Raw genomic sequence first — 115,343 nt, 5'->3', positions numbered from 1 at the left:
AAATGCCCAGAAGCAGGCGAAACAGCTGGAGGCACTTGGATTTGGCAACTGTCCGATCTGTGTAGCTAAGACTCAGTACAGCTTAACAGACGACCAGACAAAGCTTGGTGCTCCGACAGATTTCGAGGTAACAGTAAGAAATCTTAAGATTTCTGCAGGTGCAGGATTTATTGTTGCACTGACAGGTGAGATCATGACCATGCCAGGTCTTCCGAAAGTACCGGCAGCAACCAAGATCGACGTAGACGAGAGCGGTAAGATCACAGGACTGTTCTAATATAAAGATTTTTTGAGGGGAATTCAGATAGAAAGCGGTAGAGCTTGCAAAAATAGAGGCTCTGCCGCTTTTTATATTGTTGTCTATTGCTCATGGCGGCGGTCCAGCCATTTACAGATGTAGTGGCCAACAATGTTCCCGGCCAGAAGGGTAAAGAACAAAGCAACATATTTCTGCATGGTGTTCACCTCTTTCATTCAGGATTGTATCTGCATTATATCATATTTCGAATGAAAATAATTGACTTTTTGCGGTGAATGGACTATGCTGTGTGTAGCTAAAGAAAGTAATTATGCTTATCATGGGCAAAGCAAAACCCCCGGAAGTGGTCGAGACTTCCGGGGGTTTTTGTTCCGTTTATGTAAGGTGGTTTAATCCTTTAGGCTGTTACTGCCTGTCGTTTCTGCCCAGCCATTTGCAAATGAAGTAGCTAGCCACATTTGCCATAACAGAAACAAAGAAAGTAATTATAGAACTTGTCATGGGACTTCACCTCCTTTCTGCTGGAGGTTCGGCAGCAACAGCATTATAGCATGTTCAAAACAAAAATGGTATAATATTATAAATTGTCAAGAATATCAGAAATCTCCTGCTGCTTGTTGGGATAAAACTCACAATGTCGAGGAAATCGCAGAGGGGACGCGCATGTGACATTTGCGTTAATTAAGAGGAATCCTATAGAAAAAATTGTAGAGATAAATGAATGTGGGGGGAAATATGGTATACACATGCAAATATAAATCGCTAATCGGAGATATTTTACTTGCCGCAGATGAAATCGGACTTACCGGTCTGTGGTTTGAAGGACAGAAATATTTTGCAAATACACTTCCGGAAGATTATGTTCCACAGGAAACGAAAATTCTCACAGAAGCAAAAAAATGGCTGGATGTATATTTCTCCGGTGAAGAACCGAAATTTACTCCGCCACTTCATCCCACCAGTTCAGTATTCAGACAGGAAGTGTGGAAGATTTTATTACAGATTCCCTACGGACAGACGATCACATATGGAGAAATTGCGCGCAGAATTGCAGTGATGAAAAACACTTCCCATATGTCCGCCCAGGCAGTAGGCGGTGCGGTTGGACATAATGAAATTTCCATTATCATTCCCTGCCATCGAGTCGTAGGAACAAATGGAAGCTTGACGGGCTATGCCGGAGGAATTGACAAAAAAATTTCACTTCTCAAGCTGGAATATACAGATATGAGCCGTTTGTTTATTCCAAAGAAAGGAACTGCACTGTAAAACTCAGGCTGAGAGGACGGTCTGGTGCAGGCGTCCACGAAAAGACAGATATTTTATTTATGAAAACATGCTATGAAAATTGCCAGCAGGATTTCGGAGGAATAATTATGGGAAAAATACTGGATGAAGATTTAATCTACGAGATACTGTCCGTGGTGGAAGAGATACCTGAGGGAAAAGTGGCCTCCTACGGGCAGATCGCACGGCTGATCGGGCGGGATAAAAATTCACGTCTTGTAGGAAAAGTCTTAGGTATGGCAGAATTTTACGGGAAGTATCCCTGCCACAGAGTTGTGAACCATGCAGGGCGTACTGCACCAGGCTGGAGAGAGCAGAAGATGCTTCTGGAAGACGAGGGTGTGGAGTTTAAGGCAAATGGATGTGTAGATATGAAGCAGTATCAGTGGGAGGAGTAGTGTTTTATGAATTATAGAAAGTAGAAATATGATGCAGATCCCGGAGCTTACAGAAGTTCTGAAGCTGAAAGCAGGGGAAAACGGTCTGGAGTAGTCTGTACGATGGGGCTATTTTGCAGACTGCCTGCAGTGCATCAAAAGTGAATACAGGATTGAATAACTATATCCATGGAGGAGAATTCGTAGTTCTGATAAATCCCAGTGTCACCAACGACAGCCGGAAACTCGTGCTGGAGGAAAAGGACAGAAACGCCGCAGAGCAGCTGTCTTCCTCTATTCTGGATGCAGAACATTTAAGCCGAGAGCGTGTGATGGCACAGGCCAGATATCTGAACCTTGCACCGCTTACCATGACCGATGAGCAGATGGAGAAAGGACTTGAGATCTTTGAAGCTTCTCTGAAAGAGGCATTAGAAGCATAGATTAATAGAAAGCTACTCTGTAATAGAAAGCTACTCTGTAACAGAAAAATAAAACATGCTTGACAAATCATAAATTTCTCATATAATTATCAGTGGTAATTAACCAAGATAATTATATGAGGAGTTTTTTTATGACAAATGAAAAAATCAAGCGGATGTTTGATGCATTTTATCAGGCAAAGCGGATCCGGGATATGCTTCCGCCACTGCCCCAGGGGGTGATGCCATCCTACATACAGTATCTGGATGTGATCCATTCTCTGCAGCGGGAAAAAAGGATATCCGGCTCTCTGATATCAGTGATGCCATGAACCTTCCGCGTCCGGGTGTTACCAGAACAGTGAAAGAAATGGAGGCAAAGGGATATCTTCAGAAGCTTACGTCTCCAGATGACGGGCGCGTTACTTACATTTCCATAACAGAAAAAGGAGAGAGGCTTTCCAGGAAGTATGATCAGGATTATTTCAGCAGTCTGGCGCCCTATCTTTCAGAGATTTCCGAAGAAGAAGCAGACAATATGATCCGAACCATCGGGAAATTTTATCAGATCATGTGTGACAGGAGGGAACATTATGACAAATGATAAGGCAGATTTTACCCAGGGAAATATCCTGAAGAAGCTGGTTGCATTTATGATGCCGGTACTCGGTGCGCTGATCCTGCAGGCTGCCTATGGTGCGGTCGATCTTCTTGTAGTTGGAAGATTCGGTTCCACATCCGGACTGTCAGCGGTTTCCACCGGAAGTCAGGTACTGAATCTGGTTACCTTTGTAGTGATCCAGTTTGCTATGGGTATCACAGTTCTGATCGCACGTTATCTTGGAGAAAAAAGACCGGAGCAGATCGGCTCCGTTATCGGTGGGGCTGCAATCGTCTTTACCATGATCTCTATCGTGCTGTTTATTGTTATGGTAGGCTTTGCACATCCGATTTCCATGCTGATGCAGGCACCGGAAGAAGCGGTAGCGCTGACTGCATCTTATGTACGGATTTGTGGCAGCGGAATTTTCTTTATTGTTGCGTATAACCTACTGTCTGCTATTTTCCGTGGCCTTGGTGACAGTAAATCTCCGTTGCTGTTTGTGCTGGTAGCATGTATTGTAAATGTGATCGGAGATCTGGTACTGGTAGCCGGGTTACATATGGATGCAGCAGGAGCAGCTATTGCTACGGTTTCTGCTCAGGCCTTAAGTGTTGTATTTGCAGTAGTTCTGCTGATAAAGAAGAAGCTTCCGTTTACCATTACAAAAAAGATTTCCGGCTGAATCCCCAGTGCAGACGTTTTCTAAAGATCGGACTGCCGCTGGCACTTCAGGAATTCCTGACCCAGATTTCATTCCTGGCCTTGTGCGCATTTGTCAATCGCCTGGGTCTGGAAGCATCCTCCGGTTACGGAGTTGCATGTAAGATCGTAAACTTTGCCATGCTGGTTCCAAGCTCCCTAATGCAGTCCATGGCCTCCTTTGTTTCACAGAACGTAGGAGCAGGAAAGCCGAAACGTGCGAGAAAATCCATGCTTACGGGAATTGGAGTTGGCCTGTCTGTGGGATGCCTGGTATTTATCCTGATCCTGCTGAAGGGTGATGTGCTGGCAGGATTCTTTTCAACAGATGCCGGCGTTATCCAAAAGGGCTTTGATTATCTGAAGGGGTTTGCTCCGGAGACACTGGTAACGGCTGTTCTGTTCAGTATGATAGGCTATTTCAACGGAAACAACCAGACCATATGGGTTATGGTCCAGGGCCTGATCCAGACGCTTCTGGTACGACTTCCAATGGCGTACTTTATGAGTATCCAGCCGGATGCCAGCCTGACCAAGATCGGTCTTGCAGCACCGGTATCTACCACAGTGGGAATTATTCTGAACATCGGATTCTTTCTGTACTTCACCCGTGTGAAAAAGAAATTGTTTCGGAAGAATGACCGGATAAAGGGATGTAAATGAGAGGGGTGATATGATATAATCAGAATCACCCCGGCAGAGGTGATGGTACTGACCCCTGAAATAGCTGCCGGAATCTTGACAGCTGTAAAGGAGGAGTACAGGATGATTTGCGGGATGACGTATTTTCAGATATGTCTGTATTTTTTGTTTTATTCTTTTGGAGGATGGGTCGTTGAGGTTATCTTCCATGCAGTAACCTTAGGAAAGGTTATAAACCGGGGATTTCTCAACGGTCCGGTATGCCCGGTGTACGGATTTGGTGTACTTTCCGTGTTTGCGTTGCTTAATACGCTTCAGAGCGGCGGACATCAGATGAGTGAGGGAATGATCTTTCTGTTTGGAATCGTTCTTGCAACTGCGGTAGAGCTGGTTGCCGGATGGCTTTTGGATGTATGCTTTCATGCGAGATGGTGGGATTATTCCAATAAGCCGCTGAATTTTCACGGCTATATTTGCCTTGAGTTTTCCCTGATATGGGGACTTGCCATTGTGATGGTTGTAAAGGTTTTTCAGAAGTATGTGGAGCGTCAGGCTTCTCATACACCTTCCACACTGGAATGGGTTGTTATGGCAATTTTGTATGCGGTGTATCTGGCTGATCTTATTGTAACAGTGGCGGTGATCCGAGGACTGAACAAGAAGCTTACCCGACTGGATAAGGTACGTGCGGATCTGCGGATCGTGAGCGATAAGCTCAGTGATACTCTGGCAACAACTACCATTGATACAGCACAGAAGGTGGGAGAGGGAAAAGTTCAGGTTGCTCTTGCTAAGGCAGAGCTCAGAGATGCGACTGTGGCTCAGAGAGAAAAATCTGCTGAAATGCTTCGGATGAAGAAAGTGGAGCTTCAGGCACAGTTTGATGAGCTGTCAAGCTCTATCACAAACCATACGGTATTCGGACAGGGAAGAATCCTTAAGGCTTTCCCGGAGATGAAGCACAGAGATTATTTTGAACTGATCCAGGAGCTGAAGAAAAAACTCAGATAAGAAAAATGAAATGCGATAAAGAGGCAGCAGGAAATGTTGGAAATTTCCTGCTGCCTCTTTTGGAATATCAGAGTTTCAGCTTATCGGATTCGTTTCTTTATCATTGGTCCGATGATCATGGCGATGATCATTTTTATGAGATCTGCCGGGATAAACGGAATTACACAGATTCCAAGAGCTGCTTTGAAAGTGGAATCTGCAACGATGCAGAACCATACAGTTCCGAAAAGATAGCATACAATTGTTCCTGCGATCATACCAACGAGCTGGATCAGAGGCTTATGGCAGTTGTCAATTACCAGTCCGGCAATAACAGCCATAACGATAAAGCCGATGATGTATCCGCCTGTAGGACCGGCCAGCTTTGCAGGGCCGCCGGTAAATCCGGAAAATACCGGAAGACCTACAAGTCCAAGCAGAAGATAGATCAGATAGCTGATGGTTCCTTTTTTCCATCCGAGAAGATACAGGGACAGATAGATGGCAAGATTGGTAAATGAGATCGGAACCGGACCGATCGGAATGGACAGCGGCGCAAGAATACAGGTGACAGCTGCCATAAGAGCGGTCATGGTGATCTCGTAGGTTTTTGTACGTGGTGCAGAGACAGTATTTGTCTGGTTCATATTGAAAGAGCCTCCTTTGAAAAAGGTAATATATTTACTGGTTCGGGTAAGCAATGAAATGCTGTAAGTGTGTATGACAGGTCATATGTACAGAAGGATGCTTACGCAGATTCAATCTCATAGGTGAATCCTGCATCCGTAATGGTTTTGAGAGTATCTTCGATTCCCTGGCCACCTTCTGTAAGATAACCGGAAGCAAAAATAGAGTCTACAACACTGAGCAGTTTTTTTTCTTCGCCTTTAAAATAAACTTCTCTTCCGGCAGCACATCGGATATCTGCTTTAGGTACAAGAAGTCTTGCCAGGCAGAGGACTTTCATGCAGTATTCTGTTGTCAGCTGGGAAATATCTGCATTTCCGAGAGGAGTTCCCTTGATCGGAAGAAGAAAGTTGATCGGCAGTGCTTCCGGATGGATCTCACGTAATTCCAGAAGCATGTCAACAACGTCTTCCTTACTTTCACCCATGCCAATGATACCGCCGCTGCAGATCTCGAAACCAAGTCCCTGAAGCATATGGATATTCCGGACACGCTGGTCAAAGGTATGTGTACTGCAGATATTATGATAAAAGGAACGGCTGCTGTTCAGGTTATGGTTGATCCGGTCAAGACCAGCCTCTTTGAGCATTTTTGCCTGGTGCTCTGTGAGAAAGCCTATGGAGCAGCAGAGATGAGTTCCGTGTTCTTTCATTTTGCGGATCCTGCGGGCCAGCTCCTCGATCTCTTTATCTGTAAATTTCATACCACTCAGTCCGATACAATGTCTGGATAAATGATAATCATTTACGAAATCATTGTCCTGATATAATTTGTCTTCATCTACCCATTTGTATTTATCAATATCGGCAGTGGAACGACATGACTGGGCACAGTAGGCACAATCCTGGGAACAGTTACCACTGCGGGCATTGGTAAGGATGTGGATGCTTACCCGGTTTCCCTTATATTTGTAACGTAAACTGCTGGCACGGTCAATCAGTGCCTCAAGTTCTTCGTCCGGAGTATCTAAAATTGCAATGGCTTCATCTCTGGAAAGCGATGGAGCTTCTTTTTCGCATGATGCAGTGTTCATGTCAATACCTTCCTTTTGAGTTTTTTTGTACGGGTATCACTTTATCACAGAGAAATATCTATTGTCAACCATAAACATAAAATAAGTTTACAATTAAAAACTGCAGTATTAAGGTATTGCTTAGACTTATCGAAGCAGGGAATTTTCTTGATTCGGTTAAAATAATTCTCACTTCAATATCACATCTTTATAAAATCTTAATACGGAAGCAGAGACTTTTATACTATCTTTGAAAGTAGTTATATATAATAAAATGCATTACGAGGATAGCACTGTTAAAAGTATTGATAAGGAGTTCTGATCATTTATGCCGGAAAAATCATATAAGAAAAAACATATGACATCTTTTCAGCTGATTATCATGGGGTTTGCAGGAGTGATCCTTTTGGGAACCGTTCTGCTGATGCTTCCATTTTCTTCTGCGGAGAAAGTGATCACACCATTTCATGAGGCACTTTTTACAGCCACTTCGGCGGTATGTGTTACAGGTCTTGTGGTAAAGGACACTGGAAGCTACTGGTCCCTGGCAGGCCAGACGATCATTCTTGCACTCATACAAACAGGTGGGCTTGGAGTAGTGACTGTGGCTGCGTCTGTTTCCCTTCTTTCCGGAAAGAAAATATCCCTCATGCAAAGAAGCACCATGCAGAATGCAATTTCAGCTCCAAAAGTCGGAGGAATCGTCAGACTAACAAGGTTTATTTTGAGGGGAACATTTTTGATCGAAGCTGCAGGGACGGTGTTGCTGCTACCGGTTTTTATGGGAGATTATGGAAAAAAGGGAATCTGGATGTCAGTTTTTCATTCAATCTCTGCTTTTTGTAATGCCGGCTTTGATATTCTGGGGACAGATTCCAGTATGTTTCCATCGCTGACCGGGTATTCCGGAAATATACTTATAAATCTGGTAATTATGCTGTTGATCATTACAGGAGGAATCGGTTTTCTCACATGGGATGATATTTATACAAATAAACTGAACTTTAAACGCTACCGCATGCAAAGCAAGATCATTCTCATGACTACCGCATGTCTGATCTTATTTCCGGCAGTCTTTTTCTATATCTGTGATCTGACAAAATTACCCATGGGAAAACGCCTGTTAGCAGCAGCGTTTCAATCGGTAACGACAAGAACTGCCGGATTTAATACTATAAACATTTCAGAGATGAGTGAGGCATCAAAAGCAGTTATGATATTGTTAATGCTGATTGGTGGTTCACCGGGATCTACAGCAGGTGGAATGAAAACAACAACTTTTTCAGTACTTATTTTAAATGCAATTGCGACATTTCGAAGTCAGGAAAATGCAGGAGCTTTTGGGCGAAGACTTGAATATCATGTGATAAAAAATGCAGCGACAATAGCCATGTTATATTTTGCCTTGTTCTTTGGCGGCGGAATAGCGATCAGTGTGTACGAAGGCCTTCCGCTTTTAAATTGTCTGTACGAAGCTGCTTCAGCTGTTGGTACGGTAGGTCTGACTCTGGGAATCACACCGGAACTTCATGTTTTTTCACAAGTCGTGTTGATCATACTGATGTATCTGGGACGTGTGGGTGGTCTGACCCTGATCTATGCGGTATTTTCCGGAAGAAATAAGGGAAATGCAAAGCTCCCTCTGGAAAAAATCACAGTTGGATAAGAAGGAGAAAAATAATATTATGAAAAATGTATTGCTTATTGGACTTGGAAGGTTTGGAAGACATATTGCCATGCAGCTCAATCAGCTGGGACATGAAGTTATGGCAGTTGACTGGAAGGAAGAAAGAGTGGACAAAGTACTGTCATTTGTGACGAATGCTCAGATTGGTGACAGCACCAATGCTGAATTTTTACAGTCCCTTGGAATTGGAAACTATGACATTTGTTTTGTGACCATTGGAGAGAGCTTTCAAAATTCTCTTGAAACAACATCCCTTCTAAAAGAACTGGGTGCAAAATTGGTGATATCCAGAGCTGAACGTGATGTTCAGGAAAAATTTCTTTTACGCAATGGTGCCGATAAGGTAGTTTATCCGGAAAAGCAGGTGGCAAAATGGGCCTCCTTCCGTTATACAGATGATCATATACTGGATTATATGGAGGTGGACGCTTCCCATGCAATTTTTGAAGTGGAAGTGCCGGAAGAATGGGTTGGAAAAACAGTGGGTGGACTTGACATCAGAAAACGCTACAATATTAATATTCTGGCAGTAAAAAATGAAGAGGAATTCAGTATTGCAATTTCACCGGAAACATATTTTGCAGAAAATGATAAATTACTGGTATTAGGAGAATACAGAGCTCTTCAGAAGTGCTTCCGCATATAGCTCATTGCCATGAAGAAAAAATTTTGACCACAGAACAGCTGCGTGATATAATTCCAGAAAACAGCAGTAGAAGGAGAATGACAGAATGAGCTTGAAAATGGAGGATACAGTAAAAAACAGAACCTATCCGAAACGGCCATTTGCATGGTATGTGGAAAAACCGTCTGCAAAAGATTACTTGCTGACGGTTTTTATATTTGCAGTATGCACTTTGATCGGCCTGCTGTTTCAGAAACTGGATCTTACAGATACAAATATTGTAACGATATACATTTTGGGCGTATTGATCACTTCGATCGTGACAGATGGTTATCTTTGCAGTGTAGCCGGCTCCTTTTTAAGTGTATTCTTATTTTGCTTTTTCCTGATGGAGCCAAGGATGTCTTTTGAGACATATGCGGTGGGATATCCGGTGACATTTTTCATAATGCTTATTTCGTCTGTACTTACAGGAACCCTTGCGGCAAAGCTGAAAATGCATGCAAAGCTGTCTTCACAGATTGCCTTTCGCACACAGGTTCTGTTTGATACGGATCGTCTGCTGCAAAAGGCAAAAAGTGAGACAGAAATCCTCGGAGTTACCTGTACACAGCTGATACGCCTGTTAAACCGCAGCATCACGGCATATGTTGTGGAAAATGGAACTTTATCAGAAGGAAAGCTTTTTTCCGGGGAAAAAGAGAGCACAGAGGATTTTCTGACACAGGAAGAACAACAGGCGGCCAGATGGACTTATGAAAACAGACAGCGTGCCGGCGCATCCACACAGTATTTCTCACAGGCAAAATGCTTATATCTGGCAATTCGAAGCGGGAATAATGTTTATGGCGTAATCGGGATCCCTCTGCAGAAAGAAACACTGGACTCTTATGAATACAGCATCCTGCTGTCTGTAATAAATGAATGTGCACTTGCAATGGAGAATGTACAAAATGCCATAGAAAAAGAAAAAATGCGGTTTTAGCAAAAAATGAGCAGCTGCGTGGCGATCTTCTTCGGGCGATCTCCCATGACCTGCGTACTCCGCTTTGTTCTATTTCCGGAAATGCAGATATGCTTCTCAGTAACAGTGACCGTCTGGATGAAGCTACAAGGTATCAGATCTACACGGACATTCATGAGGATTCAGAGTGGCTGATCGGAGTTGTGGAAAATCTGCTTTCCATTACCAGGCTCAATGATGGAAGATTGAAGTTTAAATTTACGGATCAGCTTTTGGATGAGGTAATAGCAGAGTCACTCCGACATATCGGCCGGAAGCATGATGCGTATAAGATCGTGGCGGACTGTGAAGAACTTGTTCTTACACGTATGGACGTGCATCTTATTATACAGGTTCTGGTAAATTTGATCGATAATGCGATAAAATATACGCCGTCAGGCTCTGTCATCAGCATTCGGGGGTTCAAAAAAGCCGGGAAAGCACAGGTAAGCGTGGAAGATAACGGCCCCGGGATCCCGGATGAAATGAAGCCACATATTTTTGAGATGTTTTATACAGGGAAAACAACCGTTGCAGACAGCCAACGGAGTCTGGGGCTTGGCCTGGCACTTTGCCGCTCGATCATAGAAGCTCACGATGGAACACTGGTTCTTTCGGATCATGCTCCGCATGGATGTACTTTTACTTTTACTTTACCATTAAGCGAGGTGACATTAAATGAATAAGACATTAATTCTGGTGGTTGAGGATGACAGACCCATACGGAACCTGATCGTTACCACTTTAAAAACACATGACTATAAATATCTGGCTGCAGAAAATGGGGCTTCGGCCATTTTGGAGGCTTCATCACACAATCCGGATATCGTTCTTCTGGATCTGGGCCTTCCTGATATGGAAGGAGTAGAGGTAATAAAGAAAATCCGTACCTGGTCGAATATGCCGATCATCGTGATCAGTGCCAGAAGTGAAGATATGGACAAAATAGAGGCACTGGATGCGGGTGCAGATGATTATATCACAAAACCATTTTCAGTAGAAGAATTACTTGCGCGTATCCGTGTCAGCCAAAGGCGGCTTGCCATAACGCAGTCAGGAAAACAGCCGGAAACATCTGTTTTTGAAAATGGTGGATTAAAGATAGATTACACGGCTGGCTGCACATTCCTGAAGGACAGAGAACTGCATCTGACGCCCATTGAGTATAAGCTGCTCTGCCTTTTATCCCGTAATGTTGGAAAAGTATTGACACATACATATATTACTCAGCAGATCTGGGGACGCTGCTCGGAAAACGATGTTGCTTCTCTCAGGGTTTTTATGGCAACACTGCGGAAAAAACTGGAGCTTGAAAAAACGGTGTACAATATATCCAGACGCACATAGGAATTGGATATCGCATGCTCAGGATCGAGAAACCTGAGCAGGAAACCAAAAAGATAGCATTAATCCTCAAACGATAATATAATCATCTCATATGATGACAGTTTCTATAGTAAAAAGCATAGAAAAGGACGGAAACAGACGATGAAGATCATGGGGATTGATATCGGCACAACAACAGTCAGTGTCGTAATGACAGACACAGAAACGGGAAAGCTGCTTGCAAAGGAAACAGTGGAGCATAATTCTTTTCTGCGGAGCAGTAAGCCGGAACAGAAGCTGCAGGATCCGGAACGGATCTATGAGATCGTCCGGGAGCTTCTTATAAAGCAGCAGAAGGAGAATGGTTTGCCAGATGGAATAGGGTTTACAGGGCAGATGCATGGAATGCTGTATGTGGATGCTTCCGGCAAGGCAGTGAGTCCTCTCTATACCTGGCAGGATGGAAGCGGAGAGATTCCGCTGGAAAACGGAAAAACCTGTGCAGAGCTTTTGCAGGGAGTAGGTGCGGCGGCGTCCGGATATGGTTTAGTGACACATTTTTATCTTCAGAAGAAAGATCAGATCCCGAAGGATGCTGTAAGGATGACGACGATCAGTGATTATATTGCCATGCGGCTGTGTGAAAATACTGTCCCTGTTATCGGACTTGACATGGCGGCAAGCTGGGGCTGCTTTGACCTGCGAAAACAGGAGTTTCTGTATGAAGCCCTGGAGCAGGCCGGCGTAGATACTTCTTATCTGCCGGAAGTAAGAAAGGGATATTTTTTAGTCGGAGAAACAAGAGCCGGTGTGCCGGTAATGGGATCGATCGGTGACAATCAGGCGAGTCTGTTTGGTTCCGTCCGGAATCTTAAAGATACCGTGCTCCTGAATGTAGGAACCGGCAGCCAGGTTTCCTTAGTGACAGAGAAGTTTATAGAATGCAGCGGCAGTGTGGAGCTTCGCCCCTGTACCGAAAACAGCTATATCCTCGTGGGAGCTTCCCTGTGTGGTGGTCGTGCGTATGCGATGCTGGAACAGTTTTACAGAGAAACTGCAGAAACTGAAGAAAGACTGTATTCCCGGATGCAGGAGCAGGCAGAAAAATTTATTGAAACATACGGAAAAGAAGCTGCATGGAAAGTAGATACAGCTTTTTCAGGGACAAGAAGTGATCCGTCTCACAGGGGCATGATCGCAGGAATCGGTGTAGAGAATTTTCATCCTGGTGCACTGACGGTCGGTGTGATCTGTGGGATCCTTAACGAACTGCATGAGCAGTATGAGCAGATGTGTCAGCTCACCGGAAAAAAGGCCACACGCCTGACTGGCTCCGGAAACGGAATTCGCCGAAACCCGCTGATGAGAAGACTGGCAGAAGAAATGTTCAAAATGCCGATGGAGATTCCTGAATATGAAGAAGAGGCTGCATATGGAGCTGCACTTACTGCGGGAAAGTTGGTTGCGGCAATGTAAGAAAAATTTTGTTTGACTTTTTGAAAAAGAGGCAATATAATTACAAGAAACGAGTAGCAAGTAAGCGTAAATCCAGTTTACCGGCTACTCGTTTTCATTTTGCAAAAATGAATATCGCCATGAAAAAGTGTGTAGCGTGTCAGCGTAAGTCCAGCTTATATGACAAGGTGCGCACTTTTTTTGTGCTAAAAAGAAAGGAGTTAAAACAAAATGGCGGAAAGCAACAAGATGAAGGAGATGCCGGTAAATAAGCTGATGGTCCAAATGGGAATCCCGATGATCCTATCTATGGCATTGCAGGCAGTCTATAACATTGTAGACAGTGCATTTGTGGGAAATATGAAAGCAGGCAGTGAGGTAGCACTAAATGCTTTGACACTGGTATTTCCGGTGCAGATGCTTATGGTGGCAGTGGGGATTGGAACCGGTGTAGGAACCAATGCACTTCTTGCAAGGACACTTGGACAGGGAGACAGTAAAAAAGCTGCAAAGGTAGCAGGAAACAGTCTGTTTCTGGGAGTGATCATTTATGTGGTCTGCTTATTGTTTGGTATCTTTGGGGTGAAAGCATATATTTCATCGCAGACAGTAGATACAGAAGTACTTGAGATGGGGGGTCAGCTATCTGAGGATATGCTGCGTGATTTCTTTTGGTATTATTTTCTTTTCTCTATTTGAAAAGTTACTTCAGGCAACAGGCCGTTCTCTTTATTCCACGATTGGTCAGGTGGTTGGAGCGGTTGTAAATATCATCCTTGATCCGATCATGATCTACGGTATTGGACCTTGTCCGGAATTGGGAGTGAAAGGCGCAGCCTACGCAACTGTAATTGGACAGGTAGCGTCAGCAGTATTACTGTTCATTTTTCATATCAAATTAAATAAGGAATTCGAGCATGGGGCGAAATATATGAAGCCGGATGGCGAAATTATCAAGGAGATCTATGCAATCGGACTTCCGGCAATCATTGCTCAGGCGCTGATGTCCATTATGGTTTATGTAATGAACCTGATCTTGAAGTTCGATCCGTCAGCACAGACGGCCTATGGTCTGTTCTATAAGGTACAGCAGTTTGTTTTGTTTCTTGCTTTTGGTCTGCGAGATGCAATCACCCCAATCATTGCATTTGCTTATGGAATGAGAAGTAAGAAGAGAATTCAGGATGGGATCAAATATGGTCTGATCTATACAATTGTGTTAATGATTCTGGGAATTGCAATCACAGAGATTTTCCCTGGGGCATTTGCAACGCTGTTTAATGCGGGACAGTCGAGAGAATATTTTATCGGAGCAATGAGAGTGATTTCTATAAGTTTCCTGTTCGCAGGAATCAATGTTGCTTATCAGGGCATTTATCAGGCACTGGATGGTGGTGTGGAATCGCTGGTTATTTCACTTTTGAGACAGTTTATTATTATCCTGCCGCTGGCTGGAATCTTTTCTATGTTTGTCAGAAATGATCAGATGGGAGTTTCACTGATCTGGTGGGCATTTCCGATCACGGAAATAGTTTCCTGTTTTGTAGGATATGGGTTTTTTAAAGAGAATCAGAAAAAATAAAGTAGATGTTTTGAATTAAGGAGGAATTGGAAATGGCAAAAAGAATCATTACGATCAGTAGAGAATTTGGAAGCGGCGGACGCTTTATCGGAGAAGAATTAGCGAAAAAATTGGGACTCGCTTATTATGATAAAAACATTATCAATGAGATCGCAGAAAAGTCTGGTTTATCTCCGGAATATATTCAGGAAAGTGCGGAACTGTCTCCGAAAAAAGGCTTATTTGCATATGCATTTGCCGGACGTGATATCACAGGAAAATCAGTAGAAGACATGGTGTATGAGGCACAGAGAAAGGTTATCTTAGAACTGGCTGATAAGGAATCTTGTGTAATTATCGGAAGAAATGCAGATTATATTCTGAAAGATAGGGATGATGTACTGAATGTATTTATCCATGGGAATATGCCGGAAAAAACACAGCGTATTATGGGTTTGTATAATGTAGGAGAGAAGGAAGCTGTCAAAATGATGGCAGATACAGATAAAAGGCGTATGACGAATTATAATTTTTACACCGATCAGAAATGGGGAAAGGCCAGTAATTATACGTTGTGTCTGAATAGTTCACAGCTTGGATATGGCAGATGTGAGAAGCTTGTTATGGAATGTAGTAAATAATGAAATACTCATGGTGAAAGTGGATTAAAGAAAATGTGATGAGAGCATTCATGAGTAAGTAGCGAAAGCGGATTGCGAATGTCCTATTTATATAACGTACACGAATGTAAATGGATATCTGATCCTGAATCTCACCTATAAATCCGGTGAGCAGATGGAGCAACTTGGCAAGTATAGGCCGGAAATATAAAACTGTCGCTGGGGTACTGATCTATCGTGCATAGCGTGTCCAGTTCCGAAAGCGGCAGCGTTTCAAAGGATGTTTCCCAGCCACGCTGACGCTTCCTTTCCCGGAAGTAGTCAACGGCTTCATGGTACAGTACCAGCTTGCAAAAATGGTCAAACTGGCAGCGCCTCCCGTGGGCCGCCATGCCTTTAACTGCTGGGAATGACAGAAAGAAAGCAGCGGCCTTGATTTCTCAAAACCGCCACCAGTGAATATAAATTAAGCGTGAAAATGGGTCTGCCCAGCAGCGTTTTTTTCTTTTCTGCCGCTGGGCAGATGTTTTTTCTTTAGATACATGATAAGAGGAATTTTTGAAGATTCCATAAAGATTTGAAAAATGGACGGACATAAAAGACGTCCATTACACTATCGGAAAATCAGCAAGGAAGTTTCATAGTAACCTTTGCGCCGCCGGTTTCTTTTGAATTTTCTAAAATAAGCTGACCATTATGTTGTTCCATAATCGAATTTGTAATATATAGACCCATACCAAAGTGTAACTTTGAATTGCGGCTTTGATCGCCCATATAGAACCGTTCCTGTGCGTGGCATAATGCCTCTTTAGAAAACCCCGTTCCCTCGTCTGTGACTGAAATTTCCACGAAACCGTTGTTACTCTGAACATCCACATAAAGCGTTCCGCCTTGCGGGGAGTAGTCCAGCCCATTACTGATAACATTCATAATAGCACGTTCTATCAGCACCCTATCAAATTTCAGCATTTGAGGGAGTGAAACAGTATTCATTTGCAGCCGGATTTCTTTTGTCCGGCATAGTGATTCCATATAACCGAACAAGTGCTGCATGAACGCTGGCAAGTCTATACTTTCAATATGGAGCTGATAACCAACCGCCGCCCGTGATATATCAATCAGGGTTTGAATATATGACTGCATCTGGCCGGAGCTTTCCACGACGTAACCAGCGTATAATCGTTGCTCATCATCAAGATTTGTTTCTGTGAGTAAATCAGCATTTCCTTGAATAACCGTCAGAGGCGTTTTCAAATCATGGGCAAGCGCGGCGATTTGCTCTTTCTGTGTCTGTTCGGTGTTCCATTGCCGTTCTAACGAAATTTTCAGATTATCTTTCATATCTGAAAAAGATGCAAGGACATCTTCAAACTCTTTGATTTTGGCGTGTCCTACTTCAAAATCAAGGTTTTGCTTTGAAACCTCCGCAGTTGCTTCAAAAAGCGGGGTCAGTTGTGTACGCAGGTTCTTAGCAAATCTGGCGGTCAGTATGATAATGACCAGCAGCGAATTTACAGCCATCAGGATAAACACAAGCGTGTCAGGAGATGGAAAATATTCCGGTAGCCATGACACTGTAAATTGAGAACCAATATAATACCTTAAAACGCAAAATTCGTTTTCCCGGACAACAAGTGCAAACTGCCTCCCCGTAGCATATTCAATATATTCTCCCTTTGCGTACAGCAGGGCAATTTCTTTTTCATCATCGTCCATATTGCTGTAAAGCTCATTAAAGTTCTTGTCCAGAATTAAGTAGCCGCATCCCTGTGGAATCACAACCTTTGTAATATCCGGGGCAATCGTCAGCGTTGGAATGATCTTTTTTACCTGCAATTCACTTAGATTTGCTCTTGTAGCTAATCCAGCATTTACAGCAAGTCCCTCCAAACCAAAAGGGACAATAATTGCCGCTACCAGCATGACAATGAGGGAGATAGCAAACTGGCGAAACAATATTTTCAATGTAGGTTTCTTTTTCACTCCCATTTATATCCTATCCCCCATACGGTGCTGATCGGACTTATTTTGAAATGCTCCAATTTCGCACGAATATTTTTTATATGCGTTGAGATCGTAGAGTTATCGCCTATTCCATCAAACCCGAAAACGGCTTCATAGATTTGTTCTTTTGTAAAAACCTGTCCCCGGTTTTTCGCAAGGTATTCACAGATTGAATACTCGCTTTTGGTAAGGGGAACCGGCTGTTCTGAAACATACAGTACCTTTGCGGAAAGGTCAAATCTTATATCAGGCTCAAATGAAAGTGTGCTGTGATGCTCCCTTTTTTCTCTGCGTAAATGTGCCGCGACACGGGCGCGAAGCTCCTGAATACGAAAAGGTTTCGTAATATAATCATCCGCACCGATGCCCAATCCAAACAATATATCTTCCTCTAATGTCTTTGCGGTCAGAAAGAGAATCGGGCAGTCTACCATATTCCTGATCTGTTTGCAAAACTCAAACCCGTCTGTGCCAGGCATCATCACATCCAAAAGAATGAGGTCATAGAAATGCAGCTTTTTGATGTCTACATCATCCGCATTTTGACAGACTGTTATCAAATATCCATCTTTCCCCAAACTGTTCTTAATCAATTCCAAGATAGAAACTTCATCGTCAACTACAAGTAAGTGGGTCAAAAAATCACCTCCCGCCCCATTATACCACATTGTCGAGGTTACTCATCATTATTTTTAATGTCAGCTTTCCGATATTCATTGTTGATATTTACAGCTACGGCATTGCTTATATCCACATCCACAATACTGTAAACGTAGCCGAAACTGAAATCTTCCCCCGCCACATTTTTGAAGCGTTTCGATACCTGCCCGATTTCTTCTTGCAGTTCTGACATTTCAAGACATTCATCCGTTATGGTATATGTCAGGCCGTTATATGAAATTTCATCATAGTTTGCGGCGTTCAGCTCATAATACGGCAGAGATTCATTTAACGCCTTATTTTTATCGGCGGTATCGCGGAGCGCACCGCAGGCCGATAAGCATATAAGACTTACAAGCACAATTACCACGGCAAACAGGCACTTTTTATTCACTGTTTTTACCTCCCTCCCAACCATGAAACCAAACCAAACTGGCAATCAGCAGACAAACAGTGCAGCATACAGAAATAATCATACCGCTGAAAAAATCGGTTTTTACCTGTGCATACAGTTGGGGGCTATCCCATGCAAGCACAGTGTAATCCATAGCACGAACGCCCCAGGCCCAGGGAATATATTTCCATGTAGCGTCACCAAGCCCTGTTATCATAAGGGCAGCTATTAAACTCCCTGCAATTCCCAATCCCATAGATGCACCTTTTCCGAAGCTCATTCCCACAAACAAATGAATCAGGTAAATGGGAAGCGTGGTAATCAACAATAGAATCCCTGCTTTCAGGTAAAGGCTTGCCGGAGCATCCCTATATAGTGCAGCGAATGTTCCTAACGCTAAAAATGTTGCGCCAAAAGCACAGATCATCAGAAAACCAAGTTTACCAATATACGTTGCCATGCGAGATGGGATTGTTCCCAACAAAAGCTGATAATGCCCGGCCTGATTTTCAATCTGAACAACCAGGCCCACAATAATGCCGATCAGAAACGGGAACGCAACGGCCAGCACTTCCAGATAGGCACTGATTTTGGTTGCCAGTTCCCATCTGGATATATGATAGTAACCCGCAAAAATCGCCGCACATATAATCGGAATCATGCTGTGCATATAGAGCAAAATGCTATGTTTACACTTCTGATATTCTGCTTTCCAGCAGCGAACCACAGATACCATAGTTACCCCACCTCCTTTTTCTCAAACCATCTTGCAGTTAAAAATGACAGCGCCGCAAACCAGGCCAGCGAAATGACCAATACAAGTATAATCATCCAAAATGCCATTGCCGTACTCTGATCTGCAACCGGCTCACCATTAGGCAAAATACCTAACACGGAAATCATAAGATGCGGCACCCAGCTATACGGGCAGATCATCCACAAAGAGGTTGTAGCCGTGAAAATCCCTAAAACGCTTCCAAGTCCGGCATTAAGAATAACCGTGACAAAGATACCAACTTTTTTTGATAACCATAAGCACAGCGGAACTTCCCATAGGCTTGCAATGACAATACAAGCTGTTCCGGCCGCAGCCTGGCAAATTCCGATTGTCAGGGGAATTTCGTTGATAACTAATATTGCAAAACCGCCCAACAGATTTAGCGCCAGGAAAATGAAATTCCCCACACAGGAGTAAATACCGGCCACTCCAATTTTTGCTTTCCAGACTTTGTTCTGCGAAACAGGCAATGAAGCAACGGCACGATATTTTAGTTTGCCATTATCCCGCTGTTCAATCAAGGCACAGGTGAGCGTAAGGAATCCAGGATAAAGCAGGTTATACCACCAATTATAAGAATTGAGCTGGAACCAAAGAGGGGCAAAAAAGTTCATAAGCGCAGTTACAAACGGGGCCAGAACGATCAGCGTTTTTGTGAAAGTTCTCTTATGCTTTAGGTTCTCTGCCTGAATATATGCCATCTCCATTTAATATCCCTCCTTACCATTTCTGCGAATAACATCCATAAAGAGTTGTTCCAAATCTTCACCGGCGCGAAGCTCTCCCTCATATCCAAGGACGCCGCCAGCAATGATACCCACATGATCTGCAATCTGCTGGACTTCTGACAGAATATGGCTGGACAAAATAACTGTAATCCCTTTGCAGGGAAAAGAGCGAATTAACTCTCGAAGTTCCTCAATCCCTAAAGGGTCAAGGCCGTTAGTCGGTTCATCCAGAATCAAAAGCTGGGGACTGTTCAGCAATGCAATAGCAATACCAAGCCGCTGCTTCATACCAAGAGAAAACTGCCCGGCCCGTTTCTTGCCGGTATTCGTGAGCTGGACAATTTGCAATACCTCGTTAATTCGTGCATCGTCCAGGCCGAGCAATGTAGTTCTGACTTTGAGATTTTCGTATGCAGTCAGATTTTCGTAAAGCGGGGGCATCTCAATCAAAGCAGCGATATGCTCCAGATCATTCCGCTTCCACGGGTGGCCGTCAAACTCGATGCTTCCCGATGTGGGGCGCAAAATGCCGGTGAGCATTTTTAAGATCGTGGATTTGCCAGCCCCATTCGGCCCCAGCAGACCATAAACCGAGTTGCGCCGGATGTTCAGTGACACATTGTTTACCGCCATTTGCCCCTTGAAATTTTTGCAGAGGTCAGTCGTTTTCAAAATCATATCCATATAATCAAGTCCTTTCTTTGATTCTACGGATAGCATACCGGGCAATTTTGAAGATTTCATAAAGATTCCCGAAAACAGAATATGAACAATACACCGTAACCGTGGAGCATATCGCAACAAAGCACCAACCTACGCATTTAGGGCCTTAAAAAGCCCTATATTTCAAGGTTTTTCCCGCATAGTCGGCGGGGTATGTGAGTGTTTTATCCTATCCCCGTCAATACTGGGTTCTAAATGCGTAGGAACAGGCAAAAAGAAAAGACGCCGGACGCAAGCGGCCACATGGCCGCCGCGCCCGGCGTCTGCTGTTATTTATTCGTTCTCGTCTGTGAAATAGAATTTCTGGCTGTCATAGTCAGAATCCGTCATACGTTTCAGCTTGGAAAGGGTCTGCTGGGCCAGCGTCCACATATCCCCGTCCATACCCGGCATGGCTGCGGTGATCTTGCCTATCGTCCTGCGTCGGTCTGCGTTGTGGTACATACAGATCAAATTTTCTTCTTCCACGATAAAGTGCATCATTCCTCATACCTCCAATTCATTTTTCTTGGTTCTGGCCGCCGCCTTTTTCGGGCTGGTGGCCTGTTTGCTGTCGGCAAGCTGCTTGCGGATAGATGGCCGGGGCTTGCGAATACTCACATCACGGCGCTCATCTTTGTTAATCATGGCATATACCCCGTGTCGGTCTTTTATGCTGGTAAAGCACAGGGACTTATAGGGCAGCATGGCAAAGAGCCGGTCATTGTCCTTGGTGGAAGCCAGTGCGTCAAAGTGCGGTGAGATCTCCACCATAAAATGTGTCTTGTTGGGGCTGTTGGGCGCGGACAGATCTTTCAGCTTATCCACGATGCGCCGGGCCTCGGTTTCAATCCAGCTGTCATGCAAAGCCGTAACGTGGGCTTTGAAGTCGCCGGGGACGGCCCGCCCCCGGCTGTGCTGCTCCTGCCGTAAAGCCTCCTGCAGCACAGCCGGGTCATGGGGCTGGGCCTCATACCGCAGGAAATTTCCCAACACCCGGTCAGGGCTTCCGTCAAAATACTGGCCATCCGGGATGTCACGGGTTCCATGCTCATAAAAGAGCCGGTTCACGCTCACCGGCTGGGAGGCTTCAACGACGTGCCGGAAATGCTGCTGATAGTCCAGCTCATAGAGATTACCCCGGATGGTGCCGCCCTGTGTGCCGGTCAACTCCACCGCATGGATGCAGTAGATGCACTTACAAAGGAAAAAACGATTATTATGATTGCCCACAGATTAAAAACAGTCAGACATGCAGACCAGATTGCGGTTGTTGAAAAAGGAAGAATTGCACAGCAGGGAACACATGAGCAATTAATGAAACAGGAAGGTATTTATAAGAGATTTGTGGATGCAAGGCAGCAGGCGGTAAGTTGGAAACTGGTGCACTGAGAAATAATCCACAGTTGGTGAATATCCAAATTGAATTGTCTGAAAGAGATTTAATTTAAGTTTCGCTAAGTTTCACTTATATAGGCAGAATGAGGGATATTCAATAAAGTAATATGAAAAAAGCACTGAAAACCGTTGGATTGATATGCTCCCCATATGGTAGACAATGGAAATATCCAAAAATCTATCATATGAGGAGCATATTTTTATGTCTAGGAAACAGTATAGTAAGGAGTTGAAACTTGAGCTCGTAAAGAAACACCTTCCAATAAAAGAGCATAAAGGGCTAAAGGCGGAAATTAGTTTTTCATTTTACGGTTGCAAAAAATAACACAAAAATTAGCACTCACCTCTTGACAGTGCTAACAAATAGTGTTATAGTTCTCCTAGAACAAGAAAAAAGCACAGCATTTCCGGTATGCGAATATTGGAAATGCTTTTCATAGAATAGGAGGAAAGCCTATGAATATCAGTAAATTTACACAGAAATCCGTACAGGCTGTCCAGGATCTTGAAAAGATTGCTTATGAATATGGCAATCAGGAGATCGAAGAGGAACACCTTCTGTATGCCTTGCTGACACAGGAGGATAGCCTGATCCTCAAGCTGATCGAGAAGATGGAAATCCAGAAGGAATATTTTATTGACACAGTTAAGAGGGCACTGGATGCCAGAGTTAAGGTTTCCGGTGGAGAGCTTCGATTTGGTCAGTATCTGAACAAGGCACTGGTCAGTGCAGAGGACGAAGCGAAGGCTATGGGAGATGAGTATGTATCGGTTGAGCATCTGTTTCTTTCCATGCTGAAGAATCCAAGCCCGAGCATGAAGAAGCTATTCAATGAATTCGGAATCACCAGAGAGCGTTTTCTTCAGGCATTATCTACAGTCAGGGGAAACCAGAGAGTTGTCAGTGACAACCCGGAGGCAACCTATGATACCCTGAATAAATACGGTGAGGATCTTGTGGAGAAGGCGAAGAATCAGAAGCTTGATCCGGTGATCGGCCGTGATATGGAGATCCGGAATATTATCCGTATCCTTTCCCGTAAGACCAAGAACAACCCGGTTCTCATCGGTGAGCCTGGCGTTGGTAAAACAGCAGCCATCGAGGGACTGGCACAGCGTATTGTGGCAGGAGATGTACCGGAAGGTCTTAAGAATAAGAAGATTTTTGCCCTGGATATGGGTGCGCTGGTTGCAGGTGCCAAGTATCGTGGCGAGTTTGAGGAACGTCTGAAAGCGGTACTTGAGGAAGTGAAAAAGAGCGAAGGACAGATCATTCTGTTTATCGATGAGCTTCATCTGATCGTGGGTGCAGGTAAGACAGACGGCGCCATGGACGCAGGAAACATGCTGAAGCCTATGCTTGCCAGAGGTGAGCTGCACTGTATCGGTGCAACAACTCTGGATGAGTACCGCCAGTATATTGAGAAGGATGCTGCACTTGCCCGTCGTTTCCAGCCGGTTATGGTAAATGAGCCGACAGTGGAAGATACCATTTCCATTCTCCGTGGTCTGAAGGAAAGATATGAGGTATTCCACGGTGTTAAGATCACAGACAGTGCATTGGTTGCAGCTGCCACACTTTCACACAGATACATTACAGACCGTTTTCTCCCGGATAAGGCAATCGACCTTGTTGATGAAGCCTGTGCGCTGATCAAGACGGAGCTGGATTCCATGCCGACAGAGCTGGATGAGCAGAGACGTAAGATCATGCAGCTGGAGATTGAAGAGTCTGCCCTGAAAAAAGAAACTGACAACTTAAGTAAAGAGCGTCTGGCTGATCTGCAGAAAGAACTTGCAGAGCTGAGAGATACTTTTAATACCCAGAAAGCTCAGTGGGATAATGAGAAGCATTCCGTAGAGAAGCTTCAGAAATTACGTGAGCAGATCGAGGATATCAATAAACAGATCCAGAAAGCAAAACAGAATTACGATCTGGAGAAAGCAGCAGAGCTGCAGTATGGCGAGCTGCCGAAGCTTCAGCAGCAGCTGGAAGTTGAGGAAAAGCAGGTTAAGGAGAGTGACAGAAGCCTGGTACATGAGGCTGTCACAGATGATGAGATTGCTCGTATCATTTCCAGATGGACCGGTATTCCGGTAACCAAGCTGACAGAAGGTGAGAGAACCAAGCTGCTGGGCCTTGAGGATGAGCTGCACAAACGTGTAGTAGGACAGGATGAGGGTGTTCGTCTTGTAACAGATGCGATCCTTCGTTCCAAAGCCGGAATCAAGGATCCCACAAAGCCAATCGGTTCATTCCTGTTCCTCGGACCAACCGGTGTTGGTAAAACAGAGCTTGCCAAGACTCTGGCTGCCACACTGTTTGACGATGAGCAGAATATGGTCCGTATCGATATGAGTGAGTACATGGAGAAATATTCCGTGTCCCGTCTGATCGGAGCGCCTCCAGGATATGTCGGATATGAGGAAGGCGGACAGCTGACAGAGGCCGTTCGAAGAAAACCGTACAGTGTTGTTCTTTTTGATGAGATCGAGAAGGCTCACCCGGATGTATTCAATGTACTTCTGCAGGTACTGGACGATGGACGTATCACGGATTCACAGGGACGTACGGTTGATTTTAAGAATACGATCCTGATCATGACTTCCAACATTGGTTCTCCGTACCTTCTTGACGGTATCGACGAGAAGGGAGATATCAAACCGGAGGCACAGGAACAGGTTATGAATGATCTTCGTGGTCATTTCCGTCCGGAATTTCTGAACCGTCTGGATGAGATCATCATGTTCAAGCCGCTGACCAAGGATAATGTAGGTAAGATCGTAGATCTTATGGTCAAAGAGCTCAGCGACCGTCTGGCTGACCAGGAGCTTTCTCTGGAGCTTACAGATGCTGCCAAACAGATGGTAGTGGATAACGGTTATGATCCGGTTTACGGCGCACGTCCTCTGAAGCGTTATCTCCAGAATTATGTGGAGACACTGACAGCCAAGAAGATCCTTTCCGGTGATGTACATGCCGGAGATACCATTGTGCTGGATGTGAAGGACGGAGCGTTTACCGTCAGCACGAAGTAAAAATAACTCCATAAAGTTATGATAGATTGACAAGGAAAAGAACTGTCGGTTCTGATAGAAATCCATTTCAGGATGAAAATCGGAACCAGGCAGTTCTTTTTTGGGGACAAGGAATGGAATATTTTTATCAGATACTGAAGAAATAAAAAATCCTGAAAAATTTTTTTACTGGCTCTTGACAAAAAATAGAATTGGTAAGATAGTAAATCTGATATTTCAGATCAGACAGCTATCCAGCAGCATCTGGGATATTGGATAAATATCAGATAAAAGGATGGAAACAGATTATGATACCAAAGGACCCGGTAATGCTTTTAAGTTACGTAAATACACAGCTGCGGGATTTTTACAGATCCCTGGATGCCTTCTGTGAGGACAGAGGACTTAACCGGAAAGAACTGGAGGATAAGCTTGACATGATCGATTATGCTTATGATCCGGCTGTGAATCAGTTTGTATAAGAAAATCAGGAACAGAAAGAAGTACCCGTTTCGAATAAAAAACGAAGCGGGTATTTTTTTTGCGAAAAAATAGGAAAAACAGCAGAAAATAAATTAGCTTGACAAATTAATTAATAGATTTCAGGTGGAAATTAAAGAAGCTGTAAATCTTAAAAAAGTGTAAAATTCACAAAAACCAGTTGCATTTTTTGTGCAGATGTATATTATATATAGTTAGCCGACTAATTAAAAAAGAAGATCACTGCTTCGTATATCATTAACAAAGAGCAGGTGTCTGATCGGATGAGAGAGGAGTGACAGCGTGTTTTGTAAGGAGGAAGATGAGAAAGAAAGGCAGAGCAGCTTTTTATCTCTGTTTATGAAGGTAGACCGTTATTTTATGACGAAATGCTTTGGTCAGATGCAGGAGCTTGGGATTTATCCGGGACAGATACCGGTTCTGGGGCTTGTGTCCGGAAGGGATGGCCTGAGTCAGCGGGAAATTGCAAAGATCCTGCATATCAAGCCGCCTACGGTAAATGTATCGATACAGAGACTGGAGAAAGCAGGCTTTCTTTATAAGAAACCGAATGAAAAGGACCAGCGTGTGACCAGGATCTACATGACAGAAAAGGGAAAGGAAATCAAGGCAAAAGCACTGGAACGGATCCATAAAAATGAGGCTGTGATGATGGAAGGCTTCAGTGAGGCGGAACAGTGCCTGCTTCGGAGATTTCTGGAGCAGATCCTTGTAAATATCGAAAAGATCCAGCCGGAGGAAGCCATAGAAAAGCTTCATCCGGATGAAATGACAGAAAGGAAGGAACAGAAACGTGATTAAACTGATGAAATATCTGAAACGATCTGCAGGTTACATCGTACTCATCATTGCGCTTCTTTTTCTTCAGGCATACTGCGATCTGTCTCTGCCGAATTACACATCAAATATCATTAATGTGGGAATTCAGCAGAACGGTATTGAAGACAGTGTTCCTGAGAAGATCAGAAAGACGTCTATGGACAGTCTGAAGCTGTTTATGGAAGAGGATGATGCGAAAACTGTGGATGGATTTTATGAGGAAGAGGGAGATGATCTGGTATTAAAGGATAAAATCTCCAAAGAAGACAGAGAAGAACTCAACGATATCTTCGGCAAACCGATGGTGATCGTTTCTACTCTGACGTCCGACAGTGAGGAATCAAAGGCAGCTCTTGCAAAAATGGGAATCCCGGAAGGGACGGATCCACTGGCGGCTCTTTCTCAGATGCCGGCAGAGGCTTTGGCTGCTATGAAGGACCAGGTCGGAGAAAAGATCGACAAGATGCAGGAATCCATCATCACACAGGCAGGTGTTTCCTATGTTCGTGTAGAATATGAAGCTATGGGTGAAGATGTGGATGCCATACAGATGGATTACATGAAAGCAACAGGTATCCGCATGGTGCTGATGGCACTGGTCACCATGATGGCTGCAGTATGTGTGGTATTTCTTTCATCCAGAGTTGCTGCATCTATGGGACATGATCTCCGTGGGCTGGTTTATAACAAAGTCATAGGTTTTTCCAGCAGAGAGTACCATAAGTTTTCAACAGCATCCCTGATCACACGATGCACGAACGATATCCAGCAGATCCAGCAGGTAATGGCTATGATGTTCCGTATCGTGCTTTACGCGCCGATCCTTGGAATCGGTGGTGTGATCCGCGTGCTTCAGAGAGATTCCTCCATGACATGGATCCTTGGGGTGGCCATTGTACTGATCATGGCATTTATGGCAATGCTGTTCAGGATCGCAATGCCGAAATTTACAGCCCTGCAGACCATGGTAGATAAGCTGAACCTGGTAACAAGAGAAATCCTTACCGGTATTCCGGTTATCCGTGCATTCAGCCGGGAGAAACACGAGGAGGAGCGTTTTGAGGATGCAAATATCACTCTGACGAAGACAAACCTCTTTGTAAACCGTTGTATGACATTTATGATGCCGGTGATGATGCTGATCATGAACGCAGTTTCCGTACTGACCATCTACAGCGGTTCTTATGCAGTAGACAGCGGAAGCATGCAGGTTGGTGATGTTATGGCGTTTATCCAGTATGCAATGCAGATCATCATGTCATTTTTGATGATCACAGCAATGTCTATCATGCTGCCGAGAGCAAATGTATCTGCACGCCGTATCAACGAGGTGCTTGAGACAGAAGTCAGTGTCCAGGATCCGGAGGATCCGGTACAGCCTTCCCAGGATGTGAAGGGGACTGTAGAATTTGATCATGTAAGCTTCGCATATCCGGAGGCAGGAGAGAATGTTATCACAGACATTTCCTTCAAGGCAGAAAAAGGTGAGACAGTAGCGATCATCGGAAGTACAGGAAGCGGTAAGAGTACACTGATCAATCTGATCCCGCGTTTCTATGATGCAACAGAAGGATCTGTGAAAGTGGATGGCGTGGATGTCCGGAAAATGACACAGAAGGATGTCCGTGACAGGATCGGTTATGTTCCGCAGAAGGGTGTACTTTTCTCAGGAACCATTGATTCCAATATCCGTTACGGAAAGACAGAGATTTCGGAAGATGCAGTGAAAAAAGCAGCAGAGGTTGCACAGGCTACGGAGTTTATCGACACCAAGCCGGAGCGATATAAGACTCCGATCGCACAGGGAGGAAGCAATGTTTCCGGTGGACAGAAGCAGAGGCTTTCCATTGCCAGAGCTATCGCAAAAGATCCGGAGATCTTTATCTTTGATGACAGCTTTTCCGCACTGGATTTCAAAACAGACAGCACACTTCGAAAAGCGCTGAAAGAACATACAAAAGAAGCAACAACCATTATCGTGGCACAGCGTATCAGTACGATCTTAAATGCAGATAAGATCCTTGTACTGGACGATGGACATATGGCAGGGATCGGAAGCCATAAGGAGCTGATGAAGTCCTGCGAGGTATATCGCCAGATTGCCATGAGTCAGTTATCAGAGGAGGAATTGGCATGAGTCAGCAGAGAAGAAGAGGTCCGATGGGCGGACACGGAATGCAGCCAACAGAGAAGGCCAAGGACTTCAAAGACTCCATGAAAAAGCTCTTTGGCTATATGGGCAGATATAAATTTCGTTTTATCCTGATGTTTATCTTTGCAGTGGCAGGTACAGCGTTTAATATTGCAGGCCCGAAGATACTTGGAAAAGCTACCACAGAGCTGTTCAATGGTCTGGTTGCTAAGGTAAACGGTACAGGCGGTATTGATTTCGGTAAGATCGGAATGATCCTTCTGTGGACTTTGGGACTGTATGTGGCAAGTGCATGCTTTTCCCTGATCCAGGGATTTGTCATGACGGGGATCTCCAATGATGTTACATACAATCTCCGAAAGGATATTTCAAAGAAGATCAACCGTCTGCCAATGAATTATTTCGAGAGCAGAACAAACGGTGAGATCCTTTCCAGGGTGACAAATGATGTGGATACCCTGCAGATGAGCATCAACCAGAGCATGACACAGCTGATCACATCCGTAACAACACTGATCGGTGTATTTATCATGATGCTTTCCATCAACGTGTGGATGACACTGGCAGCAGTGCTGATCCTGCCGGTTTCCATGCTTATCATTAATAAAGTAATGAAACACTCCCAGAAATATTTCCAGGCACAGCAGGAGTATCTGGGAAAAGTAAATGGTCAGGTTGAGGAAAATTTCGGCGGCCATGATGTGGTAAGAGTATTCAACAAAGAGCAGGATGCGCTGAAGGAATTTGAGCATGACAACCAGAAGCTTTATGAGTCTGCATGGAAGTCACAGTTCTTTTCCGGAATGATGATGCCGATCATGCAGTTTGTGGGAAATCTGGGATATGTGATGGTGGCACTTCTCGGAGGGATTTTTGCCATCAAAGGAACTATCGAGGTTGGAGATATCCAGTCCTTCTTCCAGTATATCCGTAACTTTACACAGCCGATCCAGCAGATCGCCCAGGTTACAAACCTTCTGCAGTCCTCGGCGGCAGCTTCTGAGCGGGTATTTGAATTTCTTGAGGAGCCGGAGGAAGAACTTCAGCCGGAGAACCCGGATTCCATTGAGGGACTGGAAGGAAATGTACAGTTTGAGCATGTGAAATTCGGTTATAATCCGGATAAGATCATTGTAAATGATTTTTCCGCAGATGTGCATGACGGTCAGAAGATCGCCATTGTAGGACCTACAGGTGCAGGAAAAACGACGATCGTAAAGCTGCTGATGCGTTTTTATGATGTAAATGGCGGAAGCATCAAGGTTGACGGACATGATATCCGGAACTTCAACCGCAGCAATCTCCGTGAGATGTTCGGAATGGTGTTGCAGGACACTTGGCTGTTTTCCGGAACCATTATGGAAAATATCCGCTACGGAAGACTGGACGCAACGGATGAAGAGGTGATCGCAGCAGCAAAAGCGGCCCATATCCACAACTTTATCATGCAGCAGCCCGGCGGCTATCAGATGGTCCTGGATGAGGAGACCAGTAATGTTTCTCAGGGGCAGAAGCAGTTGCTTACCATTGCAAGAGCGATCCTGGCAGACAATAAGATCCTGATTCTGGATGAGGCCACATCTTCCGTTGATACAAGAACAGAAATGCAGATCCAGAAGGCTATGGATAACCTGATGAAGGGCAGAACCAGCTTTGTTATCGCCCACAGACTTTCTACCATTAAGGATGCAGATCTGATCCTGGTGATGAAGGACGGAGATATCATTGAGCAGGGAGATCATGAAGAGCTGCTGGCACGGAAGGGCTTCTATGCGGATCTGTATAACAGTCAGTTTGAACAAAAACAGGCATAATCCTGTTTTTGTTCATGAGGAAGTAGCGAAGCGGATTCCGAATGTCTGCTTTGCTGAAAGAGGCACAGGCATAAGATAACCTGAGTATTGGGCAGGATTACAGCACCGGAAATGTACTTCCATCCGAAAAACGGATCGGCCACGTTTCCGGTGCTTTTTTTGCGGATTTTTTCAGGTTAATGTGGTGAATAAATATTGTATAATTCATATAAAAATGATGGGAATAATAATATAAATTATATGAAAATAGCACAAAATCGTAAGAAAGTACAGTCTGTTCGGAAGAATAAAGAGGAATTCCATGATTCATACAGTATAATAGGATATATCGAGTGTGTGGAAAAACTACAAACTGGAAAATGCGGAATGTTAAAGAGAAGAGAGGTATTTTTATTATGAAACAGAAAGCAATGGATATGAAACTTGTAGTAAAACCGTTGGTTGGATGTCTGACACATACACATTTCTGGGAGGGACCATGTCGTGCCGGACATAAAGAGGATATGACTGTTGAAGCTGAGACAAAAGCAGCTGATGAGGCATTCAAAAATTCAGTTAAGGGATTACAAGGGGTTATTGATGAGGTAGAATTCACGGAGCCTGTGGATGTCCGCTATAATGAGTCTTTTGTTGTAGATAAAGACCTTTTTGCAAAAATCGGAGAGGATGTTGATGAGATCGATTGCTTCCTCTGCATGGGATGGAGAATTCCTAAGCTTGAGCGTTTCGGAAAGCCGGTCGTTATCTGGCAGAACGGAAACGAAGGAATTGATTTTGCAGCATACTGCCGTTCCATCGGAGTAGAGGCATATGTATGTATGGATCTTCAGGATGTGAATGAGATCATGCATATTCTCTGGGTAAGAAAAGCAGTTCGCAATACAAGGGCGCTTGTACTGACAGCAGGATCTCAGCCTACATTCGGAATTCAGAGTCTGATCCGCGATCCGGAGATCCTTCGTCAGCGTTACGGAGTTGAAGTGGTGAAGCTTCCATTTACATCCATTTTCAAATATATGGATGAGATCACAGATGAGGAAGCAAAGCCGATTGCAGATAAGATCATTGCTGGATCTACTGATACACAGGTAAACACAGACTGGTTTATCAATGACGTGAAATATTATCTGGCTGCCAAAAAGATGATGGATATTTATGACTGCAACGCTTTCTCAACCGCATGTCATGAGCTCTGTACAACAGAAATCCCGCAAAACCGTAAATTCACACCATGTATGTGCCATTCCATCATGAAAGACGAGGGAATTCCAAGCGGATGTGAGGAAGATCTTAATGCACTGATGGCCATGCTGATCATGCAGTATGCCGGAAAACGTCCGGCATTCATGGGTAACCCGAACCACGAGACAGACGAGCTTCTCCGCATCCACCATGCAGTACCGGCTCTTCAGATGAACGGTTATGGAACAAAACCGCTGGCATACAAACTCTGGGCATTCACAGGCCAGGGATTCGGTGGAAAACTGCAGGTTGACTTCACAGAGAACGATGATGATTATATCACACTTGGACGTTTCAATCCGGCAGGCGATACCATGTGCATCAAGAAAGGCAAGGTTATCCGTTCTGAATATGCAGATACATACTGCAGTCCGTTCTACTACATCCAGATGGACGATGCAAGAGAATTCATGCACAATCTTGCAGGATTCGGACATCATCAGGTGCTGATCTTCGGTGATTACACAAAGATGATCAAGAAGATTGCAAAAATTATGAACTTCAATATTCTGGAAGGATGATTGGATGATATATCTGAACAACGGGGCAACTTCCTGGCCGAAGCCCCCTGCTGTTTTGGAAGCTGTGCAGGCGTGCCTTAGCGGCACGCCTGCTTCGCAGTTCCGGGGCGGCAGCTCGATCATGAAAAAAGATGTGGAAGTACTTTGCCGGGAAAAACTGGGACAGCTCCTTGGAATCAGGGAAACAGAGAGAATATTTTTTACATCAGGGGCAACAGAAAGCATGAATACAGTCCTTGGGGGGCTGGACTACGGTGAAAAAGGCAGTAGCATCCTGGTAACGCAGACAGAGCATAACAGTGTGCTACGTCCGGTATATAATCTGGAACAGCTGAGAGAACATCCGGTGCTGGTAGTGAAGTGTACGATAAACGGGACAGTGACGGAAGGAGCCCTGGAAACAGCAGTACGACCGGACAGCCGTGTGCTGATCGTGAACCACTGTTCCAACGTGACAGGCTGTGTGCAGGATATGGAGATGATCCGGGAATTTGTAAAGAGACATGGACTGATCCTGATCGTGGATGTGTCGCAGAGTGCTGGCTGTATCCCTGTTGATGCAGATAAATGGGAAGCAGATGCGCTTATTTTTACAGGCCACAAAAGTCTGATGGGAATTCAGGGAACCGGCGGATTTTATGTCAGGAGCGGAATTGAGCTGAAGCCTCTGAAATATGGGGGAACCGGAAGAAACAGCGCACAGCTTACCTACGAGAACAAAGATTATGAGTATGAGGTAGGAACTCAGAACATGCCGGGAATCACAGGACTTCTGGCTGGGGCGGAGTTTATTGAGCAGACAGGACTTGCGGCAATTATGGAAAAAGAAGCTCGTCTGATGGAAATGCTTTATTGTGGTCTGGAACAGATAGAGGGTGTAAGGAGCTACGGAAACCATGACGTATGCAGAGGACCTGTGATGAGCCTGAATTTTCAGGGACTGAAAGCTTCGGATGCCGCGTATATTCTGGAAAGCGGATATGGGATCATTGTCCGTTCAGGGCTTCACTGTTCGCCATTGATCCATAAGGCAATGGGAACAGAAGAGGGCGGAACTGTGAGAGTAAGTGTTTCGTGGTTTACGGAGGAGAAGGATATAAAGGAATTTTTAGGAGCTGCGAAGGAAATAGCAGCATCTGTGGCACGGAATATTTAGCAGGCAAGTTACAGAGCAAATTTATACGGATGTATTACGAAGAACGATCACAGGAATCAGTCATATAGGGCAGACAGCAGATCCACGGGAAATCTGCCTGTAAAGGAAAGGGGAATACACGATTATGAAAATAATAGGAAAACAGCCTTCCAGGGAAAAATGTGCAGAATCCGGCTGGTTTGCCTGGGATTATCTTCTGGATGAACCGGTAGAGCGGGAATTCATTCTGAAGCTGAGACCATTGGGTGGATTCACATATCTTGATATTCTGAAACAGCCGTTTTTTAAGATTGACAGCGATTACTATATGATAAAAGGAATTCAGGGTAATGATTATTTCCGCATTGCTGTCCATGGGAAGCACGAAGATCAGCTGGAAGAGTTAGAACGAACTATCACAGATTGCATGGAAAAATAATATCTGCTATAATATTGTGAGCGTAAGAAGACACTGGAAAGGCTGCCGGTCCTGCCGGAAACAGCTGATGCGATGACAGTGTCTGCGTTTACAGGAGGCAGAATTTGCGATTAGAGAGAGACAACATACCCCTTGACAAAGAATTTCCTTTTCAGATTTCAGAGGTGGAACTGACACCGGAGAACAGTCGGCCTGGAAGTTATCACTGGCACAGCTATTTCGAGATCACCTGTGTGTTGGGGGGCAAGGGAAATTATTTTGTAAACGGGCAGGAATATACAATGGAAGAAGATGACATCATCATCTTCAATAATGTGGAGCCTCATGGATGGAAGCTGATCGGTGGAGACATGAAGCTTCTTGTGATGATCTTTTCACCGGAATTCGTGGCCGAAAAGCTGAGTATTTTTGATACGGAATATCTGAAGCCTTTTGTTGAGAGAGGAAGTAATTTTAAGAACCGTATCGGCAGGGAAGAAGAGGTAAGCGGAGAGATCCGTTCCAGTATCTGGGAGATCTATCACGAATGGCAGCAGAAAAAAGAAGGCTATCCGCTGATGATCAAGGCGAATGTACTTCGCATCCTTACCATGCTGATCCGGGCTTATCAGGATGAGAGCAAGTCAGGGGAAATGCTCCGTGAGAAGAAAAATGCAATGAAGCGTCTTGAGCAGGCTTTTAATTACATAGATGATCATTACTGTGAGAAGATCACTCTGGAAGAAGTTGCTTCTTCCGTATATATGAGTTCCAACTATTTTTCTTCTTATTTCCGTAAGGTGACAAATATCAGTTTCAGCGATTATGTCACAAGGATGAGGATCAACCATGCGCGTGAGCTTCTTCGGGAAACAGATAAAAATGTTACGGAAATCGCCATGGAATGCGGATTTAATAATATTTCCAATTTTTACAGACTTTACAAAAAACACGTGGGGAAACCGCCGAAAGATGAGAAGCAGAAGAAACAGTAAAAATAGTTAAAATTCATGAGCGGATAAGTCATAGACGGAAATCAGGCTTCGATGTTAGGATAAAAGTAAGAAATTTTGTCCTGATATCGGAGCTTTTTATTAGAAAGGCTCCGATATCAGAAACGGAATATTAATGTCTGATTTACCGGACAGATAAGGAGAAGGGAAATTATGGTTAAAACAGATAGCTATGTACAGTTTGAAGCAGGAAAGCTGACATACCGGGTGGTTCCGGTGACAGAGGAGATCATCCGCATGATCGTTTCCGGAAAAGAGATCAAAGAGGCACAGGACTCCCTGATCATTGAGAAAAAAGAATATCCTGAGGTTGATTTTTCAGCAGAGGAAAATGCAGGAAGTATCATTGTGAAAACTGTGAAAGTTTGTGCAGAGATCAACACTGCATCCGGTGATATCATCTGGAAGCATGCAGACGGAAGCAAGTGGCTTTCCCAGAAGAAACCGGAACTGACTGAAACAGATGTGATCCACTATAATACAGGCGATGAGGAGCCGATCATCAACCGTGTAAAGACAGTTGACGGTGAGAGGAATTTTATCCAGAATCTGAAAGCTGAGAAAGTAAGAACAGCATATCGTGGAAAACTGTTCTTCACATGGAAAGAGGATGAGGAAATCCATGGGCTTGGCCAGGCAGAGGAAGGTATTTACAATTACAGAGGTCACTGCCAGTACTTATATCAGCATAACATGCGTATCCCGATGCCGGTTTTGGTTTCCACAGAAGGATATGGAATTCTTGTTGACTGCTGTTCACTTATGACTTTTAATGATGATCTGAAAGATTCCTATCTGTTTCTGGATACTGTAGATCAGATCGATTATTATTTTATGGGCGGTCATACTATGGATGAGATCATCCATGATTACCGTTATCTTACAGGCAAGGCGCAGATGCTGCCGAAATGGGCTTATGGCTATGTACAGTCCAAAGAGCAGTATTACACGGCAAAAGAGCTTCTTGAGATTGTTCGCCACTACCGTAAGATCGGGGTTCCGCTTGACTGTGTGGTACAGGACTGGAATACCTGGGATCCTGGAAACTGGGGCGAGAAGATCCTGGATCAGAAGCGTTACGGAGATATGAAAGAATGTGCGGAGGAAATCCACAAACTGAATGCCCATACCATGGTTTCCGTATGGCCGAATATGAATGCAGGCGGCAAGAACCATACAGAGTTTTTTAAGACTGGTCATCTTCTTTATGATTATGCGACTTATGATGCTTTTAATGAAGAAGCGAGAGAGATGTACTGGAAACAGGCACAGGAAGGACTTTTTGACCAGGGCTTTGATTCCTGGTGGTGCGATTCCACAGAACCGTTTTCCGGTCCTGACTGGAGTGGTGCAGCAAAGAGAGAGCCATGGGAAAGATATGAGCTTGTCGGCGGTGAGCACAAGAAATATCTGGATCCTGCTGTTGCCAATGCTTTTGCACTGATGCATGCAAAGGGAATTTATGAGAATCAGAGAAAAACTACAGAAGAGAAACGAGTTCTTAACCTGACACGTTCCGGCTATGCTTCCGGCCAGAAATATTCTGCAATGCTGTGGTCAGGCGACACCTGTGCATCCTGGGATAATCTTAAGACACAGATCGTGGAAGGCCTGAATATGGGACTCAGCGGATATCCATACTGGACACTGGATATCGGCGCTTTCTTTACAGTTGCTGATAAGTGGCAGAACCGTGGATGCGGCTGCAACACAGATCCGGAGCCGAAATGGTTCTGGCAGGGCAAATATAATGAAGGTGTGAAGGATAAAGGATACTGTGAGCTGTATACAAGATGGCTGGAGATGGGAACCTTCCTTCCGATGTTCCGTTCCCATGGAACTGATACACCAAGAGAAATCTGGAACTTCGGTGAAAAAGGAACCATGTTCTATGATGCCATCGAGAAGTTTATCAAGCTCCGTTATCATCTGATGCCGTATATTTATTCCCTGGCAGGTGCTGTACATTTTAACGATTATACGATTATGAGAAGCCTTCTCTTTGACTTCCCGGAGGATAAAGAAGCACGCAAGGTTGAGAATGAGTTTATGTTCGGACCGTCCCTTCTGATCTGTGCTGTTACAGAGCCGATGTATTACGGACCGGAGAGTACTGAGCTCCATAGAGAGAAAACATGGAAATGCTATCTCCCGGCAGGTACGAAATGGTACGATTACTGGACAAACAAGGAGTATGAAGGCGGCCAGTACGTAACCGTAGATGCTCCGATCGACCGGATGCCGATCTTTGTAAAAGCAGGAGGTATCCTTCCTGTTGCAGAGGGACTTGTATATGCTTCCCAGAAACCTGAGGAGTCGGTGAAACTTATGGTATATCCAGGTGAAGACTGCAAGTTCACTATTTATGAGGATGAGGGAAATAACTACAATTTTGAAAACGGTGCTTATGCAACAACAGAGCTTACCTGGGATGATAAAACAGGAACTCTGACTGTTGGCGGGCGTCAGGGAAGTTATCCGGGAATGGAAGAAGTTTCCTATGTGACTGAAGTTGTAAAATAAATAAGCGATAATAAGGAAAGACTGTCTGAAAAGGTGCCTGGCATCTCTTTGGGCAGCCTTTTTTTACTCTATACATCGTGACGGCTTTCGGGTATAATTCTGTAATAAGGCATTTTTATGCCTGAGAAAAAACAACAGAAACGGGAGGATTTTACCATGATCATAACAACAACGCCATCTGTAGAGGGAAGAGCAATCCGTGAATATAAAGGAATCGCATTCGGAGAAGTGATCACAGGAGTAAATTTCATGAAAGATCTTGGAGCAGGTCTTCGGAATTTCTTTGGCGGCAGAAGCGCCGGTTATGAGGAAGAACTTCAGAAAGCCAGAGGAGAAGCCCTGGCAGAGCTGGAGCAGCGTGCAGGTGCAATGGGAGCTAATGCAGTGATCGGTGTGGATATTGACTACGAAGTGCTTGGTGCAGATAATGGAATGCTGATGGTAACAGCAAGTGGAACTGCTGTAGTGGTGGATTAAGGCTTATGGCAGCGGTAAAAAACGGACGTGAATACCTTTCACATGTGACAGAGACATTGAAGCACAGGATCGCACAGCTGGATGAATCCATAGAGGTCGGGCAGAAAGAAATCGAAGGTATGCATGAGTACTACTGGGAAAACTATACAGAGATGGACCAGTACGGATATGAGAATTTTGATAACCAGCAGGCACTTCTCCATGAGATCAATGCCAGCAATGAGAAGATCGAACTGCGTCGGAGATTCAGGAAGATGATGGATTCACCGTTTTTCGGAAGGGTGGATTTCTGCTATGAAGGAGAAGATGAGCCGGAGATATTTTATATCGGAATTGCGAACCTGGCTGAGGAGAACGGCGGACTTCCGCTGATCTATGACTGGAGAGCACCTGTGTCCGGACTGTTCTATGATTTTGACAAGGGACCGGCTTCCTACCAGGCTCCGCTTGGCGAGATCCACGGGGATATTGTTGCCAAGTGGCAGTACAAGATCCGCGGTGGAAAAATGATCTATGAGTTTGAGAGTGATGTGAAGATCGACGATGAGATCCTGAAGGCAGAGCTTGGAAGCAACGGTGATGTACAGCTGAAGAATATTATCCGCACGATCCAGAAGGAGCAGAATGCGATCATCCGAAACACTTCGGATCGTATCATGGTGATCCAGGGAGCAGCAGGAAGCGGAAAGACTTCCATTGCCCTGCACAGGATCGCTTATCTCCTGTATCATGACAGGAAAATCTGAAATCTTCTTCTGTGCTGGTGCTTTCACCGAATGGGGTGTTCTCGGACTATATTTCCCATATCCTGCCGGAGCTTGGCGAGGAGAATATCCGGGAGATGAGCTTTGACCTTTTTGCATACAAGAGACTGAAAAATGCTGTTTCTGACTGTGAAGACAGATATGATCTGATCGAGCGTCAGATTGCAGGATTATGCGATGAAAAGCTTCTGAAAGAGAAACTGTCACGGGATTTTCTGGATCGTATGGAAGGATATCTGGTGGAGCTTGAGGACAGCCTTATGAACTTCCGTGATGTGGAACACAGAGGCGTGGTCAAAAAAGAGCAGGAGATCATAGAGCTTTTTTACTTTAAATTCATGGATATCCCGCTGCTTTCCAGAATGGATGCAGTAGCAGAATATTTCATTGATGAGGTGGAGACTCTTAAGGGATTCGATCTTCCGGATGAGGAAAGGGAGGCTGTGAAGAACCGTTTCTACAGGATGTATGAGACAAGAGATCTCTATGTGCTGTACAACCGTTTCCTGAGACAGGAGGGTTTTCCTTCTCTTCCACAGGTTCAGTATGAAAAAAGAAAGCTGCGCTATGAGGATGTGTATCCGGTTTTGTATCTGAAATATCGGCTGGAAACTCAGCAGGAGGATTCCGGTGTGCGCCATCTGATCGTGGATGAGATGCAGGATTATTCCATGATCCAGTATTTGATCATTCAGAGACTCTTTAAATGCAGGATGACTATTCTTGGGGACAGAGAACAGACTATGGACGGCGAGCAACAGGATGTGCTGACATTTCTGCCTAAGATCTTTGGAAAAGATATACGCAGGATCGTGATGAACAAGAGCTACCGTAATACTGTTGAGATTGCGTCTTATGCCAATAAACTGGCGGGAATTACGGAAGTGGAGCTTTTTGAACGTCATGGAAAACCTGTTGTGGAAAAAGAATTTCCGGGGCTTGAGGAGGCACTGGAGAGCGTAGTGAGAGAGCTGCGGCTTGAGAAGCAGGCAGTCATAGCTGAGAATGCAGATGAAGGTGTTGAAGATATTATTTCATATGAAACAGCAGCAGTGATCGCAAGAACTGCAGATGAAGCAAGGGAAACTTACTACATTCTGAAGGAGAAGCTGGAAGCAGAAGGCTTTGATACCAAGGAGCGTTTGTCCCTTCTTCACAGAGACAGCACAAACTTCCAAAAAGGCCTGACTGTCACAACATTCTACATGGCAAAGGGTCTGGAGTTTGATCAGGTATTTTCTGTATTTCCTGGGCAAGACCGAAGTCCGATCGTGGAGCGGGCGAGATATATTGCGGCGACGAGAGCTCTTCATGAATTGTATATGTATGAAGTTGTGAAATAAAATATAAAAAGTCATTTCAGAAGCCGGATGCTTTGGGAACAGAGCATAACCGGACGTCGTGAAATGACTTTTTTGTTTATATATACCTGGAAAATTTATTAACTGATCTGCTGGCTCTCTCCCTCATCTTTATATTCCAGAGGGCTTTTCCCTGTATGTTTCTTAAAGATCCTGCTGAAATATCCCTGGTCGTGATAGCCGCACATTTCACCGATCTGTTTTACAGAAAGGGAAGGCTCATGGATCAGCAGCTTCTGTGCATGGCTCATCCGGAGATTGATCAGATATTTGGTAGGGGTGCAGTCATAGACCTGACAGAAGATTTTGGTCAGGTAGCTGGGACTGTAGTTCATGGTTCCTGCAATCAGGTTCAGGTTGATATCCTCTGCATAATTCTGTACCATGAAGTTCTTGAGAAGCTCTGCAATCTGTCCCGGTGACATGCAGGAAGCACCTGGGGCGAATACGGTTTCGTAGTCATCACGTTTGATCTGAAGTTCCTGTTTGATCTTAAGGAGAACATTTTGGAGTTCGTCCGGATCTACAGGCTTCAGAAGGTAATCAGAAACCTTCAGCGTGATGGCTTTTTTGCGTATTCAAAATCAGAAAATCCGCTGGTGATCACAAATTTCGTAAAGGGAAACTGATCACGGATCCTGGTGAGCAGGGTGATTCCGTCCATGACGGGCATCTTGATATCCGTAAATACCACATCCGGGCTCATCTGTTCCACCAGTGAGAGGGCCTGTGCACCTGTCTGTGCTGTGCCGATCACCTGAAAATCAGGATCTGCTTTTTCAATCTTATGTACCAGATTATTCAGAAGAAGTTCTTCATCTTCTGCCACAATAACAGTATAGTTCATAGTATTATTCCTCCGCATCTGTCTGAAAATACCGTCCAATAGAAACAATTCCGTGGCCGTCCGCTGTATTTCCATACCTGAAAATGATGTCATCTTTGCAGAAGAGTTTCCAGCGGAGAAATACATTGACAGTGCCAAGACCGTTGATCTTCAAAGCAGGCATGCCGGGATTTCGAATGGCATTCATGATATCTGAATTTATTTTTTTCTTGGCTTTTTCAGTGAATCCCGGTCCGGTGTCTGTAACATCGATCTGCCAGCTGTTTTGGTTTATTGTACTGCTGATTGTGATAGTCCATGGCGGTTCGCAGTCAGAACCATATTTGATAGCGTTTTCCACAATAGGCTGGATGATCAGCTTCGGAACCGGCTGATCCAGAAGAGATTCATCCACATCAATGGAATAATTCAGACTGGACTGGTAGCGGACCTTCATGCAGTAGAGATATTTCTGGACATAATCAAGCTCTTCGCGGAGTGTTACAGTTGTTTCAGCAGTATTGGTAATATAACGCATGATCCTGGAAAGATTGCGGCACATTTTTTCCACGGTATCCGTATCTCCGTTTTCTGCAAGCACCATAATGCTGGAAAGAGAGTTGTAATAAAAATGAGGATTAATCTGACTCTGCAAAGCCATGCTGCGTGCTTTCATTTCCTGCTCCTTGGCTTCGTTAAGCTGAGTCATGGAATCTTTTAGGTTATCGCTCATCAGCTGGAATGCCTGATACAGTTCTTCCAGTTCATTGACGGAAACCGGATAGGAAGTGACTTTTTCCTGGCCGAGAGTGTCCAATTCCATACGCTGGATAATGTGCTTCAGGTGTTTCACCGGTTTTACTACAGAGCGGGAAAGCCTGTAGGAAACGATTACTGCTGCGGCAAGAAAAGTAGCAACAACAGCCAGAAGGATCTTCAGCATTTTGTATGCAGGGGCAAGGATCACAGATTCCGGTTGGATAGTCAGATAAGTGTAGCCTGTATATGCGGAATTCAGTCTGGAGACATATTCTTTCTGATCTGTGACGGGACTCTGTATGGTAAGGGTATCCTGGTCAGAATCAGTAAGTTTGTAATATTTTGAAATATCATTGGTATCGTCGGCTGTGATATCATAAGGATAGATAAGATCGCCGGACTCATTGAAAACATAGACACTGGCAGCATTTCCGTGATTTTTTTCTCATAGGAAATGATGCTCTTAAAGATGGATTTACATTGTTTGGCGGTTTCGATCACGCCGACACCACGGCCGTACTGGTTGGTGAAGGAGCGGTACAGGGAGATGAACCACTGGGGATAGCGGGCAGATTTGGAATAGACGTAAGTGCTGTAAGGAGCTGTCAGGACTTTTTTCCGTTGGCTTCACGGGCTTTCTGGATCCATTCATTATGAGAGTCGTCGCTTTTTTGACCATGGTGGAAAGGCCGGCCTGGAGCACATATCCGGAGAAATCGTAAAGATTTACCTGATCTGCTTTCAATTCAGTGCCGCTTAAGGAGATAAAAAGATCGGACATGGCAGAAAGCATTTCATCGGAAATATTAAGGTCAAATTTCTGGTCGAGAACGGATTTCGACATGTTGCTGTAATTGATGTTTACAGATACAGTGTCAAGATTCTGGATTGCAGAGTCTACCTGGGACTGAAATGTGGAATTTAAGGTGCTCATGGCACTGATCTGGCTTTTCTTCAGCTGCCCGGATGCAAAAACATAAAAGAATATGGCAAAAGAAAAAAGGATCAGGCAGGCCATGCCAAGATAGGCGATAAAAAGTTTGGACTGCAGACTGCGTGTTTTCATATTGGTAAGCTCCCTGTGTGTGAAATGGTCGTGCAAAACATTGGCTAAAAGTATAGCACATTTGTAAAAAAGTACAAACCGTAAAAATGTAATTCTGAAATAGTGCTTGAAAATGTCAATAGAAACTTGTGTATAGTTACGGAAAATATGAAAAAAGTATAATAAACTGTGAAAAAAGTACAAATACAGGGCAGGAATATCCATGGCTTTTAAAATGATCAGATGATAAACTAATATCATCAAGAGAGAACGAAAAATCAGTTCAAAAAAGGAGGAAACATTAATGAAAAGAAAGAGATTTCTGGCAGTAGCCTGTGCAGCAGCAATGATCGCTTCCATGACGACAGGACTTGCAGTGAACGTATCTGCAGCGGATGAGAAGAGCGATTTCGCAGGCGAGGAGCTCAGCATCCTGGTTTCAGCAGGATGGATGGACAATCGTTACGATGAGACAATTAAACGTTTTGAGGATACCTACGATGTTACCGTAGACCTTCAGACAATTCCGGCTGATCAGTATTCAGATCTTCTTCAGTCCAAACTTGCTACAGATTCCTGTGCAGATATCTTCTGGATCCAGTCCAACCCGTTTGCAATTGAATCTACCATCGTTGATCCTGAGAAATACTGCATCGACTTTACAGGAGCTTCCTGGGAGAATGTTATGCCGGAGACAAGAAAAGAGTCCTGCGTATACAATGACAAACTGTACGGACTTCAGATCTGGAACGCATCTCCGGAGTATGTAATGGTTTACAATAAGACACTGTTCGAAGAGAACGGCTGGGAAGTACCGACAACATATGATGAGCTGAAAGAACTCTGCGGTAAGATCCAGGATGCAGGAATCACACCTTGGTTCATGCCTGGTGCAGATGGATGGCAGCATCAGCTGGCATTTTTCCAGATCGGCGGCGTTTATGAAGAAGCAACACCTGGTCTTTATGACGAATTAAATGAAAACAAAGCAACATTTGCAGATAACGAGAAGATGCTTGAAGTTCTGAATGAGTTCAAAGAACTCTCTGATGCAGGATACTTCGGAGAAGACTGGATCGGAACAGACAGTACAAACATGTCTAACGAATTTGGTGACAGAAACTGTGCAATGGCACTTGCAAATTCCAGTTTCATCAAACAGATCCAGGAAGACACAGGCACATCTGATGAGTTTGGAATGTTCCTTGAGCCACTTGGCGACAATACCTGGTATCCAAGCAGCAACTCCGGCCCGACAATGTTTGGTTACAAGGGAACAGAGCATGAGGATCTTGTAAAAGAGTTCTTCAACTTCGTTACAACAACAGAGAGCCTTCAGGAAATTCTTGACAACTCTCCGGCATACACAAACCTTGACGTTAACGATGACAAGCTTGAGCAGCACTGGCTGCCGGAGGAGCAGGAGTTCCTTAAAACAGTTCCGGATGACAAGAAGGCTGTTGTAACACTTCAGACAGGTACAAAATATACAAACGATTACTGGACACAGTTTGGTCAGGATATGGTTGCATTCTGCCAGGGCGAGATGGAAGCAAATGATGTTCTTAAGAACATGGATACCAACCGTGCTGAGGCAGCAAAAACTGTAGGCGACGAGAACTGGAAATAAATAACAGAACTTAAAACTAGTTGACCCGAAGGCAGAGCCGGTATTTGCCGGCTCTGTTTTAACTTAAAACAGGAGGTGCTTTCTGTGAATAAGAAGAGAATCTATCCACAGTGGTTTCTGATACTGCCGTTGGCATTATATATCATTTTTTTCCTGCTTCCCAGTGTAATGGGTGTTGGTTACTCCTTTACAGACTGGAACTCCAGAAGTGTTCTTAATGGTACTCATTTTGTGGGACTGCAGAATTTTGCTGAGATTTTTACATCAGATAAGTCTTATCTGAGCGGTATTGGCAATACATTGAAGTTTACTATCATTTCCAACATCGTTAAGCTGATCCCGGCTCTTCTGATCGCGATTATGCTTCAGGAGGGACTTAAAGGCAAAGGGCTTTACAGAACATTGCTCTACCTGCCGTCTATTCTGCCTTTTGTAATCATTGGTCTTGTATTTAAATCCATCCTGAATTATAATAACGGACTTTTAAACACACTTCTTGATGCATTCCATCTTGGAATCTTCAAACAGAAATGGCTGTCTGATCTGGCTATTGTATGGAAATCTATCTATGGTGTAGATGCGTGGAGAGGCATTGGTTATGTCATGACTATCTTCCTTGCAGGTCTGAATACGATTCCGAAATCTTATTATGAGGCTGCGCAGATCGATGGTGCAAACTTCTGGCAGAGACTTCGGTATGTAACACTTCCGATGCTGAGTGGTGCTATCATGATCAACCTTGTATTTGGTATTACATATGGTCTGAAAGTATTCGATATTGTTTATGTACTTACAAACGGCGGTCCTGGACATGCAACAGAGGTTCTTACAACTTATGCATTCCAGCTCTATTCCAGAGGCCAGTATGGAATGTCTTCTGCATTGAATACTGTTCTTCTTGTAATTACAGCGATCATAGGTGTATTTATTGTTAAGACATTAAGTAAACAGGAGGTACAGCAGTAATGGCAAAAAAAGAATTCAGAATTTATTAAAACATGTTGTATGTATCCTGCTTTGCTTATGTGTCGTGCTTCCATTTTATATGGTATTGATCAACTCTTTTAAGACAAAAGCAGAGGCAGCCAGAATGAGTCTGGCACTTCCTACAGAGTGGGTATTTTCCAACTACTCTGAGGTTATTGAAAAAGGAAGCCTGATCCAGGGATTCCTGAACAGTTTTGCATATGCGCTGATCGCTACAACACTTGGCGTTGTACTTTGCTCCATGGCTGCATTTGTTATGTGCCGTAAGAGAACAAAATTGAATGTATTCCTGTATTACTTTGTACTTTGCGGACTGTTCTTCCCGGTCAACTATGTAACATTGGTACGTGTACTCAGTACACTGCACCTGAACGATACAAGAGTTGGCATTATCATGGTATTTACCAGTGCAATGATTCCGTTCTGTGTATTTACCATCCGTAACTTCGTAATCTCTGTCCCGGTTGAGTTGGACGAGGCTGCTGTTATCGACGGCGCAGGCCCGTTAAGCCTGTTCTTCAAGATCATCATGCCACTTCTGAAACCAACTATGGTAACATGTTTTATCCTTCAGTTCATGACAGTATGGAGTGATTTCCTCACACCTTTGTATCTGTCAAGCAAGAGCCGTCTCTTCCCGATGACAATGGCTGTATATCAGTTCTTCGGAAAGAACAAGAGTTACTGGAACTATATTTTTGCTGATATCGTACTTACCTGTATCCCGGTTATCATTGTTTACATGATCGGCCAGAAATACATCGTAGGTGGTATGACATCCGGTGCGGTAAAAGAATAAAGAAAAATATTATAAGAATTATAAAAAAGCACTGCGAGATGAAAAGTTGGATTTATCTTACAGTGCTTTTTACTATTGAAATCTCAGAAATTACTGCATGTTTTTGCAGAAGATATCCTCCATGGAAGCCTTAAGCGGAACGCCAAGCCTGCGTAAAGTCCCGTCCAGGGCTGCGAAAACTTCTCTTACATTATAGAATGTAGCGTTGTTTCCCATATGTCCGATGCGGATCACTTTGCCAGCCAGGACATCGAAGGAACCTGCCAGCATAATGTTGTAGTCTTTTTTTACTCCCTCAAGGATCGCTTCGGCTGTTGTGCCCTCCGGTACTTCAAAAACAGTAACTGTACTGGAATATCCGCTGTGCAGGTAAAGGTTCAGGCCTGCGCCTGAGATGGCCTTTCTGGAGGCACTGGCGATCTTTGCGTGGCGGGAGAGGATGGCAGGGTCTGCTGCGATGTTGTCAATGGCAGCGCGGAGTCCGTAGATATCGCTGATCGGCATTGTATATGGAAACCATTTCTCTTCGTAATAATGTGCAAAAGCTGTAAGATTGGCATAGAAAGAAGCAATTGGTGTCTTACGGTCTGCCATGGATTTCTTTGCATCACTGCTGACTACAACAAAGGTAAGTCCCGGAGGTGCAGATACCACCTTCTGTGATCCGCCGCACATGATATCGATCTGGCATGCATCAATGTTCAGAGGCTCGCCGAAGGAAGCGGAGACAGAATCTACAACGGTAAGGATCCCGTATTTTTTAAGAAGCGGGCAGATGGCAGATACATCGTTGAGCATGCCACTTGGAGTATCGCCGTGTACTACGGTTGCATATTTGTAGTCATGGTTATCCGCAAGGAAGGCTTCCAGTTCCTTTACATCGAGAGTGTTCTGATAATCTCTGGTATAAAGCTCCGGTCTGCCTCTGTACATGGAAACAAAATCGGCAAAGCCTTTTCCGTAGATACCATTGTCCAGAACAAGAACCTTATCTCCGGGCTCAGTCATGGAAGCAATGGCAGCCTCCAGTCCAAGGATACCCTCACCGCTTAAGATGAGAGTTTCGTTGGAGGTATGGAGAAGAGAGCTGATCTTCTCGCAGGTTTCTTTATAAAATTCGACAAAATCTTCGTCCAGATCCGGATTTGTGCATTCCATGCTTCTTGCCAGACGGACATTTTCTGCGACCTGTGTAGGTCCCGGTGTCATGATCTTATACATAAGCTCACCTCTTGATCTTTATATTATTTTCGCAAATTACGGCAGCTGTTACAGCTGTTTTTTAATCCGGTTTTTCTTGCTGCAAGGTTTAATGGTGTGATCACTATGAGAACGATGACAGCTGCAACACCGATCTGGACCAGGTTTCCCGGGATGGAAGATACCGGTGCCAGTGGATTTCCATAGATGATAACCTCTGCAATGTAGTATCCTGCAACCTTGATCACGCAGGCTGCGGCAATGGCGATCACATACCATTTCATGTTCTGGTGCCGGGGATCCTCTGTGAGCTTACCTACTGTGAAGCCCATGATCCCTACAATAATAAGAGTAAATGGTGCCCACAGGGTCCATCCGGAGAGAAGGTCAAAGAGACCCATTCCGATTCCACCGGCAATGGCTCCGGTTTTCTTTCCAAATAAAATGGCACCGATGAATAACGGCACATTTCCAAGGTGGATCAGTCCGCCGTTGGCTGCGATCGGAAGCTTAACATTAATAAATGCGGTGAAGATATAAGTCAGTGCAACAAATGCGGCTGTAATGGTGAGAAACTGAACAGATGAAAGCTCCTGGTCAGTTCTCTGAGATGTCTGAACTGCTTTTTCCATAGTGATAGATCCTTTCCTGAAAACATCGATGTATGGATGTCCTCTTTTCATATATTTTTGGTTGGGTATACTTTACAACACGAGTGTGTATGAATAAAGACACAATTATAGAAAAAAAGAAGGGACAGATTCAAGGGGGATATTTGTCATTAAAACAGGAGGCTTACTTGGTGGGGGAATAAACAGAGCTTTCGTAATGAAGACGTAAAACGGGAAATACAGGATCAGCAGAAGAAGAGAATAAGATAGGTATATCCGGGAAGATTATAATGTTAGAAAAATCCTGTACGGAGCAGGATATCTGCTTACAGGATATTCATAAAGTATAGGGAGAAATCAATTGACAAAGCTGTAATAAAATCGTAAACTATAGCAAAGAGTGTGTTCAGAAGTGAATATTCCGGACACACTTTGTGACTGATGATGATTATGAGGAGGATACTATGAAGAATAAAAATTTATTGCACTTTTAGCTATGACTGTTGCTCTTTCTGGTGTCATGACGGCATGTAGTTTCGGAAGAGGAAAAGAGGACAGCGTGGTTGTGGAGTCTACTCCTACTCCGACACCGGCGAAAAAAGCGAAGGTTACACCGACTGTTGCAGCAGACGCACAGAATACAACCTATACATCCAAGGATAAATCCGTAGCGATCAAGCTTCCGGATGCAACTTGGTCCAACAAGTCCGACGAGACAGATATGGTAAGCTTCGAGTCTCCGGACCAGGGCAGGATCCTGATCCTTCACGGATCCGGCGCAGATCTGGAATCCGCAGTGATCCCGAACTCCCAGGATATGGCAGTTTCCATGACACAGGCAGAGAACATGGTAAATGGAACCGATTTTGAGATCCAGGATTACAAGGCAGATCAGAAAGACGGAATCAACATTTATTCTTATACTGTGAAATATAAGGATACGACCAAGAGTGACGGTTATGTATATGCTATCAATAAATACTTTGTAAATGACAGCGAGTATTACAGCCTTGTGGCATCTGTTAAAAAAGAGGATGCTCTGAAAAAGGTTCAGGAGTCTGTCGACAGCTTTGCGATCCTTGGTGATTCCACTCTGAAGAGTGCGGCAAATGGTTCTGCAGCCAAGACTGCCGGTAAAGGTAATGCCGCAGCTTCCTCTGACGGAAGTGCATCTGCAGATGGTAATGCCGCAGCTTCTTCTGACGGAACAGCAGCAGATGGAACTACAGCTGCCGACGGAAGCACATCTACAGACGGAAGTGCAGCATCTGACGGAACATCTACAGACGGAAGCAGTACATCTGACGGTTCTTCCAATGGAACTGCATCCACTGACAGCAGCTCCTCCGGTGCTATCGTAAATGGCGGATTTACAGATGAGCAGCTTGGCAACACAGATGAGACAAGAACTATTTACAGAAACTCCGATGGTAAACCACGTGTTATCGTTCCGGACGGAAACGGTGCATGGATGGATAACGAAGGAAACCGTTTCACCTTCTCTTCTCAGTATGACTGTGATGTATATGAAGAGGATGGAACAAGCTTCTACTGGCACGGTGAGGCTGCAGACGTATACTATATGCCTGTACAGTAAAGCCTGGAGTAGCAGGAGATTCGGTTAGATAAGAATTCCGGGATCACAGCTTTTGTGGCTGCGGTCCCGGATTTTTTGTGTCATATTATGTCAGAGGCGTATACTTATACAGGAAGACATGGTATAATGTGAACGCTGCGGGCGATGGAACGCCCGGAAAATATTTGGAGGTTTTTATGGAAGCATACAGTGATTTCGCCAGAGTTTATGACATTTTCATGGATAATGTGGAATATGAAAAATGGGCGGAATATCTTATAGGAAGTCTTAAAGAATACGGAATTGAAGACGGGATCGTGCTGGAACTTGGCTGTGGGACCGGAGTGATGACAGAGCTTCTGGCTGAGTCCGGTTATGATATGATCGGTGTGGATAACTCTGAGGAAATGCTTGGCGAAGCCATGGAAAAACGTGCAGAATCCGGTCATGAGATCCTTTATCTGGAACAGGATATGCGGGAGTTTGAACTTTATGGAACGGTACGTGCTGTCGTCAGCGTCTGTGACTGTATGAATTACATCACAGAGGAGGATGATCTGCTTACTGTATTTAAACTGGTGAACAATTATCTTGATCCGGATGGAATTTTCATATTTGATATGAACACCCCGTATAAATACCGGGAAATGCTTGGAAATACGACTATTGCAGAGAATCGGGAAGAGGGAAGCTTTATCTGGGAAAATGAATTTGATGAGGAGACCGGGATCAATGTGTATGATCTGACTCTGTTTCTTCCGAGAGAAGATGGTCTTTATGAGAGAGACGAGGAAATTCATTACCAGAAGGCCTATGATCCGAAGAAAGTAAGGGAACTTCTTGAAAAGGCAGGCCTGATCCCGCTGGCGGTTTATGACGCATACACCAGGGAGGTACCGAAGCCGGACAGCGGAAGACTGACTTTTGTGGCCAGAGAACATGGAAAGGAAATTCCGTCAGACGAGAAATAAAGGAGGAAATTTTTATATGAGTGATTATATTGTAAGAGCAACAGCGGCAAACAGCCAGATCCGTGCATTTGCGGCTGTTACAACCGATATGGTGGAGACAGCGAGAAAGAATCATAACACCAGTCCGGTGGCAACAGCGGCACTGGGACGTCTCCTTACCGGCGGTGCCATGATGGGAGCTATGATGAAAGGGGAAAAGGATCTCCTTACACTTCGGATCCATGCAGGAGGACCACTGCAGGGAATTACAGTAACTGCAGATTCTCACGGAAATGTAAAGGGCTATGTGGGGAATCCGGATGTATGTATCCCGGCAAACAGCAAAGGCAAGCTGGATGTTGCGGGAGCTGTCGGCGTAGGCTTTATGGATGTGATCAAGGATATGGGACTGAAAGAGCCATATGTGGGACAGGTTGCTCTTCAGACCAGCGAGATCGCAGAAGATCTCACCTATTATTTTGCAACCAGCGAGCAGGTTCCGTCTGCAGTAGGACTGGGTGTGCTGATGAATAAGGATAATACAGTCCGTCAGGCGGGAGGCTTTATTGTACAGCTGATGCCTTTTGCAGAGGAAGAGGTGATCGCAAAGCTTGAGGAAAACGTATCAAAGATCGATTCTGTTACCAATCTTCTGGAGCAGGGGCACACACCGGAAAGTCTTCTTGAAAAAGTACTGGAAGGCTTTGACATAGAGATCAATGATACACTGCCCACACAGTTCCATTGTAACTGCTGCAGAGAGCGTGTGGAAAAAGCGCTGATCAGCATCGGAAGAAAAGAACTTAACGAGATGATCCAGGAAGGCAAGGACATTGAGATGAACTGCCATTTCTGCAATAAGAATTATAATTTTACCGTGGAAGATCTTAAGAGGATCATAAGAGAGTGCAAGCGATAAAACTCGGGAGGAAGAAAAAATGAAGCATGGTTTTATCAAGGTGGCAGCGGCAACGCCGAGAGTTACCGTTGCAGACTGCAAGGCAAACGGAGAGGAAATCCTGAAGGCCATTCATGAAATGGAAAAGGAACATGTCAAGCTGATGGTATTTCCGGAATTTTGTATCACAGGATATACCTGTCACGATCTTTTTCTCCAGAGATGTCTTCTGGACAGTGCGTGGGATGAGCTTCTGCATATTGCGGAGGAGACAAGGGAGACGGACGCCCTGATCTTTGTGGGACTCCCGCTGCGTCACAGAGGCAAGCTCTATAATGTGGCAGCAGCTCTGAATCATGGCCGTATCGTGGGATTTGTGCCGAAGACGCATATTCCGAATTATAATGAGTTTTATGAGCAGAGACAGTTTGCAGGTGCAGAGGAAGAAGATGTGGAATTTGTGGACTTCCTGAAGTGCGAGAAAAATGAGGAGGATGAGTTCTGGGATGAAATTCCTTTTGGAACAGAGCTTATCTTTGAATGTAAGGAATTTCCGGAATTCACTGTTGCAGCAGAGCTTTGTGAGGATCTCTGGGTCCCTGCGCCGCCAAGTATCCGTCATGCCGTCAACGGTGCGCATATCATCGTTAATCTTTCTGCCAGTGATGAGATGGTAGGTAAGGATTCCTACCGGAGAACCCTGATAAGCGGGCAGTCAGCACGACTGATCTGCGGATATATTTATGCCAGTGCAGGGGAAGGGGAGTCTACCCAGGATCTCGTGTTTGGCGGACAGAATATGATCGCAGAGAACGGTTCCATGCTTGCAGAAAGCAGACGCTTTGAGAACGGCATCATTTACAGTGAGATCGATGTGCAGAGACTGGCTGATGAGAGAAGAAGAATGTCCACGTATCCGGCAGTTTCTACCTGCAGTCATACAAGAGTCGATTTTTCCGTAGCAGAGGAGAAAACAAGACTTACCAGAAAATATCCACAGTATCCCTTCGTTCCGTCTGTGAAGGAAGAGCGTGATGAGCGCTGCGAGGAGATCCTGAACATCCAGGCTATGGGACTTAAGAAACGTATGGAGCATATCCACAGCAGGAGTGCGGTGGTAGGACTTTCCGGAGGACTGGATTCTACCCTGGCGCTTCTTGTAATGGCACGTGCCTTTGACCGGATGGGAATGCCGAGAGAACAGATCCACTGTGTGACCATGCCATGCTTTGGAACCACAGACAGAACCTATCAGAATGCCTGCAAGTTAAGCCGCTGCCTTGGTGCAAGGCTTACCGAGGTAAATATTAAAGAGGCGGTAAATATCCATTTCCGGGATATCGGACATGATCCGGAGATCCACGATGTGACGTATGAGAACAGCCAGGCACGTGAGCGTACTCAGATCCTGATGGATACGGCAAACAAGGAAGGCGGCGTTCTTGTGGGAACCGGAGACCTTTCCGAGCTGGCTCTTGGCTGGGCAACCTATAATGGCGATCACATGTCCATGTATGGTGTAAATGCTTCTGTCCCGAAGACACTGGTACGTCATCTGGTACGTTATTATGCGGATACCTGCGGAGATGAGGAACTGAAGGAGGTTCTTCTGGATATCCTGGATACTCCGGTAAGCCCGGAGCTTCTTCCTCCTAAGGATGGCAAGATCGCCCAGAAGACGGAGGACCTGGTAGGACCTTATGAGCTTCATGATTTTTATCTGTATTACATGCTGCGTGCAGGATTTACACCGGATAAGATCTACAGGCTTGCCTGCCTGACCTTTGATGGGATTTATGATAAAGAGACGATCCTGAAATGGCTGAAAACCTTCTATCGGAGATTTTTTGCCCAGCAGTTCAAGCGTTCCTGTCTGCCGGATGGCCCGAAGGTAGGTAGTGTGGCACTTTCTCCAAGAGGAGATCTCAGAATGCCAAGTGATGCAAGTGCAAGGATCTGGCAGGATGTGCTGGAGAAGATTGAAATCTGAACGTAGATCGCAAAGCGGAGAGCTTAAGTGTTCTCCGCTTTTTTTACTGCATCCGTGATAGCTGAAAGGAGTACCTGGGAGGTATATTTCCGGTCTCCTGCGTACTGAATGTCTTCCAGGGACTGACTGGAATAGATCTGACTTGCCAAAGAATCCAGAACCGGTTCCATAAGAGGATAGGAAGCTTTTGTGGTTTCATTTAAATTCACCAGACGGATGGCCTTGATCCTGTCAGCATTTACAGTAACTTCCACATCGAAGGTATTCTCGTTCAGGGTGATGGAAGAGGTATAGACGCCCGGCTTGTAGCGGGATTTTTCGCTGGCTGTATGACTGGCATTTTTTCCGGGACCGAACATGAAGAAAAGAACGACAGCCAGAACAACAGCGAGAGCCAGAAAGACAGCTGTGTAAATGATCTCTTTCATATGTAGGACGATGATCCTGGTTTTGGAACTCATGGCGCACGCCTCCCAAAGCTTTTTATATAGTTTATTATCGGGAGGGAGGATTTATGCCACAGCTGTGCGCAGGTTATTCGATACTGTGCCTGGAAAAATAAGGAAAAGAGCAGGCAGATATTTCAGAATATAGAGAACGACCGTTCTATAGGAGTAGAATTTGTGGTATGATAGGAATACTTCAGGCGCAGGATGGCGCCGGAATGACTGAAAATCTGCAAGTGATCGGGAGGATGAAGATGTCATTACAGTTTATCATAGGAAGTTCCGGAAGCGGAAAATCCTGTTATGCTTATCAGAATATCATAGAACAGGCGGGGCTGCATCCTGAGAAGCTTTTTTATGTGATCGTGCCGGAGCAGTTTACCATGCAGACCCAGAAGACACTGGTGGAGATGAGTCCGGGCAGGGGAATCTTGAATATTGATATCCTGAGCTTTGAGCGTCTTGCATACCGTGTTCTGGAGGAAGTTGGAGGAGACAGCCGCATCCTTCTGGAAGAAACCGGTAAGAGTATGGTGCTGCAGAAGATGGTACAGCAGCATGGAAAGGAGCTTTCCTATCTGGGAGGTCAGATGCGTAAAGCGGGATACCTGGATGAAGTGAAGTCTATCCTGTCGGAGTTTATGCAGTACGATATCCGGGACAGTGAGATCCAGGAGATGATCGAGGATTCCGGTGACAGAGCGTTACTTCAGATGAAGCTGAAAGACGTAGCTGTTCTTTACCAGGCATTTACCGGATATCTGAAGGATCATTATATGACAGGAGAAGAAGTAATGGATGCGCTGGAAAAAGCTCTTCCGTTTTCTGAAAAAATGAAAAACAGTGTACTCCTTCTGGATGGTTACACCGGTTTTACGCCTATTCAGATGCGTGTTGTGGGAGAACTTCTTGCTGTCTGTGAGAAGGTGATGGTAACGGTGACCATGGATGCGGATGAGAATCTGAGCATGAGAGGAAAACCTTATCAGCTTTTTTATATGAGCCGTCAGATGATCCACGGGCTTTCGGAGCTGACCAGGGAGATCGAGACACCGGTTCTTTTGAAGGATGTGGGAAAATCCCGCTTTTCCCAGGCACCTGCCCTTCATTTCCTTGAAAAAATATCTTCCGTTACCGAAAAAATATATATAAAAAAGCGCAGGATGAGATCTGCATGTTTTCGGCAGTGAACCCGCAGAAGGAAATGGAAGAAGCTGCCCGCCGGATCGCCAGACTTGTAAGGGAAAAGGGCTGCCGTTACGGTGAGATCGCCGTGATCACAGGTAACCTGGAGGAGTATGGAAATCTTGCAAAGCAGGTATTTACAGCAGCAGGGATCCCGTATTTCATTGATGAGAAGCACACGGTCCTGATGAATCCGTTTGTAGAATATTTCCGGGCAGCACTTGAGATGGCAGTGCAGGATTTTTCCTATGAGAGTGTATTCCGGTATCTCCGGTGCGGAATGTCCTGTGTGACCAGGGAGGAAGCAGACCTTCTGGAGAATTATGTGCTGGCTCTTGGTATCCGTGGATTTAAGAAATGGGATGAAGTGTGGGTGCGTATTTACCGGGGAATGCCGCCGGAAAGCATTCAGAGGCTTAATGAGATCCGGCAGCGGTTCGCAGATGAGACCAGAGAGCTTGCGCTAAGCTTTAAAGGTGGGAAAAAGACGGTGCGGGAATACTGTACTTTTCTCTACGAGTTTGCAGTGCGGAGCCAGGTGCAGCAGAAACTGAAGCATCAGGAACTGAAATTCAAGGAACAGGGCGACAAGGCCATGGAAAAGGAATATGCCCAGATCTACGGAATTGTTATGGAACTTCTGGATAATATGGTGGAGATCCTGGGAGAGGAAACCGTGAACCGCCAGGATTTCCGTCAGCTTCTGGAAACAGGACTGAACCAGGCCAAGGTGGCTCTGATCCCGCCAAGTATGGACCAGGTACTTGTGGGAGATATGGAGAGAACCAGGCTGAAGGATATCCGTGCACTGTTTTTTGTGGGAGTAAATGAAGGGAATATTCCGAAGAATACATCCGGTGGAGGAATGCTTACGGAGATTGACAGAGAATTTTTTAAAGATCAGGGGATCCAGCTTGCACCGGGGCCAAAGGAACTGATGAACATGCAGCGATTTTATCTGTATCTGAACATGACCAAGCCAAGAGAACTGCTCTGTCTGTCCTTCTGTCAGTCCGACAGCCAGGGAAAAGCCCTGAGTCCGGCCTTTCTTGTCAGTAATATCCGGGAGATGTTTCCGGAAATGGAGATCCGGCAGTGCGGAGATATGCAGGAACCTATGGAATTACTGGAGCTTCCGGGAATCAGCCTGGATTATTTCCTGAGAGGGCTTGCAGGAGAAGCTTACCAGGATAATGCGGTCTTCCAGGAACTGTACAGCTGGTATCTTCAGAGCCCGGAATACCGGATCCTTGTAAAAAAGCTTACAGAGGCATCTTTTTCAGAACGACCGTCAGATAAGATCGGAAAAACAGTGGCAAAGATCCTCTATGGAGAAATTTCCCCGTACAGTGCTACCCGGCTGGAGCGTTTTGCGGCCTGTGCATTTGCACATTTTCTGCAGTATGGCCTGAAGGTTACAGAACGTGCAGAGTATGAGTTCCGGGCTATGGATATGGGAAATGTCATGCATATGGCACTGGAAAAATTTGCGGCGGAAGTCCGAAAAGAGGGACTGGACTGGGCAGAGCTTACGGAGGAAGAGCGAAACCGTATCATAGACAGCTGTCTGGATCAGGTTTCCGCAGATTACGGAAATACGATCCTTAAAAGCAGTGCGAGAAATGAATATATGATCGAACGGACCAGACGTATTTTGCGGCGTACCGTGTGGGCTTTGCAGGAACAGCTGAAGCATGGAGCATTCCGGCCGGAAGGATTTGAGGTGAGGTTTCAGGGCGGAAGGATCGACCGTGTGGATATCATGGAAGAGCCGGAGAACAACCGGGTCTATGTGAAGGTGATCGACTATAAAACTGGAAATACTTCGTTTGATCTGCTGGCGTTGTATCATGGCCTTCAGCTTCAGCTGATGGTCTATCTGGATGGAGCATTACAGGTGGAAAAACGGAAGTATCCGGATCGCGAGATCGTTCCGGCTGGTGTGTTTTATTATAATGTGAAGGATCCTATGATACAGGAGAAGATCCATGCGGATATGGAAAGCATCAATGAGCAGATGCTGAAGAAAATGAAAATGAACGGGCTTGTACAGGCAGATGATAATATGAGTACCAAAATCGACAGCACTATGGCCTCCATACCGGTATCCCTGAACCGGGACGGAAGCTTCAGCAAAAGATCTTCTGTTGCCTCAAGGAAGCAGTTTGATGCTCTGGGAGCGTATGTGCGGAGAAAGATCTGTGACATCAGGGAATCGATCCTGGATGGAAATGCGGCAGTGGAACCCTATGAACTTGGAAAAAAGAATGCCTGCACATATTGTCCGTATCTTACTGTGTGCGGCTTCGACAGGAAGATACCGGGATATGAGTTTCACAGGCTGTCGTCCATAGAAGAAGATGCACTGTGGAAAAAGATCATGAAGGGAGAGGAAGAGAATGGCAGTGAAATGGACTGAGGAGCAGAAAAAGGTCATCACGCTCCGGGACCGGAATATTCTGGTCAGCGCAGCAGCCGGTTCCGGTAAAACTGCAGTGCTGGTGCAGAGGATCTTAAGTAAGATCATGGATCCTTTGAAACCGGTGGACATTGACCGTCTTCTGATCATGACATTTACAAGGGCGGCAGCGGGAGAGATGCGGGAACGTATCGAACGTGGACTGGATCAGGCACTGGCTGAAGATCCGGATAATGAGCATCTGCAGAGACAGATGACGTTGATCCATACGGCACAGATCACTACCATTGACGGCTTTTGCGCCTATGTGATCCGAAATTATTTTCATCTGATCGGACTGGATCCGGGTTACCGGACTGCAGATGAGGGTGAACTGAAGCTTTTGCAGGAAGATGTGCTGAAGGAGCTTTTTGAAGATCATTATGCAGAAAGAAAGGCAGATTTTACTGCATTTGTGGAATGCTATGCGCCAGGAAAAACGGATGAAGGACTGAAGGAACATGTGCTGGAGCTTTATAATGCTGCGATGAGTAATCCATGGCCCGAAAAATGGCTGGACAGCTGTGTGGAGAATTATCATCTGGATCCGGAAAAAGGTCTTGAGGGAACGCGATGGTTCCGATATCTGTGGGAGGCTGCAGACTGCGCACTGAAAGAAGCGGAAGAGCTTACAGAAACCGCAATGAGGACCTGTCAGCTCCAGGATGGACCGGAGCTTTATCTGGAGGCTCTGGAAAAGGATATGATACTGATCCGGCAGTTAAAACAACTGTCCGTTAAAAGGGATTATGATGAGATAGCGCAGAATCTCCGGAATCTGAAGTTTGCAAGACTTTCCTCAAAAAAATGGAGGGAGTATCGGAGCAGCTGAAAAATCTGGTAAAAGCTCTTCGCGAAGATGCAAAAGATAATCTGAAGGAACTGGGGATCCGATATTTTTACGGAAATCTGGCTGAGCTGACGGAACTGACAGAAGCATCTGCACCACCGCTGGAGATGCTGGTAAAGCTGACAAAGGATTTTGCAGAACGTTTCCAGGCAAAGAAGCGTGAAAAAAATGTTCTGGATTTTTCAGATATGGAACATTTTGCCCTGGACATCCTTCTGAAAAAGGAAGGAGAAACCTATGTGCCCAGCCAGGCGGCAAGAGAGCTTTCTGAAAAATATGATGAGGTCCTGCTGGATGAGTATCAGGACAGTAATCTGGTTCAGGAGATCCTGATGCAGACAGTTTCCGGCTGGGTCAATGAACGCAAAAATATCTTTATGGTAGGAGATGTAAAGCAGAGCATCTACCGTTTTCGTCTGGCCCGTCCGGAACTGTTCATGGAAAAATATAAGAGCTATTCACTGGAAGACAGTCCGGAACAGCGGATCGACCTGCACAAAAATTTCCGAAGCAGACCGGAAGTCCTTGAAAGTGTCAACTTTATTTTCCGGCAGATCATGGGGGAAGATCTGGGAGGAATTGCTTACGACGAGGCGGCAGCTCTGTATCCCGGAGCTTCTTTTCCGGAAGGCCAGGATCCGGAATTTGTAAAAACAGAGATCCTTCTTGTGGATAAATACAGTCCGCTGCTGGAAGAGGAGGATGAAGAAGTAACGGAGAATGAGAGAGAGCTGGAGGCCCTTGCCATTGCAGGAAGAATCCGATCTATGGTAGGGCATGAACGGGTGCTGGATAAGGAAACGGGAGAGTATCGACCTCTTCAATATGGAGATATCGTGATCCTGCTCCGATCTGCTTCAGGCTGGGCTGAAACCTTCGGGGAGGTTTTGAGTGCAAGAGGGATACCGGTATATACGGCCTCCAGAACCGGATATTTTTCTGCAACAGAGGTTGTGACACTGCTGAATTATCTCCGGATCCTGGATAATCCGCTGCAGGATATTCCCATGACCGGCGTACTGCGTTCACCGATCGTTGGATGTACCACAGAAGAGCTGGCTGAGCTTCGGATCGCATATCCGGAAGGAATGATCTATGAATGTGTGTGCAGGTTTGTGGAGGACTATAGAAAGCATGGGAGCTTTGAGGAAAACAAAAAAATCCTCGGAGAGAAGCTGTCCTGTTTTATGGACACCATGAATACACTTCGTGATAAGGCGGCTTACACGCCGGTCCATCAGCTGATCCTAGAGGTACTTGCACGTACCGGATATGGAGACCATGCAAAGGCAATGCCAAATGGTGAACAGAGGAATGCAAACCTGAACATGCTTGTGGAAAAGGCAATGGAATATGAGAAGACAAGCTATCGAGGCCTTTTTAATTTTGTAAGATATATCCAGAAGCTTCAGCAGTATCAGGTGGATTACGGGGAGGTAAATCTTTCCGGAACCGGGGAAAGTGCAGTACAGATCATGACGATCCATAAGAGCAAGGGACTGGAGTTTCCGGTAGTGTTTGCAGCAGGAATGGGAAAACGCTTTAATTTCCGGGATATGAACGCAAGTATCCTGATCCATCCGGAGCTGGGGATCGGTGCGGATGCGATCCTGCCAGAGAAGAGGATCATCGCTCCATCCCTTTGCAGGCAGATCATACGGAGAGCGCTCCTGATGGAAAGCCTCGGAGAGGAGCTGAGGGTACTTTATGTAGCGCTTACACGTGCAAAGGAAAAACTGATCCTCAGTGGAACCATTGGAGCCCTGTATCCGGAATTGGGGGAATTGTCCGCATTAAGGGACAGTGAGGAACCATTGCTTTCTCTGGGAAGAAGGCTTGGCGGGAAGACTTACTGGGATTATGTGCTTCCGGCACTGGCAAGGCATCGCTGCATGGCACCATTATTTCATGAATATGGCATCTTTATGAATACCGCAAATCCTCTGTACAAAGATCCGGCAGAATTCAAAGTTACACGGGTCACAGCACGGGAACTGACAGAAAGTGAGGTTATGGAACAGGCAGAGCGGGAAATGAAGAAGGAAACACTGGAGAACTGGAATCCGGGCAGAGTTTTTGACAGTGAGATCCGGGAGGAGATCCAGAGACGTTTTTCCTTTGTATATCCCTATCAATATCTGGAAGATCTTCCTGTGAAGGTGAGTGTATCAGAACTGAAAAAGCGAAGCTACCACAGTGAGCAGGATCTGGAAGAAACGGTGGATTATGAGACGGAAGAAGAGATCCAGCCGCTGGTTCCCCGATTTATCGAGGAGAAGAAAGAGGAAGGGTATACAGGGGCACTTCGTGGAACGGCTTATCATCGTGTAATGGAATGCCTGGACTATCAGAAGACAGCAAACAGGGATGAGATCCGCAGACAGCTGAGAGAATGGGTTGACGCCAGGAAGATGGAAAGAAAAGAGGCTGAGTCGGTTCGGGTAAAGGATATCTGGAATTTTGTGGAAACACCTCTCGGACAGCGGATGAAAGCAGCTTCAGAGAAGAGACTTCTGTTCCGGGAGCAGCCTTTTGTGATCGCAAGAAAAGCTTCGGAGCTTGATCCGCAGTGGCAGTGTGAGGAAAATGTTCTGGTACAGGGAATCATTGATGCGTATTTTATAGAGGATGAAGAAATCGTTCTGGTGGATTATAAAACGGACTTTGTGAGACGTGGAGAAGAACAGAAGCTGATCGACCGTTATCATGTACAGCTGGAGGATTACGCCCAGGCGCTGGAACGGATGACAGGCCGGAAGGTGAAGGAACGGTATATTTATTCGTTTACTCTTGGAGAAGCGTTCAGTCTCTGATCTGAAAATGAAATGATATGTTAATGTGGGCAGATATCCTGCGGCGGAGAGATTACACTCTCCAGCCAGCAGGATATTTGTTTTTCAGGATCCCGTTTACAAGCTTTCCGAAGCCGAGAGGATAACCGCCCACACAGAGAAGGTGCCAGCCTTTTTTGTGAGCGGCCTCTTCCGGCTCGATCATAAGCGTTTCGCCTTTCAGATAACGGGTAAGCCGCTCGTCGGAAACCGGCAGGGAGATAACTGCTTCCACATCTCCTTTGTGAAGCGCCAGCGCCAGAGGCTGAGACGGCTCAAAACGGTTTTTTTTCAGATCACCCAGGTAGAGGCCGTTTCGAAGAAAGGAGATTCCGCGGAGATCCAGAGGGAAGGGCAGCTGATAGTATACTTTATCTTTGCGGACTTCCACACGGTTCCAGTCAAATTCCTGACCGCCAATGGTTTTCAGGCCGATCTCAGAGAAAAATTCCTCCAGCCATTTCCGGGTATTTTTGTCCGGTCCTTTTGCGGAAAAGCGGAAAACAGGTGGAAGAGAGTCACCTTTTTTGCGGAACAGGGCGAGAAAATGACCTTCGCCATCCATTTTGTGTGGAAAGATTCGGACGCATTTTTGAAGTTCTTCCGGATTAAATGCATTTAAGCTTAACGTGATTTCGGAATCGGAAGTGTCTGCTGTGCCGGCATATTCCGGGCGGCCGCTGGAGAAGCCTTCATATCCTGGCATTTCCATAAGTTCCATATCCGGGCGTTGTCTGAGAAGATAGGCTACCACTTCTTCGTCTTCACATTGGGAAAAAGTGCAGGTGGAATAAAGCAGCATTCCGCCCGGACGGAGCATATCGGCAGCTTTTAAGACCAGGTCTTTCTGGATATCAGAAAGCTCAGCGGATTTTTCCGGTGTCCAGTCGCGGGCAAGGGCTTCCTCTTTTCGGAACATGCCTTCCCCGGAGCATGGAGCGTCCAGAAGGATCTTATTGAAGAAAGCAGGAAAACGCTGGGCAAGTTTGGCGGGCTTTTCGTCGGTGACGAGCATATTTTTCATGCCAAAAAGCTCCAGATTCCTAAGAAGGGCTCTGGCTCTGGAAGTACTGATATCGTTGGCAAGGAGAAATCCGGTGTCATTTAAGGCTGCACCCAGGGCAGTGGCTTTTCCTCCGGGAGCTGCGCAGAGGTCCAGGACAAAATCTCCAGGTTCGATGGGAAGCCTAGAAGCCGGTGTCATGGCACTTGGTTCCTGGAGATAATAAAGACCCGCCTGGTAGTAAGGACATCGTGCAGGGCGGCTTTCCTCCTCGTAGAAGTATCCGGTATTGATCCACGGGATCGGCCGGATAGGGAAAGGGGAAAGCGCCTGAAAATCCTGGCAGGAGAGCTTGGCGGTGTTTACACGTAGACCGTAGGTGCGGGGATTTTTTGTAGCTTTTTCAGGAAAGCATCATAATCATCTCCCAGCATTTCTTTCATACGCTCCAGAAAAGGAAGCGGTAATGTCTGTATTTTATCTGAATCTGTCATAATTTCCTCCATAATATAAACTTGACTCTTTCGGATATTGTGTGAAAAGAGTGGTTTCCGAAAAATATTATAAAGTATAGAGGGATTTTTCTAAATACTATTGACAAAACTATATTATACGATATATAGTATTGTTCACAGAACAATATTACATGACTTATCATGTGAGCGTTGAATCGTGAAGTGATCGCGTTCATCAGCATGTAGTAAGACGGAATGTGAATGTCCGTTTTACAGGTCATAGAGAGGTGAGCAGATGGTATTTAATACAGGAGCAGCCCTCCTGGATGCGATCGTCCTGGCTGTTATTTCCAGAGAGAAGGACGGTACCTACGGGTACAAGATCACCCAGGATGTGCGAAGTGTTCTGGAGGTTTCAGAATCTACGCTGTATCCGGTCCTTCGCAGGCTTCAGAAGGATGAATGTCTGGAAGCCTACAATATGGAATATGCAGGAAGAAACCGGAAATATTATAAGCTGACAGATAAGGGCGCAGCGCAGCTGAATCTTTACAGAAGTGAATGGGAGATCTATTCATCCAAGATCACCAGGATGTTTGAGGAGGGAGTTTGAGCATGAACAGAAAGCAGTTTATGGAACAGCTTGAACGGCTGCTTTCCGATATTTCAGAGGCAGAGAGACAGGAAGCACTGGAATATTATGAAGGATATTTTGATGATGCAGGTCCTGAGAATGAAGGAGAAGTGATCCGGGAACTGGGAAATCCGGGGAAGGTTGCTGCGATCATTAAGGCAGATCTTCAGGAGAACAGTGAAGATTACGGGGAATACACAGAGAACGGATATCAGGATACCCGTGTGAAAGAGAACGGGGAAATGCCGGACCATTATACAGAAGTAACCGTATACGGAAATAGACAGGGAGAGGCCCATCGTGATACGGGAAATACAGAAAATTTCGAAGACCGCAGGAAAAGACGTGCCCAGCGCGGCTATCACGCAGAGAAAAAGCAGAATAAGGCAGGAATCATTCTTGCGCTGATCGTTCTTGTTTTTGCGGCTCCTCTGATAAAAGGATTATTTGGCGGAGTACTGGGGATTTTGGTGACACTGGCATTGCTGCCTTTCCTGCTGACATTTTTTGCAGGAGCGGGATCGATCATCCTTGTGATCGGTGCAGTTGCGTGCATTGTTGTTGGGATTGCCATGACGGTGTCTCTTCCGCCGGCCGGGATCCTGACTATCGGTATCGGATGCCTGATGATGGCATTTGGACTTTTGTTACTGTTACTGACGGTGTGGTTTACAGGTAAGATATTGCCTGCGATCCTGCGGAAATTTACGGGATTCTGCAGCAATCTCCTGAATGGAAGAAAGGCGGAAAAAGTATGAAACGTTTTCTGAAGGTAATTCTGATCCTTGCAGCAGTATTCGGTGTGGCAGGCCTGGGACTTACTGCCGGCGGAGCTGCCATGGGAGCGACTATGGGAGATGTGAGTGTTCTGGATCAAGGAATCACGCAGGTGCTTCGTGTTCTGGATCATGAAGACAGCTGGGAAGTGGAAGATTCCGAGGAAGATATGGATGAGCAGGAGGACGATTTTCAGGCAGCTGCAGAGAGCGCGGCAACTGAGAAGGGCGTTCTGGCAGACAGTGCAGACAGTTCCGCATATACGAAAGTATATGAGGCCTCGGCTGTGTCAGACCTTTTCTGTGATCTGAGATACGAAGAACTGGTTTTGAAAACATGGAATGAGGATAAAGTCCAGGTGAAAGTTTCAGGGAAGGATCACAATCGCATTCAGATCAGCAATAACAACGGTAGTCTGAGAATTGCAAGCAATCAAAAAGTGAGAAACCGTTCCATAGAAATTTTTTGCCCGGAAAACTTAAGCTTTCAGAAGATAAAACTTCAGATGGGAGCCGGAACCATCGAACTGGATGGTGATTTTAAAGCGGAGCAGATGGAAGTAAATGTGGGGGCCGGAACCATTGAAAATTCCAACAGCCTGGATATAAAGGAAGCAGATTTTACAGTCGGAGTGGGAACTGCTGACATCAGTGAACTTCAGGTGGAGAATTTAAAAGGAAGCTGTGGTATGGGAGATATGGAGCTTACACTTACAGGAAAAGCTACTGAGTATAATTATGAGCTGAAATGTGGTCTTGGAAATCTGGAGGTGGATGATTCTCTGGAAACATCCATTACTTCCGGAAATAAACAGATCACAAATGAAGGTGCCACGAAAAATATAAAACTGGATTGCGGAATGGGAAACGTTGAGGTTGAATTTGAAGAAGATTAAAGGAGGAAGCATTATGAGTAACAAAAAACTATACAAATCATCAGTAAACCGTATGTTATGTGGTGTCTGCGGCGGAATTGCGGAATACTTTAATATCGATCCGACTCTTGTCCGGCTGGTATGGGTGATCATCACGCTGATGGGCGGAGCCGGAATCCTGGCGTATATCATTGCGGCGATCATTATCCCGGATTAAAAATGACAGTACCCATAAAGGACGGACATATTTTTCAGAATGCATAATTTATCCGGAAATTGTCCATACTCCATAAAAAAGATGAGGAGTGTGGAAGATGAACAGGGAGAAAGAAGTAAAAGCATATCTTGAGGGAAAGCTTTCCCAGGCGGAAAAACTGAAATACGAGATTGCCGATGAGATGGGAGTTCTGGATAAAGTGATCAAAGACGGGTGGAAAAGCCTTTCTGCAAAAGAAACCGGACGGATCGGTGGTCTTATGACAAAAAAGAAGAAACATAAAAAGTAAAATACAGCCTGAAGGAACAAGGCGAAATGACGCCGGAAAAGTCCTTCGGGCTGTATTGAATTATAAGAATATTTTTCTGGAAAAAAGAAATTTTTTGACGGTTCAGGGTGGACTGACCAGTGGAAAAGAGCTATACTGTTGGAATAACAGAGGAGGTATGAAGGAACATGGGTGAAAAAATCAACAACATTCTAAAGGGTGAGATCATCTCCTCAGTATTTTATATACTGCTGGGACTTTGCCTGATCCTGATCCCCACGCAGACGGTGGACGTGATCTGCAAAGTAGTATTCGGGCTGATCCTCATCGGAGCTGGCATTTATCATATCTATATTTACATACGTGGAAAAGCGAAAGCTACGATCATGGATCTTCTAAGTGGTGTGGTTGTTTTTGTGCTGGGGGTGTTTCTTTTTATGACACCGTCCATTGTGATCAAACTGCTTCCATGGATGCTCAGCGCATTTGTACTGGTTGACAGTCTGTGGAAGTTTAAAGGAGCCTTCCTTCTGAAAAAAGGAGGAAACGGCGCATGGAGCGTGCTTCTGATCGGAAGTCTTGTTTTCATTGCACTTGGAATCGTGATGCTGTTTGGAAGATTTCCGAAGATCATGACTCTGCTGATCTTTTCCGGCTGGGTGCTGGTGTGTGACGGAGCTGCGGATATCGTATTCTATATTATTATGAAGCTGGGGCTTCGAAAGATCGCAAAAAAGGCGGAGACAGAGAAGGAAGATTCTGTTGCAGACAGTTCAGATGCTGTAAATGAAACGGCAGATATGGATGTGCCAAATGATACAAAAACCCAGGATGAAAACGCGCCGAGTGAGCGGCAGAGTGGGAAGGAAACAGAATATCCAACAGAAACTACAGCAGAGACTACAGCGTCTATGCCGGCGCAGGATGCAGACGGATATTCTGCGGACAGAAAAGAGACAGAAGAATCCACAGAACCGGAAGAAGAGCAAAAGCAGAAGAATTCCCGATGGGAAAAAGAACCGGAGAATGTGGAGATGAAGCTCTGGGCTGTAGGCAAAGACCAGGCGGAAACCGGCAGCCTGAAGGATCTTCTGGACGGTTCCGATGAAGAACTGGAAGAGTGGAAGGACTGACCCTTCTCTTGCATCATCTGCCATTCCGTGGTAAGATGTGCACATGAAAAATACAGATAAAAATATAAAGATACTGATGATGGATTTTTCCGGAATATATGAGGATCAGCAGTTCTGGAGGGGAAAAGAAGTATCCCGGGTGGAGGCCAGGGACATTCCCGGAACCAACTGCTACTGTGATGAGGATGCGATGAATGCCATTCGCAGCCGTATTGCCCCTTATTCTTCCGGAGGAATCCATTTTATTGATTCCGGAAACTATCACTATATGACAAGGATCTGGCTGGAAAAGATATCGGAGCCTTTCTCGCTTCTTGTATTTGACAATCATACGGATATGCAGCCGCCGGCATTCGGAGGTCTGCTTTCCTGCGGAGGATGGATCTACGATTCTGTTATGGAACTTCCATTGCTTAAAAGGGTGATCCTGATCGGCCCGGATGAGGAAGCTTTTTCCAGAGTGGAATCGGAGATTCAGGAAAAGGTGGAATTCTTGAGCAGAGAGAAGCTTCTGGAAATGGAAGAGGCGCAGGTGTGTGCGTTTGTAAGCAAGCATGTGGGAAAGCTGCCGCTGTACATTTCTGTGGATAAAGATGTTCTCTGCAAGGATGATGCGGACACGAACTGGAGCCAGGGGGATATGCGCCTGGATACGATGCTGGAATGTCTGAAGAGAGTCAGAGAAATATGTGCAGAGGGAATCCTGGGCGTGGATATCTGTGGTGAATGTGATGTAGCAGAATCTGGAAACAGCGCCTTGAATGACCGGGCCAATGCTACATTGCTGGAGTGTTTTCTGTCCGCATACGGGAGCGAAGATCATGACGGAAATAAGAATGAGATAACAGGAGGAAACCGATGAAAAATGAACTTCTTACCATCGGGCCATTTACGGTATACGGTTATGGTCTGATGATCGCCATTGGAATTTTGGCAGGCTGCCTGACTGCAGAATACAGAGCCGGAAAACAGAAGCTTGACAGTGAACAGATCTTTCCAATGATCCTGTGGTGCCTGGTGGGTGGATTTTTCTGTGCAAAGCTTCTCTTCTGGATCACAGAGTGGAAATCAATTGTTCAGGATCCGGGATTTATAATGGAAACTTTAAGCTCCGGTTTTGTGGTGTTTGGCGGTATCATCGGCGGGATACTGACGGGGCTTCTGTATTGCAGGATCAGAAAGCTTGTATTTTTTAAATACGCGGATGTGATCCTGCCATCTGTGGCACTGGCCCAGGGATTTGGACGGATCGGATGTTTCCTGGCGGGCTGCTGTTATGGAAAAGAGACAGAGAGTGTTTTTTCTGTGATATTTCAGAATTCCGAATATGCGCCCAATCACGTGGCGCTGATCCCGACGCAGTTGTATTCCAGCGGACTGGATTTTCTGCATTTTCTTTTGTTGTTGCTGATCGCACGGAACAAAAAAGAAGATGGTCAGGTTACTGCCTGTTATCTGATCTTTTATAGCATTGGACGGTTTGTGATCGAGTTTTTCCGTGGGGATATTATCCGTGGAAGTGTGGGAATTTTGTCGACTTCCCAGTTTATCAGTATTTTTACAGGGATTGCGGGGATCGTGCTGCTGATACGGATCAGGAAAAAAAGAGATAGCAAGAGCAGTGTTTAAACGGATCAGGGAAGTCCCATGTATCAGGAAAAAGTTGGACAATAGTGGTATAAGGACAGGTTTTCGCTGCATACATCTATGAAAAAGGCGAAAGCAGGCCTGTCATGCTCAGAAAAGAAGATTTTGAACCAAATATGAAAACAGAGGATAAGATCCCCGGAGCGCAGACGGAAAATCCGGCACAGAGTCAGCGCTTCGGGGATTTTATCGTGAAATATATGCAGAATGTCCAGGATACTATGGAACTTTTTCCGGGGGCATCTTTTCGGGCGATCAATGAAATTTTCGGGGTTCTTTATGTTCCGCTGGAAAGTATGGGAGAAATTGAGGTCACGGGAACCTCCTATAATTCGATCCCGAAATGTTATACCTACATGGATATGGAGGCAGCAGGGGAATCAGGGATCAACAGGCTGCACGATCACCCTTATCTGAAGCTGCGTGGAAAAGGTACTGCGGTGGCGGTGATCGATTCGGGGATTGATTATCAGAATGAAGTGTTTCGAAATGCAGGCGGCTCCAGAATCGCTTATTTATGGGATCAGTCCATAGAAGAGGAAGAACAAAATCAGTCTGGACGGGAGTTGGAAGCTGAAAATGGAGATGCAGATAATTTGCCGGGGGATGATATAGCAGATACAGAAGTTCCATATGGCAAATTATTCCGGAAAAAGGATATCGACCGGGCACTGGCTTCCGAGGAGCCGTTTGCCATCGTGCCATCCAGAGATACCAACGGCCATGGCACGGCACTGGCGGGTATTGCTGCCGGAAATATGGTACCCGGAGAAAATTTTACCGGAGCAGCGCCGGAGGCAACCCTGATCATCATCAAGGTAAAGCCGGCAAAGCAATATCTCCGGAATTTTTATCTTTATCCTCCGGAGGCAGAAGCTTTTCAGGAAAATGATGTGATGATGGCCATTGCTTTTGCGATTTCCCAGGCCAAAAAGCTGAAGATGCCACTTTCTATCTGCCTGGGGATCGGAAGCAGCCAGGGCGCGCATCTGGGGACTAATGCGTTAAGCCAGTATGTGGACTATGTGGCAAATTTTTCTCAGGTATCCGTATCTGTGGCAGCAGGAAACGAAGGAAATACAAGAAACCACAGTACGGGGATTTTTTCTCAGGGAAGGGAACAGATCGTGACAGAACTCCGTGTAGCGGAAAGAGAGCAGGGCTTTACCATAGAATTCTGGGGAGAACCGCCGGAAATCTATGAGCTTTCCATCCAGTCACCAACCGGTGAGATACTGGAAGTCAGCAGTTCCATAGGTTCCAGAACCCAGGAGCTGTCATTTGTTTTTGTGGAAACAAAGGTGTATGTGAATTATATCTTGATCGAGCGTCAGACCGGATATTCCCTGGTGTATATCCGATTTTTCCATCCGGCGTCCGGTATCTGGAAAATTTTTACCCAGGCAAGAAATCAACAGAACGTACAGTTCCATATATGGCTTCCTGTGGAAGGGCTGATCTCCCAGGATACCTATTTTCTGGAACCATCCCCCTATACCACGGTGACAGCGCCGGGAGACGCCAGGAACAGCATTACGGCAACTGCCTACCAGCATCGTGACGGAAGCATCTACATTGCAGCAGGCAGAGGCTATACGCCAGATGGCATGATAACTCCACATCTGGCAGCTCCTGGCGTTAACGTAAAAGTGCCGCTGGTACGAGGCGACTTTGGAACCCGCTCCGGAACCAGTATATCCGCCGCACAGACCGCCGGCATCGCGGCACTTCTGTTTGAATGGGCGATCATACGGGATAACCAGCCGTTTTTTACCGGGAGCAGCGTGAAATATTATCTGCAGAGAGGCGCAAGAAGAGAAGAAAACATGCAGTACCCAAACCCGGAGTGGGGGTATGGGAAGGTGGATCTGTATCATACCTTTGAACTGCTGACGTGAGATGATGAGAAGTGGAAAAAATATGAAAAGCAGAAACAGATCATTTCCTTTGGAAAGAGTAGATGCATAGATATTACATTTGGAAAAATAATAAAAGGATACGAAAGTACTAATTTTGGAAAAAATATTCATATAGATAATTCACTTTGTATCGTGTACTATAAATATATGGAAAAATCATATAATGACACAACAGGGAGGAATTTTACTTATGGAGCTTTCAACTTTGGTAAAAATGTCAAACACTTACGGAAGCAATCCGGCCTATGTTCTGGCAGGAGGCGGTAATACTTCTGTAAAAGACGATACAACACTGTATGTAAAGGGATCCGGTACACAGCTTGCTACCATTAAGGCAGAGGAATTTGTCAAAATGGACAGAGCCCGTCTGAATGAGATCATGAAAACGGAATATCCGGCGGATGATGTGAAGCGTGAATCTGCATATCTTGCAGATGTAATGGCGGCAGTGACCGATGAGGATAAAACCAAACGTCCCAGCGTGGAAGCACTGCTCCACAATCTGTTTGCATATACGTATGTCCTGCATGTTCATCCGACAATTATCAATGGACTGACCTGCGGAAAGGGCGCAAAGGTTCTTTGCGAAGAGCTTCTTGGAAAAGATGTACTCTGGATCGATATCTGCAAACCGGGATACACACTTGCCCGTATCTGCTTCGAGAAAATGAATGCCTATAAAGAAGAAACAGGAAAAGACGTGCAGGTTCTTCTGCTTCAGAATCACGGAATTTTTGTTGCGGCTGATACTGTAGAGGAGATCGGCGTTTTATTCGATGGTGTGATCGGAAAGCTGGAAAAGCAGGTAAAGAGAACTGCGGATGTAAGTGATGCAGTTACACCTGAAAAAGAGCAGGCAGCACAGAAGCTTTCCAGTCTGCTTGGACATGCGGTGGAAGTCGTACCGGCTGCGGAGGCGGATAATTTTGTAAAAGATAAAACTGCTGCGGCACCTCTTCTGAAGCCGTTTACTCCGGATCATATTGTATATTGCGGACCTTATCCGTTATTTGTAGAAAATATTGATGAGGCGAAAAATGCGCTGGATGCATTTATGACAGAGCATGATAAAGAGCCAAGACTGATCCTGGTACAGGGTGTTGGCGCATTTATTATGGAAGATGACAAAGGAAAGGCAGCAAAGGCACAGCTTCTGGTAAAGGATGCGATCAAGCTTGCAGTGTATGCAGAGAGCTTTGGCGGCCCGCTGCAGATGACCGATGAGATCACATATTTTATCACACACTGGGAAGCAGAAGCATATCGCAGTAAGAAATAAAAAGAAAAATATATAGAGAGAAATAAAGAAAATGCATCGGGAACTATTAGGAAATTCCCGGTGCATTTTTTATCGAATGACGGATAAACAGTTACTCAGGACAGAGTTACGCAGCAAATGTGGATATTTTTATCCGCATTACCACAAATCTTATTTCCGATACACGAACGCCGGCAGTCCATCCTCGCCAACCGGAACATTTACAGTTCCCTGGATCAGCGGGCGGGCATAGCGGATAAAGTCTTCGGTGACATCGGAGCCGTCTTCTGTGATCCATTCCACAGGGACCGTCTTTTCTTCGTTGCAGATAACGTTGACATCCTCCAGTGTACATTTCATGGAGTACGGAGAATCACTCTGACGTTTAAATGCGATCATCTTTCCGGTTTCGCCGTTCAGGGCAGCCTGTACACCAAATTCACCGGCGAGGATGCCTTCTTGCTGGTCTGTTCCGGCGAGCATAGCTGCAGAGCAGCGCTGGCTTACATTGAGCTCTACGGAGCGGGCTTTGACACCAAGACGGCTGCGTACAAGATTCTCAAGATATTTACCGCAGCCAGCAAGCATCTTGTGACCGAAGGCGTCGGTTCCGGCAGCGCTGTCGTATTCGCAGATGAAAGTGCCGTCTTTATCATGGATTCCCTCAGATACACAGACTACGACGTTGCAGTTTTTCTCGAAGGCAGCATGAACTTTCTGGAGAAATTCTTCTACATCGAAATCGGTTTCCGGAAGATAAATGAGAAGCGGATTGTCTCCAACATATTTCCGGGCAAGGGCAGCAGCTCCGGTGAGCCAGCCTGCGTGACGTCCCATGATCTCGATGATAGTGACAGATTTTTTCTCGTAGACGCAGGCGTCCAGGGTGATCTCACGGACGGTGGAGGCTACGTAGCGGGCAGCACTTCCGAATCCGGGAGTATGGTCGGTGTTTACAAGATCGTTATCAATGGTCTTCGGCTCACCGAGGATACGGATGTCGCTGCCGATCTTTTCAGCATAGCGGGAAAGCTTGCTGACGGTATCCATGGAATCGTTGCCGCCGATATAAAAGAACCAGCCGATATTCATCTCCTCGAATTTCTGAAAAAGCTTCGGATAAACCGGATCCTCCAGGGATTCCGGAAGCTTGTAACGGCAGGAGCCAAGGTAAGCGCCGGGGGTCCAGGTAAGAGCGAGAAGCTGCTCTCCCGGAAGTGCTTCCTGGAAATCAAGGACTGTTCCGTTTAAAAATCCCTCAATGCCGTTGACCATACCATAAACATGGTCAATCTCTTCTGTATGTTTAAGTGCTTCAGATACCACACCGTAAAGACTGCTGTTGATAGCTGCGGTCGGTCCGCCGGATTGTCCTGCGATAAGGTTCTTTTTTGACATTCTGATACCTCCTGGGTGTTGTTTTTTATATTGTAACAGAAATAGGAGAAGATAACATCTAAAAAATCACCTTTTTTATAAAAAAATACTCTATACAAATAATTATATCATAGTAAAATAGTAGTATAGATAGAGAAAAGAGGTGAAAAAAACGATGACAGTAAAAAAAGTACAGTTTGAGAGCATGGATGAAGTGAACCGTTTTCTTGATGTGACGGAGCATTTTCCGTTTGCAGTGGATCTGAAAAGGGGAAGCAGAACAGTAAATGGCAAATCCATTCTTGGAGTTGCATCCATTGGCCTTGGCAGAGAGATGGACTTTTGTGCACATGTGCCGGAGCTTGCGCCGGAGATCACATCCAGTCTTGGTTTTTGCATGAGGTAGGTTTAAGAGGGGAAAAAATAAATAATGGTTGATCGATGGTGAATGAGGATATCGTAAGGTCGCAGAGGCGATGATCGGTATCCTCATTTTTTTATAGATGACAAATGTAAGTATTTAGAAAAAAATCTAAATACTTATTGACTGGGAAATCTGAAAATGATATATTCTATTTAGAAATATTTCTAAATACCATCCAAAAGGAGGAAGACATACACGATGGCGTTTGCGGAAACCTTCAAGGCACTTTCGGATCCTGTGCGGAGAGAAATCCTGCAGCTTCTGAAAAACGGGAAAATGTCAGCCGGTGAGATCGGAGGACATTTTGACATGACAGGCGCAACCATATCCTATCATCTGAAAATTTTGAAGAAAGCAGATCTTGTGTGGGAGACGAAGGTGAAGAATTTCGTGTATTACGAACTGAATACTACAGTTGTAGAGGAGCTGCTTCTGTGGCTCAGTGATCTGAAAGGGGGAAAGAATGATGAAAGGTGAAGAAAGAAAAGAGTTTCTGAAGGAATATAAAATGTCTCTGATCTCCGGGAGTATCCTTACGGTCTCACCGTCACTGGCAGGGATCCTGCTGTGGAACCGTCTGCCGGAGAAGATCGCAACACATTTTGATCAGCATAATCTGGCCAACGGCTGGAGCAGCAAGCCGATGGCAGTTTTTGGAATTCCGTTTCTGCTTTTGCTGATCCATCTGTTTTGCGTGTTTTTTACAGCCAATGATCCAAAGAGAAAAAATATCAACAGGCGTATTTTTACCATGGTCCTGTGGCTGGTTCCGGTGGTGTCTGTGATCACCTGCATGTCAATCTATGGTCTTGCTCTGGGTATGGACATTGATATAGGTGTGATCGTGAATATCATGGTGGGGATCATGTTTATCATTCTCGGAAATTACGTTCATAAGGTGAAACAGAATTATACAGTGGGAATGAAGCTTCCCTGGACCTTGAACAGCGAAGAGAACTGGAACCGTACCAACCGTATGACAGGCTGGATACTGATCCTGTCAGGGCTGCTTTTTCTTATGAACTCGCTGCTTCTGAAAACGGAAATTGTTTTTGCGGTAATTTTGCTGGTCATCCTTGTGCCAATGATCTATTCATTTATTCTTTATAAAAAGGGAATCTGAGAAAAATCTTCAGACCGTCATTGTCGTAAAAAGGCAATGGCGGTTTCTTTTTTATCAAAAAATAATGTTCAAACAAAGCGGTACGTGATATGATAATGTCATACAAAAGCATTTCCTCGAACACTATAAACAGACAGCAGACAGGAGGGATCATTATGACAGAATTAAGCCGTTTTCAAAAAGATGTGGAAGTTGCTGCCACTGCTCTTGAAATGCGGGCAGAGAACGAGGATGCCAAAGAAGAGGCCATTCATCTTTACCGGAAATTCGGAAGTACCAAGCAGGAGCCGCTGCGGCTGGCAGTTGCCCTGCGGGGATATTTTCTGGAGGAAGGTGTGGAGGAAGAGGAACGCGCGCATTATGGAGCATATCTTAAGAAAAGGATCCGTCCGGCTGTGGAACGCCTGATCCTGGAAGATGACTGGGAAAAGATCGAGAAGCTTTATGAGAACGAATGGTTTGGGGAACAGGAGCTGGAGGTGTTCCTGAAACTGGCTGAAGAGTGGAGGAGACCTGCAGCGCTGATGGGACTTCTCCATTTGAAAAAAGCAAATTATGGATTTAAAGAGAAGGAATTTGAATTGTAAATAAATCTGGTGAAAAACTATAGCAATCCAATAAATTATTGCACATAATTACACGAATGAAACCACCCTATGCAGTCCTTTGGACGAATTGTTAAAAATCCTTTTGAAATAGCTGATGGTAATTCCGATGCAATCCGTATCTTTTCTTTCCTTAAAAATGCTTTGAGTTTTGACCACATCTTTTCAATCGGATTCAGATCCGGACTATACGGGGGTAAATACAGATAGGTTACTTTTGAGCTGTCCAGTAGCTGTTTCACCACTTTTGCATGATGGGAACGCATATTATCCATAACGATAATGTCTGCTTCTGAAAGCGTCGGCAGCAACTTTGTTTTCAGGTATTCTGCAAACCGCTCTGCAGTAGTTCCTCCCTGATAGACTGTATAGGCACAGTCTCCATTCAGACGTATGGAAGAAAGAACGGTTGTATTGCAGGGCGTGTTGAGTGGAGTTTTATCTACTGCTCTCCGGTTTTTCCATGCTCTGGCATAATGTCGCGTCATATTGATGTTTACTCCGCTTTCGTCCAGAAAGACCAGATGATTTATGTCTCTCTCCGACATATGTTTTTCCAGTTTCTGCGTTTTTCCCTGACATCGGGGACGCTCCTGCTCTGAGGTATGAAGAGATTTTTTCTTGTAAGAATACCCGAGTTTAATAACTGCCTTGCGGACTGTTTCATTACAAACATGCAGACCAAGTTTATCGATGATTTCATCAATTGTGATATCTGGTTCCTGCTGAACCACCCGGTCAATATTTTGGATATCTTACGGTGTCAGGGCATGTTTACGTCCTCTCTGTGATGTTCTTGTTTTTACAGAACCTGTTTCACGCATTTGTTTTTCCAGGCGGTAAACAGTACTGGTATTCACAGAAAAACACTCTGGGATTTCTTTTGCATTGTGCGTTTTATTCCAAGCTTCAATAAGTAGTTTACGTGTTTCATCATGTAATATAATAATCACCTCTTGACTCTATCATAGTCCTGTTGTCAAGAGTGTGCAGTATTTTTTTGGAGTGCTATAGTTTGATCAGAAGGACAGGAGGCGGATTCGGTGGACCGGAATCAGGAAGAACTGGGAATACATATCCTGGAAAATGTGAGGAACGAACTGTACTACTATTTTCCATATCTGGACGGTGCTTTTGCCTGCATTTCCGGGAAGGGTTCGGAAGAGACCAGAACCATTGGAACAGACGGAGAGTTCTTCCTTTTTTCTCCGGAATATCTGCTGGAACTTTATGTGAAAAAGCCGGAGGCAGTGCGACGAGGGTATTTGCATATGTTGCTGCACTGCCTGTATCTGCATCTTTTTCGGGAAAATCAGGAAGACAGACGTTTATGGAACCTAGCCTGTGATATTGCGGTGGAACAGATCATTTCCAGAGAAAAGATCCCGGTTCTGGAGACAGGTGGAAATGAAAAAAATCCGGAAAAAAGTTTTCCATATGCTTGGAAACGGCGCGGATTCCGCAGAAAAGATCTGCCAGAAACTGAAAGATCAGGTATTTCCATTTCGATTGGAAGAGATGGAAGAAGCGTTCCATTTTGATGATCACTCACTATGGGATGCCTGCACAGGAGAAAAAGGAAAAAGAACAAAGGAAAAATGGAACAAGCTTCTTTCCTATACTGCCGCAAACCGTCAGGATCACCGGAAACGGCGGGGAAGTCAGAAAGGGGACCAGAAGGAAGAGGCAGGAACGGTAAGATCCGGAAGATACGATTACAAAAAATTTCTCCGTCAGTTTTCTGTGCTGCGGGAAGAGGTGGAGCTGGATACGGAAAGCTTTGATTATATTTTTTATATTTACGGGATGGAGCATTATGGAAATCTTCCGCTGATCGAGCCGCTGGAATATAAGGAAGTGAACCGTCTGGAGGAGCTGGTGATCGCCATTGATACTTCCGGCTCCTGTGATGGAGAGACTGTGCGGAGATTCCTTGGAGAAACGTATTCCATTCTCAGTGAAAAAGAGAATTTTTTCCATAAAATGAAGGTGTACCTGATCCAGTGTGACTGCTGTATCCAGGATGTTAAGGTGATCCATTCCGAGGAAGAATGGAAGGAATACAGCAAAAATATCACCATACAGGGCCGGGGCGGAACAGATTTCCGGCCGGTGTTCCGGTATGTGAAGGAGCAGCAGGAGAAAAAAGAAATCCGCAGTCTTAAGGCTCTGATCTATTTTACAGACGGGGATGGGATATATCCCGGAAGCAAACCGGATTATGAAACGGCCTTTGTATTTTTACATAAAACAGAAAAAATGGAGCTTGTTCCGCCCTGGGCGATCCGGCTTGTGGCAGAACAGGAAGGAGTGCGTTACAGAACATGAACATAAAAGAGGCAAAAGAAGAGATCAAACATACCTTACTGGCTTACAACCGGAAGGATGCAGCCGGACGCTACACATTTCCCAAACTCCGGCAGCGTCCCGTCCTGCTTATGGGGCCTCCCGGAATCGGGAAAACAGCGATCATGGAGCAGGTGGCAGAGGAATGTAATGTAGGTCTGGTAGCCTATACCATTACCCATCATACAAGACAGAGTGCGGTAGGACTGCCAAGGATCGTGACCCGGTGCTACAACGGAAAAGAGGTCAGCATCACAGAGTATACCTTAAGCGAGATCATTGCTTCTGTGTATGATTGTATGGAACGTACCGGAAAGAAGGAGGGAATCCTGTTTATCGATGAGATCAACTGTGTCTCCGAGACACTTGCGCCTACCATGCTGCAGTTCCTTCAGAACAAGACCTTCGGAAGCCACAGTGTGCCGGAAGGATGGCTGATCGCGGCAGCAGGAAATCCTCCGGAATATAATAAATCGGTCCGGGAGTTTGATATTGTAACACTGGACCGTGTGCGGAGGATGGATATCGAGGCAGATCTTGAGGTGTGGATGGAGTATGCCTGGAAAAAGGAGATCCACGGATCGATCCTGGCTTATCTCGGCCTGAAAAAGGATCATTTTTATTCTGTGGAGAATACAGTGGACGGGAAATTCTTCGTGACAGCAAGAGGCTGGGAAGACCTGTCTGAGATCCTGAAGGCTTATGAGGAACTGGGCGTGGAGATCACGGAGAATCTGATCGGGGAGTATTTATGCAGAGAGGAGATCGCAAGAAGCTTTTTTGCCAGCTATCAGCTGTACCGGAAGTACGGAGAGGACTATGGCCTGGAACGCCTGCTTTCCGGAGAAATGCCGGAGGAGGAACAGCAGAAAAAGGTAAAAATGGCGAAGGATGCTTCCTTTGAGGAACGCTTCCTTGTGACAGGGATTCTGCTTGACGGTCTGAACGGAAGTTTTCTGACCTATGAGAAGATGGATGGTGAGACAGGTGCTGTTTATCAGGAACTTCTGCATCTGAAAGCTTTTCTTCAGGATAAAAAGGACATGACAGCGCTGGATGAATTTACAGATATGAAGAAGAAAAGTCTGGCTGTCCGTCTGGAGGCGGAGCTTCTTACCGCAGATCAGCAGACTACGGAAGAGCTAGTGATCCGCACTCTGGAGGAATTCAGCCTTACTATCCGAAAGGAGCATATCACAGAAACAGAGGCTGGCTTTGAACGGATCCGGCAGCTGTTTACGGAAATGGCGGAGAAGAGAAAGGCCTGTGCGAAAAAGATCAACGGGGAGCTGGAACAGGCATTTACATTTATGAAGGAATGCTTCGGGGACGGACAGGAAACGGTGCTTTTTGTCACCGGATTGACCAGGAACAGCCATGCGGCGGCCTTTATCCGGGAGTATGGCTGTGATCCTTATTTTGCCTGCAGTGAGAAGCTTCTTTACCGGAAACAGGAGAAAAAAGCTTCAGGAGGAATGTGCATCACTATTAGAAATATGAATGATCCCTTAACGAATACTTATGACTGAAAGGGGCCTGACATCTTGACAGGAGGGCTTGTGAGGTGATACGGTAACGGTGTCGAAAACAAAAATCAAATAACCGAATGATGAGGTGTGAGAACATGCAGGAATTAAAACCAATCAAAGAAGGTAAAGTACGTGAGATCTATGACAATGGAGACAGTCTGATCATGGTTGCAACAGACCGTATCAGCTGCTTTGACGTAATTCTGAATAACGAAGTTACAAAGAAAGGTGCTGTACTGACCCAGATGTCCAAATTCTGGTTTGACATGACTGAGGACATTCTTCCGAACCACATGATCTCTGTAGATACCAAGGATATGCCGGAGTTTTTCCAGCAGGAGAAATTCGAAGGAAAATCCATGATGTGCCGTAAACTGAACATGCTGCCGATCGAGTGTATCGTACGTGGATACATCACAGGAAGCGGCTGGGCAAGCTACAAGGAGAACGGCACTGTATGCGGCATCAAGCTTCCGGAGGGCCTGAAGGAATCTGACAAGCTGCCTGAGCCGATCTACACACCATCTACCAAGGCTGAGATCGGTGATCACGATGAGAATATTTCCTTTGAGCAGAGTATCGATCATCTTGAGAAATACTTCCCAGGAAAAGGACGCGAGTATGCAGAAAAGCTTCGTGACAACACCATTGCTCTTTACAAAAAATGTGCAGAGTATGCACTCAGCAAGGGAATCATCATTGCAGATACAAAATTCGAGTTTGGTCTTGATGAGGACGGAAACATGGTCATCGGTGATGAGATGCTGACACCGGACAGCTCCCGTTTCTGGCCGGCAGAAGGCTATGAACCAGGACATGGTCAGCCATCCTTTGACAAACAGTTTGCACGTGACTGGCTGAAAGCCAATCCGGACAACGACTGGACACTTCCGCAGGAGATCGTTGACAAGACTATTGAGAAATATCTCCAGGCATACAAAATGCTTACAGGAAAAGAACTTGCCTGAAAATAACAGCAGCTTTGAAATAGAACATACCTTACAAGCCGCTTCGGATGCCCATTCCGAGGCGGCTTCTTTCTGTATAAAACAGGACAAAAACAAAACGGTTGCAAGAAAACGGAGGGATATTTATAATAAATACAGAAACCAGATGATCCTGACAGATTTAAAGGAGTGTGATTATGAGCAGGAAAAACAAGGTGAAAAAGAAAAAACAGTTGGAGATCATATTCTGACGATCGTTCTGATCGTGGCAATCTGTATTTTCTGTTATGCAGCTTTTAACCTTTATCATATTTATACAGAATATAAAAAAGGAACCGATGAATATAACAGCATTTCCGAAATGGCAGTGACAGAACGTGATCCGGACCAGGTGGAAGAGATAGATCAGCCAGATGAACAGCCTGTAGCACCTGTGAGCATTGATTTTGATTCTCTCAGGAGTATCAATGAGGATGTGATCGGCTGGATCTATATGGAAGCATTGCCTGAGATCAGTTATCCGGTGGTACAGGGAGAGGATAATAATTTTTATCTGCACCAGACATATGAGAAAAATTATAATTTTGCGGGAACGATCTTTATTGATTATGAGAACAAAAGAGATTTCAGCGATTGTAATACCCTGGTGTACGGACACAACATGAAGAATGGTTCCATGTTTGGAATGCTGAAAAAGTACAGAGCTGATGAGACGCTTTATAATACCAGCAAATATTTCTGGATCCTCACACCGGAAAAAGATTACCGGTATGAGATCATTGCAGCGTATACGACTTCTGTAAACAGCGATACGTATACCTTATTTAAAGGACCTGGCAAAGAGTTTCTGGAATATGAGAAAAAATGTTCCAGAATTCGGAGATCAGAACAGATGCCACTGCAAGTGAAGCCAATGTGAAGGATAAGATCGTTACATTATCAACCTGTACCGGTAATCAGGCAACACGTTTTGTGGTACAGGGAAAAAGAGTGAATGCGGTGAACCCACAGTAGAGCTTTTGCGGATAAGTTTGGGAGGAAATGATATGGGAAATGAGATAGAAAAATTACAAAAGATCATTGATGAGAGCAGAAATATTGTATTTTTCGGCGGTGCAGGTGTTTCAACAGAAAGCGGAATCCCGGATTTTCGAAGCCAGGACGGACTGTATAACCAGAAATATGATTACCCGCCGGAGACGATCTTAAGCCATACATTTTTTATGCGAAAACCTGAGGAATTCTTTAAATTTTACAGAGATAAGATGCTTTGTGATACTGCAAAACCGAATGCGGCACATCTTAAGCTGGCGGAGATGGAGCAAACAGGAAAGTTGAAGGCTGTGATCACTCAGAATATCGATAATCTTCACCAGATGGCAGGAAGTAAAAAGGTCCTGGAGCTTCACGGAAGCGTTTACCGAAATCATTGTGTGAAATGCGGGAAATCCTATGATTTTAAATATATGAAGGAATCGAAAGGTGTTCCGCGGTGCAGCTGCGGTGGCATGATCAAGCCGGATGTGGTCCTTTATGAGGAAGGGCTGGATGACTATACGATCCAGGAATCAGTAAGAGTGATCTCAGAGGCGGAGGTGCTGATCATTGGGGGAACTTCTCTGGCGGTATATCCGGCAGCAGGCCTGATCGATTATTTCCGGGGAAATCATCTGGTGGTGATCAATAAGGCACCGACACCGAGGGATAAATATGCGGATCTTCTTATTAAAGAACCGATCGGGCAGGTGTTTTCTCAGATAAGAGTTTGAAAATATGGGAACCTGGGATGATCTGCAAATTAAAAATGAGGAGTATCAAATGGGATTAAATTATGAAGTTGGAGATATTGTCACACTGAAGAAGGCTCATCCCTGTGGCAGTAAAGAATGGGAGATCCTTCGCGTAGGAGCGGATTTCCGCCTGAAATGCAAGGGCTGTGGACATCAGATCATGGTGGCACGTAAGCTGGTTGAGAAAAATACACGAGATTTGAAAAAATTGAAAAAATTAAATTTATGCTTTACATCACAGGAGAGATGTGCTAGAATTAACAATCGTGATATATTTCATATCCTTGCTCTTTGACAGGCAAAGGGCCAAAAGACCATAAGGAGGTTAAGACAAGCATGAACAAGTACGAGTTAGCATTAGTTGTGAGCGCTAAGCTTGAGGACGAAGCACGTGACGCTGTAGTTGAGAAAGCAAAAGGCTACATCACACGTTACAACGGCGTGATCACAGAAGTTGAAGAATGGGGTAAGAAGAAATTAGCTTACGAGATTCAGAAAATGCATGAAGGCTTCTACTATTTTATTCAGTTTGAAGCAGATTCTCAGTGCCCGGCGGAGATCGAGAGACATGTCCGCATCATGGACAATGTATTAAGATACCTGGTTGTCAAGAAAGAGGCATAATTTTTGCAGCGGATTTTTCGAAAACACCATTAAGAACCTGTTCAGTTAAGTGAAATCATAAGAGAGGTAGAACGATGAACAAAGTAATATTAATGGGACGCTTGACAAGAGATCCTGAGGTAAGATATTCCGCAGGAGAAAATGCCCTGGCAATCGCCAGATATACACTGGCAGTTGATCGCAGATTCCGTCGTGACGGAGAGGCAAGTGCTGATTTTATCAGCTGTGTTTCTTTCGGACGTACAGCAGAATTTGCGGAAAAGTATTTCAGACAGGGACTGAAAATTGCAGTTACGGGACGTATCCAGACAGGAAGCTATACGAACCGTGAGGGACAGAAGGTTTATACGACAGAGGTTGTTGTTGAGGATCAGGAATTTGCTGAGAGCAAAGCATCAAGCGACAGCTATGCAGCAGCTCATCCGAGAACAGAGGCAGCACCTGCAACGTCTATGCCGAGTCCGAGCGCAGCAAGCGCCGACGGCTTCATGAACATTCCAGATGGAATTGATGAGGAGCTGCCGTTCAATTAGAACATCTGATCAAGACAGATGAGACGAATAAGATAGGAGGAAACAATCATGGCTTACAATAGAGGCGAGAGACCAGATTCTCCGATGAAGAGAAGAGGCGGACGCAGAAGAAAAAAGTTTGTGTATTCTGCGGTAAAGAGAATAACGAGATCGATTACAAGGATGTAGCAAAGTTAAGAAAGTATGTTTCCGAGAGAGGTAAAATTCTCCCGAGAAGAATTACAGGTAACTGTGCGAAACATCAGAGAGCACTGACAGTTGCTGTTAAGAGAGCACGTCATATGTCCCTGATGCCATACGTTCAGGACTAATTCTGATCTTATACGGGGTCGTTGCGAAACAGATGAGCAGTCATCTGGAGGCAGCGGCCCTGTTTTTTTATGAGCAAAACAGATTTTATCATTGCTATGGAATTATAATAAGGAATCTGGTATAATGTTAAATAACTTGTGGGTTAAATTACATTAAGAACAGGAAAAAGCAATGAACAACAAAGTTAAATTCAAGGGGCCTATGAAACACTTCATGCGCTGGCCGCTGTACCTTTCGGTCCTGGTCGTGCTGCTGGACCTGCTGGTGTTTATTGTAAGTGTAAAGGCCGGAATTCTGGTGTCTGTAGGTACTGTGATCTATATTTTTATCGCAGTACAGCTTTTTCGATATCACAAACCGCTGATCATCAATGATATGATCGCATTTGCCAATCAGTATGATGTGGTAGAAAAGCGGATGCTGGAAGAGCTGGCGCTTCCTTATGCCATTATGGATATGGAAGGCCGCATGATCTGGTCCAACCGTATTTTTTCAGAGATCACGGGGAGAGATCAGTTTTATAAAAAATATCAGCACAGTTTTCCCGGATATTACTCCGGACAAGCTTCCTGTAGCCGATGAACCGGAAATTTCCGAGATGAGTATACATTTCGGGGATCGGATCTATCGGGTTTCCATGCAGCGGGTGACTATGGGGGAAGTAGTCAGCCATGCGGATATTCTGGAGAATATGTCCCAGAATGTCAGTCTGATCGCCATGTATCTTTATGATGAAACAGAGCTTAAGGAATACATCCAGAAAAATGAGGATAACAAGCTTGTTGTAGCACTGGCGTATCTGGATAATTATGAAGAAGCACTGGAGAGCGTGGAGGATGTGAGAAGATCTCTGCTTATCGCACTGATCGACCGAAAGATCACCAAGTATTTTTCCAACTTTGACGGCCTTGTGAAGAAACTGGAGAAAGATAAATATCTTCTGATCATGCGCCAGAGTTCACTGGAAACACTGAAGGAACAGCGTTTTCATATCCTGGATGAGGTTAAGACGGTTAACATCGGAAATGAAATGGCTGTGACATTAAGTATCGGAATCGGTCTGAATGCTTCTACGTATATCCAGAATTACGAATATGCCAGAATTGCCATTGAGATGGCACTGGGCCGTGGCGGTGATCAGGTAGTGATCAAAAATGAAAATAATATTACCTACATTGGCGGCAAGGCACAGCAGATGGAGAAATCAACCCGAGTGAAGGCACGAGTGAAGGCTCAGGCTCTGAAGGAATTTATGAGCACCAAGGATCGAGTGGTGGTTATGGGACACAAGATCACAGATGTGGATGCTCTGGGAGCCGGGATCGGTATTTACCGTGCCGGTAAGACTCTTGGTAAGCCGGTGCATATTGTGATCAATGATCCGACCACATCCATTCGGCCGCTGATGAGTGGATTTATGGAGAATCCGGATTATGAGCCGTCCATGTTTGTGGACAGTAATCAGGCCAAAGAACTGGTGGATAACAATACGGTAGTAATTGTGGTGGATACCAACAAGCCAAGCTATACCGAATGCCAGGATCTTCTCTATATGACAAAGACCATTGTGGTATTGGATCATCACCGCCGCGGCAGCGAGGTGATCCAGAATGCAGTTCTGTCCTATGTGGAGCCATATGCATCCTCAAGCTGCGAGATGATCGCAGAGATCCTGCAGTATTTTGCAGACGGGCTGAAGCTTCGAAGTATTGAGGCGGACTGTATTTATGCGGGTATCATGATCGATACCAACAACTTTACAACAAGAGCGGGTGTGCGTACCTTTGAGGCAGCAGCATTCCTGCGCAGATGCGGAGCAGATGTGACACGTGTACGTAAGATGCTCCGGGATAATATTGATTCCTATAAGGCGAGAGCGGAGGCAGTTCGTACTGCGGAGATCTACAGAGATTATTTTGCCATTGCAAGATGTCCGAGTGAAGGTCTGGAAAGTCCTACCGTTGTAGGAGCACAGGCGGCCAATGAGCTGCTCAATATCGCAGGAGTCAAGGCATCTTTTGTTCTTACCAGCTATAATAATGAGGTTTACATCAGTGCCAGAGCCATTGATGAAGTGAATGTACAGGTCATGATGGAACGGATGGGCGGCGGCGGACATCTGAATATTGCCGGTGCACAGGTGAAAGACACCATGGATGAGACCGAAAGAATGCTGAAAGAAATTATAGACCAGTTATATCAGGAAGGGGACAAATAGAAATGAAAGTAATTCTTCTGGAAGATGTTAAATCCCTGGGTAAAAAGGGACAGATCGTAAATGTAAGTGACGGATATGCAAGAAACATGATCCTGCCAAAAAAGCTTGGTGTTGAAGCTACATCCAAGAATCTCAATGACCTGAAACTCCGTAAGGCAAATGAAGAAAAGGTTGCACAGGAAAACCTGGACGCTGCCAAGGCATTTGCAGAGGAGCTTTCCACAAAGGAGGTTATCCTTACTCTGAAGGTAGGTGAAGGCGGAAGAACATTCGGTTCTGTATCCTCAAAAGAAATCTCAGAGGCAGCCAAAAAACAGCTGAATCTTGATATCGATAAGAAAAAGCTCCAGCTGGAGAATCCGATCCGTAACCTGGGTGTTACCAATGTTCCGGTACGACTTCATCCGAAGGTAACCGGAAGTCTCAAAGTCTGGGTAAAAGAGGCGTAATCAATGGAAGAAGCACTGATCAAGAGGATTCTGCCTCACAGCATTGAGGCAGAGCAGTCAGTGATCGGATCCATGATCCTGGATCGTGATGCGATCCTGGTGGCTTCCGAGATCCTGACCAGTGATGATTTTTATCAAAAACAATATGGCATCATTTTTGATGCCATGGTGGAGCTCTGTAATGAAGGACAGCCGGTAGATCTGATCACTCTGCAGAATCGTCTCAAGGAGAAAGAGCTTCCGCCGGACATCAGCAGTATGGAATATGTCCGTGATCTGATCGCAGCAGTTCCTACATCAGCCAATGTGAAATACTATGCCAATATCGTAAGCGAAAAGGCAGTTCTCCGTCGGCTGATACGGACTACGGAAGAAGTTGCCAATGCCTGTTATCTGGAAAAGGACAGTACGGAAACCATACTTGAGGAATCCGAGAAAAAGCTGTTTAATATTTTGCAGAGAACAAATGGCAGCGATTATGTGCCGATCCAGCAGGTTGTGTTGAATGCAGTCAGCAATATTGAGAAGGCTTCCAAGCTGAAGGGCTCCGTTACCGGGATTCCGACCGGATTTGTGGATCTGGATTATAAGACTTCCGGTATGCACGCGTCCGATCTTGTACTGATCGCAGCTCGACCTTCCATGGGAAAAACTGCCTTTGTATTGAATATTGCCCAGTATATGGCGTTTCGTAAAGATGTGACCGTGGCTATTTTCAGTCTGGAGATGTCCAAGGAGCAGCTGGTAAACCGTCTTCTTGCTATGGAATCTCACGTGGATTCCCAGAATCTCCGTACCGGAAATCTGAAAGATGAGGACTGGACGAAGCTGGTAGAAGGAGCGGATATTATCGGTGGCTCCAATCTTATTATTGATGATACACCTGGAATCTCCATTGCGGAGCTTCGTTCCAAATGCAGAAAATATAAGCTTGAGCATAATCTGGGGATCATCATGATCGATTATCTTCAGCTGATGAGCGGAAGTGGAAAATCGGATTCCAGACAGCAGGAAATTTCAGATATTTCACGATCGCTGAAAGCGTTGGCAAGAGAGATCGATGTACCGGTAATTGCGTTATCACAGCTTAGCCGTGCAGTGGAACAGAGACCGGATCACAGGCCGATGCTTTCGGATCTTCGAGAGTCCGGAGCTATTGAGCAGGATGCGGATGTGGTCATGTTTATCTATCGAGATGATTATTATCACAAAGATACCGAGAAGAAAGACATTGCGGAAATTATCATAGCCAAGCAGAGAAACGGTCCTATCGGAACTGTGGAGCTGGTATGGCTGCCGAGATATACCCAGTTTGTAAATATGAAAAAATAGAGCCGTGCAGACGGTAAATGAAAGGCTGTCAGGATGAAAGCTTATAGTTATCCTGATGGCCTTTTGTATTTTTGTCTGTGTGATCGTGGAGTTCGGGATGCTATGGATATAGGCAAAGAGTCATATTTGGTAAAATTATGTCAACCGATTATTCTTGCTATTTCCTGATCTCAGGGGTTATACTGTAGACAGCAGCAGTGAATCTCTATATAAGGGGGCGTTCACAATGGAAAAAAGATATACAGTCAGACAGGCCGTAACACTGACCGGAGTGAAATCTTATGTCCTGCGTTACTGGGAGGAAGAACTGGAGCTTCGGATCGGACGCAATGAACTGGGACATCGCTATTATACACCGTTTGATATCCAGCTTTTTCTTAAAATAAATGAGCTGAAAAGTAAAGGACTTCAGTTGAAAGCAATCCGTACACTGATCCCACCGGAGGCAAGAAAGGCAGATACACCGGATTTTTCAGAATCTGGTATCAGGATCCTGGATGGAGAAGCTGTTGAGCTTGAAGATATCCCAATGAAAAAACGGGATCTGAAAAGGAGTTCATGGAAAAAACGGAATCCGGGAATACAGAGAAGTGCGGAGCAGATAACGATAAGATACTGGAGTTTCAGGAAATCATGGAACGCCTGATCCGTGAGGAAATGCAGAGAAAGAAAGAAGGAGAGTACCGGTGTCGTTCTCTGGATGAAGCGATCCGCAGGCAGCAGCAGGCAAGAAGAGAAGCGGCAGCTTCCTGTGAGGGAAAAAGAATAAAAAACAGAAAAGGCTGCCGGTAAACCGGCAGCCTCATTCATTATAGCAGCTTATCAAGCTAATGATGCATTACTCAGCAGAGATAGCACCAACTGGACAGGCCTCAGCGCATGTTCCGCAGTCAACACAAGCGTCTGCGTCGATTACATAATGCTCGTCTCCCTGAGAAATAGCCTCGTTCGGGCACTCACCCTCACATGTTCCACAGCTAACGCACTCGTCAGAAATTACATATGCCATAATTGATATCCTCCTTTTAAATTGTGTATTATATGTATCCCCTACCAGGGATTCTATTCCCATTCTAATATATCTGCATAAAGAATACAAGTATAAATTTATAAACAAAACTGAAAATTCGTAACCCGTTGATTCCATTCCGGATTCGTATTATAATAGCAGAACGGAATGAAAATATTTCGATAAAACAGTAAAGGAGAATACAATCATGGCAAAAGTTACAAAGAGCATGCTGATCGGAGAACTGCTCACTGTAGACCCGAATATCGCACCGATCCTGATGAGAGCAGGAATGCATTGTCTTGGCTGCCCGTCTTCACAGATGGAATCTCTGGAAGAAGCAGCAATGGTCCATGGCCTGGACGCAGATGTCCTCGTAGCTCAGATCAATGATTTTCTTGGTGAGTAATAAACAGAAGCTTTTTTGCTGAAACAAAAGGACCGCTGTCGGGAAATGCAGATCATATGGATCGCATTCCGACAGCGGTTTGTTTGTCTGTAGGATATTTGGTTTGTCAGATATTCAGAAGCTTCTGAAGTGCATGATCAGCGATCAGTGCACAGTGCTCTCTGAGGTAGGCTTCACCGGCTGGTGTGAATGCGCGGCCGATGCCATACTCGGAAAGGATATTGCAGACCTTGTTAAATTCTTCAGGTGTACAGTCTGACTGATGAAGTACCAGCTGATAGACACCGTCTTCTCCTTCACGATAGAGAGTATTATCACCGGTAAAGAAACCATTCATACCATGAGATGCGGCAATAACATCATCCAGCCCCGGGAAAGAGTACAGGCGTATAAGCTTTACAGAACTCTCAGCCGGCTGCTGTGATGCATCCGGAGTTTCTGTTGCCTGAGGGGCGGAAGTTTCCGCCCTTTTTTCTTCCGGTTTCTGTGAAAGATCCTTAAGCTTGGATTCACAGAGCTTCTGGAAGATATCGATGATATTGTCAGCGCCATCGATCTCTACGGTATCGGAAGGTTTGTTGCCCTTGAAGGGTGCAAATTTGGAAAAACGTGTATCCAGTTCTTCAGGATCTTCCACTTTAGTGATAATGAGGATAATACTTTCGGCATTGACAGGAATAGCCTCAATCATCAGAGGAATATTATCTGCTTCAAAACCAAATTGTATCTGTGCCTGCTGCATCATATCACGAAAGAGACGTTTGGCTTTTTCGGTACCGTATGCAAGTTCGCTGATACGGATCTGATGACTGTCCAGATCTTCTTTCGTCAGGGTACAGCGGATCTGATTTTCATTGATTTTTTCTATTTTCATATGATCACATCCTATAGGTAAATAAATTTAATCTTTTACATACTGTATTATATAACAGTTATACACAAGATGTAAAGATGTAGAAACCGGAGAAAAAAGAAAATTTCTGATTCTTTTATAAAAGACTTGCATCTGAAGGGAAATCAGGTATAATGAAAAGCAGAAAAGCTGTCTCCTCCCGGAAGCAAGAAGACAGTAACGATAACTTAAAGTCATATTTTTCTGAAGATAAGGATTCTGTGTGAAATTCATCGGCGAGTCTGTCGGTACACAGAGAAATTTCCCCCATTTTATTATTTATATTTTATTACAAGTATCATCCTAACAGGGAAGTTGCAGCTTTTCGAGAACCATTGCTGGTGTTTTCTGAAAATCTAACCAGGAAAGGAGGTCGGGATACGCCAAATATATCACAGGAAAAAAGAAATCCGCAAAACCCCTTCGAAGGGAGCTGGAGCTTTATCGTGAGAACGGAGTTTCTCTTTATCTCAATGGAGCACCAAGCACTCCGAAAAAAATCGCAAAAGCCTGTCAGATTGCGGAAAACGGGGTCTATATGCGGGATTATACGGAAGATGAAGACGGCCATATCGCCTGTGTAAGCTTTGATCTTATTCGCAAAGAATGACCGTACATAAGAAAAAACGGTTCCCCGGATAACGATCATCCCCTGCACTCATGCATACCATGCGGGGAACCGAAATTCTAAAGAAATTGTGAAAAAATTATTAAAAGTCGATTTTTATAACGAAATGTAGACAAGATATGTTATAATGAAACAAATTATGACATTTTATACCGAAAGGAAAAAACATGATAAAAAACACATACCGGTCCTTGTGGTAGGTCTGCTGATCGTTCTGGTCGCTCTTGCCGGAGGGGCTGTTTACGGGATCAATAAGCTTATACCAAGCAGGAAACAGATGGATCTGACAGAATACTACGGCCAGAATGCAGACGGTGAGGCTGCGTTGATACTTGGAACTGAGAAACTGGAAGAGAAGGCACTTATCTCAGGAGAAGATGTATATCTTCCGCTGGATGTAGTGAACGGATATTTGAATCAGAGATATTACTGGGATAGCGAAAACAAGAAGATACTGTATGCAACACCATCCAGTCTCACAGAGGAAACGGCTTCAGATAAGGCAGACGGAAACGTGTGGCTGAAGGATGACACGGTTTATCTGAAACTGGATTATGTAAAAAAGTATACAGATATCGATTCTTATATAGAGCAGGATCCTGCAAGGGTTGCGATACAGTACAAATTTACCAATGTGGAGACCGTGACCACGAAGAAAGATACCGTGATCCGTTACCGGGGCGGGATCAAGGCGCCGATCCTTTCCAAACTGGCGAAGAATACAGTTCTCCGGCTGATGAATGAAGGAGAGGACTGGGATCAGGTGGCAACCGATGACGGTTACATCGGTTATATTCAGAAGAAAAAGTAAGTGCTGTGGATACAACGGATTATGAAAGGGATTTTAAAACAGAGTCCTATACATATCTTACCATGGATGAGCCGGTGAACCTGGCATGGCACCAGGTTACCAGCACAGATGCAAACAGCTATTTCGCAGATGCGGTACAGAATATGACAGGCGTGAATGTGATCTCTCCAACCTGGTTTTCTGTAACAGATAACTCCGGAAATATTTCAAGTCTTGCATCTGGGGAGTATGTGATGCAGGCACATGAAAAAGGACTGAAGGTATGGGGACTGGTGGATAATTTTAATGAGAACATGAGTACCACAGAAGTTCTTTCAAAAACCAGTTCAAGGCAGAATCTGGAGAATCAGCTGATCACTTATGCACTGAAAGCAGGACTGGATGGAATCAATGTTGATTTTGAATCTTTGAGCGAAGGAGTAGGAATCCATTTCCTTCAGTTTTTAAGAGAACTTTCTATCCAGTGTCACGCCAATAATTTGGTACTGTCTGTAGATAATCCGGTTCCGGAAGATTTTACCAGTCATTATGACCGTGCGGAGCAGGGCAAGGTTGTGGATTATGTGATCATTATGGGCTATGATGAGCATTACGTAGGCTCCGATGCCGGTTCTGTGGCATCTCTGCCATGGGTAGAACAGGGGGTTAAGGATACGCTTTCAGAAGTAGCGGCTCAACGGACGATCCTTGCGATTCCGTTCTACACAAGGCTCTGGAAGACTACAGATGGCGGTGCACTGACAAGTGAGGCCATCGGTATGGATCAGGCACAGCAGACGATCAGTGATAACGGAGCAGAAACATACTGGGACAAGAAGACAAGTCAGAATTATGGAACCTATGAAGGGGACGGTGCCACATACCAGATCTGGCTGGAGGACTCTAAGTCTATTGCGGAAAAGGTTAAACTGATCAAAAAATACAAACTGGCAGGTGTGGCAGAGTGGAAGCTTGGATTCGAGAACAGCGGGATCTGGAGCGTGATCACAGAAAACCTGTCATAAACAGAAGAAAACATTGTGATCTTCACAATGCTAAAAACACTCCCGGCAACATATATTAAAATAAATATGCCGGGGGTGTTTTGTGTTGAAAAAACATTTCATAGAATTGGCAATGGCAGTTCTTATGCTGGTCTGTTTTTATATTCTGTCATGGGAAGCGGCAGAAACTGCAGGCAGACTTATAGATGTATCTGGAAATATAAAAGCAGATCAGGTGATCCTGGTGGATGCCGGTCATGGCGGTGTGGATTCCGGAATGGTGGGAATCGGTGGACTGAAGGAAAAAGGAATCAATCTGGATATTGCCATGAAGCTAAAAACGATCCTGGAAAAAAAGGCCTTGCCGTAGTAATGACCCGGGAAGAAGATAAAGGTCTTTATGAAAATGGTACAAAAAATATGAAAGCACAGGATCTGCAGAATCGTATTGAACAGATCCGGAAATATGAACCGGTGCTTTCTGTGAGTATCCACCAGAACAGCTACAGTGATCCCGGAGTAAAAGGCCCGCAGGTATTTTATTATGAGGATTCGGAAGGCGGAAAAGAACTGGCACTTGCGATCCAGGAAAACATGAACCGGAAGCTTTCCATTGCACGGCCGCGGGTGGCAAAAGGAAACAGAACCTATTATCTTCTGAAGAGAAGTCCGGGTGTGATCAATATCGTAGAATGTGGATTTCTTACAAATCCGGAGGAAGCCGCCCTGCTTCAGACAGAGAAGTATCAGAGAAAGGTAGCAGAGGCTGTGGCTGATGGAATCGTTACATATCTGAAAAAACAGAAGGAAAACGAAAATAATTGAAAAAAATGTGAATAGCCTTTTCATAGGAAGGTGATTCTGCTATACTTTACGTGAATTAAGGAGAATCCTATGCTTGGAATCATTTATCTTATATTATGTATGTTAACAGGAATGGAAATGGCAGGATGTCTGTTTCCGCGTCAAACAACTGAAAGAGGAAACAGGATATGGGTGGTCCTGCCGGCAGCGTTTGGGATGGGAATCCTGATGCTGACCTGGGCAGTCTATATTCTTTCCTGGATGTTCAGCATATGCGCGGGGGCAGAGCATCCTCTTTTTTATGGAAATCTGATCGTATTTCTGGTAGATATCCTGCTGCTTTCGGGAATCTTCCGGTGGAAAAAGAAAAACAGCAAAAAATGTTTGTGATATCTGAACGGATGATCAGCAGAAAATGGATCCTGAAAAAAGAGCTTCTGCTTTTTTGGCATTTTGACGGTTTTTGTGACCTGGATGATGTTTTACGTTTTTCATATGAAAGACGGCATTCTGTACTCCGGCTTTTCGGTATACGGAGATTATGCACCCCACACGGCAATGATGCGATCTTTTTCAAGGGGAAATAATTTTCCTACCCAGTATCCGCATTATGGCGGGCAGGATGTGAAATATCATTTTATGTTCCAGTTCCTTGTGGGAAATCTGGAGTATCTGGGCCTTCGTCTTGATCTGGGATATAATCTGGTAAGCATCCTGTCTCTGGCGGGATTTCTTATGGTGCTTTACGGGATCAGCTACCGGATGTTCAAAAGCTTCTGGGCAGGGGCAGCTGCCATTGTTTTCTTTTTTTTCGCAGCGGAACAGCGCTCTGGCGTTATCTGTGGGAACATCTTCAGGCGAGGGACCTTGTACGGACTCTGGAAGAAAATACGGCGTTTATCGGTTATACTACCAATGAAAACTGGGGATTATGGAATTTCAATGTATATCTGAACCAGCGTCATCTGGCTTTCGGCCTTCTGATGGCAGCTGTAGCGGTATGGATCTTTATGGATTGGGTGGAAGCCGGATGTAGTCACAAGGAGCAGGGCTTTTTGTGGGTCCGTAATCGCTTTTTTACAAAAGAAGCCTGGATCTGCAGAAATGTGGGTACGGCGATCCTTCTGGGGCTGTTTCTGGGATTAACTGCCTTCTGGAACGGGGCTGCGCTGATCGGCGGCCTTCTGATCCTTGCCGGACTGGCAGTGTTTTCTGACGGTAAGCTGGATTATGCGATCTGTGCCGGACTGGCAGTGCTTTTTTCGGAACTGCAGTCGAAGATCTTTGTGTCGGGAAGTGTTATGAGTCCATCCTTTTACTGGGGCTTTCTGGCAGACAATAAAAGCATTTCCGGTGTACTCTGGTATCTGGTGGAGATCAGTGGATTTTTCTTTGTGGGAATGATCGTGGCAGCAGTATTTCTGAAGAGAGGTCAGCGGGCAGTGCTGATGGGCTGTTTGCTTCCAATGGCATTTGCATTTCTGGTATCTCTGACTCCGGACATCAATGTCAATCATAAATATGTGATGATTTCCTATGCCTTTGTGACAGTTTTCTGGGGATGGATCGTAAGATGTGTTTTCCTTGCAGGGAAAAACAGCTGGAAGAAATGGGCCGGTCGCGCAGCGGCAGCGGTCCTTTGTATCTGTCTTAGTGCAACGGGAATCTATGATTACGTGATCATCTTAAGAGACAACGATTCCGCACACAGGATGACTGTAAATATGGAAAGCAGCCTGACGGACTGGCTCAGTGCAAATCTTAAGAAAAATGATCTTCTGCTGACACCGGAATATACCATGAACGAGGTCACTATGTCCGGTGCCATGCTGTATTGCGGATGGCCTTATTATGCATGGTCTGCAGGGTACGATACGGGCTATCGTGCCGGCCAGGCAGTGCTCATGTATACCACGGATGATCCGGAGCTACTGAAAGCTACCGTAAAACAGGAAAAGATCACATATATCCTGTTTGAGGAGGATATGGAATTTGAACAGCAGGAATGTCGTGAGGATATCATCAGGGAGACATATCCACTGGTGTATACCTCAGAGGATGGGAGAATAAGAATCTATGAAACATGACAGCTTATATATCATTATGCCGGCATATAATGAAGAAAAAATATCGGGACCGTGATCGAGCAATGGTATCCGGTAGTGGAGAGGATCGGCGGGGACAGCCGCCTGGTGATCCTGAATGATGGCAGCAAAGATGCGACCTACAAAAAATACAGAATTATCAGAAAAATCATGACCGTCTTATCGGAATCGATAAACCGAATGAAGGACATGGAGGAACAATACTCAGGGGATATCGTTACGCAGTAGAAAAAGGTGCCGATTATATTTTTCAGACGGATTCAGACGGCCAGACACTTCCGGAGGAATTCTGGCAGTTTTGGGAAAAACGCAAAAAGTGCGGGCTTCTTATCGGTTACCGGCAGAAGAGAGAGGACGGGCTTTCCAGGATTTTTGTGACAAGAATACTGCGGCTTGTGCTTTTCCTTATTTTTGGAACCTGGGTAAAAGATGCAAATACGCCATATCGGCTGATGGAGGGAAAACAGCTCGCCAAAGTACTGAAGCGTATCCCAGGCGGATTTTTCCTTTCCAATGTGCTGATGACAGTGATCTATGAAAAACATCATCTTTATGTGGAATATATCCCCATCACATTCCGACCGAGACAGGCCGGAAAAAAATTCTATCAACATGAAACGTATCATAAAGATCGGAAGACAGGCATTTGCGGACTTTATCCGTCTGCGGGGCAGGATCTGATACAGGAGGGACAGAAGGATGAAAAAAAAGATCAGAGAATTATTTCCGGAGCTGACTGCAGCAGTGCTCCTGACAGTACTTTCTGCGTATCTCCTGGGAGGAGATGTATGGACATTCTGGACCTGGTGGCTGCTTGCACTGTTCATGGGAATGGTGGCAATGCCGGTCACAGGAAGGCTTTTTGGTGGTTTTGAAGACCGGGGCTGGCTTTTTTCAAAGGTACTTGCCATTGCAGTTACCGGATTTCTCACCTGGATTCTGGTAGCGGTGGAAATCCTTCCTTTTACAGCTGCAGTGTGTGTAGGGGTATCTGTGGCTGTTGGCATTTTATGTGCTGTACTTTTTCATGTTCAGCTGAAGCATGGCATTGAATGTTATCCGTCAGGAAAGATGCAGCTGATCTTTCGGGAGGAGCTTCTGTTTTTTGGGATCTTTCTGCTGTGGACTTATCTGGCAGGATTCCGGCCACAGGCATATGGAACAGAGAAATTTATGGATTATGGCTTCATGGAGGCCATGATGCGGAGCAAAACTCTTCCTGCACGTGATCTCTGGTATTCACAGGGAACCATCAATTATTACTATGGCGGGCAGTATTTTGCAGTGTTTCTTACGAAGCTTACAGGAAGCAGAGTGGAAGTGACTTATAATCTGATGCGTACCTTTGTGGCAGCGTTTGCCTTTGTGTATCCGTTTTCCCTGGTCCGTCAGATGACGAAGGACAGGCTGTATGGACGACTGGATGGAAAGAAGAAATATATTCCTTCACTGGCAGGAGTTACTGCAGGCATTGCAGTATCTATCGCGGGAAATGTACATTATATCGTCTACCGTTGTGTACTGCCGCTGATCCGGAAGATACAGGGAGTGGCAGAAACAGCCAGCTACTGGTTCCCGGATGCAACTCGTTACATAGGGTATAATCCGGTGAATGACAGTGATAAGACCATACATGAATTCCCATGCTATTCCTTTGTTCTGGGAGATCTTCATGCCCATGTGGTAAATGTGATGTTTGTGACATTTCTGGTGGGAATGCTCTATGCATGGCTGAAAATGATCCGAAAAAGAGGGCCTGAGCCTGAAAAACAGGAACGCAGTGTTTTCTGGCTGAGACAGCTTTTGATGCCGCATATCCTTTTGGCGTCCGTTTTTCTTGGCATGTTCCAGTGGACCAATTACTGGGATTTTGTGATCTATTTTGTAGTGACCGGTGGAGTTGTCCTGATCGCAAATATCATACGATTTGAGGGAAAGATAATCAGGATCCTGGCAGTGACGATCGTACAGGCAGTGGAGATCATAGGTCTCTCTTATCTGGTGATCCTGCCCTTTACATTGAAATTTGATACGATGGTACAGGGGGTGGCACTGGCACAGCATCATTCACTGTGGTATCAGCTTCTGATCCTCTGGGGACTTCCGGTGCTCCTTACTGTTTTGCTGATCCTGTCTGTTATCACAGAAAAAATGAAGGGACTGAAGCATAAAAGTCTTTACAGGCTGCTGGAGGCGATCACAGTTCCGGATCTTTTTGCAGTGATCATGGGCTTATGTGCTATCGGACTGGTTTTGATCCCGGAGCTTGTATATGTGCGGGATATTTATGAAAATGGAAATGCCAGAGCCAATACTATGTTCAAGCTGACGTATCAGGCATATATACTTTTCGGAATGACAATGGGATATGGGATTTATCGTATGCTGGTGATATCCAGACAGAAGATCATCCGGATCCTTTCAGGTGTGGGGCTTTTTGTACTGCTCTGGACCGTGGGCTATTTCGGAAATGCCGTGCATTCCTGGTTTGGGGATGTCTGGAAGGTTTCGGAGTATCAAGGACTGGATGCAACTACATTTCTTGAGCAGGATTTTCCTCAGGATGCGTCGGCGATCCGCTGGCTGAAGCAGAATATCAAGGGCTCTCCTGTGGTGCTCGAGGCTAACGGGGACAGCTATACCGGATATGAGAGAGTTTCTGCATCTACGGGGCTTCCGACCGTACTGGGATGGTATGTGCATGAATGGCTCTGGAGAAATAATGTACCTGACCTCAATGAAAAAAGTGCGGACATCCAGACTATTTATACATCTACAGATGCAGAGACGGTAAAAAAACTGATCAGCCGTTATGATATTTCCTATATCTTTGTAGGAGGACAGGAAAAAGAAAAATACGGAACAGAGCTTAATGACCGTGTTCTTCAGAGTCTGGGAAGCATTGTCTTTGAAGATGATATGTCAGGAACCTACATTGTGAAAGTGGAGCAGGATTGACATTTTTTCCATAATAACGCTATAATGTAACTATTATGTAGCTATCTGTTAACGGATATGCTCAGCAGGAGATTTCTGCTGAGCAGTATACAGAAAAAAGTGACAGTTGCAGGATGGCAGCAGAGAGGAGGATATTATGAACAGAATCGACAGACTTTATATGGAAATGATCCATTATTATCAGGGGGATCCGAAGCATATCCAGCATTTTGTGAAGGTGCATGATCTTTCAAGGCTGATCGGCCAGAGTGAGGGTCTGGATGAAGATACGATGCATGTTCTGGAAGCTGCGGCTCTCGTTCATGATATCGGGATCAAAGTCGGTATGGAAAAATACGGACGCTCTGATGGAAAGACGCAGGAAGCAGAAGGTCCGGCAGCTGCCAGAGAGATGCTTACCGCACTGGGCTTTCAGGAGAGGGTGATCCGCAGAGTGGAATATCTGGTAGGACATCATCATACCTATAAGGATATTGACGGGCTGGATTATCAGATCCTTGTGGAAGCTGATTTTCTGGTTAATTATTTTGAAGATGGACTGGATAAAGAACATATAAAGAAAAGTGCAGAGAAGATCTTTAAAACAGAAACAGGTAAAAAAATAGTAAAAGACATGTTTTTCCCGGAGACTTTTCAGAAATCCGAAACCTGGGCACAGGATGCCCTTCAGGATCTGGAAGATTTTATTGAAGAGCAGGGGATTTATATCAGACAGTAAATGGAGCGTAAAATGAAAGCAGAAATAGCAGTTATGACAGCGGAGAATATAGACAGAAAGGCAATTGCCAGAGGTGGCGAGATTCTGAAAAACGGCGGGCTTGTGGCATTTCCCACAGAGACTGTATACGGCCTTGGAGGAAATGCCCTGGATCCGAAAGCATCGATGAAGATCTATGCAGCCAAGGGAAGACCTTCGGACAATCCGTTGATCGTACATATCGCAGATATCCGTGACCTGGATAAGATCGTTACGGAGGTTCCTGAAAAAGCCAGAATACTGGCTGAGAAATACTGGCCGGGTCCGCTGACAATGATCCTTCCCAAGGCAGATATCGTGCCAAAGGAAACAACCGGAGGACTGGACAGTGTGGCAGTACGTTTTCCAAGTGATCCTATCGCACAGGAGCTGATCCTTGCGGCTGGCGGATATGTGGCAGCGCCAAGTGCCAATACTTCCGGAAGACCAAGTCCTACGACAGCAGGACATGTGGCAGAGGATCTGGGAGAAGCCATTGATATGATCATTGATGGAGGACAGGTAAATATCGGTCTGGAATCTACGATCGTAGATTTTACAGAAGACATACCGGTAGTCCTGCGGCCGGGATATATTTCCCTGGAAATGCTCCGGGAAACACTTGGAGATGTAAGGATGGATAAGGGGCTGATCAAACCGGACAGCAAGGTCCATCCAAAAGCACCGGGAATGAAATACCGTCATTATGCACCAAAGGCAGATCTTGCCATTGTGGAGGGGTCCACAGAGGGTGTGATCGCGGAGATTGAAAAAAGAGCCGGAGAGGCTGAGGAGAAGGGACTGACTGTGGGGATCATCGCAACAGATGAAACAAAAGGCCGATATTCACATGGAATCGTAAAGAGTATCGGAAGCCGGGAGCAGGAAGAAACCATCGCGCATCATCTGTACGAGGTCCTGCGTGATTTTGACAGCTGTAATGTAAGTGCCATTTATTCAGAGGCATTTTTTACACCAAGAATGGGACAGGCGATCATGAACCGCTTACTGAAAGCGGCTGGTCATAAAATTATCAACGTTGAGGAGGAGAAAGAAAATGATAGCACTGGGATGTGATCATGGCGGCTATGAGCTGATGCAGGAGGTAAAGAAGCATCTGGAAGAGAGAGGACTGGAGTACAAAGATTTTGGATGCAATGGTCCGGAATCTGTAGACTATCCTGTTTATGGAAAGAAAGTAGCACAGGCGATCGTGGACGGTGAGTGTGAGAAAGGAATCCTGATCTGCGGAACAGGTATCGGAATTTCCATCACTGCTAATAAATTCAAGGGAATCCGTGCTGCACTTTGTACAGATTGCTTTACTGCAGAGGCAACAAGACTTCATAACGATGCCAACATTCTGGCCATGGGCGGTCGTGTAGTAGGACCGGGACTTGCTCTGAAGATCGTGGATACATTCCTGGATACACCATTTTCCGGGGATGAGCGTCATATCAGAAGAATCAACATGATCGAGGATTGATCGATCAGTAAGAAACCAATAGAAAAAGAGGATTCTGTATGGATAAAAAAGGACAGAAACGACAGGGATATCTTTCCTGGGATGAGTATTTTATGGGTGTTGCCATGCTTTCCGGCATGCGTTCCAAGGATCCGCATTCACAGGTTGGTGCCTGTATCGTAAGTGAAGATAACAAGATCCTGTCAATGGGATACAATGGATTTCCAAAGGGATGCTCCGATGATGAGTTTCCCTGGGGAAGAGAAGGAGATCCGCTGGATACCAAATATCTTTATGTGACACACAGTGAGCTCAATGCCATCCTGAACTACCGGGGAGGAAGTCTGGAAGGTGCCAAGCTTTATGTGTCCCTGTTTCCCTGCAACGAATGTGCCAAGGCTATTATCCAGGCAGGGATCAGGACTATCGTATACGACTGTGATAAATATGCAGATACTCCGTCGGTGATCGCATCCAAAAAAATGCTGGATGCAGCCGGAGTCCGGTATTATAAATATAACCGGACAGACCGTGAGATCACCATTAAAGTGTAAAAGAGAACAAAAATAAGAGAAAAACAGCAGCCTGGCTCCTGATCCATCATATCATCAGGGCTTCCGCTGCTGTTTTTTATGAATGGTTAAGAATGTGCTTCGGAATGAGAATCTTCCGGTGCGGATAAGGCTGTGGGAGAGATCTTTTGTGGAAAACTTAAGCAGACTTTGAAAAGGTCACCGTCCAGATAAAGTTTAAAGGTGCCACCTTGAAGCTGGGTAAGGCTCTGTGCGATGGATAATCCAAGTCCGCTGCCTTCTGTATTTCTGGCAACATCGCCGCGGATGAAACGTTCGGTCAGTTCTTCAGCCGGAATGTTCAGAGGCTGTGCGGAAATATTTTTCAGGGTAAAGATGACTTGATCTTTTTCCAGAAGAACTTCTGCATAGACCCTTGTGTTCTCCATGGCATATTTCAGGATATTGCCGAAAAGATTTTCAAGGATACGCCACATCCGCCTGCCATCGGCATAGATTATGGCAGGAGAATCAGGCAGATGTGTCATCAGGGTCAGATGTCTGTTTTCCATCCGTTCTTCGAATTCACCCATCACCTGGTAAAGCATTTCCACAAAGTTCAGTTCCGTCATTTCCAGAGAAAGATTTCCGGTACTGGCTTTGGAAGCTTCCACTACATCTTCGGTCAGACTTTTCAGACGATGTGCCTTTGAGTCCAGGATCTCAAGATATTTCAGTGCTTCCGGATCTTTGAGGTTCAGCCTTTTCAGCAGATCAATGTAATTGATGATGGAAGTCAGTGGCGTTTTCAGATCATGGGAGACATTGGTGATCAATTCGGTTTTCATACGCTCATCTTTGAGGCTTTTTTCCACGGCAGCGTCCAGCCCGTCACCAATGCGGTTGATATACTGTGCCATTGCTTTCTGATCACCACGGAGTTCCTTTTCCGGGATCTTGTAAGTGAGCTCTCCATCGGTGATCCGTTTCAGGCCATCAAGGAGGAGTTCCCGTCCAAGAGCAATTTTGTAGACGCAGAAAAGCGCACCCAGATCCAGAAGGAATAGAAGCAAAAACATCAGGAACCATCCATCAGATGCCGCGAGCAGGGCACTGAAGAAAAATTCAAGGAACAGAAATACGCCAAGTCCCACTACCATGCGGATTCTGCTGATGGTATTCCTGGAGAAAAAATCGATCAGCTTACCGGCTTTACAAAGACACAGACGGGGAAGCTTCAGGCATTTGCGAAGCAGGCTGTTTTTCCACAGGGTGCGAGCTTTGATCCTGCGGATCAGGCTTAAATAGCCGATCCAGAACAGGCACGTGATCAGGAAAATCGTGATACCCAGGATGATCAGGGAGGAGACAAGGTTATAGGTGGAAGCTTGCATGCTCAGTCCTGCGGTCAATACACCAAGTGCCGGGATACATACGAGTCCGGCTGCTACTTCCGTATAGATCCTGTCAAAAAAGTTCAGTTCTGGCTGAGCCGTGTCTGTATTACCGCTATCGGAATTTCTTCTTCCGGTGTGGACAGTAAGCCAGATAAAATCTATGATAAAGAGCAGAAAACTGATCATGGTGATCACAGCAGCTGGGATAAATAAAGTACGGTAAGTCAGGAAATGCTGTCTGTCAGTTTTAATGGAATCCTGTACAGGAAGGCTGGTATCATCGATCCAGGCAAGAAAACTGCAGTTTTCATCGTATGTGGAATTTCGAAGGAGATCGATCCAGTTTCCTACAGAAGGGTTTGCAGCAGCAGAAAGATTCAGATTCATAAGACCATTCCGGGCATTTTTCTCATCTGTGGCAGCTTCGTTGACACTTAGGAACACGTAAGGCTTTTTGGCTGAAAAACCGGAAATATCAGTCAGGTCGGAAGTATAGGCTGCATCTGTATTTGTGAAGATTTTCTGTGAGGTGTTATCCGTATAGGCATAATGGATATTGGAATTATCACTGCTGTACTCATCCAGTGTCTGAGCAGCTTCTGTCCAGCTGGAAAAAAGATCCCGGGCATTATCCAGCTGCTCAAAGGCATCGTTCAGGTTCCCCTTGAAATTCCTGGTTTTGGATGAGGTGGAATTCATGTAATCCAGGAGGCTGTCGTAACCTTCCGGTGCACAGGGGATATCAAGGATCGGAGTGAGCATATCTGCCACATCTGTGTAAACCACGTTTCCGTTTTTGTCTGTGATGTTTTTCAAAGGTTCCTGTGACTGGATGCCGCCGTCTGCATATTCGGCGCTCAGAGCGGAAAGAATCCTCTCAGTCCAGTCTTTCTGGGAAATTCCCTCGTGTTTCAGGGCACCGGAGTTGGCATTTAGCTGCAGGGTTCCGTCTTCCAGAGCTTTTTTGAAATCGGAATAGTACATATATTTTGTTTCACCCTCCGGGGTGGTAAGGCCCAGGACGATCCAGTCATCATTGGAATGGATACTCTGTGAGCTCCATTCCTTAAGATCATTGAAGGAATAGGCTAGTCCGGAGGTGTTTTTGAAGGAGAGAGAATCTCCGTTATAAAGCTCTCCGAGATCAATGTATGCATCTTCGTTTGTTTTATCCAGGATTTCTCTGGCTGAGATTCCGGACAGGATTGTGGAAGCTTTTGAGTAAAAGCTGTCAGCAAAAGCAGAGGTCTGGAAATAATCCTTTGTTTTAAGATCTTCTGCAGAGTCCATCCGGATACCTGCCTGGATCACCAGTGCCGCTGAAAAGACCATGATCAGAGGCAGGATAAGGGCAAGGACAAGAGCAGGAATGCGCATAAATGAACGGTTTTTTCCGTATGTTTATTTTTATTCATAATACCCCTTTCTGAAGTACAGATACTTCATGGCCGGCTGGCTCACCGGCTCAGTTTTTCGATTTTATAACCCAGGCCCCAGACAACTTTCAGATAGCGGGGATCCCTGGGGTTGATCTCAATCTTTTCGCGAATGTGACGGACGTGGACGGCTACCGTGTTATCCGCGGCCAGAGCATCTTCGTTCCAGATGCTCTCGTAGATCTGTGTGGTGGAAAAAACACGTCCGGGATTTTTCATGAGAAGAAGCAGGATATTATATTCGATGGGCGTCATCCGTACCGCTTCTCCATCTACCAGCACCTCTTTTTGTCATCGTTTACCGTAAGACCTCCGGTTGAGTAGATGTGTTCTGATGCTACCGGTGCAGCGGAGCCAAGCTGTGTGTACCGGCGCAGCTGGGATTTTACCCTGGCGATCAGCTCCAGAGGATTGAAAGGTTTGGTGATATAGTCATCTGCACCGATGTTAAGGCCAAGGATTTTGTCCGTGTCTTCAGATTTTGCGGACAGGATGATGATGGGCAGAGGATTGCATTCCCGGATCTTGACCGTTGCCCGGATCCCGTCGAGACGGGGCATCATCACATCGATGATCAGCAGATCTACAGTTTCGTTGTTCAGGATATCCAGTGCTTCCTGTCCGTCATAGGCTTTCAGAATGTGATAGCCTTCCTGCGTAAGATAGATTTCGATAGCTTCCACGATGTCTTTGTCGTCATCGCAAACAAGTATGTTAGCCACTTTTTTGTACCTCCCTGATGTTATTAGAATAGCAGCCGGAAATTAAGACGAAAGGGGTAAATTCTTAAGATTCCATGAAATCCATTGTACTATATTAAGTATATAGTGTAAACAGAGAAAGCCTTGTTGGCAGCAGACGTGATGTGCTAAACTAGTACTAGATAACAGAAAATAACGATATTGGAAGAAAGATCAGGAGAAAAGTGAAAGTGGAGAATGAAAATAAAATCAGCAGTATGGCAGGGAGCGCGCACTGTACGGAAGAAATTATGTCAGCTTGTGCTCTTTGTCCAAGAGAATGCCTGGCAGACCGGAGTGCAGGGAAAAAAGGCTTCTGTGGCATGGATGAGAGAATTTATCTGGCAAGGGCTGCACTTCATATGTGGGAGGAACCCTGTATCTCCGGAACAAAAGGCTCCGGGGCAGTGTTCTTTTCCGGGTGCGGGCTGCGCTGCTGTTTCTGCCAGAATCATGATATTGCCATCGGGAGCAGGGGACGGGCTGTAAGTGTGGAACGGCTTGGAGAGATTTTTCTGGAACTGAAGGAAAAAGGAGCTGCAAACATCAATCTGGTAACAGGTGCACACTATGTACCACAGATCATAGAGGCACTGGATATGGCCCGAAGGAATGGTCTGGATATTCCGGTGGTGTATAATTCCAGCGGGTATGAAAAAACAGAAACCCTGAAGCTTCTGGAAGGATATGTGGACATTTATCTTCCGGATCTGAAATATCTGGATCCGGAGCTTGCACAGAAATTTTCTTATGCGCCGGATTATGTGCAGGCTGCAAAGGCTGCAATTGGAGAGATGGTGCGTCAGACCGGGAAATGTGAGTTTGGAGAGGATGGATACATCCGGAAAGGAACTATTGTCCGTCATCTGATCCTGCCGGGACATACAGGAAATTCCATAAAGGCTCTGAGGTATCTTCATGAAACCTATGGGGAAGATATTTATATCAGTATTATGAATCAGTATACGCCGGTGAGAAAATTTGTGGAATTTAAGGAATTAAACCGGAAAGTTACAAAAAGAGAGTATGAAAAAGTTCTGGATGCTGCTGTGGATATGGGGATTCAGAATGGATTTATACAGGAAGGAGAAACTGCTTCAGAAAGCTTTATTCCGGATTTCGATTATGAGGGAGTGGAAAAAAATACTCCATAAATGGAAGGAGGCCGGTACTTTCGTACCGGCGCGTATGAAAAAGAAAAATATTATAGAAAGTTCATCACCTTCTATGGTTTATAATATACAGTAAAAATGTGAAGAAAGTGTGTCTAACATTTGAAATAAATGTGAAAAGAACAATTTATGCCACAAACATAGCAAAATATGACGAATATTTATCAGAATTTCTTCCAGGTTTCACGAAGGAAAAGGATCAGGATCGGAAATAGCTCCAGTCGGCCGGCCAGCATATCGAAAGAAAGGACCAGCTTGGACAGCGGAGAAAAGATCCCGAAGTTTCCGGTAGGACCGATCAGGGAAAGACCGGGACCCACATTGTTTAAAGTGGTGACTACGGCTGTGAAATTTGTTACAAGATCAAATTCATCAAAACTGATGATAAAGATAGATGTAGCCACGATCATCAGATAAACGATCATATAAATATTGGTGGCACGCATAACTTCGTGAGACACCGCTTTTCCGTCCATTTTGATCTTTTTTACTGCATTGGGATGCAGATAAAGATGCAGTTCCTTGCGGACGGATTTTGCAAGAAGCAGAAGACGGGAAATCTTGATTCCGCCGCCTGTACTGCCGGCACAGGCACCACAGAAGGTAAGCAGTACCAGGATCGTTCTGGATACCGCAGGCCACTGGTTAAAATCCGTAGTGGCATAACCGGTGGTGGTGATAATAGAACCAACCTGGAAAAATGCCTGTTGAAGTGCTTCCCACACATTGTCAAACAGATGTCGGACATTGAATGTGATCATCAGGGCAGAAGCGATGATCACAAAGAAGTAGCAGCGGACCTCTTCAGATTTCAATGCTTGAGAAAACTTCCTGGTGAGAAGAAGAAAATAGACATTGAAGTTTACGCCAAACAGGATCATAAAGATGGTGATGACGATCTGAATATATAAGCTGTAGCTTCCCATACTGTCGGATTTGATTCCGAACCCACCGGTTCCGGCAGTTCCAAATGCTGCACAGAGACTGTCGTAAAGAGGCATCCCCCCAAGAAGCAGGAGGATGATCAGTGCAACAGTGAGTGCAATGTAGATCTTGTACAGGATCTTGGCAGTTGACTGGACTTTTGGAAGAAGCTTTCCTACGGAAGGACCGGGGCTTTCTGCCTTCATAAGGTTCATATGATAGCCACCTGCAAGCGGAAGCAGTGTCAGGATAAATACCAGAACACCCATACCACCGATCCAGTGGGAAAAGCATCTCCAGATATTGATGCTGTAAGGCATCTGTGATGGATCGGAGAGAATACTGGAACCGGTTGTAGTGAAACCGGAAACAATCTCAAAAAAGCATCAATGGGATTCGGGATAGCCCCGCTGAGCACAAACGGCACAGCACCGACAATACTGAGGACGATCCAGCTTAAAGCAGTAGTCACAAGGCCTTCACGGGCGTAAAACGCTTTCTTGGACGGTTTGCGGCTGACCAGTGGAACACCGATGGCCAGACATGCCAGAATCGTGATCAGGAAGGCAATACCGGATTTTTCGCGGTAGATAAGGGCAGTGATGCCGGGAACCAGCATACAGACAGCCTCCACATTCATGATCCATCCCAGGATATAAATAATAATCGAATAATTCATTTGGCAGTACCTCTATTTTTCAAGTATATCTGTGATGTCGCGAAGCCCCTTGTGAGTGGTTACGATGATCACGGTATCTCCCACCTGGATCATATCCTGACCACGGGGAATGCGGATGCGGCCGTTGCGGTTCAGGCATCCCACCAGAAGATTCTTGCGGAGATTCAGCTCTGCAAGAGGGATATAAGTTACGGCAGATTCCTCACGGATCGCAAATTCCAGTGCTTCTGCATTGCCATCCAGAATATGATAAAGGGTTTCTACATTGCTGCCGATGCTGTTCTGAGTGGCACGGACATACTGCAGGATATAATCAGCAGTGATATTTTTCGGGTAGATGACACTTCCGATATCCAGGGAGTCGATGACATCATCAAATTCCAGACGGTTGACCTTGGCAACCAGCTTGGCATCGGAGATGCTTTTGGCAAAGAGAGCAAGAAATACATTCTCCTCATCCAGATTTGTCAGAGTGACAAAGGATTCGGACTCGGAAAGTCCTTCTTCTAGCAGAAGAGAACGGTTCGTTCCGTCACCATTGATGATAGTCGCATCTGGAAGCAGTTCGCTTAAGTGCTCACAGCGGTTTTTGTTCTGCTCGATGATCTTGACACTGATCTTCATACCCAGAAGTGCATGGGCAAGATAATAGGAAATGGTTCCGCCACCTACGATGATACAGTTTTTGACCTGATTGGTCTTGAGACCGATCTTACGGAAAAATGCCGCTGCATTAAGCGGAGAGGCCAGAATGGAAACCATATCTCCGTCGTGTATAATGTGATCACCACCAGGAATGGATACATTGTCACGGCTCTCGATCGCGCAGACCAGAATATCACTTCGGAAAGCATCTGAGATCTGGGAAACGCTCATTCCGTCCAGCTTGAATTCCGGGAGAACTTTAAACTTGAGAAGTTCTACACGACCACGTGCAAAGGTGTCAATCTTGATCGCAGATGGAAAACGGAGAAGCCGTGAAATTTCCTGGGCAGCGGCAAACTCCGGGTTAATGATCATGGTAACACCAAGACGTTCTTTGATGAATCCGATTTCTTTTTCATAAATGGGGTTACGGACGCGGGCGATGGTCTGACAGTGGTTGGCCTTCTGCGCGATCAGACAGCAGAGAAGGTTCAACTCGTCAGAAGCGGTAACTGCGATCAGAATATCTGCAGTATCAACACCTGCCTCCATTAAAGTATTGATGCTGGCACCATTACCGACGATTCCCATAGCGTCGATATTTTCGCAGAGATCATTGATCTTGTCGGCAATAACGTCGACAAGAGTGATATCAATATCCTCTGCCTGAAGCTGCTCTGCAAGATTTCTACCGACTTTTCCGCAGCCTACAATAATTACCTGCATAATTTCCTCCTTCAATAGCCGGTCAGGGCTACAAATCATAAGTAAAAGCGCCCATCCGTGTAAAGATAGGCAAGGATATTATAGCACTGTATATCTGATTTTTAAACAGTAATATTTTCCTGTATATATAGAAAAAAATGGCAGAAAGATAGATATATATGAAGGAAAGTGAACATTCCTGTTTTCACAAGTTTAAAAAACGGTCATAAAATATAGCGTGATCATGAATGAAAGGATTTCGATTATGGACCGATTTCAGATGAATCGTTCGGGCTGCCGGCCATATCAGTATACCTGTGGGATGAATAGCGGGATGGCAGGCCGGACGGATCGATCATTTTCTGATATGGCAAAACAGGTTCCTGCAATGGCGTATGTGCCATACCAGGAATTTGCGCCTACCTTTGAGCTGAAAAAAGCTCTTCAGGTCGGAACTATTTTCCCTGAGCTTTGCAAGCCGTTCTGCGGCAGGAGAGGAGGAAGTCGATGATGTATGGAAATTGTACTTCCAAAAAAGAACTGCTGCAGTTTATTGACCAGGTAAGCTTTGCCATTGACGATCTTCTCCTTTTTCTGGATACGCATCCAAAAGAAAAAAGAGCTCTTGAATATTACAGTGAGCTTTCAGCAAGAAGAAATGAGCTTCTGGAAAAATATGCAAAATTTTATGGACCGCTGACCATTGATACCGGAAACGACAGCAATCTTAAGTCATGGCAGTGGATGGAACAGCCGTTTCCATGGGAACAGGAAGGAGGGTGCAGATAAGGTATGTGGAATTATGAAAAAAGACTCCAGTATCCTGTAAATATCAAGACGCCTAACGCAAAGCTGGCACAGTTTATATCCAGCCAGTATGGTGGGCCGGACGGAGAAATAGGAGCTTCCATGCGGTATCTTTCCCAGCGTTTTACCGCACCGAACCGGATGGTCGCGGCAGTGCTCAATGATGTGGGAACAGAAGAATTGGCACATTTGGAAATCGTGTCTACCATTGTCCATCAGCTGACAAAGGATCTTTCTATGGAAGAAATCGAGAACAGCGGACTTGGGCCGTATTATATTGACCACACGGTGGGAATCTGGCCGCAGGCTGCAGGTGGAGTGCCATTTAATGCCTGCGAATTTCAGAGTAAGGGTGATCCGATCACGGATCTGTTTGAAGATCTGGCAGCAGAACAGAAGGCACGCTCCACCTACGATAATATCCTCCGGGTGGTGAAAAATATCCCGGAGGTTGCAGATCCCATCCGTTTCCTTCGGGCAAGAGAGGTAGTCCATTTCCAGCGTTTCGGTGAAGCACTGAGATCCGTGCAGGAGCAGCTGGATGCCAAGAATTTCTATGCCTTTAACCCGAGCTTTGATGCTCCGTGCAAAGCCTCCTGTGAAGAGTGATGGATCAGAGAAAAAATCTGTCTGACAGGAATCATATCTGAAATAAAAAGAGCTGCACAGCCGGCAGGGATCCTGCGGCTGTGCAGCTTTGAATTTGTTTTTGGGGAAAAAGATGTTTGTAACCTGCATTTCTTGTTATGCGTCTTTTTTATCGTCTTTATGCAGATTCTTCTGTGCTGTGGAAAGCATAAGCTTGATCCTGTTCAGCTGATTTACTTCGCTGGCACCTGGATCGTAGTCGATGGCAACAATGTTGGCTTCCGGATGCTCACGGCGAACTTCCTTGATGACACCTTTTCCTACGATGTGGTTCGGCAGGCATCCAAAAGGCTGGATGCAGACGATGTTCGGGACACCGCCGTGGATGAGTTCCATCATCTCTCCGGTCAGGAACCATCCTTCACCGGTCTGATTTCCGGCAGAAACGATGGGCGCAGCCATTTTTGCAAGATCACGGATATCTGCGGCCGGTGTAAAGTGGCGGCTCTGCTCCAGGGCCTCATTTGCTGTTTTTCTCAGCCAGTCGATGGCTCTGAGACCAAGATTTGCGATGGTTGCCTTGGATTTCTTGAATCCAAGCTTTTCAACCTTGAAATTCTGGTTGTAGAAGCAGTAGCAGATAAAGTCGATAAGATCCGGAACAACCGGTTCTGCCCCTTCTGCCTCCAGAAGATCTGCCAGGTGGTTGTTGGCAGCAGGCAGGAACTTGACAAGGATCTCACCTACGATACCAACGCGAGGCTTTTTCTCATCAGAGATCGGGATCGTATCAAAATCATGGACCATCTCACGGCACATTTTTTTGAAGGTACCATGGCTGACGCTGCTGCCTGTTACGAAGGCAATGACGCGCTGCTCCCAGATCTTGTGCTTACGGTTTACGATACCCTTTTCCAGCTCGTAAGGACGCATGCGATATACGCATTTCATCAGGATATCACCGAATACGGCACCGTAAACGATACGCTTGATCAGCGGCAGTGTCAGCTTAAAGCCAGGGTTGCTCTCCAGTCCGCTTAAGTTGAGGGAGATAACCGGAATCTGTTCCATGCCGGCTTTTTTCAGAGCACGGCGGATGAATGCGATATAGTTGGAGGCACGGCAGCCGCCGCCTGTCTGAGACATGATGACTGCAGTTTTGTTCAGGTCATATTTGCCGGAAAGAAGAGCATCCATGATCTGTCCCACAACCATCAGGGACGGATAGCAGGCATCGTTGTTTACATATTTAAGGCCCACATCAACAGCATGCTTGTTGTCGTTGGGGAGGACTTCCAGGTTATAGCCGGATGCTTTAAAAGCAGCCTCAAAGATTCCGAAGTGGAATGGAGACATCTGCGGGCAGAGAATGGTGTACTCCTTACGCATCTGCTTGGTAAAGGATATCTTCTCAATGGAAGCCGGCTTGATGTCCCTTTTTTTATTCTGTGCCTGTTTTGCACGGATAGCAGCGATCAGGGAACGGATACGGATCCTTGCCGCACCCAGGTTGTTGACCTCATCGATCTTCAGGCAGGTGTAGATCTTGTCACTTCCATCCAGAATCTCATAAACCTCATCGGTGGTAACGGCATCAAGTCCGCATCCGAAGGAATTCAGCTGGATCAGATCCAGATCCTCTCTTGTTTTTACAAAATTTGCGGCAGAGTAGAGACGGGAGTGATACATCCACTGGTCGTTGACACGGATGGGACGCTCCAGATGTCCAAGGTGTGCAACGGAGTCTTCGGTAAATACGGCGATTCCGTAGCTGTTGATCATATCCGGGATACCGTGGTGGATTTCCGGATCAATATGGTATGGACGGCCTGCAAGAACGATTCCGCGGCGGCCGGTTTCTTTCAGGTACTGTAGGGTTTCCTCACCCTTTTTCTGGATATCCGTATGTACGGCTGCAAGTTCTTCCCAGGCCTTGTGGGCAGCAGCTTTGACCTCGGCAGCAGGAATATCCTGGAATTCTTCCACAAGGCGGTTTGTCAGGATATCCTCGGAAGTAAATGCCAGGAACGGGTTGCGGAAGGTGATGGAGGGATCACTGAGCTCGTCCACATTGTTTTTGATATTTTCCGCATAGGAAGTAACGATCGGGCAGTTATAATGGTTGACCGCATCCGGGAACTCGTTGCGTTCGTAAGGGATGCATGGGTAGAAGATAAATTTCACACCGTTACGGATCAGCCATGTGACATGTCCGTGAGCAAGCTTGGCCGGGTAGCATTCGGATTCACTTGGGATGGATTCGATACCCAGCTCGTAGATCTTACGTGTGGAAGTAGGAGAAAGTACCACCTGGTATTTCAGCTCTGTAAAGAAGGTATACCAGAACGGGTAATTTTCAAACATGTTCAGAACACGTGGGATACCAACCTGTCCACGGGTAGCCTTATCTGCGGAAAGTGGTTCATAGGAAAAGAGCCTCTTATATTTGTAATCGAAAAGGTTCGGGATATGATCCTTGTTCTTTTCTTTTCCAAGTCCGCGCTCACAGCGGTTTCCGCTGATGTATTTACGGCCGCCGGAGAATTTGTTGATGGTCAGACGGCAGTTGTTGGTACATCCGCGGCAGTTTGCCATGGAGGTGGTGTACTGGAGGCTGTTGATCTGATCGATGGAAAGCATGGAAGTTTTTTCACCCTCCTGATAGCGCTCCCTTGCGATCAGAGCAGCACCGAAAGCACCCATGATCCCGGCGATATCCGGGCGGATGGCCTGGCAGTTGGCAATCTTCTCAAAGCTGCGGAGAACTGCGTCATTATAGAAGGTACCACCCTGTACAACGATATGTTTGCCAAGCTCGGAAGCATCGGAAACCTTGATAACCTTGTAGAGGGCGTTTTTGATAACGGAGTAGGCAAGACCAGCGGAGATATCGGAAACCTCAGCGCCTTCCTTCTGGGCCTGCTTAACTTTGGAATTCATAAATACAGTACAGCGTGTTCCAAGATCAATGGGATGTTTTGCAAAAAGAGCTGCTTTTGCAAAGTCCTGTACTGTGTAGTTCAGAGATTTTGCAAAGGTTTCGATAAAGGAACCGCAGCCTGAGGAACATGCTTCGTTGAGCTGTACACTGTCAACAGTCTGGTTACGGATCTTGATACATTTCATATCCTGACCGCCGATATCCAGGATGCAGTCTACTTCAGGATCAAAGAAAGCAGCTGCGTAATAATGGGAAACGGTTTCGACTTCACCTTCGTCAAGAAGAAGTGCCGCTTTGATCAGGGCTTCGCCGTAACCGGTGGAGCAGGAAAAAGCAATTTCTGCATCTTCCGGAAGAAGGCTGTAAATCTCCTTGATGGAGTTGATGGTGGTTTTCAGCGGGTTTCCGTTGTTACTGCTGTAGAAGGAATAAAGAAGAGTTCCGTCTTCGCTTACCAGCGCGGTTTTTGTTGTGGTAGAGCCGGCGTCGATCCCCAGGAAGCATTTTCCCTTATAGGTGGAAAGATCTCCGGTTTTTACCCTGTAGGCACTCTGACGGTCATGGAAAGCCTGGTAGTCGTCCTCTGTGGCAAAAAGCGGCTCCATACGTTCTACCTCAAAATCCAGCTTGATGGTGGTCCGCATGCGTTCCTTCAGTTCAGTCAGGGAAACGGTAACATCCTGCTTTGCATTCAGGGCGGAGCCGATGGCTGCGAACAGATGAGAGTTGTCTGGTGCGATAATATGTTCATCATCCAGCTTCAGGGTTCGGATAAAAGCAGTCTTCAGCTCAGAAAGGAAGTGAAGAGGCCCGCCAAGGAAGGCAACGTGTCCGCGGATCGGTTTACCGCAGGCAAGACCAGAAATGGTCTGGTTGACAACTGCCTGGAAAATGGAGGCAGAAAGGTCTTCCTTGGTTGCTCCGTCGTTGATCAGTGGCTGGATATCTGTTTTTGCGAAAACACCGCAGCGTGCCGCAATGGGATAAAGTGCCTTGTAATGTTTGGCGTATTCATTAAGACCTGGTGCATCGGTCTGGAGCAGAGATGCCATCTGGTCAATGAAGGAACCGGTACCGCCGGCACAGATGCCATTCATACGCTGCTCTACATTTCCGTTTTCGAAATAGATGATCTTGGCATCCTCGCCTCCAAGCTCGATAGCAACATCCGTCTTTGGTGCCAGCTTCTGCAGGGAAGTGGATACGGCGATAACCTCCTGTACAAAAGGTACTTCCAGATGATTGGCAAGTGTCAGTCCGCCGGAACCTGTAATGACCGGACAGAGTGTCAGTTCACCAAGCTGATCCTCAGCTTTCTGAAGAAGATCTGCAAGGGTTTCCTGGATATTTGCAAAATGTCTCTCATAGTCGGAGAAGACAAGCGTATCGTTTTCGTCTAAGATCGCAATCTTAACAGTGGTGGAACCAATGTCAATTCCAAGTGTGTGTTTCTTCATAAAAAATTGATTTCCTCCTCGTTGTATCTATACAGGGGTTGCCCGACTCTGACATTTCTGTCAGATGGGAGTTGTTTCTTCTTATTATAAAGGATTTTTAAGCGAATATTCTATATTATACGATATCGTTTAAAAAATGGCAATGTAAAAGTTTAACAATCAGTAGCCGTAAAGAAAAAATGTGTTATGATATTGACTAAAAGTTTTGAAAGATATTTGCATCGCAGTTGGTTATGGCTGTATCTGCGACGCAGATGCTGGGCAGAGACAACTTTAAAATGTTTTTAGAAGGGAAATGAAATGGCAGAATATAAACTGATCACAACAGAAGGAAGAGCGAAAAGGGGCGAGTTTAAGACGGTCCACGGAACGATCCAGACTCCTGTTTTTATGAATGTAGGAACAATTGCAGCAATTAAAGGTGCAGTTTCCACTGTGGATCTTCATGAGATCGGTACACAGGTAGAGCTGTCCAATACCTATCATCTTCATGTGCGCCCTGGCGACAAGGTGGTAAAACAGCTGGGAGGTCTTCATGAATTTATGAACTGGGACAGACCGATCCTTACCGATTCCGGCGGATTCCAGGTGTTTTCGCTGGCGAAGCTTCGTAAGATCAAGGAAGAGGGCGTGTATTTTAACTCTCATATCGATGGTCATAAGATTTTTATGGGACCGGAGCAGAGCATGCAGATCCAGTCAAATCTGGCTTCTACCATTGCAATGGCTTTTGATGAGTGCCCAAGCAGTGTGGCAGACAGGGATTATGTACAGAAATCGGTAGCGCGTACAACACGCTGGCTTAAAAGATGCAAGGATGAGATGGCTCGTCTGAACAGTCTGCCGGATACCATTAACAAGAACCAGCTTCTTTTTGGCATTAACCAGGGGGCTGTTTATGAAGATATCCGTATTGAGCATGCCCAGGCTATCGCGGAGATGGATCTGGACGGCTATGCAGTGGGCGGCCTTGCAGTTGGTGAAAGTCATGAGGAGATGTACCGGATCCTGGATGAGGTAGTTCCGCATTTGCCGCAGAACAAGCCGACGTATCTTATGGGGGTTGGTACCCCGGCCAATATCCTGGAGGGGGTTGAGCGTGGTATTGACTTTTTTGACTGTGTATATCCCAGCCGTAACGGCCGTCATGGTCACGTGTATACCAACCATGGCAAGATGAATCTTTTTAATGCAAAGTATGAGCTGGATTCCAAACCGATCGATGAGGAGTGCCAGTGCCCGACCTGCCGTCATTACAGCAGAGCGTATATCCGTCATCTTCTGAAGGCGAAGGAGATGCTTGGCATGAGGCTTTGCGTTCTGCATAATCTGTATTTCTATAATCATATGATGGAAGAGATCAGGGATGCGCTGGATGCAGGGAATTTTGCGGCTTATAAGAAGATGCGTCTGGAAGGCTTTGAGGAAGGCAGGATCAACGGGAACCGGTAAGTTTTATTTATAAAATTTGTGTAAATTACTTTGATTTTATAAGAAAACTCTTGAAGGTTTTTTGGTTTTTGTGTATGATAGTACGAAGTGACACTTTTAGAGGTCAGTAACGGCGGGGGTACCGCAGATTATTTGTTTTTAGCAGGAGGAATTTGAAATGATCGCATCATCTACAGCGGCAGCTGGCGGACTTAGCGCGGGTCTTGGTATTGTCTGGATCGTAGTTCTGTTTGGAATTATGTATTTTATGATGATCCGTCCGCAGAAGAAGGAGCAGAAGAGAACTCAGACTATGTTGAACAGCATGGAGGTTGGTGACAGTGTTGTTACTACCAGTGGTTTTTATGGTGTTGTTATTGATATGACTGAGGAAGATGTTATTGTTGAGTTTGGTAATAATAAGAATTGCCGTATTCCTATGAGGAAGCAGGCGATTGCTGAGGTTGAGAAGGCTGATCAGGCTTCTGCTTGATGCTTTTTTCGCAATAACTTGAATATGAGAGAGGCACTGCGTTTTTTGTGACGTGGTGTCTTTTTTTGTGTGGATGAACGGACGCCGGGGAAGGGGATGCTGG

114 protein-coding genes and 8 pseudogenes (1 of these 122 running past the window's edge) are annotated in these 115,343 nt (G+C 45.3%); 92 read left to right on the top strand and 30 right to left on the bottom strand.

The genetic code is table 11. The features are described 5' to 3' along the window. The 9 genes from CK1_RS16435 to CK1_RS16405 form a co-directional block, all read left to right on the top strand. On the top strand, positions 1-277 hold the 3' end of the coding sequence (locus CK1_RS16435) for a formate--tetrahydrofolate ligase (RefSeq protein WP_015527260.1). Its footprint begins 1,409 nt before the window's first position; 277 of the gene's 1,686 nt are visible here — the last part of the coding sequence; its start codon lies beyond the left edge, outside the window; the stop codon is at positions 275-277. 717 nt (positions 278-994) lie between these two features. Then, positions 995-1,528, top strand: coding sequence for a methylated-DNA--[protein]-cysteine S-methyltransferase (locus tag CK1_RS16430; protein WP_306289008.1), 534 nt, complete (start codon positions 995-997; stop codon positions 1,526-1,528). A 107-nt stretch (positions 1,529-1,635) separates the two neighbouring features. Then, entirely contained in the window at positions 1,636-1,944 is a 309-nt protein-coding gene (locus CK1_RS16425; RefSeq protein ID WP_015527257.1) for an MGMT family protein, read from the top strand. Positions 1,945-2,084: 140 nt separating this feature from the next. Beyond that, complete coding sequence (locus tag CK1_RS16420; protein ID WP_306289007.1) at positions 2,085-2,366, top strand: hypothetical protein; 282 nt, start codon at positions 2,085-2,087, stop codon at positions 2,364-2,366. Between the two features lie 131 nt (positions 2,367-2,497). After that, positions 2,498-2,677 (top strand): hypothetical protein, encoded by a 180-nt coding sequence (locus CK1_RS18640; protein WP_015527255.1) that lies wholly within the window; start codon positions 2,498-2,500, stop codon positions 2,675-2,677. Then, positions 2,593-2,949 carry a MarR family winged helix-turn-helix transcriptional regulator gene (locus CK1_RS16415; RefSeq protein WP_353611265.1) on the top strand — a complete coding sequence of 119 codons (357 nt, stop codon included), beginning with the start codon at positions 2,593-2,595 and terminating at the stop codon, positions 2,947-2,949. Before CK1_RS18640 ends, CK1_RS16415 begins: the two co-directional genes overlap by 85 nt. Continuing rightward, positions 2,939-3,631, top strand: a complete 693-nt coding sequence (locus tag CK1_RS18635; RefSeq protein ID WP_015527253.1) for an MATE family efflux transporter — start codon at positions 2,939-2,941, stop codon at positions 3,629-3,631. The genes CK1_RS16415 and CK1_RS18635 overlap by 11 nt, the downstream gene beginning before the upstream one ends. Positions 3,632-3,711: 80 nt before the next feature. Beyond that, positions 3,712-4,311 (top strand): MATE family efflux transporter, encoded by a 600-nt coding sequence (locus CK1_RS18630; RefSeq protein ID WP_353611192.1) that lies wholly within the window; start codon positions 3,712-3,714, stop codon positions 4,309-4,311. A 114-nt stretch (positions 4,312-4,425) separates the two neighbouring features. After that, on the top strand, positions 4,426-5,301 hold the full coding sequence (locus CK1_RS16405) for a putative ABC transporter permease (protein WP_306289006.1): 876 nt from the start codon (positions 4,426-4,428) through the stop codon (positions 5,299-5,301). Positions 5,302-5,381: 80 nt separating this feature from the next. Here CK1_RS16405 and CK1_RS16400 read toward each other — a convergent pair whose 3' ends face one another. Together CK1_RS16400 and bioB are read right to left on the bottom strand one after the other, a co-directional pair. After that, the gene (locus tag CK1_RS16400) at positions 5,382-5,927 is read right to left on the bottom strand and encodes a biotin transporter BioY (RefSeq protein WP_015527251.1); all 546 of its coding nucleotides are present in this window, start codon (positions 5,925-5,927) and stop codon (positions 5,382-5,384) included. Between the two features lie 101 nt (positions 5,928-6,028). After that, entirely contained in the window at positions 6,029-7,000 is a 972-nt protein-coding gene (gene bioB / locus CK1_RS16395; RefSeq protein ID WP_015527250.1) for a biotin synthase BioB, read from the bottom strand. Positions 7,001-7,307: 307 nt separating this feature from the next. Here bioB and CK1_RS16390 point away from each other — a divergent pair, with 307 nt between their 5' ends. The 9 genes and pseudogenes from CK1_RS16390 to CK1_RS16360 all read left to right on the top strand — a co-directional run bounded on the left by CK1_RS16390 (position 7,308) and on the right by CK1_RS16360 (position 15,277). Further along, positions 7,308-8,645 (top strand): TrkH family potassium uptake protein, encoded by a 1,338-nt coding sequence (locus CK1_RS16390; RefSeq protein ID WP_015527249.1) that lies wholly within the window; start codon positions 7,308-7,310, stop codon positions 8,643-8,645. Between the two features lie 19 nt (positions 8,646-8,664). Then, a complete protein-coding gene (locus CK1_RS16385; protein ID WP_015527248.1) occupies positions 8,665-9,312 on the top strand; it encodes a potassium channel family protein in 648 nt (215 codons plus the stop codon). An 85-nt stretch (positions 9,313-9,397) separates the two neighbouring features. Then, positions 9,398-10,276 carry a DUF4118 domain-containing protein gene (locus CK1_RS18625; protein ID WP_015527247.1) on the top strand — a complete coding sequence of 293 codons (879 nt, stop codon included), beginning with the start codon at positions 9,398-9,400 and terminating at the stop codon, positions 10,274-10,276. Then, positions 10,216-10,980 carry a sensor histidine kinase gene (locus CK1_RS18620; protein ID WP_015527246.1) on the top strand — a complete coding sequence of 255 codons (765 nt, stop codon included), beginning with the start codon at positions 10,216-10,218 and terminating at the stop codon, positions 10,978-10,980. The genes CK1_RS18625 and CK1_RS18620 overlap by 61 nt, the downstream gene beginning before the upstream one ends. Continuing rightward, positions 10,973-11,718: pseudogene (locus tag CK1_RS16375) on the top strand (response regulator). The gene CK1_RS18620 and the pseudogene CK1_RS16375 overlap by 8 nt, the downstream one beginning before the upstream one ends. Positions 11,719-11,782: 64 nt before the next feature. Next, on the top strand, positions 11,783-13,096 hold the full coding sequence (locus CK1_RS16370) for a sedoheptulokinase (protein WP_015527244.1): 1,314 nt from the start codon (positions 11,783-11,785) through the stop codon (positions 13,094-13,096). 210 nt (positions 13,097-13,306) lie between these two features. Then, entirely contained in the window at positions 13,307-13,774 is a 468-nt protein-coding gene (locus CK1_RS18615; RefSeq protein ID WP_015527243.1) for an MATE family efflux transporter, read from the top strand. Then, on the top strand, positions 13,737-14,657 hold the full coding sequence (locus CK1_RS16365) for an MATE family efflux transporter (RefSeq protein WP_353611191.1): 921 nt from the start codon (positions 13,737-13,739) through the stop codon (positions 14,655-14,657). Before CK1_RS18615 ends, CK1_RS16365 begins: the two co-directional genes overlap by 38 nt. A gap of 32 nt (positions 14,658-14,689) precedes the next feature. Beyond that, on the top strand, positions 14,690-15,277 hold the full coding sequence (locus CK1_RS16360) for a cytidylate kinase-like family protein (RefSeq protein WP_015527242.1): 588 nt from the start codon (positions 14,690-14,692) through the stop codon (positions 15,275-15,277). A 603-nt stretch (positions 15,278-15,880) separates the two neighbouring features. On the opposite strand, the gene CK1_RS16355 is transcribed toward CK1_RS16360, so the two are convergent. From CK1_RS16355 to CK1_RS16320, 8 genes are all read right to left on the bottom strand, one after another. Beyond that, positions 15,881-17,245: a sensor histidine kinase gene (locus CK1_RS16355; RefSeq protein ID WP_015527241.1), complete on the bottom strand. Its 1,365-nt coding sequence runs from the start codon at positions 17,243-17,245 to the stop codon at positions 15,881-15,883. Further along, a complete protein-coding gene (locus CK1_RS16350; RefSeq protein ID WP_055056575.1) occupies positions 17,236-17,898 on the bottom strand; it encodes a response regulator transcription factor in 663 nt (220 codons plus the stop codon). Before CK1_RS16350 ends, CK1_RS16355 begins: the two co-directional genes overlap by 10 nt. Before the next feature lie 38 nt (positions 17,899-17,936). Beyond that, entirely contained in the window at positions 17,937-18,314 is a 378-nt protein-coding gene (locus CK1_RS16345) for a NisI/SpaI family lantibiotic immunity lipoprotein (protein WP_025580194.1), read from the bottom strand. Then, positions 18,307-19,050: a lantibiotic immunity ABC transporter MutG family permease subunit gene (locus tag CK1_RS16340; protein ID WP_015527240.1), complete on the bottom strand. Its 744-nt coding sequence runs from the start codon at positions 19,048-19,050 to the stop codon at positions 18,307-18,309. The genes CK1_RS16345 and CK1_RS16340 overlap by 8 nt, the downstream gene beginning before the upstream one ends. A 2-nt stretch (positions 19,051-19,052) precedes the next feature. Continuing rightward, on the bottom strand, positions 19,053-19,799 hold the full coding sequence (locus tag CK1_RS16335) for a lantibiotic immunity ABC transporter MutE/EpiE family permease subunit (RefSeq protein ID WP_015527239.1): 747 nt from the start codon (positions 19,797-19,799) through the stop codon (positions 19,053-19,055). Beyond that, on the bottom strand, positions 19,800-20,504 hold the full coding sequence (locus tag CK1_RS16330; protein ID WP_306289123.1) for a lantibiotic protection ABC transporter ATP-binding protein: 705 nt from the start codon (positions 20,502-20,504) through the stop codon (positions 19,800-19,802). Positions 20,505-20,816: 312 nt separating this feature from the next. Further along, positions 20,817-21,023 (bottom strand): transposon-transfer assisting family protein, encoded by a 207-nt coding sequence (locus tag CK1_RS16325; RefSeq protein ID WP_173761568.1) that lies wholly within the window; start codon positions 21,021-21,023, stop codon positions 20,817-20,819. A 6-nt stretch (positions 21,024-21,029) separates the two neighbouring features. Beyond that, a complete protein-coding gene (locus CK1_RS16320) occupies positions 21,030-21,692 on the bottom strand; it encodes a hypothetical protein (protein ID WP_353611190.1) in 663 nt (220 codons plus the stop codon). Between the two features lie 15 nt (positions 21,693-21,707). Here CK1_RS16320 and CK1_RS16315 point away from each other — a divergent pair. The 14 genes and pseudogenes from CK1_RS16315 to CK1_RS18605 all read left to right on the top strand — a co-directional run. Then, a pseudogene (locus CK1_RS16315) lies at positions 21,708-21,914 on the top strand (ABC transporter ATP-binding protein); the annotation flags it as partial. Between the two features lie 462 nt (positions 21,915-22,376). After that, positions 22,377-24,959 (top strand): ATP-dependent chaperone ClpB, encoded by a 2,583-nt coding sequence (gene clpB / locus CK1_RS16310; RefSeq protein ID WP_015527234.1) that lies wholly within the window; start codon positions 22,377-22,379, stop codon positions 24,957-24,959. Positions 24,960-25,246: 287 nt separating this feature from the next. Further along, positions 25,247-25,420 (top strand): DUF4250 domain-containing protein, encoded by a 174-nt coding sequence (locus tag CK1_RS16305; RefSeq protein ID WP_044961487.1) that lies wholly within the window; start codon positions 25,247-25,249, stop codon positions 25,418-25,420. A gap of 301 nt (positions 25,421-25,721) precedes the next feature. Next, positions 25,722-26,240: a MarR family winged helix-turn-helix transcriptional regulator gene (locus CK1_RS16300; RefSeq protein ID WP_306289005.1), complete on the top strand. Its 519-nt coding sequence runs from the start codon at positions 25,722-25,724 to the stop codon at positions 26,238-26,240. Continuing rightward, positions 26,233-28,395, top strand: a complete 2,163-nt coding sequence (locus CK1_RS16295) for an ABC transporter ATP-binding protein (protein ID WP_092068410.1) — start codon at positions 26,233-26,235, stop codon at positions 28,393-28,395. The genes CK1_RS16300 and CK1_RS16295 overlap by 8 nt, the downstream gene beginning before the upstream one ends. Then, the gene (locus CK1_RS16290; RefSeq protein ID WP_015527233.1) at positions 28,392-30,224 is read left to right on the top strand and encodes an ABC transporter ATP-binding protein; all 1,833 of its coding nucleotides are present in this window, start codon (positions 28,392-28,394) and stop codon (positions 30,222-30,224) included. The genes CK1_RS16295 and CK1_RS16290 overlap by 4 nt, the downstream gene beginning before the upstream one ends. Positions 30,225-30,619: 395 nt before the next feature. Beyond that, positions 30,620-31,987, top strand: a complete 1,368-nt coding sequence (locus CK1_RS16285; protein ID WP_092068733.1) for a hypothetical protein — start codon at positions 30,620-30,622, stop codon at positions 31,985-31,987. Positions 31,988-31,991: 4 nt separating this feature from the next. Beyond that, positions 31,992-33,143: an aminotransferase class V-fold PLP-dependent enzyme gene (locus CK1_RS16280; protein ID WP_015527231.1), complete on the top strand. Its 1,152-nt coding sequence runs from the start codon at positions 31,992-31,994 to the stop codon at positions 33,141-33,143. A gap of 124 nt (positions 33,144-33,267) precedes the next feature. Further along, positions 33,268-33,561, top strand: coding sequence for a hypothetical protein (locus tag CK1_RS16275; RefSeq protein ID WP_015527230.1), 294 nt, complete (start codon positions 33,268-33,270; stop codon positions 33,559-33,561). Between the two features lie 104 nt (positions 33,562-33,665). Beyond that, positions 33,666-34,535 carry an AraC family transcriptional regulator gene (locus CK1_RS16270; RefSeq protein WP_092068404.1) on the top strand — a complete coding sequence of 290 codons (870 nt, stop codon included), beginning with the start codon at positions 33,666-33,668 and terminating at the stop codon, positions 34,533-34,535. A 171-nt stretch (positions 34,536-34,706) separates the two neighbouring features. Beyond that, positions 34,707-37,076 (top strand): glycoside hydrolase family 31 protein, encoded by a 2,370-nt coding sequence (locus CK1_RS16265; protein WP_015527229.1) that lies wholly within the window; start codon positions 34,707-34,709, stop codon positions 37,074-37,076. 156 nt (positions 37,077-37,232) lie between these two features. Beyond that, complete coding sequence (locus CK1_RS16260; protein ID WP_015527228.1) at positions 37,233-37,553, top strand: putative heavy metal-binding protein; 321 nt, start codon at positions 37,233-37,235, stop codon at positions 37,551-37,553. A 5-nt stretch (positions 37,554-37,558) separates the two neighbouring features. Continuing rightward, entirely contained in the window at positions 37,559-38,299 is a 741-nt protein-coding gene (locus tag CK1_RS18610) for a helicase domain-containing protein (RefSeq protein WP_015527227.1), read from the top strand. A gap of 11 nt (positions 38,300-38,310) precedes the next feature. After that, positions 38,311-39,660: a UvrD-helicase domain-containing protein gene (locus CK1_RS18605; protein WP_353611189.1), complete on the top strand. Its 1,350-nt coding sequence runs from the start codon at positions 38,311-38,313 to the stop codon at positions 39,658-39,660. A gap of 98 nt (positions 39,661-39,758) precedes the next feature. Here the strand turns inward: CK1_RS18605 and CK1_RS16250 are convergent, their stop codons facing one another. The 4 genes from CK1_RS16250 to CK1_RS16235 all read right to left on the bottom strand — a co-directional run bounded on the left by CK1_RS16250 (position 39,759) and on the right by CK1_RS16235 (position 42,329). Beyond that, positions 39,759-40,103 carry a helix-turn-helix transcriptional regulator gene (locus tag CK1_RS16250; RefSeq protein ID WP_015527226.1) on the bottom strand — a complete coding sequence of 115 codons (345 nt, stop codon included), beginning with the start codon at positions 40,101-40,103 and terminating at the stop codon, positions 39,759-39,761. Between the two features lie 128 nt (positions 40,104-40,231). Continuing rightward, on the bottom strand, positions 40,232-40,525 hold the full coding sequence (locus CK1_RS16245) for a response regulator (RefSeq protein WP_015527225.1): 294 nt from the start codon (positions 40,523-40,525) through the stop codon (positions 40,232-40,234). A 4-nt stretch (positions 40,526-40,529) separates the two neighbouring features. Next, complete coding sequence (locus CK1_RS16240) at positions 40,530-41,471, bottom strand: sensor histidine kinase (protein WP_306289004.1); 942 nt, start codon at positions 41,469-41,471, stop codon at positions 40,530-40,532. A gap of 267 nt (positions 41,472-41,738) precedes the next feature. After that, positions 41,739-42,329: a hypothetical protein gene (locus tag CK1_RS16235; RefSeq protein WP_015527224.1), complete on the bottom strand. Its 591-nt coding sequence runs from the start codon at positions 42,327-42,329 to the stop codon at positions 41,739-41,741. A 283-nt stretch (positions 42,330-42,612) separates the two neighbouring features. On the opposite strand from CK1_RS16235, the gene CK1_RS16230 reads away from it, so the two are divergent. The 3 genes from CK1_RS16230 (at position 42,613) to CK1_RS16220 (ending at position 45,724) form a co-directional block, all read left to right on the top strand. Then, positions 42,613-43,938: an ABC transporter substrate-binding protein gene (locus CK1_RS16230; RefSeq protein ID WP_015527223.1), complete on the top strand. Its 1,326-nt coding sequence runs from the start codon at positions 42,613-42,615 to the stop codon at positions 43,936-43,938. Between the two features lie 84 nt (positions 43,939-44,022). Then, entirely contained in the window at positions 44,023-44,904 is an 882-nt protein-coding gene (locus CK1_RS16225) for a carbohydrate ABC transporter permease (RefSeq protein WP_226843038.1), read from the top strand. A 124-nt stretch (positions 44,905-45,028) separates the two neighbouring features. Further along, complete coding sequence (locus CK1_RS16220) at positions 45,029-45,724, top strand: carbohydrate ABC transporter permease (protein ID WP_015527222.1); 696 nt, start codon at positions 45,029-45,031, stop codon at positions 45,722-45,724. 90 nt (positions 45,725-45,814) lie between these two features. On the opposite strand, the gene CK1_RS16215 is transcribed toward CK1_RS16220, so the two are convergent. Both CK1_RS16215 and CK1_RS16210 read right to left on the bottom strand, forming a co-directional pair. After that, on the bottom strand, positions 45,815-46,945 hold the full coding sequence (locus CK1_RS16215) for a pyridoxal-phosphate-dependent aminotransferase family protein (protein WP_015527221.1): 1,131 nt from the start codon (positions 46,943-46,945) through the stop codon (positions 45,815-45,817). Positions 46,946-46,968: 23 nt separating this feature from the next. Continuing rightward, positions 46,969-47,556, bottom strand: a complete 588-nt coding sequence (locus CK1_RS16210) for an ECF transporter S component (protein WP_015527220.1) — start codon at positions 47,554-47,556, stop codon at positions 46,969-46,971. Between the two features lie 499 nt (positions 47,557-48,055). On the opposite strand from CK1_RS16210, the gene CK1_RS16205 reads away from it, so the two are divergent. The 4 genes from CK1_RS16205 (at position 48,056) to CK1_RS16190 (ending at position 52,949) form a co-directional block, all read left to right on the top strand. Beyond that, positions 48,056-49,132 carry a hypothetical protein gene (locus tag CK1_RS16205; protein WP_306289003.1) on the top strand — a complete coding sequence of 359 codons (1,077 nt, stop codon included), beginning with the start codon at positions 48,056-48,058 and terminating at the stop codon, positions 49,130-49,132. A gap of 176 nt (positions 49,133-49,308) precedes the next feature. Then, a complete protein-coding gene (locus tag CK1_RS16200; RefSeq protein WP_306289002.1) occupies positions 49,309-50,082 on the top strand; it encodes a class I SAM-dependent DNA methyltransferase in 774 nt (257 codons plus the stop codon). Between the two features lie 16 nt (positions 50,083-50,098). Next, entirely contained in the window at positions 50,099-50,980 is an 882-nt protein-coding gene (hslO, locus tag CK1_RS16195; protein WP_015527218.1) for an Hsp33 family molecular chaperone HslO, read from the top strand. A 19-nt stretch (positions 50,981-50,999) separates the two neighbouring features. Then, on the top strand, positions 51,000-52,949 hold the full coding sequence (locus CK1_RS16190; protein ID WP_015527217.1) for an NAD(+) synthase: 1,950 nt from the start codon (positions 51,000-51,002) through the stop codon (positions 52,947-52,949). A 23-nt stretch (positions 52,950-52,972) separates the two neighbouring features. Here the strand turns inward: CK1_RS16190 and CK1_RS16185 are convergent, their stop codons facing one another. Next, entirely contained in the window at positions 52,973-53,410 is a 438-nt protein-coding gene (locus CK1_RS16185; RefSeq protein ID WP_015527216.1) for an FMN-binding protein, read from the bottom strand. A gap of 239 nt (positions 53,411-53,649) precedes the next feature. Between CK1_RS16185 and CK1_RS16180 the strand changes: the two genes are divergently transcribed. Genes CK1_RS16180 through addA form a run of 4 tightly spaced genes read left to right on the top strand, consistent with a single transcriptional unit; the run spans position 53,650 to position 60,701 of the window. Beyond that, entirely contained in the window at positions 53,650-54,585 is a 936-nt protein-coding gene (locus tag CK1_RS16180; protein ID WP_306289001.1) for a PD-(D/E)XK nuclease family protein, read from the top strand. After that, a complete protein-coding gene (locus CK1_RS16175) occupies positions 54,570-56,999 on the top strand; it encodes a PD-(D/E)XK nuclease family protein (RefSeq protein ID WP_015527214.1) in 2,430 nt (809 codons plus the stop codon). Before CK1_RS16180 ends, CK1_RS16175 begins: the two co-directional genes overlap by 16 nt. Next, on the top strand, positions 56,980-57,870 hold the full coding sequence (locus CK1_RS16170) for a UvrD-helicase domain-containing protein (RefSeq protein ID WP_015527213.1): 891 nt from the start codon (positions 56,980-56,982) through the stop codon (positions 57,868-57,870). The genes CK1_RS16175 and CK1_RS16170 overlap by 20 nt, the downstream gene beginning before the upstream one ends. Then, positions 57,846-60,701 carry a helicase-exonuclease AddAB subunit AddA gene (addA, locus tag CK1_RS16165; protein WP_015527212.1) on the top strand — a complete coding sequence of 952 codons (2,856 nt, stop codon included), beginning with the start codon at positions 57,846-57,848 and terminating at the stop codon, positions 60,699-60,701. Before CK1_RS16170 ends, addA begins: the two co-directional genes overlap by 25 nt. Positions 60,702-60,753: 52 nt before the next feature. On the opposite strand, the gene CK1_RS18945 is transcribed toward addA, so the two are convergent. The 3 genes and pseudogenes from CK1_RS18945 to CK1_RS18595 form a co-directional block, all read right to left on the bottom strand. Then, on the bottom strand, positions 60,754-61,284 hold the full coding sequence (locus CK1_RS18945; protein ID WP_502685139.1) for an RsmF rRNA methyltransferase first C-terminal domain-containing protein: 531 nt from the start codon (positions 61,282-61,284) through the stop codon (positions 60,754-60,756). 21 nt (positions 61,285-61,305) lie between these two features. After that, positions 61,306-62,064: pseudogene (locus CK1_RS16160) on the bottom strand (NOL1/NOP2/SUN domain family protein); the annotation flags it as partial. A 20-nt stretch (positions 62,065-62,084) separates the two neighbouring features. After that, the gene (locus tag CK1_RS18595) at positions 62,085-62,216 is read right to left on the bottom strand and encodes a hypothetical protein (protein WP_353611188.1); all 132 of its coding nucleotides are present in this window, start codon (positions 62,214-62,216) and stop codon (positions 62,085-62,087) included. A 256-nt stretch (positions 62,217-62,472) separates the two neighbouring features. On the opposite strand from CK1_RS18595, the gene CK1_RS16155 reads away from it, so the two are divergent. The 10 genes from CK1_RS16155 to CK1_RS16110 all read left to right on the top strand — a co-directional run bounded on the left by CK1_RS16155 (position 62,473) and on the right by CK1_RS16110 (position 70,925). Then, complete coding sequence (locus CK1_RS16155) at positions 62,473-62,790, top strand: PadR family transcriptional regulator (protein WP_015527209.1); 318 nt, start codon at positions 62,473-62,475, stop codon at positions 62,788-62,790. A gap of 2 nt (positions 62,791-62,792) precedes the next feature. Then, complete coding sequence (locus tag CK1_RS16150) at positions 62,793-63,569, top strand: DUF1700 domain-containing protein (protein ID WP_015527208.1); 777 nt, start codon at positions 62,793-62,795, stop codon at positions 63,567-63,569. Further along, positions 63,566-64,483 carry a DUF4097 family beta strand repeat-containing protein gene (locus CK1_RS16145; protein WP_015527207.1) on the top strand — a complete coding sequence of 306 codons (918 nt, stop codon included), beginning with the start codon at positions 63,566-63,568 and terminating at the stop codon, positions 64,481-64,483. The genes CK1_RS16150 and CK1_RS16145 overlap by 4 nt, the downstream gene beginning before the upstream one ends. A gap of 13 nt (positions 64,484-64,496) precedes the next feature. Beyond that, positions 64,497-64,679: a PspC domain-containing protein gene (locus CK1_RS16140; RefSeq protein WP_015527206.1), complete on the top strand. Its 183-nt coding sequence runs from the start codon at positions 64,497-64,499 to the stop codon at positions 64,677-64,679. Positions 64,680-64,776: 97 nt separating this feature from the next. After that, positions 64,777-64,968: an alpha/beta-type small acid-soluble spore protein gene (locus CK1_RS16135; protein ID WP_015527205.1), complete on the top strand. Its 192-nt coding sequence runs from the start codon at positions 64,777-64,779 to the stop codon at positions 64,966-64,968. Positions 64,969-65,135: 167 nt separating this feature from the next. Beyond that, positions 65,136-66,080, top strand: coding sequence for a DUF308 domain-containing protein (locus tag CK1_RS16130; protein WP_015527204.1), 945 nt, complete (start codon positions 65,136-65,138; stop codon positions 66,078-66,080). Between the two features lie 43 nt (positions 66,081-66,123). After that, entirely contained in the window at positions 66,124-66,942 is an 819-nt protein-coding gene (locus tag CK1_RS16125) for an arginase family protein (protein WP_015527203.1), read from the top strand. Further along, complete coding sequence (locus CK1_RS16120; RefSeq protein WP_015527202.1) at positions 66,939-67,709, top strand: prolipoprotein diacylglyceryl transferase; 771 nt, start codon at positions 66,939-66,941, stop codon at positions 67,707-67,709. Before CK1_RS16125 ends, CK1_RS16120 begins: the two co-directional genes overlap by 4 nt. A gap of 104 nt (positions 67,710-67,813) precedes the next feature. Beyond that, complete coding sequence (locus tag CK1_RS16115) at positions 67,814-69,625, top strand: S8 family peptidase (protein WP_015527201.1); 1,812 nt, start codon at positions 67,814-67,816, stop codon at positions 69,623-69,625. Positions 69,626-69,836: 211 nt separating this feature from the next. After that, a complete protein-coding gene (locus CK1_RS16110; RefSeq protein ID WP_015527200.1) occupies positions 69,837-70,925 on the top strand; it encodes a class II aldolase/adducin family protein in 1,089 nt (362 codons plus the stop codon). Between the two features lie 150 nt (positions 70,926-71,075). Here the strand turns inward: CK1_RS16110 and CK1_RS16105 are convergent, their stop codons facing one another. Then, the gene (locus tag CK1_RS16105) at positions 71,076-72,302 is read right to left on the bottom strand and encodes a 6-phosphofructokinase (RefSeq protein WP_015527199.1); all 1,227 of its coding nucleotides are present in this window, start codon (positions 72,300-72,302) and stop codon (positions 71,076-71,078) included. Positions 72,303-72,456: 154 nt separating this feature from the next. Here CK1_RS16105 and CK1_RS16100 point away from each other — a divergent pair, with 154 nt between their 5' ends. From CK1_RS16100 to CK1_RS16085, 4 genes are all read left to right on the top strand, one after another. After that, the gene (locus tag CK1_RS16100; protein WP_015527198.1) at positions 72,457-72,687 is read left to right on the top strand and encodes an HPr family phosphocarrier protein; all 231 of its coding nucleotides are present in this window, start codon (positions 72,457-72,459) and stop codon (positions 72,685-72,687) included. A 216-nt stretch (positions 72,688-72,903) separates the two neighbouring features. Further along, positions 72,904-73,182, top strand: coding sequence for an autorepressor SdpR family transcription factor (locus tag CK1_RS16095; protein WP_015527197.1), 279 nt, complete (start codon positions 72,904-72,906; stop codon positions 73,180-73,182). After that, positions 73,169-73,828 carry an SdpI family protein gene (locus tag CK1_RS16090; protein WP_242981968.1) on the top strand — a complete coding sequence of 220 codons (660 nt, stop codon included), beginning with the start codon at positions 73,169-73,171 and terminating at the stop codon, positions 73,826-73,828. Before CK1_RS16095 ends, CK1_RS16090 begins: the two co-directional genes overlap by 14 nt. Before the next feature lie 155 nt (positions 73,829-73,983). After that, complete coding sequence (locus tag CK1_RS16085) at positions 73,984-74,415, top strand: hypothetical protein (protein WP_015527195.1); 432 nt, start codon at positions 73,984-73,986, stop codon at positions 74,413-74,415. A 35-nt stretch (positions 74,416-74,450) separates the two neighbouring features. On the opposite strand, the gene CK1_RS16080 is transcribed toward CK1_RS16085, so the two are convergent. Further along, entirely contained in the window at positions 74,451-75,167 is a 717-nt protein-coding gene (locus tag CK1_RS16080; RefSeq protein ID WP_306289000.1) for an IS630 family transposase, read from the bottom strand. A gap of 21 nt (positions 75,168-75,188) precedes the next feature. Further along, positions 75,189-75,386: a hypothetical protein gene (locus CK1_RS16075; protein WP_021650727.1), complete on the bottom strand. Its 198-nt coding sequence runs from the start codon at positions 75,384-75,386 to the stop codon at positions 75,189-75,191. 90 nt (positions 75,387-75,476) lie between these two features. Here CK1_RS16075 and CK1_RS16070 point away from each other — a divergent pair, with 90 nt between their 5' ends. The 16 genes and pseudogenes from CK1_RS16070 to CK1_RS16000 all read left to right on the top strand — a co-directional run bounded on the left by CK1_RS16070 (position 75,477) and on the right by CK1_RS16000 (position 87,305). Then, positions 75,477-75,974, top strand: coding sequence for a DUF2201 family putative metallopeptidase (locus tag CK1_RS16070; protein WP_306288999.1), 498 nt, complete (start codon positions 75,477-75,479; stop codon positions 75,972-75,974). Then, positions 75,871-76,761, top strand: coding sequence for a vWA domain-containing protein (locus tag CK1_RS18590; RefSeq protein WP_353611263.1), 891 nt, complete (start codon positions 75,871-75,873; stop codon positions 76,759-76,761). The genes CK1_RS16070 and CK1_RS18590 overlap by 104 nt, the downstream gene beginning before the upstream one ends. Further along, positions 76,758-78,308 carry an AAA family ATPase gene (locus CK1_RS16060; protein ID WP_015527193.1) on the top strand — a complete coding sequence of 517 codons (1,551 nt, stop codon included), beginning with the start codon at positions 76,758-76,760 and terminating at the stop codon, positions 78,306-78,308. Before CK1_RS18590 ends, CK1_RS16060 begins: the two co-directional genes overlap by 4 nt. A 95-nt stretch (positions 78,309-78,403) precedes the next feature. Further along, positions 78,404-79,276: a phosphoribosylaminoimidazolesuccinocarboxamide synthase gene (locus CK1_RS16055; protein ID WP_015527192.1), complete on the top strand. Its 873-nt coding sequence runs from the start codon at positions 78,404-78,406 to the stop codon at positions 79,274-79,276. After that, entirely contained in the window at positions 79,269-80,174 is a 906-nt protein-coding gene (gene srtB / locus CK1_RS16050; RefSeq protein WP_306288998.1) for a class B sortase, read from the top strand. Before CK1_RS16055 ends, srtB begins: the two co-directional genes overlap by 8 nt. 127 nt (positions 80,175-80,301) lie before the next feature. Next, the gene (locus CK1_RS16045; protein ID WP_015527191.1) at positions 80,302-81,024 is read left to right on the top strand and encodes an NAD-dependent protein deacylase; all 723 of its coding nucleotides are present in this window, start codon (positions 80,302-80,304) and stop codon (positions 81,022-81,024) included. 49 nt (positions 81,025-81,073) lie between these two features. Further along, a pseudogene (locus CK1_RS16040) lies at positions 81,074-81,253 on the top strand (DUF951 domain-containing protein); the annotation flags it as partial. A gap of 128 nt (positions 81,254-81,381) precedes the next feature. Then, a complete protein-coding gene (rpsF, locus tag CK1_RS16035; RefSeq protein WP_015527189.1) occupies positions 81,382-81,669 on the top strand; it encodes a 30S ribosomal protein S6 in 288 nt (95 codons plus the stop codon). Positions 81,670-81,743: 74 nt separating this feature from the next. After that, positions 81,744-82,202 (top strand): single-stranded DNA-binding protein, encoded by a 459-nt coding sequence (locus CK1_RS16030; RefSeq protein WP_015527188.1) that lies wholly within the window; start codon positions 81,744-81,746, stop codon positions 82,200-82,202. A gap of 48 nt (positions 82,203-82,250) precedes the next feature. Continuing rightward, a pseudogene (gene rpsR / locus CK1_RS16025) lies at positions 82,251-82,513 on the top strand (30S ribosomal protein S18). A 172-nt stretch (positions 82,514-82,685) separates the two neighbouring features. Continuing rightward, positions 82,686-83,096: a hypothetical protein gene (locus tag CK1_RS18585; protein ID WP_015527186.1), complete on the top strand. Its 411-nt coding sequence runs from the start codon at positions 82,686-82,688 to the stop codon at positions 83,094-83,096. 16 nt (positions 83,097-83,112) lie between these two features. Continuing rightward, a complete protein-coding gene (locus CK1_RS16020; protein WP_015527185.1) occupies positions 83,113-84,732 on the top strand; it encodes a DHH family phosphoesterase in 1,620 nt (539 codons plus the stop codon). 2 nt (positions 84,733-84,734) lie between these two features. Next, positions 84,735-85,181: a 50S ribosomal protein L9 gene (gene rplI, locus CK1_RS16015; protein ID WP_015527184.1), complete on the top strand. Its 447-nt coding sequence runs from the start codon at positions 84,735-84,737 to the stop codon at positions 85,179-85,181. 3 nt (positions 85,182-85,184) lie between these two features. Further along, entirely contained in the window at positions 85,185-86,513 is a 1,329-nt protein-coding gene (gene dnaB / locus CK1_RS16010) for a replicative DNA helicase (protein WP_015527183.1), read from the top strand. Between the two features lie 226 nt (positions 86,514-86,739). After that, entirely contained in the window at positions 86,740-87,159 is a 420-nt protein-coding gene (locus CK1_RS18940) for a MerR family transcriptional regulator (RefSeq protein WP_015527182.1), read from the top strand. Beyond that, on the top strand, positions 87,147-87,305 hold the full coding sequence (locus tag CK1_RS16000; protein ID WP_015527181.1) for a hypothetical protein: 159 nt from the start codon (positions 87,147-87,149) through the stop codon (positions 87,303-87,305). The genes CK1_RS18940 and CK1_RS16000 overlap by 13 nt, the downstream gene beginning before the upstream one ends. A 46-nt stretch (positions 87,306-87,351) precedes the next feature. On the opposite strand, the gene fdxA is transcribed toward CK1_RS16000, so the two are convergent. Beyond that, a complete protein-coding gene (gene fdxA / locus CK1_RS15995; RefSeq protein ID WP_015527180.1) occupies positions 87,352-87,522 on the bottom strand; it encodes a 4Fe-4S ferredoxin in 171 nt (56 codons plus the stop codon). Between the two features lie 208 nt (positions 87,523-87,730). On the opposite strand from fdxA, the gene CK1_RS15990 reads away from it, so the two are divergent. Continuing rightward, entirely contained in the window at positions 87,731-87,931 is a 201-nt protein-coding gene (locus CK1_RS15990; protein WP_015527179.1) for a DUF1858 domain-containing protein, read from the top strand. A 106-nt stretch (positions 87,932-88,037) separates the two neighbouring features. On the opposite strand, the gene CK1_RS15985 is transcribed toward CK1_RS15990, so the two are convergent. Beyond that, positions 88,038-88,805 (bottom strand): adaptor protein MecA, encoded by a 768-nt coding sequence (locus tag CK1_RS15985; RefSeq protein ID WP_015527178.1) that lies wholly within the window; start codon positions 88,803-88,805, stop codon positions 88,038-88,040. A gap of 785 nt (positions 88,806-89,590) precedes the next feature. Between CK1_RS15985 and CK1_RS18575 the strand changes: the two genes are divergently transcribed. The 12 genes and pseudogenes from CK1_RS18575 (at position 89,591) to CK1_RS15925 (ending at position 99,867) form a co-directional block, all read left to right on the top strand. Further along, positions 89,591-90,262 carry an SH3 domain-containing protein gene (locus CK1_RS18575; RefSeq protein ID WP_015527175.1) on the top strand — a complete coding sequence of 224 codons (672 nt, stop codon included), beginning with the start codon at positions 89,591-89,593 and terminating at the stop codon, positions 90,260-90,262. Between the two features lie 5 nt (positions 90,263-90,267). After that, a complete protein-coding gene (locus tag CK1_RS18570) occupies positions 90,268-91,266 on the top strand; it encodes a glycosyl hydrolase family 18 protein (RefSeq protein ID WP_353611187.1) in 999 nt (332 codons plus the stop codon). 112 nt (positions 91,267-91,378) lie between these two features. Then, a pseudogene (locus tag CK1_RS15970) lies at positions 91,379-92,070 on the top strand (N-acetylmuramoyl-L-alanine amidase). A 69-nt stretch (positions 92,071-92,139) separates the two neighbouring features. Further along, positions 92,140-92,439, top strand: coding sequence for a hypothetical protein (locus tag CK1_RS15965; protein ID WP_015527173.1), 300 nt, complete (start codon positions 92,140-92,142; stop codon positions 92,437-92,439). A gap of 84 nt (positions 92,440-92,523) precedes the next feature. Further along, on the top strand, positions 92,524-93,003 hold the full coding sequence (locus tag CK1_RS15960; protein ID WP_306288996.1) for a DUF2298 domain-containing protein: 480 nt from the start codon (positions 92,524-92,526) through the stop codon (positions 93,001-93,003). A 56-nt stretch (positions 93,004-93,059) separates the two neighbouring features. Next, entirely contained in the window at positions 93,060-94,136 is a 1,077-nt protein-coding gene (locus CK1_RS15955; RefSeq protein WP_306288995.1) for a hypothetical protein, read from the top strand. A 51-nt stretch (positions 94,137-94,187) separates the two neighbouring features. Beyond that, positions 94,188-94,382, top strand: a complete 195-nt coding sequence (locus CK1_RS18565; protein WP_353611186.1) for a hypothetical protein — start codon at positions 94,188-94,190, stop codon at positions 94,380-94,382. 471 nt (positions 94,383-94,853) lie between these two features. Further along, positions 94,854-97,112 carry a DUF2298 domain-containing protein gene (locus CK1_RS15945; protein WP_015527169.1) on the top strand — a complete coding sequence of 753 codons (2,259 nt, stop codon included), beginning with the start codon at positions 94,854-94,856 and terminating at the stop codon, positions 97,110-97,112. 136 nt (positions 97,113-97,248) lie between these two features. Beyond that, positions 97,249-97,830 (top strand): HD domain-containing protein, encoded by a 582-nt coding sequence (locus tag CK1_RS15940; RefSeq protein ID WP_015527168.1) that lies wholly within the window; start codon positions 97,249-97,251, stop codon positions 97,828-97,830. Positions 97,831-97,842: 12 nt separating this feature from the next. Continuing rightward, positions 97,843-98,925, top strand: coding sequence for an L-threonylcarbamoyladenylate synthase (locus CK1_RS15935; protein WP_044961499.1), 1,083 nt, complete (start codon positions 97,843-97,845; stop codon positions 98,923-98,925). Continuing rightward, positions 98,906-99,334 (top strand): ribose 5-phosphate isomerase B, encoded by a 429-nt coding sequence (gene rpiB / locus CK1_RS15930; protein ID WP_015527166.1) that lies wholly within the window; start codon positions 98,906-98,908, stop codon positions 99,332-99,334. The genes CK1_RS15935 and rpiB overlap by 20 nt, the downstream gene beginning before the upstream one ends. A 38-nt stretch (positions 99,335-99,372) precedes the next feature. Continuing rightward, positions 99,373-99,867: a deoxycytidylate deaminase gene (locus tag CK1_RS15925; RefSeq protein WP_015527165.1), complete on the top strand. Its 495-nt coding sequence runs from the start codon at positions 99,373-99,375 to the stop codon at positions 99,865-99,867. A gap of 86 nt (positions 99,868-99,953) precedes the next feature. Here CK1_RS15925 and CK1_RS15920 read toward each other — a convergent pair whose 3' ends face one another. Together CK1_RS15920 and CK1_RS15915 are read right to left on the bottom strand one after the other, a co-directional pair. Beyond that, positions 99,954-102,599 (bottom strand): sensor histidine kinase, encoded by a 2,646-nt coding sequence (locus CK1_RS15920; RefSeq protein WP_015527164.1) that lies wholly within the window; start codon positions 102,597-102,599, stop codon positions 99,954-99,956. 80 nt (positions 102,600-102,679) lie between these two features. Continuing rightward, positions 102,680-103,380, bottom strand: a pseudogene (locus CK1_RS15915) (response regulator transcription factor). Positions 103,381-103,589: 209 nt separating this feature from the next. On the opposite strand from CK1_RS15915, the gene CK1_RS15910 reads away from it, so the two are divergent. After that, the gene (locus tag CK1_RS15910) at positions 103,590-104,552 is read left to right on the top strand and encodes a radical SAM protein (RefSeq protein WP_330364138.1); all 963 of its coding nucleotides are present in this window, start codon (positions 103,590-103,592) and stop codon (positions 104,550-104,552) included. A 182-nt stretch (positions 104,553-104,734) separates the two neighbouring features. Here the strand turns inward: CK1_RS15910 and CK1_RS15905 are convergent. Beyond that, positions 104,735-106,173, bottom strand: a pseudogene (locus CK1_RS15905) (TrkH family potassium uptake protein). A gap of 12 nt (positions 106,174-106,185) precedes the next feature. Then, positions 106,186-107,544 carry a Trk system potassium transporter TrkA gene (gene trkA / locus CK1_RS15900; protein WP_015527160.1) on the bottom strand — a complete coding sequence of 453 codons (1,359 nt, stop codon included), beginning with the start codon at positions 107,542-107,544 and terminating at the stop codon, positions 106,186-106,188. Between the two features lie 244 nt (positions 107,545-107,788). Here trkA and CK1_RS15895 point away from each other — a divergent pair, with 244 nt between their 5' ends. Genes CK1_RS15895 through CK1_RS15885 form a run of 3 tightly spaced genes read left to right on the top strand, consistent with a single transcriptional unit; the run spans position 107,789 to position 108,939 of the window. Continuing rightward, complete coding sequence (locus CK1_RS15895) at positions 107,789-108,034, top strand: spore coat associated protein CotJA (protein ID WP_015527159.1); 246 nt, start codon at positions 107,789-107,791, stop codon at positions 108,032-108,034. Next, entirely contained in the window at positions 108,031-108,312 is a 282-nt protein-coding gene (locus tag CK1_RS15890) for a spore coat protein CotJB (protein WP_021651377.1), read from the top strand. Before CK1_RS15895 ends, CK1_RS15890 begins: the two co-directional genes overlap by 4 nt. Positions 108,313-108,315: 3 nt before the next feature. Then, on the top strand, positions 108,316-108,939 hold the full coding sequence (locus tag CK1_RS15885; protein WP_015527157.1) for a manganese catalase family protein: 624 nt from the start codon (positions 108,316-108,318) through the stop codon (positions 108,937-108,939). A 135-nt stretch (positions 108,940-109,074) separates the two neighbouring features. Here the strand turns inward: CK1_RS15885 and CK1_RS15880 are convergent, their stop codons facing one another. After that, positions 109,075-113,316 (bottom strand): 2-hydroxyacyl-CoA dehydratase, encoded by a 4,242-nt coding sequence (locus CK1_RS15880; protein ID WP_015527156.1) that lies wholly within the window; start codon positions 113,314-113,316, stop codon positions 109,075-109,077. A gap of 300 nt (positions 113,317-113,616) precedes the next feature. On the opposite strand from CK1_RS15880, the gene tgt reads away from it, so the two are divergent. Together tgt and yajC are read left to right on the top strand one after the other, a co-directional pair. Continuing rightward, positions 113,617-114,768: a tRNA guanosine(34) transglycosylase Tgt gene (gene tgt, locus CK1_RS15875; protein ID WP_015527155.1), complete on the top strand. Its 1,152-nt coding sequence runs from the start codon at positions 113,617-113,619 to the stop codon at positions 114,766-114,768. Positions 114,769-114,925: 157 nt separating this feature from the next. Next, positions 114,926-115,240 (top strand): preprotein translocase subunit YajC, encoded by a 315-nt coding sequence (gene yajC, locus CK1_RS15870; protein ID WP_015527154.1) that lies wholly within the window; start codon positions 114,926-114,928, stop codon positions 115,238-115,240. Positions 115,241-115,343 lie beyond the last annotated feature (103 nt).

It is taken from the genome of Ruminococcus sp. SR1/5 (assembly GCF_000209835.1).
In the GTDB taxonomy this organism is placed as follows: domain Bacteria; phylum Bacillota; class Clostridia; order Lachnospirales; family Lachnospiraceae; genus Blautia_A; species Blautia_A fusiformis.
The sequence above is the reverse complement of the archived record's forward strand: the minus strand, read 5'-3'. Positions and strand labels throughout refer to the sequence as shown.

What these genes read in the sequence shown, in the direction of transcription:
- CK1_RS18575 (WP_015527175.1), top strand. Translation starts at nt 89,591, where the DNA reads ATGACATTTTATACCGAAAGGAAAAAACATGATAAAAAACACATACCG.
- CK1_RS16130 (WP_015527204.1), top strand. Translation starts at nt 65,136, where the DNA reads ATGGGTGAAAAAATCAACAACATTCTAAAGGGTGAGATCATCTCCTCA.
- CK1_RS16115 (WP_015527201.1), top strand. Translation starts at nt 67,814, where the DNA reads ATGCTCAGAAAAGAAGATTTTGAACCAAATATGAAAACAGAGGATAAG.
- CK1_RS16360 (WP_015527242.1), top strand. Translation starts at nt 14,690, where the DNA reads ATGGCAAAAAGAATCATTACGATCAGTAGAGAATTTGGAAGCGGCGGA.
- CK1_RS16405 (WP_306289006.1), top strand. Translation starts at nt 4,426, where the DNA reads ATGACGTATTTTCAGATATGTCTGTATTTTTTGTTTTATTCTTTTGGA.
- CK1_RS16370 (WP_015527244.1), top strand. Translation starts at nt 11,783, where the DNA reads ATGAAGATCATGGGGATTGATATCGGCACAACAACAGTCAGTGTCGTA.
- CK1_RS16235 (WP_015527224.1), bottom strand. Translation starts at nt 42,329, where the DNA reads ATGAAAACACGCAGTCTGCAGTCCAAACTTTTTATCGCCTATCTTGGC.
- addA (WP_015527212.1), top strand. Translation starts at nt 57,846, where the DNA reads ATGGAGGGAGTATCGGAGCAGCTGAAAAATCTGGTAAAAGCTCTTCGC.
- CK1_RS16355 (WP_015527241.1), bottom strand. Translation starts at nt 17,245, where the DNA reads ATGGGAGTGAAAAAGAAACCTACATTGAAAATATTGTTTCGCCAGTTT.
- CK1_RS16140 (WP_015527206.1), top strand. Translation starts at nt 64,497, where the DNA reads ATGAGTAACAAAAAACTATACAAATCATCAGTAAACCGTATGTTATGT.
- CK1_RS16145 (WP_015527207.1), top strand. Translation starts at nt 63,566, where the DNA reads ATGAAACGTTTTCTGAAGGTAATTCTGATCCTTGCAGCAGTATTCGGT.
- CK1_RS16000 (WP_015527181.1), top strand. Translation starts at nt 87,147, where the DNA reads ATGGAACGCCTGATCCGTGAGGAAATGCAGAGAAAGAAAGAAGGAGAG.
- CK1_RS16385 (WP_015527248.1), top strand. Translation starts at nt 8,665, where the DNA reads ATGAAAAATGTATTGCTTATTGGACTTGGAAGGTTTGGAAGACATATT.
- CK1_RS16020 (WP_015527185.1), top strand. Translation starts at nt 83,113, where the DNA reads ATGAGTATACATTTCGGGGATCGGATCTATCGGGTTTCCATGCAGCGG.
- CK1_RS16330 (WP_306289123.1), bottom strand. Translation starts at nt 20,504, where the DNA reads ATGGATATGATTTTGAAAACGACTGACCTCTGCAAAAATTTCAAGGGG.
- CK1_RS16265 (WP_015527229.1), top strand. Translation starts at nt 34,707, where the DNA reads ATGGTTAAAACAGATAGCTATGTACAGTTTGAAGCAGGAAAGCTGACA.
- CK1_RS16085 (WP_015527195.1), top strand. Translation starts at nt 73,984, where the DNA reads ATGACAGAATTAAGCCGTTTTCAAAAAGATGTGGAAGTTGCTGCCACT.
- CK1_RS15960 (WP_306288996.1), top strand. Translation starts at nt 92,524, where the DNA reads ATGATGTTTTACGTTTTTCATATGAAAGACGGCATTCTGTACTCCGGC.
- CK1_RS15940 (WP_015527168.1), top strand. Translation starts at nt 97,249, where the DNA reads ATGAACAGAATCGACAGACTTTATATGGAAATGATCCATTATTATCAG.
- yajC (WP_015527154.1), top strand. Translation starts at nt 114,926, where the DNA reads ATGATCGCATCATCTACAGCGGCAGCTGGCGGACTTAGCGCGGGTCTT.
- CK1_RS16205 (WP_306289003.1), top strand. Translation starts at nt 48,056, where the DNA reads ATGACGGCATGTAGTTTCGGAAGAGGAAAAGAGGACAGCGTGGTTGTG.
- clpB (WP_015527234.1), top strand. Translation starts at nt 22,377, where the DNA reads ATGAATATCAGTAAATTTACACAGAAATCCGTACAGGCTGTCCAGGAT.
- CK1_RS16155 (WP_015527209.1), top strand. Translation starts at nt 62,473, where the DNA reads ATGGTATTTAATACAGGAGCAGCCCTCCTGGATGCGATCGTCCTGGCT.
- rpsF (WP_015527189.1), top strand. Translation starts at nt 81,382, where the DNA reads ATGAACAAGTACGAGTTAGCATTAGTTGTGAGCGCTAAGCTTGAGGAC.
- CK1_RS16110 (WP_015527200.1), top strand. Translation starts at nt 69,837, where the DNA reads ATGGAGCTTTCAACTTTGGTAAAAATGTCAAACACTTACGGAAGCAAT.
- CK1_RS18615 (WP_015527243.1), top strand. Translation starts at nt 13,307, where the DNA reads ATGGCGGAAAGCAACAAGATGAAGGAGATGCCGGTAAATAAGCTGATG.
- CK1_RS18590 (WP_353611263.1), top strand. Translation starts at nt 75,871, where the DNA reads ATGCTTGGAAACGGCGCGGATTCCGCAGAAAAGATCTGCCAGAAACTG.
- CK1_RS18585 (WP_015527186.1), top strand. Translation starts at nt 82,686, where the DNA reads ATGAACAACAAAGTTAAATTCAAGGGGCCTATGAAACACTTCATGCGC.
- CK1_RS15925 (WP_015527165.1), top strand. Translation starts at nt 99,373, where the DNA reads ATGGATAAAAAAGGACAGAAACGACAGGGATATCTTTCCTGGGATGAG.
- tgt (WP_015527155.1), top strand. Translation starts at nt 113,617, where the DNA reads ATGGCAGAATATAAACTGATCACAACAGAAGGAAGAGCGAAAAGGGGC.
- CK1_RS15920 (WP_015527164.1), bottom strand. Translation starts at nt 102,599, where the DNA reads ATGCGCATTCCTGCTCTTGTCCTTGCCCTTATCCTGCCTCTGATCATG.
- CK1_RS16090 (WP_242981968.1), top strand. Translation starts at nt 73,169, where the DNA reads ATGATGAAAGGTGAAGAAAGAAAAGAGTTTCTGAAGGAATATAAAATG.
- CK1_RS16200 (WP_306289002.1), top strand. Translation starts at nt 49,309, where the DNA reads ATGGAAGCATACAGTGATTTCGCCAGAGTTTATGACATTTTCATGGAT.
- CK1_RS16190 (WP_015527217.1), top strand. Translation starts at nt 51,000, where the DNA reads ATGAAGCATGGTTTTATCAAGGTGGCAGCGGCAACGCCGAGAGTTACC.
- CK1_RS16135 (WP_015527205.1), top strand. Translation starts at nt 64,777, where the DNA reads ATGAACAGGGAGAAAGAAGTAAAAGCATATCTTGAGGGAAAGCTTTCC.
- CK1_RS16285 (WP_092068733.1), top strand. Translation starts at nt 30,620, where the DNA reads ATGAAACAGAAAGCAATGGATATGAAACTTGTAGTAAAACCGTTGGTT.
- rpiB (WP_015527166.1), top strand. Translation starts at nt 98,906, where the DNA reads ATGATAGCACTGGGATGTGATCATGGCGGCTATGAGCTGATGCAGGAG.
- CK1_RS18635 (WP_015527253.1), top strand. Translation starts at nt 2,939, where the DNA reads ATGACAAATGATAAGGCAGATTTTACCCAGGGAAATATCCTGAAGAAG.
- CK1_RS18640 (WP_015527255.1), top strand. Translation starts at nt 2,498, where the DNA reads ATGACAAATGAAAAAATCAAGCGGATGTTTGATGCATTTTATCAGGCA.
- CK1_RS16245 (WP_015527225.1), bottom strand. Translation starts at nt 40,525, where the DNA reads ATGAACTATACTGTTATTGTGGCAGAAGATGAAGAACTTCTTCTGAAT.
- CK1_RS16120 (WP_015527202.1), top strand. Translation starts at nt 66,939, where the DNA reads ATGAAAAATGAACTTCTTACCATCGGGCCATTTACGGTATACGGTTAT.
- CK1_RS15935 (WP_044961499.1), top strand. Translation starts at nt 97,843, where the DNA reads ATGAAAGCAGAAATAGCAGTTATGACAGCGGAGAATATAGACAGAAAG.
- CK1_RS15895 (WP_015527159.1), top strand. Translation starts at nt 107,789, where the DNA reads ATGGACCGATTTCAGATGAATCGTTCGGGCTGCCGGCCATATCAGTAT.
- CK1_RS16105 (WP_015527199.1), bottom strand. Translation starts at nt 72,302, where the DNA reads ATGTCAAAAAAGAACCTTATCGCAGGACAATCCGGCGGACCGACCGCA.
- CK1_RS16290 (WP_015527233.1), top strand. Translation starts at nt 28,392, where the DNA reads ATGAGTCAGCAGAGAAGAAGAGGTCCGATGGGCGGACACGGAATGCAG.
- CK1_RS16280 (WP_015527231.1), top strand. Translation starts at nt 31,992, where the DNA reads ATGATATATCTGAACAACGGGGCAACTTCCTGGCCGAAGCCCCCTGCT.
- trkA (WP_015527160.1), bottom strand. Translation starts at nt 107,544, where the DNA reads ATGCAGGTAATTATTGTAGGCTGCGGAAAAGTCGGTAGAAATCTTGCA.
- bioB (WP_015527250.1), bottom strand. Translation starts at nt 7,000, where the DNA reads ATGAACACTGCATCATGCGAAAAAGAAGCTCCATCGCTTTCCAGAGAT.
- CK1_RS18610 (WP_015527227.1), top strand. Translation starts at nt 37,559, where the DNA reads ATGGCAGCGGTAAAAAACGGACGTGAATACCTTTCACATGTGACAGAG.
- CK1_RS16340 (WP_015527240.1), bottom strand. Translation starts at nt 19,050, where the DNA reads ATGGTATCTGTGGTTCGCTGCTGGAAAGCAGAATATCAGAAGTGTAAA.
- CK1_RS16095 (WP_015527197.1), top strand. Translation starts at nt 72,904, where the DNA reads ATGGCGTTTGCGGAAACCTTCAAGGCACTTTCGGATCCTGTGCGGAGA.
- CK1_RS18945 (WP_502685139.1), bottom strand. Translation starts at nt 61,284, where the DNA reads ATGGATGGCGAAGGTCATTTTCTCGCCCTGTTCCGCAAAAAAGGTGAC.
- CK1_RS16335 (WP_015527239.1), bottom strand. Translation starts at nt 19,799, where the DNA reads ATGGAGATGGCATATATTCAGGCAGAGAACCTAAAGCATAAGAGAACT.
- CK1_RS16425 (WP_015527257.1), top strand. Translation starts at nt 1,636, where the DNA reads ATGGGAAAAATACTGGATGAAGATTTAATCTACGAGATACTGTCCGTG.
- CK1_RS18620 (WP_015527246.1), top strand. Translation starts at nt 10,216, where the DNA reads ATGTGCACTTGCAATGGAGAATGTACAAAATGCCATAGAAAAAGAAAA.
- fdxA (WP_015527180.1), bottom strand. Translation starts at nt 87,522, where the DNA reads ATGGCATATGTAATTTCTGACGAGTGCGTTAGCTGTGGAACATGTGAG.
- rplI (WP_015527184.1), top strand. Translation starts at nt 84,735, where the DNA reads ATGAAAGTAATTCTTCTGGAAGATGTTAAATCCCTGGGTAAAAAGGGA.
- CK1_RS16180 (WP_306289001.1), top strand. Translation starts at nt 53,650, where the DNA reads ATGTCATTACAGTTTATCATAGGAAGTTCCGGAAGCGGAAAATCCTGT.
- CK1_RS16430 (WP_306289008.1), top strand. Translation starts at nt 995, where the DNA reads ATGGTATACACATGCAAATATAAATCGCTAATCGGAGATATTTTACTT.
- CK1_RS16390 (WP_015527249.1), top strand. Translation starts at nt 7,308, where the DNA reads ATGCCGGAAAAATCATATAAGAAAAAACATATGACATCTTTTCAGCTG.
- CK1_RS18940 (WP_015527182.1), top strand. Translation starts at nt 86,740, where the DNA reads ATGGAAAAAAGATATACAGTCAGACAGGCCGTAACACTGACCGGAGTG.
- CK1_RS16175 (WP_015527214.1), top strand. Translation starts at nt 54,570, where the DNA reads ATGTTTTCGGCAGTGAACCCGCAGAAGGAAATGGAAGAAGCTGCCCGC.
- CK1_RS16100 (WP_015527198.1), top strand. Translation starts at nt 72,457, where the DNA reads ATGACAGTAAAAAAAGTACAGTTTGAGAGCATGGATGAAGTGAACCGT.
- CK1_RS18595 (WP_353611188.1), bottom strand. Translation starts at nt 62,216, where the DNA reads ATGACAGATTCAGATAAAATACAGACATTACCGCTTCCTTTTCTGGAG.
- CK1_RS16150 (WP_015527208.1), top strand. Translation starts at nt 62,793, where the DNA reads ATGAACAGAAAGCAGTTTATGGAACAGCTTGAACGGCTGCTTTCCGAT.
- CK1_RS16220 (WP_015527222.1), top strand. Translation starts at nt 45,029, where the DNA reads ATGAGTCTGGCACTTCCTACAGAGTGGGTATTTTCCAACTACTCTGAG.
- CK1_RS16305 (WP_044961487.1), top strand. Translation starts at nt 25,247, where the DNA reads ATGATACCAAAGGACCCGGTAATGCTTTTAAGTTACGTAAATACACAG.
- CK1_RS16170 (WP_015527213.1), top strand. Translation starts at nt 56,980, where the DNA reads ATGGCAGTGAAATGGACTGAGGAGCAGAAAAAGGTCATCACGCTCCGG.
- CK1_RS15945 (WP_015527169.1), top strand. Translation starts at nt 94,854, where the DNA reads ATGAAAAAAAAGATCAGAGAATTATTTCCGGAGCTGACTGCAGCAGTG.
- CK1_RS16230 (WP_015527223.1), top strand. Translation starts at nt 42,613, where the DNA reads ATGAAAAGAAAGAGATTTCTGGCAGTAGCCTGTGCAGCAGCAATGATC.
- CK1_RS16210 (WP_015527220.1), bottom strand. Translation starts at nt 47,556, where the DNA reads ATGGAAAAAGCAGTTCAGACATCTCAGAGAACTGACCAGGAGCTTTCA.
- CK1_RS15985 (WP_015527178.1), bottom strand. Translation starts at nt 88,805, where the DNA reads ATGAAAATAGAAAAAATCAATGAAAATCAGATCCGCTGTACCCTGACG.
- CK1_RS16400 (WP_015527251.1), bottom strand. Translation starts at nt 5,927, where the DNA reads ATGAACCAGACAAATACTGTCTCTGCACCACGTACAAAAACCTACGAG.
- CK1_RS15885 (WP_015527157.1), top strand. Translation starts at nt 108,316, where the DNA reads ATGTGGAATTATGAAAAAAGACTCCAGTATCCTGTAAATATCAAGACG.
- CK1_RS15965 (WP_015527173.1), top strand. Translation starts at nt 92,140, where the DNA reads ATGCTTGGAATCATTTATCTTATATTATGTATGTTAACAGGAATGGAA.
- CK1_RS16125 (WP_015527203.1), top strand. Translation starts at nt 66,124, where the DNA reads ATGAAAAATACAGATAAAAATATAAAGATACTGATGATGGATTTTTCC.
- CK1_RS16215 (WP_015527221.1), bottom strand. Translation starts at nt 46,945, where the DNA reads ATGTATAAGATCATGACACCGGGACCTACACAGGTCGCAGAAAATGTC.
- CK1_RS16325 (WP_173761568.1), bottom strand. Translation starts at nt 21,023, where the DNA reads ATGCACTTTATCGTGGAAGAAGAAAATTTGATCTGTATGTACCACAAC.
- CK1_RS15890 (WP_021651377.1), top strand. Translation starts at nt 108,031, where the DNA reads ATGATGTATGGAAATTGTACTTCCAAAAAAGAACTGCTGCAGTTTATT.
- CK1_RS16260 (WP_015527228.1), top strand. Translation starts at nt 37,233, where the DNA reads ATGATCATAACAACAACGCCATCTGTAGAGGGAAGAGCAATCCGTGAA.
- CK1_RS16275 (WP_015527230.1), top strand. Translation starts at nt 33,268, where the DNA reads ATGAAAATAATAGGAAAACAGCCTTCCAGGGAAAAATGTGCAGAATCC.
- CK1_RS16250 (WP_015527226.1), bottom strand. Translation starts at nt 40,103, where the DNA reads ATGTCACCGGGACAGATTGCAGAGCTTCTCAAGAACTTCATGGTACAG.
- CK1_RS16045 (WP_015527191.1), top strand. Translation starts at nt 80,302, where the DNA reads ATGGGAAATGAGATAGAAAAATTACAAAAGATCATTGATGAGAGCAGA.
- CK1_RS15990 (WP_015527179.1), top strand. Translation starts at nt 87,731, where the DNA reads ATGGCAAAAGTTACAAAGAGCATGCTGATCGGAGAACTGCTCACTGTA.
- CK1_RS18625 (WP_015527247.1), top strand. Translation starts at nt 9,398, where the DNA reads ATGAGCTTGAAAATGGAGGATACAGTAAAAAACAGAACCTATCCGAAA.
- CK1_RS16060 (WP_015527193.1), top strand. Translation starts at nt 76,758, where the DNA reads ATGAACATAAAAGAGGCAAAAGAAGAGATCAAACATACCTTACTGGCT.
- CK1_RS16185 (WP_015527216.1), bottom strand. Translation starts at nt 53,410, where the DNA reads ATGAGTTCCAAAACCAGGATCATCGTCCTACATATGAAAGAGATCATT.
- dnaB (WP_015527183.1), top strand. Translation starts at nt 85,185, where the DNA reads ATGGAAGAAGCACTGATCAAGAGGATTCTGCCTCACAGCATTGAGGCA.
- CK1_RS16055 (WP_015527192.1), top strand. Translation starts at nt 78,404, where the DNA reads ATGCAGGAATTAAAACCAATCAAAGAAGGTAAAGTACGTGAGATCTAT.
- CK1_RS15880 (WP_015527156.1), bottom strand. Translation starts at nt 113,316, where the DNA reads ATGAAGAAACACACACTTGGAATTGACATTGGTTCCACCACTGTTAAG.
- CK1_RS16030 (WP_015527188.1), top strand. Translation starts at nt 81,744, where the DNA reads ATGAACAAAGTAATATTAATGGGACGCTTGACAAGAGATCCTGAGGTA.
- CK1_RS15955 (WP_306288995.1), top strand. Translation starts at nt 93,060, where the DNA reads ATGGATTGGGTGGAAGCCGGATGTAGTCACAAGGAGCAGGGCTTTTTG.
- hslO (WP_015527218.1), top strand. Translation starts at nt 50,099, where the DNA reads ATGAGTGATTATATTGTAAGAGCAACAGCGGCAAACAGCCAGATCCGT.